This is a genomic window from Bradyrhizobium sp. I1.14.4, from assembly GCF_050435825.1.
Lineage (GTDB): Bacteria > Pseudomonadota > Alphaproteobacteria > Rhizobiales > Xanthobacteraceae > Bradyrhizobium.
The window spans coordinates 266,368-375,120 of the sequence record NZ_JBNDLA010000001.1; the positions used below are offsets into that span (position 1 = coordinate 266,368).

The 108,753-nt window shown below is 64.7% G+C and carries 120 protein-coding genes and 1 tRNA gene (1 of these 121 only partly in view); 65 read left to right on the top strand and 56 right to left on the bottom strand.

Features of this window, described 5'->3' with window-relative positions; translation table 11 throughout:
• Positions 1-740, top strand: the end of a protein-coding gene (locus ABIB78_RS01200) for a vWA domain-containing protein (RefSeq protein ID WP_429020475.1). The gene continues 952 nt to the left of window position 1, outside the view; 740 of the gene's 1,692 nt are visible here — the last part of the coding sequence; its start codon lies beyond the left edge, outside the window; the stop codon is at positions 738-740.
• A gap of 253 nt (positions 741-993) precedes the next feature.
• Positions 994-1,479, top strand: a complete 486-nt coding sequence (locus ABIB78_RS01205) for a Crp/Fnr family transcriptional regulator (RefSeq protein ID WP_429020477.1) — start codon at positions 994-996, stop codon at positions 1,477-1,479.
• Here the strand turns inward: ABIB78_RS01205 and ABIB78_RS01210 are convergent.
• Together ABIB78_RS01210 and ABIB78_RS01215 are read right to left on the bottom strand one after the other, a co-directional pair.
• On the bottom strand, positions 1,418-2,245 hold the full coding sequence (locus tag ABIB78_RS01210; RefSeq protein WP_429020479.1) for a metallophosphoesterase family protein: 828 nt from the start codon (positions 2,243-2,245) through the stop codon (positions 1,418-1,420). The genes ABIB78_RS01205 and ABIB78_RS01210 overlap by 62 nt on opposite strands.
• Positions 2,246-2,373: 128 nt before the next feature.
• Complete coding sequence (locus ABIB78_RS01215; RefSeq protein ID WP_429020481.1) at positions 2,374-6,135, bottom strand: PAS domain-containing protein; 3,762 nt, start codon at positions 6,133-6,135, stop codon at positions 2,374-2,376.
• 342 nt (positions 6,136-6,477) lie between these two features.
• Between ABIB78_RS01215 and ABIB78_RS01220 the strand changes: the two genes are divergently transcribed.
• The 6 genes from ABIB78_RS01220 (at position 6,478) to ABIB78_RS01245 (ending at position 9,974) form a co-directional block, all read left to right on the top strand.
• The gene (locus ABIB78_RS01220; RefSeq protein ID WP_207833207.1) at positions 6,478-6,876 is read left to right on the top strand and encodes a phasin family protein; all 399 of its coding nucleotides are present in this window, start codon (positions 6,478-6,480) and stop codon (positions 6,874-6,876) included.
• Positions 6,877-7,182: 306 nt separating this feature from the next.
• On the top strand, positions 7,183-7,620 hold the full coding sequence (locus ABIB78_RS01225; protein ID WP_429020483.1) for a phasin: 438 nt from the start codon (positions 7,183-7,185) through the stop codon (positions 7,618-7,620).
• Between the two features lie 189 nt (positions 7,621-7,809).
• Positions 7,810-7,886, top strand: a tRNA-His gene (locus ABIB78_RS01230).
• Positions 7,887-8,047: 161 nt separating this feature from the next.
• Positions 8,048-8,383, top strand: a complete 336-nt coding sequence (locus ABIB78_RS01235) for a hypothetical protein (protein ID WP_429020485.1) — start codon at positions 8,048-8,050, stop codon at positions 8,381-8,383.
• Positions 8,384-8,784: 401 nt separating this feature from the next.
• Entirely contained in the window at positions 8,785-9,111 is a 327-nt protein-coding gene (locus ABIB78_RS01240) for a hypothetical protein (RefSeq protein ID WP_429020487.1), read from the top strand.
• A gap of 182 nt (positions 9,112-9,293) precedes the next feature.
• Entirely contained in the window at positions 9,294-9,974 is a 681-nt protein-coding gene (locus ABIB78_RS01245; RefSeq protein ID WP_021081815.1) for a ParA family protein, read from the top strand.
• 191 nt (positions 9,975-10,165) lie between these two features.
• On the opposite strand, the gene ABIB78_RS01250 is transcribed toward ABIB78_RS01245, so the two are convergent.
• Positions 10,166-10,309: a hypothetical protein gene (locus tag ABIB78_RS01250; protein ID WP_165127734.1), complete on the bottom strand. Its 144-nt coding sequence runs from the start codon at positions 10,307-10,309 to the stop codon at positions 10,166-10,168.
• A 156-nt stretch (positions 10,310-10,465) separates the two neighbouring features.
• Positions 10,466-10,762 carry a DUF4282 domain-containing protein gene (locus ABIB78_RS01255; RefSeq protein ID WP_092126096.1) on the bottom strand — a complete coding sequence of 99 codons (297 nt, stop codon included), beginning with the start codon at positions 10,760-10,762 and terminating at the stop codon, positions 10,466-10,468.
• A gap of 314 nt (positions 10,763-11,076) precedes the next feature.
• On the opposite strand from ABIB78_RS01255, the gene ABIB78_RS01260 reads away from it, so the two are divergent.
• The 3 genes from ABIB78_RS01260 to ABIB78_RS01270 all read left to right on the top strand — a co-directional run bounded on the left by ABIB78_RS01260 (position 11,077) and on the right by ABIB78_RS01270 (position 12,335).
• On the top strand, positions 11,077-11,535 hold the full coding sequence (locus ABIB78_RS01260; protein WP_429020491.1) for a MaoC family dehydratase: 459 nt from the start codon (positions 11,077-11,079) through the stop codon (positions 11,533-11,535).
• 1 nt (position 11,536) lies between these two features.
• The gene (locus tag ABIB78_RS01265; RefSeq protein ID WP_429020493.1) at positions 11,537-12,019 is read left to right on the top strand and encodes a MaoC family dehydratase; all 483 of its coding nucleotides are present in this window, start codon (positions 11,537-11,539) and stop codon (positions 12,017-12,019) included.
• 172 nt (positions 12,020-12,191) lie between these two features.
• The gene (locus ABIB78_RS01270) at positions 12,192-12,335 is read left to right on the top strand and encodes a hypothetical protein (RefSeq protein WP_429020495.1); all 144 of its coding nucleotides are present in this window, start codon (positions 12,192-12,194) and stop codon (positions 12,333-12,335) included.
• 98 nt (positions 12,336-12,433) lie between these two features.
• Here ABIB78_RS01270 and ABIB78_RS01275 read toward each other — a convergent pair whose 3' ends face one another.
• From ABIB78_RS01275 to ABIB78_RS01300, 6 genes are all read right to left on the bottom strand, one after another.
• On the bottom strand, positions 12,434-12,571 hold the full coding sequence (locus ABIB78_RS01275; protein WP_429020497.1) for a hypothetical protein: 138 nt from the start codon (positions 12,569-12,571) through the stop codon (positions 12,434-12,436).
• Positions 12,572-12,799: 228 nt separating this feature from the next.
• Positions 12,800-13,219: a hypothetical protein gene (locus tag ABIB78_RS01280; protein WP_429020498.1), complete on the bottom strand. Its 420-nt coding sequence runs from the start codon at positions 13,217-13,219 to the stop codon at positions 12,800-12,802.
• Positions 13,220-13,373: 154 nt separating this feature from the next.
• On the bottom strand, positions 13,374-14,327 hold the full coding sequence (locus ABIB78_RS01285) for a hypothetical protein (protein ID WP_429020500.1): 954 nt from the start codon (positions 14,325-14,327) through the stop codon (positions 13,374-13,376).
• Positions 14,328-14,541: 214 nt separating this feature from the next.
• Positions 14,542-14,976 (bottom strand): nuclear transport factor 2 family protein, encoded by a 435-nt coding sequence (locus tag ABIB78_RS01290; protein ID WP_429020501.1) that lies wholly within the window; start codon positions 14,974-14,976, stop codon positions 14,542-14,544.
• Between the two features lie 287 nt (positions 14,977-15,263).
• Complete coding sequence (locus ABIB78_RS01295) at positions 15,264-15,524, bottom strand: hypothetical protein (protein WP_429020503.1); 261 nt, start codon at positions 15,522-15,524, stop codon at positions 15,264-15,266.
• Between the two features lie 131 nt (positions 15,525-15,655).
• Positions 15,656-16,099, bottom strand: a complete 444-nt coding sequence (locus ABIB78_RS01300) for a nuclear transport factor 2 family protein (protein ID WP_429020504.1) — start codon at positions 16,097-16,099, stop codon at positions 15,656-15,658.
• A 348-nt stretch (positions 16,100-16,447) separates the two neighbouring features.
• On the opposite strand from ABIB78_RS01300, the gene ABIB78_RS01305 reads away from it, so the two are divergent.
• The 6 genes from ABIB78_RS01305 to ABIB78_RS01330 all read left to right on the top strand — a co-directional run bounded on the left by ABIB78_RS01305 (position 16,448) and on the right by ABIB78_RS01330 (position 19,993).
• Complete coding sequence (locus tag ABIB78_RS01305; protein ID WP_429020506.1) at positions 16,448-16,822, top strand: DUF1236 domain-containing protein; 375 nt, start codon at positions 16,448-16,450, stop codon at positions 16,820-16,822.
• A 281-nt stretch (positions 16,823-17,103) separates the two neighbouring features.
• A complete protein-coding gene (locus ABIB78_RS01310; RefSeq protein WP_429020508.1) occupies positions 17,104-17,343 on the top strand; it encodes a hypothetical protein in 240 nt (79 codons plus the stop codon).
• Positions 17,344-17,463: 120 nt separating this feature from the next.
• Entirely contained in the window at positions 17,464-17,655 is a 192-nt protein-coding gene (locus ABIB78_RS01315; RefSeq protein WP_429020510.1) for a hypothetical protein, read from the top strand.
• 761 nt (positions 17,656-18,416) lie between these two features.
• Complete coding sequence (locus ABIB78_RS01320; protein WP_429020512.1) at positions 18,417-18,803, top strand: hypothetical protein; 387 nt, start codon at positions 18,417-18,419, stop codon at positions 18,801-18,803.
• Positions 18,804-18,850: 47 nt separating this feature from the next.
• Positions 18,851-19,351, top strand: coding sequence for a GNAT family N-acetyltransferase (locus ABIB78_RS01325; RefSeq protein ID WP_429020514.1), 501 nt, complete (start codon positions 18,851-18,853; stop codon positions 19,349-19,351).
• Positions 19,352-19,417: 66 nt separating this feature from the next.
• On the top strand, positions 19,418-19,993 hold the full coding sequence (locus tag ABIB78_RS01330; RefSeq protein ID WP_429020516.1) for a hypothetical protein: 576 nt from the start codon (positions 19,418-19,420) through the stop codon (positions 19,991-19,993).
• Here the strand turns inward: ABIB78_RS01330 and ABIB78_RS01335 are convergent.
• The 7 genes from ABIB78_RS01335 to ABIB78_RS01365 form a co-directional block, all read right to left on the bottom strand.
• Entirely contained in the window at positions 19,931-20,119 is a 189-nt protein-coding gene (locus ABIB78_RS01335) for a DpnI domain-containing protein (RefSeq protein ID WP_429021501.1), read from the bottom strand. The genes ABIB78_RS01330 and ABIB78_RS01335 overlap by 63 nt on opposite strands.
• Positions 20,120-20,190: 71 nt before the next feature.
• A complete protein-coding gene (locus ABIB78_RS01340) occupies positions 20,191-21,117 on the bottom strand; it encodes an HNH endonuclease (protein ID WP_429020518.1) in 927 nt (308 codons plus the stop codon).
• 49 nt (positions 21,118-21,166) lie between these two features.
• Complete coding sequence (gene uvrB, locus ABIB78_RS01345; protein ID WP_429020520.1) at positions 21,167-24,094, bottom strand: excinuclease ABC subunit UvrB; 2,928 nt, start codon at positions 24,092-24,094, stop codon at positions 21,167-21,169.
• Positions 24,095-24,206: 112 nt separating this feature from the next.
• Positions 24,207-24,413: a hypothetical protein gene (locus ABIB78_RS01350; RefSeq protein WP_429020522.1), complete on the bottom strand. Its 207-nt coding sequence runs from the start codon at positions 24,411-24,413 to the stop codon at positions 24,207-24,209.
• A complete protein-coding gene (locus ABIB78_RS01355) occupies positions 24,410-24,634 on the bottom strand; it encodes a hypothetical protein (RefSeq protein ID WP_429020523.1) in 225 nt (74 codons plus the stop codon). Before ABIB78_RS01355 ends, ABIB78_RS01350 begins: the two co-directional genes overlap by 4 nt.
• A 320-nt stretch (positions 24,635-24,954) precedes the next feature.
• Positions 24,955-26,175 carry an NAD(P)-binding domain-containing protein gene (locus ABIB78_RS01360; RefSeq protein ID WP_429020525.1) on the bottom strand — a complete coding sequence of 407 codons (1,221 nt, stop codon included), beginning with the start codon at positions 26,173-26,175 and terminating at the stop codon, positions 24,955-24,957.
• The gene (locus ABIB78_RS01365; protein ID WP_429020526.1) at positions 26,168-27,070 is read right to left on the bottom strand and encodes a LysR substrate-binding domain-containing protein; all 903 of its coding nucleotides are present in this window, start codon (positions 27,068-27,070) and stop codon (positions 26,168-26,170) included. Before ABIB78_RS01365 ends, ABIB78_RS01360 begins: the two co-directional genes overlap by 8 nt.
• Before the next feature lie 187 nt (positions 27,071-27,257).
• On the opposite strand from ABIB78_RS01365, the gene ABIB78_RS01370 reads away from it, so the two are divergent.
• On the top strand, positions 27,258-27,491 hold the full coding sequence (locus ABIB78_RS01370; RefSeq protein WP_429020528.1) for a hypothetical protein: 234 nt from the start codon (positions 27,258-27,260) through the stop codon (positions 27,489-27,491).
• A gap of 125 nt (positions 27,492-27,616) precedes the next feature.
• On the opposite strand, the gene ABIB78_RS01375 is transcribed toward ABIB78_RS01370, so the two are convergent.
• Entirely contained in the window at positions 27,617-28,252 is a 636-nt protein-coding gene (locus ABIB78_RS01375; protein ID WP_429020530.1) for an SCO family protein, read from the bottom strand.
• The gene (locus tag ABIB78_RS01380) at positions 28,249-29,364 is read right to left on the bottom strand and encodes an MBL fold metallo-hydrolase (protein ID WP_429020532.1); all 1,116 of its coding nucleotides are present in this window, start codon (positions 29,362-29,364) and stop codon (positions 28,249-28,251) included. Before ABIB78_RS01380 ends, ABIB78_RS01375 begins: the two co-directional genes overlap by 4 nt.
• Positions 29,365-29,584: 220 nt before the next feature.
• On the opposite strand from ABIB78_RS01380, the gene ABIB78_RS01385 reads away from it, so the two are divergent.
• On the top strand, positions 29,585-30,292 hold the full coding sequence (locus ABIB78_RS01385; protein WP_429020534.1) for a glutathione binding-like protein: 708 nt from the start codon (positions 29,585-29,587) through the stop codon (positions 30,290-30,292).
• A 113-nt stretch (positions 30,293-30,405) separates the two neighbouring features.
• Here ABIB78_RS01385 and ABIB78_RS01390 read toward each other — a convergent pair whose 3' ends face one another.
• The gene (locus ABIB78_RS01390; protein WP_429020536.1) at positions 30,406-31,197 is read right to left on the bottom strand and encodes a crotonase/enoyl-CoA hydratase family protein; all 792 of its coding nucleotides are present in this window, start codon (positions 31,195-31,197) and stop codon (positions 30,406-30,408) included.
• Positions 31,198-31,286: 89 nt separating this feature from the next.
• Here ABIB78_RS01390 and ABIB78_RS01395 point away from each other — a divergent pair, with 89 nt between their 5' ends.
• Positions 31,287-31,892, top strand: coding sequence for a TetR/AcrR family transcriptional regulator (locus ABIB78_RS01395; RefSeq protein ID WP_429020537.1), 606 nt, complete (start codon positions 31,287-31,289; stop codon positions 31,890-31,892).
• A gap of 39 nt (positions 31,893-31,931) precedes the next feature.
• Here ABIB78_RS01395 and ABIB78_RS01400 read toward each other — a convergent pair whose 3' ends face one another.
• Positions 31,932-32,606, bottom strand: a complete 675-nt coding sequence (locus tag ABIB78_RS01400) for an HAD family hydrolase (RefSeq protein ID WP_429020539.1) — start codon at positions 32,604-32,606, stop codon at positions 31,932-31,934.
• Positions 32,603-32,818 carry a cysteine-rich CWC family protein gene (locus tag ABIB78_RS01405; RefSeq protein WP_429020541.1) on the bottom strand — a complete coding sequence of 72 codons (216 nt, stop codon included), beginning with the start codon at positions 32,816-32,818 and terminating at the stop codon, positions 32,603-32,605. Before ABIB78_RS01405 ends, ABIB78_RS01400 begins: the two co-directional genes overlap by 4 nt.
• Positions 32,819-32,921: 103 nt before the next feature.
• Here ABIB78_RS01405 and ABIB78_RS01410 point away from each other — a divergent pair, with 103 nt between their 5' ends.
• Both ABIB78_RS01410 and ABIB78_RS01415 read left to right on the top strand, forming a co-directional pair.
• A complete protein-coding gene (locus ABIB78_RS01410; RefSeq protein ID WP_429020542.1) occupies positions 32,922-34,502 on the top strand; it encodes a DUF1800 domain-containing protein in 1,581 nt (526 codons plus the stop codon).
• Positions 34,499-35,728 (top strand): DUF1501 domain-containing protein, encoded by a 1,230-nt coding sequence (locus ABIB78_RS01415; RefSeq protein WP_429020544.1) that lies wholly within the window; start codon positions 34,499-34,501, stop codon positions 35,726-35,728. Before ABIB78_RS01410 ends, ABIB78_RS01415 begins: the two co-directional genes overlap by 4 nt.
• Before the next feature lie 81 nt (positions 35,729-35,809).
• Here the strand turns inward: ABIB78_RS01415 and ABIB78_RS01420 are convergent, their stop codons facing one another.
• From ABIB78_RS01420 to ABIB78_RS01430, 3 genes are all read right to left on the bottom strand, one after another.
• Complete coding sequence (locus ABIB78_RS01420; RefSeq protein WP_429020546.1) at positions 35,810-36,754, bottom strand: aldo/keto reductase; 945 nt, start codon at positions 36,752-36,754, stop codon at positions 35,810-35,812.
• Between the two features lie 273 nt (positions 36,755-37,027).
• Positions 37,028-37,489 carry an N-acetyltransferase family protein gene (locus ABIB78_RS01425; protein ID WP_429020548.1) on the bottom strand — a complete coding sequence of 154 codons (462 nt, stop codon included), beginning with the start codon at positions 37,487-37,489 and terminating at the stop codon, positions 37,028-37,030.
• Positions 37,490-37,590: 101 nt separating this feature from the next.
• Complete coding sequence (locus ABIB78_RS01430) at positions 37,591-38,406, bottom strand: PAS domain-containing protein (protein WP_429020550.1); 816 nt, start codon at positions 38,404-38,406, stop codon at positions 37,591-37,593.
• A gap of 211 nt (positions 38,407-38,617) precedes the next feature.
• Between ABIB78_RS01430 and ABIB78_RS01435 the strand changes: the two genes are divergently transcribed.
• A complete protein-coding gene (locus ABIB78_RS01435) occupies positions 38,618-38,971 on the top strand; it encodes a DMT family protein (RefSeq protein WP_429020552.1) in 354 nt (117 codons plus the stop codon).
• Positions 38,972-38,983: 12 nt separating this feature from the next.
• On the opposite strand, the gene ABIB78_RS01440 is transcribed toward ABIB78_RS01435, so the two are convergent.
• The 3 genes from ABIB78_RS01440 to ABIB78_RS01450 all read right to left on the bottom strand — a co-directional run bounded on the left by ABIB78_RS01440 (position 38,984) and on the right by ABIB78_RS01450 (position 40,210).
• Positions 38,984-39,139, bottom strand: coding sequence for a hypothetical protein (locus tag ABIB78_RS01440; protein ID WP_429020554.1), 156 nt, complete (start codon positions 39,137-39,139; stop codon positions 38,984-38,986).
• A 62-nt stretch (positions 39,140-39,201) separates the two neighbouring features.
• Positions 39,202-39,378 (bottom strand): hypothetical protein, encoded by a 177-nt coding sequence (locus tag ABIB78_RS01445; RefSeq protein WP_429020556.1) that lies wholly within the window; start codon positions 39,376-39,378, stop codon positions 39,202-39,204.
• Between the two features lie 178 nt (positions 39,379-39,556).
• Positions 39,557-40,210, bottom strand: a complete 654-nt coding sequence (locus ABIB78_RS01450; RefSeq protein ID WP_429021503.1) for a glutathione S-transferase family protein — start codon at positions 40,208-40,210, stop codon at positions 39,557-39,559.
• Positions 40,211-40,825: 615 nt separating this feature from the next.
• Here ABIB78_RS01450 and ABIB78_RS01455 point away from each other — a divergent pair.
• The 8 genes from ABIB78_RS01455 to ABIB78_RS01490 all read left to right on the top strand — a co-directional run bounded on the left by ABIB78_RS01455 (position 40,826) and on the right by ABIB78_RS01490 (position 48,911).
• On the top strand, positions 40,826-42,028 hold the full coding sequence (locus ABIB78_RS01455) for a pyridoxal phosphate-dependent aminotransferase (RefSeq protein WP_429020558.1): 1,203 nt from the start codon (positions 40,826-40,828) through the stop codon (positions 42,026-42,028).
• Between the two features lie 244 nt (positions 42,029-42,272).
• Positions 42,273-42,794 (top strand): DUF992 domain-containing protein, encoded by a 522-nt coding sequence (locus ABIB78_RS01460; RefSeq protein ID WP_429020560.1) that lies wholly within the window; start codon positions 42,273-42,275, stop codon positions 42,792-42,794.
• 253 nt (positions 42,795-43,047) lie between these two features.
• On the top strand, positions 43,048-43,533 hold the full coding sequence (locus ABIB78_RS01465) for a DUF992 domain-containing protein (RefSeq protein ID WP_429020562.1): 486 nt from the start codon (positions 43,048-43,050) through the stop codon (positions 43,531-43,533).
• Positions 43,534-43,691: 158 nt separating this feature from the next.
• Positions 43,692-45,740, top strand: coding sequence for an elongation factor G (locus tag ABIB78_RS01470; RefSeq protein WP_429020564.1), 2,049 nt, complete (start codon positions 43,692-43,694; stop codon positions 45,738-45,740).
• Between the two features lie 145 nt (positions 45,741-45,885).
• Positions 45,886-46,527 carry a YoaK family protein gene (locus tag ABIB78_RS01475; RefSeq protein WP_429020566.1) on the top strand — a complete coding sequence of 214 codons (642 nt, stop codon included), beginning with the start codon at positions 45,886-45,888 and terminating at the stop codon, positions 46,525-46,527.
• A gap of 31 nt (positions 46,528-46,558) precedes the next feature.
• Positions 46,559-47,413: a shikimate dehydrogenase gene (locus ABIB78_RS01480; RefSeq protein WP_429020567.1), complete on the top strand. Its 855-nt coding sequence runs from the start codon at positions 46,559-46,561 to the stop codon at positions 47,411-47,413.
• Positions 47,414-47,531: 118 nt separating this feature from the next.
• Positions 47,532-48,110: a hypothetical protein gene (locus ABIB78_RS01485; protein ID WP_429021505.1), complete on the top strand. Its 579-nt coding sequence runs from the start codon at positions 47,532-47,534 to the stop codon at positions 48,108-48,110.
• Positions 48,111-48,302: 192 nt separating this feature from the next.
• Entirely contained in the window at positions 48,303-48,911 is a 609-nt protein-coding gene (locus ABIB78_RS01490) for a hypothetical protein (protein ID WP_429020569.1), read from the top strand.
• A gap of 145 nt (positions 48,912-49,056) precedes the next feature.
• Here the strand turns inward: ABIB78_RS01490 and ABIB78_RS01495 are convergent, their stop codons facing one another.
• Complete coding sequence (locus ABIB78_RS01495) at positions 49,057-50,193, bottom strand: alpha-hydroxy acid oxidase (RefSeq protein WP_429020571.1); 1,137 nt, start codon at positions 50,191-50,193, stop codon at positions 49,057-49,059.
• A 237-nt stretch (positions 50,194-50,430) separates the two neighbouring features.
• Here ABIB78_RS01495 and ABIB78_RS01500 point away from each other — a divergent pair, with 237 nt between their 5' ends.
• From ABIB78_RS01500 to ABIB78_RS01550, 11 genes are all read left to right on the top strand, one after another.
• The gene (locus ABIB78_RS01500) at positions 50,431-50,604 is read left to right on the top strand and encodes a hypothetical protein (protein ID WP_429020572.1); all 174 of its coding nucleotides are present in this window, start codon (positions 50,431-50,433) and stop codon (positions 50,602-50,604) included.
• Between the two features lie 215 nt (positions 50,605-50,819).
• Positions 50,820-52,166: a phosphoglucosamine mutase gene (glmM, locus tag ABIB78_RS01505; RefSeq protein ID WP_429020574.1), complete on the top strand. Its 1,347-nt coding sequence runs from the start codon at positions 50,820-50,822 to the stop codon at positions 52,164-52,166.
• Between the two features lie 284 nt (positions 52,167-52,450).
• Complete coding sequence (locus ABIB78_RS01510; protein WP_429020576.1) at positions 52,451-53,707, top strand: MFS transporter; 1,257 nt, start codon at positions 52,451-52,453, stop codon at positions 53,705-53,707.
• A 297-nt stretch (positions 53,708-54,004) separates the two neighbouring features.
• Positions 54,005-54,856, top strand: a complete 852-nt coding sequence (locus ABIB78_RS01515; RefSeq protein WP_429020578.1) for an outer membrane protein — start codon at positions 54,005-54,007, stop codon at positions 54,854-54,856.
• Between the two features lie 180 nt (positions 54,857-55,036).
• Entirely contained in the window at positions 55,037-55,858 is an 822-nt protein-coding gene (locus ABIB78_RS01520; RefSeq protein WP_429020580.1) for an outer membrane protein, read from the top strand.
• Between the two features lie 72 nt (positions 55,859-55,930).
• Positions 55,931-56,521 (top strand): glutathione S-transferase family protein, encoded by a 591-nt coding sequence (locus tag ABIB78_RS01525; protein WP_429020582.1) that lies wholly within the window; start codon positions 55,931-55,933, stop codon positions 56,519-56,521.
• An 18-nt stretch (positions 56,522-56,539) separates the two neighbouring features.
• Positions 56,540-57,010 carry a GNAT family N-acetyltransferase gene (locus ABIB78_RS01530; protein ID WP_429020584.1) on the top strand — a complete coding sequence of 157 codons (471 nt, stop codon included), beginning with the start codon at positions 56,540-56,542 and terminating at the stop codon, positions 57,008-57,010.
• Between the two features lie 164 nt (positions 57,011-57,174).
• Positions 57,175-57,387: a hypothetical protein gene (locus ABIB78_RS01535; protein ID WP_429020586.1), complete on the top strand. Its 213-nt coding sequence runs from the start codon at positions 57,175-57,177 to the stop codon at positions 57,385-57,387.
• 78 nt (positions 57,388-57,465) lie between these two features.
• Positions 57,466-58,638, top strand: a complete 1,173-nt coding sequence (locus ABIB78_RS01540) for a phosphoserine transaminase (protein WP_429020588.1) — start codon at positions 57,466-57,468, stop codon at positions 58,636-58,638.
• Positions 58,639-58,847: 209 nt separating this feature from the next.
• A complete protein-coding gene (serA, locus tag ABIB78_RS01545; protein ID WP_429020590.1) occupies positions 58,848-60,437 on the top strand; it encodes a phosphoglycerate dehydrogenase in 1,590 nt (529 codons plus the stop codon).
• A 280-nt stretch (positions 60,438-60,717) separates the two neighbouring features.
• Positions 60,718-61,890, top strand: coding sequence for a thiolase family protein (locus ABIB78_RS01550; protein WP_429020592.1), 1,173 nt, complete (start codon positions 60,718-60,720; stop codon positions 61,888-61,890).
• Positions 61,891-61,964: 74 nt separating this feature from the next.
• Here the strand turns inward: ABIB78_RS01550 and ABIB78_RS01555 are convergent, their stop codons facing one another.
• The gene (locus ABIB78_RS01555; protein ID WP_429020594.1) at positions 61,965-62,423 is read right to left on the bottom strand and encodes a MarR family winged helix-turn-helix transcriptional regulator; all 459 of its coding nucleotides are present in this window, start codon (positions 62,421-62,423) and stop codon (positions 61,965-61,967) included.
• 85 nt (positions 62,424-62,508) lie between these two features.
• Between ABIB78_RS01555 and ABIB78_RS01560 the strand changes: the two genes are divergently transcribed.
• The 3 genes from ABIB78_RS01560 to ABIB78_RS01570 all read left to right on the top strand — a co-directional run bounded on the left by ABIB78_RS01560 (position 62,509) and on the right by ABIB78_RS01570 (position 66,506).
• Positions 62,509-63,942 (top strand): MFS transporter, encoded by a 1,434-nt coding sequence (locus ABIB78_RS01560; protein ID WP_429020596.1) that lies wholly within the window; start codon positions 62,509-62,511, stop codon positions 63,940-63,942.
• 179 nt (positions 63,943-64,121) lie between these two features.
• Positions 64,122-65,780: a mucoidy inhibitor MuiA family protein gene (locus ABIB78_RS01565; protein WP_429020598.1), complete on the top strand. Its 1,659-nt coding sequence runs from the start codon at positions 64,122-64,124 to the stop codon at positions 65,778-65,780.
• A 390-nt stretch (positions 65,781-66,170) separates the two neighbouring features.
• The gene (locus tag ABIB78_RS01570; protein ID WP_429020601.1) at positions 66,171-66,506 is read left to right on the top strand and encodes an antibiotic biosynthesis monooxygenase family protein; all 336 of its coding nucleotides are present in this window, start codon (positions 66,171-66,173) and stop codon (positions 66,504-66,506) included.
• A 27-nt stretch (positions 66,507-66,533) separates the two neighbouring features.
• Here the strand turns inward: ABIB78_RS01570 and ABIB78_RS01575 are convergent, their stop codons facing one another.
• From ABIB78_RS01575 to ABIB78_RS01590, 4 genes are all read right to left on the bottom strand, one after another.
• Positions 66,534-67,421: a carbohydrate ABC transporter permease gene (locus ABIB78_RS01575; RefSeq protein ID WP_429021507.1), complete on the bottom strand. Its 888-nt coding sequence runs from the start codon at positions 67,419-67,421 to the stop codon at positions 66,534-66,536.
• 1 nt (position 67,422) lies between these two features.
• Positions 67,423-68,379: a carbohydrate ABC transporter permease gene (locus ABIB78_RS01580; RefSeq protein WP_429020603.1), complete on the bottom strand. Its 957-nt coding sequence runs from the start codon at positions 68,377-68,379 to the stop codon at positions 67,423-67,425.
• 174 nt (positions 68,380-68,553) lie between these two features.
• Positions 68,554-69,900 carry an ABC transporter substrate-binding protein gene (locus ABIB78_RS01585; RefSeq protein ID WP_429020606.1) on the bottom strand — a complete coding sequence of 449 codons (1,347 nt, stop codon included), beginning with the start codon at positions 69,898-69,900 and terminating at the stop codon, positions 68,554-68,556.
• Between the two features lie 136 nt (positions 69,901-70,036).
• Complete coding sequence (locus tag ABIB78_RS01590) at positions 70,037-71,080, bottom strand: C-terminal binding protein (protein ID WP_429020609.1); 1,044 nt, start codon at positions 71,078-71,080, stop codon at positions 70,037-70,039.
• A 271-nt stretch (positions 71,081-71,351) separates the two neighbouring features.
• On the opposite strand from ABIB78_RS01590, the gene ABIB78_RS01595 reads away from it, so the two are divergent.
• Entirely contained in the window at positions 71,352-73,037 is a 1,686-nt protein-coding gene (locus ABIB78_RS01595) for a methyl-accepting chemotaxis protein (protein WP_429020611.1), read from the top strand.
• A 184-nt stretch (positions 73,038-73,221) separates the two neighbouring features.
• On the opposite strand, the gene ABIB78_RS01600 is transcribed toward ABIB78_RS01595, so the two are convergent.
• The gene (locus ABIB78_RS01600; RefSeq protein WP_207835205.1) at positions 73,222-73,605 is read right to left on the bottom strand and encodes a nuclear transport factor 2 family protein; all 384 of its coding nucleotides are present in this window, start codon (positions 73,603-73,605) and stop codon (positions 73,222-73,224) included.
• A gap of 134 nt (positions 73,606-73,739) precedes the next feature.
• On the opposite strand from ABIB78_RS01600, the gene ABIB78_RS01605 reads away from it, so the two are divergent.
• Positions 73,740-74,735, top strand: coding sequence for a LysR family transcriptional regulator (locus tag ABIB78_RS01605; RefSeq protein WP_429020614.1), 996 nt, complete (start codon positions 73,740-73,742; stop codon positions 74,733-74,735).
• A 97-nt stretch (positions 74,736-74,832) separates the two neighbouring features.
• Here ABIB78_RS01605 and ABIB78_RS01610 read toward each other — a convergent pair whose 3' ends face one another.
• Both ABIB78_RS01610 and ABIB78_RS01615 read right to left on the bottom strand, forming a co-directional pair.
• The gene (locus ABIB78_RS01610; RefSeq protein ID WP_429020616.1) at positions 74,833-75,786 is read right to left on the bottom strand and encodes a DMT family transporter; all 954 of its coding nucleotides are present in this window, start codon (positions 75,784-75,786) and stop codon (positions 74,833-74,835) included.
• 233 nt (positions 75,787-76,019) lie between these two features.
• Positions 76,020-76,865 carry a metal-dependent phosphohydrolase gene (locus tag ABIB78_RS01615; protein ID WP_429020618.1) on the bottom strand — a complete coding sequence of 282 codons (846 nt, stop codon included), beginning with the start codon at positions 76,863-76,865 and terminating at the stop codon, positions 76,020-76,022.
• A 117-nt stretch (positions 76,866-76,982) separates the two neighbouring features.
• On the opposite strand from ABIB78_RS01615, the gene ABIB78_RS01620 reads away from it, so the two are divergent.
• On the top strand, positions 76,983-77,393 hold the full coding sequence (locus ABIB78_RS01620) for a DUF1330 domain-containing protein (RefSeq protein WP_429020620.1): 411 nt from the start codon (positions 76,983-76,985) through the stop codon (positions 77,391-77,393).
• A gap of 141 nt (positions 77,394-77,534) precedes the next feature.
• On the opposite strand, the gene ABIB78_RS01625 is transcribed toward ABIB78_RS01620, so the two are convergent.
• Positions 77,535-78,137: a TetR/AcrR family transcriptional regulator gene (locus tag ABIB78_RS01625; RefSeq protein ID WP_429020622.1), complete on the bottom strand. Its 603-nt coding sequence runs from the start codon at positions 78,135-78,137 to the stop codon at positions 77,535-77,537.
• A gap of 75 nt (positions 78,138-78,212) precedes the next feature.
• Between ABIB78_RS01625 and ABIB78_RS01630 the strand changes: the two genes are divergently transcribed.
• Positions 78,213-78,617: a hypothetical protein gene (locus ABIB78_RS01630; RefSeq protein ID WP_429020624.1), complete on the top strand. Its 405-nt coding sequence runs from the start codon at positions 78,213-78,215 to the stop codon at positions 78,615-78,617.
• 2 nt (positions 78,618-78,619) lie between these two features.
• Here ABIB78_RS01630 and ABIB78_RS01635 read toward each other — a convergent pair whose 3' ends face one another.
• From ABIB78_RS01635 to ABIB78_RS01655, 5 genes are all read right to left on the bottom strand, one after another.
• Positions 78,620-79,774 (bottom strand): alpha-hydroxy acid oxidase, encoded by a 1,155-nt coding sequence (locus ABIB78_RS01635; RefSeq protein WP_429021509.1) that lies wholly within the window; start codon positions 79,772-79,774, stop codon positions 78,620-78,622.
• 120 nt (positions 79,775-79,894) lie between these two features.
• Entirely contained in the window at positions 79,895-80,704 is an 810-nt protein-coding gene (locus tag ABIB78_RS01640) for an MlaD family protein (protein WP_429020626.1), read from the bottom strand.
• Between the two features lie 252 nt (positions 80,705-80,956).
• A complete protein-coding gene (locus ABIB78_RS01645) occupies positions 80,957-81,886 on the bottom strand; it encodes a DMT family transporter (protein WP_429020628.1) in 930 nt (309 codons plus the stop codon).
• Positions 81,887-82,094: 208 nt separating this feature from the next.
• Positions 82,095-82,484: a hypothetical protein gene (locus tag ABIB78_RS01650; RefSeq protein WP_429020630.1), complete on the bottom strand. Its 390-nt coding sequence runs from the start codon at positions 82,482-82,484 to the stop codon at positions 82,095-82,097.
• Positions 82,485-82,683: 199 nt separating this feature from the next.
• A complete protein-coding gene (locus tag ABIB78_RS01655; protein WP_429020632.1) occupies positions 82,684-83,457 on the bottom strand; it encodes a helix-turn-helix transcriptional regulator in 774 nt (257 codons plus the stop codon).
• Positions 83,458-83,537: 80 nt separating this feature from the next.
• Between ABIB78_RS01655 and ABIB78_RS01660 the strand changes: the two genes are divergently transcribed.
• The 3 genes from ABIB78_RS01660 to ABIB78_RS01670 are packed head-to-tail and all read left to right on the top strand — an operon-like array spanning position 83,538 to position 85,775.
• The gene (locus tag ABIB78_RS01660) at positions 83,538-84,194 is read left to right on the top strand and encodes an acyl-homoserine-lactone synthase (protein ID WP_429020635.1); all 657 of its coding nucleotides are present in this window, start codon (positions 83,538-83,540) and stop codon (positions 84,192-84,194) included.
• Entirely contained in the window at positions 84,154-85,518 is a 1,365-nt protein-coding gene (locus tag ABIB78_RS01665) for a cytochrome P450 (protein ID WP_429020637.1), read from the top strand. Before ABIB78_RS01660 ends, ABIB78_RS01665 begins: the two co-directional genes overlap by 41 nt.
• 38 nt (positions 85,519-85,556) lie before the next feature.
• Entirely contained in the window at positions 85,557-85,775 is a 219-nt protein-coding gene (locus ABIB78_RS01670) for a hypothetical protein (protein WP_429020640.1), read from the top strand.
• Positions 85,776-85,879: 104 nt separating this feature from the next.
• Here the strand turns inward: ABIB78_RS01670 and ybaK are convergent, their stop codons facing one another.
• The gene (gene ybaK, locus ABIB78_RS01675) at positions 85,880-86,362 is read right to left on the bottom strand and encodes a Cys-tRNA(Pro) deacylase (protein ID WP_429020643.1); all 483 of its coding nucleotides are present in this window, start codon (positions 86,360-86,362) and stop codon (positions 85,880-85,882) included.
• Positions 86,363-86,710: 348 nt separating this feature from the next.
• On the opposite strand from ybaK, the gene ABIB78_RS01680 reads away from it, so the two are divergent.
• From ABIB78_RS01680 to ABIB78_RS01700, 5 genes are all read left to right on the top strand, one after another.
• Positions 86,711-88,003 (top strand): adenylosuccinate synthase, encoded by a 1,293-nt coding sequence (locus ABIB78_RS01680; protein ID WP_429020645.1) that lies wholly within the window; start codon positions 86,711-86,713, stop codon positions 88,001-88,003.
• Between the two features lie 35 nt (positions 88,004-88,038).
• Complete coding sequence (locus ABIB78_RS01685; RefSeq protein ID WP_429020648.1) at positions 88,039-89,601, top strand: hypothetical protein; 1,563 nt, start codon at positions 88,039-88,041, stop codon at positions 89,599-89,601.
• A gap of 198 nt (positions 89,602-89,799) precedes the next feature.
• Positions 89,800-90,234 (top strand): DUF5413 family protein, encoded by a 435-nt coding sequence (locus tag ABIB78_RS01690; protein WP_429020651.1) that lies wholly within the window; start codon positions 89,800-89,802, stop codon positions 90,232-90,234.
• 323 nt (positions 90,235-90,557) lie between these two features.
• Positions 90,558-90,926, top strand: coding sequence for a Crp/Fnr family transcriptional regulator (locus ABIB78_RS01695; protein WP_429020654.1), 369 nt, complete (start codon positions 90,558-90,560; stop codon positions 90,924-90,926).
• A gap of 201 nt (positions 90,927-91,127) precedes the next feature.
• Positions 91,128-91,667, top strand: a complete 540-nt coding sequence (locus tag ABIB78_RS01700; protein WP_429020657.1) for a DUF4112 domain-containing protein — start codon at positions 91,128-91,130, stop codon at positions 91,665-91,667.
• Between the two features lie 157 nt (positions 91,668-91,824).
• Here the strand turns inward: ABIB78_RS01700 and ABIB78_RS01705 are convergent, their stop codons facing one another.
• The 5 genes from ABIB78_RS01705 to ABIB78_RS01725 form a co-directional block, all read right to left on the bottom strand.
• Positions 91,825-92,115, bottom strand: coding sequence for a hypothetical protein (locus ABIB78_RS01705; protein WP_092117298.1), 291 nt, complete (start codon positions 92,113-92,115; stop codon positions 91,825-91,827).
• A gap of 224 nt (positions 92,116-92,339) precedes the next feature.
• Positions 92,340-92,504: a DUF3309 family protein gene (locus ABIB78_RS01710; protein ID WP_016844323.1), complete on the bottom strand. Its 165-nt coding sequence runs from the start codon at positions 92,502-92,504 to the stop codon at positions 92,340-92,342.
• A gap of 295 nt (positions 92,505-92,799) precedes the next feature.
• Positions 92,800-93,213 (bottom strand): peptide-methionine (R)-S-oxide reductase MsrB, encoded by a 414-nt coding sequence (gene msrB / locus ABIB78_RS01715; RefSeq protein ID WP_429020662.1) that lies wholly within the window; start codon positions 93,211-93,213, stop codon positions 92,800-92,802.
• Between the two features lie 175 nt (positions 93,214-93,388).
• Positions 93,389-94,105, bottom strand: coding sequence for a peptide-methionine (S)-S-oxide reductase MsrA (gene msrA / locus ABIB78_RS01720; protein WP_429020665.1), 717 nt, complete (start codon positions 94,103-94,105; stop codon positions 93,389-93,391).
• 229 nt (positions 94,106-94,334) lie between these two features.
• Entirely contained in the window at positions 94,335-95,444 is a 1,110-nt protein-coding gene (locus tag ABIB78_RS01725; protein WP_429020667.1) for an ATP-dependent DNA helicase, read from the bottom strand.
• Between the two features lie 200 nt (positions 95,445-95,644).
• On the opposite strand from ABIB78_RS01725, the gene ABIB78_RS01730 reads away from it, so the two are divergent.
• From ABIB78_RS01730 to ABIB78_RS01760, 7 genes are all read left to right on the top strand, one after another.
• Positions 95,645-96,850 (top strand): LLM class flavin-dependent oxidoreductase, encoded by a 1,206-nt coding sequence (locus ABIB78_RS01730; RefSeq protein WP_429020670.1) that lies wholly within the window; start codon positions 95,645-95,647, stop codon positions 96,848-96,850.
• A 516-nt stretch (positions 96,851-97,366) separates the two neighbouring features.
• Positions 97,367-97,738, top strand: a complete 372-nt coding sequence (locus tag ABIB78_RS01735; RefSeq protein ID WP_429020673.1) for a hypothetical protein — start codon at positions 97,367-97,369, stop codon at positions 97,736-97,738.
• Positions 97,739-97,777: 39 nt separating this feature from the next.
• Positions 97,778-98,731, top strand: coding sequence for a sulfonate ABC transporter substrate-binding protein (locus tag ABIB78_RS01740; RefSeq protein WP_429020675.1), 954 nt, complete (start codon positions 97,778-97,780; stop codon positions 98,729-98,731).
• Complete coding sequence (ssuD, locus tag ABIB78_RS01745; RefSeq protein WP_429020678.1) at positions 98,713-99,894, top strand: FMNH2-dependent alkanesulfonate monooxygenase; 1,182 nt, start codon at positions 98,713-98,715, stop codon at positions 99,892-99,894. The genes ABIB78_RS01740 and ssuD overlap by 19 nt, the downstream gene beginning before the upstream one ends.
• A complete protein-coding gene (locus tag ABIB78_RS01750; protein ID WP_429020680.1) occupies positions 99,891-100,697 on the top strand; it encodes an ABC transporter permease subunit in 807 nt (268 codons plus the stop codon). The genes ssuD and ABIB78_RS01750 overlap by 4 nt, the downstream gene beginning before the upstream one ends.
• Before the next feature lie 8 nt (positions 100,698-100,705).
• Positions 100,706-101,545, top strand: a complete 840-nt coding sequence (locus ABIB78_RS01755; RefSeq protein ID WP_429020683.1) for an ATP-binding cassette domain-containing protein — start codon at positions 100,706-100,708, stop codon at positions 101,543-101,545.
• Between the two features lie 7 nt (positions 101,546-101,552).
• Positions 101,553-102,143, top strand: coding sequence for a flavin reductase family protein (locus ABIB78_RS01760; RefSeq protein ID WP_429020686.1), 591 nt, complete (start codon positions 101,553-101,555; stop codon positions 102,141-102,143).
• A 24-nt stretch (positions 102,144-102,167) separates the two neighbouring features.
• On the opposite strand, the gene ABIB78_RS01765 is transcribed toward ABIB78_RS01760, so the two are convergent.
• Positions 102,168-102,551 (bottom strand): hypothetical protein, encoded by a 384-nt coding sequence (locus ABIB78_RS01765; RefSeq protein WP_429020688.1) that lies wholly within the window; start codon positions 102,549-102,551, stop codon positions 102,168-102,170.
• A 169-nt stretch (positions 102,552-102,720) separates the two neighbouring features.
• On the opposite strand from ABIB78_RS01765, the gene ABIB78_RS01770 reads away from it, so the two are divergent.
• Positions 102,721-102,876 carry a hypothetical protein gene (locus tag ABIB78_RS01770; RefSeq protein ID WP_429020690.1) on the top strand — a complete coding sequence of 52 codons (156 nt, stop codon included), beginning with the start codon at positions 102,721-102,723 and terminating at the stop codon, positions 102,874-102,876.
• 35 nt (positions 102,877-102,911) lie between these two features.
• On the opposite strand, the gene ABIB78_RS01775 is transcribed toward ABIB78_RS01770, so the two are convergent.
• From ABIB78_RS01775 to ABIB78_RS01800, 6 genes are all read right to left on the bottom strand, one after another.
• Complete coding sequence (locus ABIB78_RS01775) at positions 102,912-104,297, bottom strand: sigma-54 interaction domain-containing protein (RefSeq protein ID WP_429020693.1); 1,386 nt, start codon at positions 104,295-104,297, stop codon at positions 102,912-102,914.
• 55 nt (positions 104,298-104,352) lie between these two features.
• Entirely contained in the window at positions 104,353-104,703 is a 351-nt protein-coding gene (gene fliN, locus ABIB78_RS01780) for a flagellar motor switch protein FliN (protein ID WP_429020695.1), read from the bottom strand.
• 20 nt (positions 104,704-104,723) lie between these two features.
• Entirely contained in the window at positions 104,724-105,347 is a 624-nt protein-coding gene (locus tag ABIB78_RS01785; protein WP_429020698.1) for a FliH/SctL family protein, read from the bottom strand.
• Entirely contained in the window at positions 105,347-106,432 is a 1,086-nt protein-coding gene (gene fliG, locus ABIB78_RS01790) for a flagellar motor switch protein FliG (RefSeq protein ID WP_057017326.1), read from the bottom strand. Before fliG ends, ABIB78_RS01785 begins: the two co-directional genes overlap by 1 nt.
• Position 106,433: 1 nt before the next feature.
• Positions 106,434-108,056, bottom strand: coding sequence for a flagellar basal-body MS-ring/collar protein FliF (gene fliF / locus ABIB78_RS01795; protein WP_429020701.1), 1,623 nt, complete (start codon positions 108,054-108,056; stop codon positions 106,434-106,436).
• A 174-nt stretch (positions 108,057-108,230) separates the two neighbouring features.
• Positions 108,231-108,506 (bottom strand): DUF1153 domain-containing protein, encoded by a 276-nt coding sequence (locus tag ABIB78_RS01800; protein WP_002714638.1) that lies wholly within the window; start codon positions 108,504-108,506, stop codon positions 108,231-108,233.
• Positions 108,507-108,753 lie beyond the last annotated feature (247 nt).

Consider the following 108,753-nt stretch of genomic DNA (forward strand, 5'->3'; position numbering starts at 1 on the left):
TCATCCTCGATGCCGGCTACGTCACCAGCGAAGGCTCGGTGGCAGGCGGCGCCGGCAAGGTCGATGACGTGGTCTGGCAGGTCTCCGACAAGGGCGGCCAGCTGATCGCGCAGGAATACGACGCGGTGCCGCGCTTCGTGCTCGGCGCGGGCAGCTATGTGCTGACCCTGACCAAAGGACAGTCGAAGACCAGCAAGCCGTTCTCGGTCGCCGCCGGCGACTCGAGCAACGTCCAGCTCACCCTCGATGTCGGCAAGCTGATCGTGACCTCTACCTTTGCCGAGGGCGGCCCGAAGGTCGAGAAGGATATCGTGGTCGCGGTCTACCAGCCAGCGAAGGCCGACGGTGACGAGGGCGAGAAGGTCGCGCAGGAATACGACGCCGAATCGAAGTTCGATCTGCCAAGCGGCAGCTACGATGTGACGGCGACGGTCGGCGAGGCCAAGGGCACCGTGCGCGCCGAGGTGAAGTCCGGTGCGCCGACCCGCGTCAACGTCAATCTCAACGCCGGCGTGATCGGGATCAAGACCGACGGCGCCCAGGAGATCGACATCCTGGGCGCCGAGCGCGACATCAATGACGAGCGCAAGCGTGTTTCGGTGACGTATGATGCGGCCGCTAACGTCGCGCTCAGCGCCGGCGACTATGTTGCGGTCGCCATCTATGCCGACGGCCAGAAGGCTGAGAAGCCGTTCTCGATCGCCGCCGGCAAGCGCCAGACGCTGGAAATCAGGCAATAGGGCGGCGCTGCCTAGCGCCGCGTTGTGCGTGAGGTGACCACGCTTCTCTGGCTCCCTCCCCTACAAGGGGAGAGGGAGCCTGTTCGCCGGTGCGTCCTTCACACAAGTGTGCGTCAATGGAGGCTAGTGTCCGCCTCCAAGCGCCGCTCCCGCCCGCTGCGCCTGCCGACAATTTGAGCAGAACGCCCGGCTAATCCCGTTTCACCTCGACCGCGTCTCCGCCTAGTCTGACTGCAGACGGAGACGAAGCAGCATGCGAGCAATCCTTGATCACTGCACCGGCGGTAACAGGCGGAGCCTGCCGGCCGGCACGGATTTCATCGAGGAGGGCGGCAAGACAGGTCATCTGTTCGTGCTGCTCGAGGGCAAGGTCGAGGTCGTGAGGAGCGACAGTCTGGTCGCCGTGATTGACGAGCCCGGCGCGGTGTTTGGCGAGATGAGTGTCCTGCTCGACAGGCCGCACAGCGCAAAGGTGCGCACGGCGACCGATTGCGTCCTGTACGAATTCGACGATGCGGCGTCGTTCCTGCGGGAGCAGCCGGCGGTGGCGCTTTTGATCGCGCAACTGCTGGCGCAGCGGCTTCATGTTGCCACGACCTATCTGGCCGACCTGATGCACCAATATGCCGATCATGGCACGCATCTGGCGATGGTCGGCGAAGTGCTGCAGAGCATGATCAACCTGCCGCCGATGCAGGTCGCGCCAGGCTCGGATCGGCAATCCGATCCAAGGATGTGAGCCAGTCCGGCGCCTCGTGCACGGGAGCCGCCGGCCGCGACAACGGCGCCTTGAGATCGACGATCTGCGCTTCGCCGGCGGAGAGCCAGAAGGCCTTCTCCTGGGTGAGATCGAGCACGATGTAGACCGGCGGCCGGCCGGGCTGCAGGCCGGTATTGAACGCCCAGGTGGTCCCGATCCGGTCGAACCACGAGCCGTTCGGGATGAACGGCGACTGATGCACATGGCCCGAGATCACCATCGCCGGATGGTGGCGCTCGATCCATCGTAGCAGCTCTTCGTCGCCGAAGAAGCGCTTGCCGCCCCAGCTGGTCGGTGAATCCGCCGGCGGGGCGTGATGCACCCAGACCCAGCGGCCGTGCGGGATTGCGGCCGCCTCACGAAGCTGATCGTCGATCCGCGCCTTGACCATCGGGCCGTCCCACCATGGGCATACGGTAAACAGCGTGTCGCCGATGGTCAGGTTGTCGCCGTCGCAGGCAACGCCAAATTCCCTGATGCCGGCGACCCAGCGCGCTATTTTCTCGCCCTCCGCGTTGCGCTCGTCGAGGTCATGATTGCCCGAACAGAAGATCACCCGCGTGAGCTTGGCGAGCCGCGCGAGGTATTTCGTGACGACCACGGTCTGGGCACGGAAATCGACCGCCGAGCCAAGGTTGAGCGCATCGCCAGCGAAGATCACGAGGTCAAACTGCGGCGCGGCCGCCAGCAGCCAGTCGAACTGCGGCAATGAATAATGCAGGTCGGCGACGACGAGACAGCGCATTGGTGAAAATCCGATTGCCCGGAAAACGGGCGGGGCCGCGCGGCAATGAATTCAAACAAGCTGAATCGCAGCAAGATTTATGCCGCGTCGCACCGATCCGGCGCGACAGATTCCCGCACTGCGCCTGGTCACGCCCTCGCTGTGGCGTGAACAAATGTCACCTCGATCAGCGTGCCGGTGCGGCCGCCGGTCCGGATCTGGAATTTGGCGCGGTTGGCTTCGACCAGCGCCTTGGTCAGCGACAGGCTGACGCCGCCGGGGCCGGCCTGATCGGACGGCGTCGGTGCGCGGAACGGCTCGAGCGCGGCGGCGACCTCGTTGTCGTTGAGGCTCTGGCCGGTGTCGCGCACGCGCAGCATGACCTCGCCGAAATCGGACAGCGCGGTCGAGACGATCACCTGGCCGCCGGCATTGGCGAGATGGATCGAGTTGCCGATCAGGTTCAGCGTGATCTGGCGCAGCGCGCGGGCGTCGGCGACCACCGGCGGCAATGTATGCGCGAGCGAGGTGCGGATGATGATGCGCTCGCGGTTGGCCTGCGGCTGCATCACCGCGACGCAGCTCTCCACCATCTCGTTGAGATTCTGATTGGTGAAGGCGAGGTCGAGCTTGCCGGTCTCGATCCGCGACAGGTCGAGCAGGTCGTTGATAACAGCGATCACCCGCTCGCCGGAGGCGCGGATGTCCTTCATGTATTCGACATAGCGCTCATTGCCGAGCGCGCCGAAGCGTTCGCCGATCATCACCTCGGCAAAGCCGATGATGGCGTTGAGCGGCGTGCGCAGCTCGTGGCTGATCCGCGCCAGCATGTCGGATTTGGCGTTCGCCGCGCGTTCGGCGAGCCGCCGCGCCTCGCGCAATTCGCCCTCGCTCTTTTTCGTCTGCGAGAGATCGCGGAACACCGCGAAGAAGTTCGGCCCGTCGGCGCGGGTACGCCCCATCGTCACCGACAGCGGGATGATGCCGCCCTGGCGGACGCGGCCGAGCGTCTCGCGACCGTGGTCGAGCAGGCTGGCGACGCCGGCCGATTTCAGGCCGGAGAGATAGTCGAAGATACCGTGCTGGCTCTCCGGCGCGAACAGGTCGGCGAGGTTATGCGTGATGAACTCGTCGCCGTCATAGCCGAACAGCGCTTCCGCGCTTCGGTTGCAGGAATGGATGTTGCCCTCGGCATCGAACATGATGATGCCTTCGGCCGCGGTGTCGAGGATCGCGCCGAGTTCTTCGGCGTCGGCGTGGCCAGCCTGCGGCGGCGGTGGCGCAAGCACCGGCTCCGCGATTGCAGCCGCTTCGGGATCGGACAGCGCGGCGGCAACCGCGGCGTCCTCGTCCAGCGTGCGTGAGAAGATCAGCGCCAGCGCCGAATCGTCGTCCCAGCTGATGGTATGCAGCCGCGCCTCCGCCGATACCGACTGCGCGCCGTGGTCCGCGTTCTGGTTCGCGGAGATCGTCACCGGCGTGCCGGTGCCGGAGGTGCTGCTCGCCTGGGAGACGCCGGGTTCGACATAGAGCGCGTCCAGCCCGCCGGCGGCTTCCAGCGTATGCAGGCTGTCATAGCCCATGCGGGCGAGGAAGGCGTGGTTGGCATAGAGCAGGCGGTCGAGCCGATAGATCAGGATGCCGACCGGCAGCAGATCGAACAGCGCGCGGTCGCGCCGGGAATCCGCGCGCGGTGCGGGCGTCGCTTCACTTAACCAGCTAGGCTTTTGCGCGTCGGCCGGCGTCTCGTCCTGTGCCACCGTCTCTTGCAGCGGCGGCACCTCCGTCTCCTGCGGCGGTTCGCTCGGAGCGGTCTCCTCGGCGACCGGTTCCGCTGCGGCGCTCTCGTTCGCTGCCGCGGTGAGGCCGGCCTCGCTCTCGAGCCGCGCCGACAATTGGCGGGCGAGCTCGTTGAAGGCGTTGTTCTCGACCGGCGTCAGCGACGGCGGCCGCGCGTCGCCGGCGGGGCGGAACGGCACCACATTCTGCGGCGGGTCGTGACGCACCTCCGGCGCTACCTCGGGTATTTCCACAGGCGTTTCCACGGCGTGATCCGGATCGGCTTGGTGTGAAGTCTCTGTCGCTGTCGGCTCGGTCAATTGCTCGGGTGGTGCTGCGGTCGTATCGGGCGGCGGCTCCGCGTGCGGCGGAGGATTGTCACGCGGCGGCGCGGCGGGCCCGGGCGGCGCATCGGTGCGCGGGGCCGGTGCGACATCGGCCGACAGTGACTGCGGCGCGATCGAGCCGCTGAAGAGCTCATAGCGGCGCATTGCGGCGAGTCGCGCAAGCCCGTCGAGATCGCGGCACACACCAAAGCCGCGATAACCGGCGAAATTCCTGGAACGATCGAATACCGGCAGGCCGGACAATTCGACCGGCAATCGGCCGCCGCCGTCGACCGGCCAGTTCAGCGTGATGCCGCTCCAGGTGTCGTGGCTGGCGAACGCCTGCGTCACGCGGCCCTCGGGATCGAGGCCAAAGCTCTCGGCGACGTCGCTCCACAGCCGGCCGAACCCCGCCGCGGTGTGCAGGCCGATCAGGCGGGTGAATTCGTCGGAGCCGAGCGAAAAGCGGGCCTCGTGGTCCATCTGCCACATGAAGCGCAGCGGATGCCGCCGCATCGGCAATGGTTCGTCGAGCCAGGATGGCGGCGGCACCGGCGCCAGCGTCGCGGGCGCCGGCTCGGGGGCAGGCGGCGGAGGCGGCGCACCCGCGATCGCATAAGGTGAGGGGACGGGATCGGCGGGCGGCGCCGATATGTCCGGAACGGGCGTGCTCGCTATCACTTCGAGATCGGGCGCGGGCGCCGGCGCAGTCTCTTCGACCTGCGCTTCAGTAGGCACCTCGATCAGCGCTTCCGACAGTGGCTCCTCGACGGCGGGAGTTTCGTCGGGCGTGGTGTCGAATGCCGCGGTCTCGACGGGTGCTGGCTCTGCATGTGCGAGTTCTGCCGCGGCGAGAGATGGCGCAGCGTCCGCAGGTTCGGGTTCGGCCGTGCTGATGATCGGCTCGGCTACGGCTGTCTCTTCCAACCGCGGATCATCCAGCGCATCGAACAGCGTGAAGGCGGTCGGCGCTTCGGTGACCGGCGCAGGAGCTTCGTCCTGCGTGGCTGGTTGCTCGGCGGCGGATGGTGCTGGCGGCGGCTCCGCCGCCGCAGCCTCTTGCGGTGCTGCTGCCGGTGCCGGTGCTTCGGGCGCTACCGCCGCCGGCTCGACCGGCTCGGGCACGATTGGTGCCGCCGGTTTGGCGGCGAGATGCCGGGCCGGCTTGATCAATGCAATCAGCGCGCGATCGGCGCCGCCGCCGATCCGCTGCAGCACGACGCGACCGATCGCAACGCTCGCCGCCGCGCGGCCCTGCGTCAGCGCCTCGTTGCGCGCGGCAGCGAGGCCGGCTTCGGCGAGATCGTGCAGGCCGGGCAGCGAGCGTGCCGTCTCGTTGGTTGCGACCAAGAGTCCGTCGCTGGTGAAGGCTGCGGCCGGACGCTGCAGGCTCTGCACCAGCCGCAGCAAGCGCTCCGCGAGCGGCATGTTGCGGCCACCGGCATTGAGCGCCGTCATCAGGATGCCGTGGCTGCCGTCGGGCAGGTCGATCCGCCTGCAGCCGCAGGTCGCGAGCATGCCGGGCGCCGCGCCGAATCCGCGCAGCCGCTCCAGCCGGAGCGCGCGGTTGGCGCCGAGGCTGGGGCCGAGCCGTGCGACCTGGCGGCGATGCGGATCGGCCGGGCCGAAGGCGCGCTTCGCCAGATCCGTGCTATTTGCAGCACCGAATACCTGCGCGCCGACCGGATTGGCCCAGAGAATCCGTGCGCCGTCGGCCGACCACAGCCATGCCGGCAGGGGGCTCGTCGCATGGTCCCCCAGCCTGACATCGCCGAGCGCCTGGATTTGGAATTCCGCGTCACTCATCACGCAAGATTTGACCGCATAGGTTTGGCTTCTTCCTTAGCTCTGCCGACGCGCCGGCAGCCGCAGGACGACAGCCTTAACAGAAGGTTAGTATCGCAAGCGGGGGGCGGCAGGTCCATGTCCGCAGTCAGCCTGCGTCAGCCAAAGCCGGGATAACGTTAACTTGGCTGAACGATCCACAGCCGTTTGGCGTTGTGGGCCACAGAGAGGTTGCTGCGACGGGCGCGCGATGCGGAACCGGGCGGCACCGCGTCACACCTGCGATTGCAGTGCCACGATATATCCTGCCGCGAGCCTGCAAGGCCAAGCGGCGGGCCGATCACCAAGCGAGGGAGAACGACCATGAGTGACAACGGGCGTGACCATTTCGAGATCCCCAAGTTCGAGATTCCCAAGGATATGCGGTCGATGGCGGAAGCGAGCTTCGATCAGGCGCGCAAGGCTTTCGAGCAGTTTGTGACCAACGCGCGGGACACCGCCGGCAAGATCGAGGAGCGCAACGCCACGATGCGCGCCGGCGCCAAGGACCTGTCCGCCAAGGCGCTCGGCTACGCGGAAAAGAACGTGCAGTCGTCGCTGGACTACGCCCAGTCGCTGCTCAAGGCCAAGGACCTCACCGAGGTGATGCGGCTGCACAGCGAATATGTGCAGGGCCAGATGCGCTCGCTCGCCGAGCAGGCCAGCGAAATGGGCCAGGCCGTCAGCCGCGCCGCGATGGATGCGGTCAAGCCCAAGAGCTAACGGAGCGATCTGACGGAGAGCTAATGAAGAGCTGACGGCGCGAGCTGAGCTGGGCCGACTGCGGCCGGTCCAACCTTGGTCGGGCGCGGTAGCCCCATATTCCGCCACATAAAAAATGTGGCGTTGCACGTGATCTTACGTTGCGTTGCACAAAATTGACATGATATGGGTGTTTATTAGGCGCGCCCGACGAAGGGCACTCCCGTGAATCAAGGCAGCGTGATCCATTTCAACGTTCCCGGCCTGATGGGCTCAGGGACGTTCGCAATGGTCACATCTACTCACCCGTTGCGAAGGATTACACGTATGACCAACCCGTCCGATCCGTTTTCCGCCTCGATCATCCCGTTCGAGGTTCCCGAGCAGATGCGCGCGTTCGCCGAAAAGGGCGTGCTGCAGGCCCGCGACAGCTACGCCAAGTTCAAGGACGCTGCCGAGACCCACAATTCGACGGTCGAGGCCGTCTTCACCTCGATGAACAAGGGCGCCACCGCGTATTCCGCCAAGCTGATCGAGTTCTTCAAGGCCAACACGACGTCGTCGCTCGACTTCGCCCAGGAGTTGTTCAGCGTGAAGTCGCCGACCGAAGCGATCGAGCTGTGGACCTCGCACGCTCGCAAGCAGTTCGAGACCTACACCGCGCAGGCCAAGGAACTGGCCGAACTCGGCCAGAAGGTCGCCAGCGAGACCGCCGAGCCGATCAAGGCCAGCGCCTCGAAGTTCTATCAGCAGCCGGCCGCCTGATCGCGGTCTGTACGAGATGGTGATGGGGCCCGGACCGGTACGGTCCGGGCCCTTTTTGCTGGACAGGAGCCGTTAAGCGGTCCGAGATAACGGCGGAGATCCGCACGTTAAGCGCTTGCCAAAGCGCGGCGTTGCACCTAGTTTCCGCCCAAATCGCCGCCCCCTTTTTGCGGGGCCGTGCGTCAGGATGCAGTTGTAGCTCAGTTGGTTAGAGCGCCTGTCTGTGGAACAGGAGGTCGGTGGTTCGAGCCCACCCAACTGTACCAGCCGCAACATCACCCAACGCAACATCAAGCCGTCGCAAGATCGCTTGCTCTCCTTGATCGCCGCTGGCGTGTCATCGCGCCCGCTTGCACTTCTCTTTCCCATCACCCACACTCCGCGAAACGACGCCTTAACGACGCCTTAGTGATACCTTGGGGGACTCATGGGGACCGCCGGTTCAAGGAGTTTTTCGTTTGCCCTGATGCTTGCGAGTGGGCTCGCGGCGCTGCTGCTGTCGGGCCGAGGTGAGGCCTACACGCCCGACCAGCAGCAGGCCTGCACGCCGGATGCGTTCCGGCTCTGTGGCCCCGAGGTTCCCGATGTCGATCGCATCACGGCCTGCATGATCCGGAACAGGGCGCAGCTCTCGCCGGCCTGCCGCGTGTTCTTCCGCGAAGATCCTGAGCCGCGTGAGGCGAGCGAGCGCGTGGAGCGGCGGCCGGTCGCCACGAAGCGGAAGGTCTACAGGTCGCACAAGGCGAAGAAACCGGCCTACTGAACCGGTTCCCATCGCGCGCACGCCAGAGTACTGGCGCGTTGTCGTCACACGAACCGGTGTTCACTTGACCTCGCCCCGCGTGCGGGGAGAGCACGCAACGCATCCTTAGATGCGTTCCGGGTGAGGGGAATCTCCGCAAATGCAGCTATCGCCGGATGCACGGAGACAGCCCTCACCCCAACCCTCTAAGCGCAAGCTTCGCTTGTCTCGACCCCCTAAGAACGGGAAAGGGAGCGCAGCACCGTCGCAGTCAATCCAATCTCATTGCGCTTGAGGTCGCGCGGCGGCGATTTCAAGGTCGCGACGCGCGACAGACTGACGCCTTGTGACGCTGTCACGCAGCATCATCTCTGGGACTTGTGTTGTTTGCAGAATCGGTTGCCGCCTGCGGAACGGACGGAGTGGGACGCGTGAGCGAATACTACGAGCAAGAGATCGATCGGCACTTCGCCTGGTTCGAAGCCAAGCTTCCGGAAAAGCCGGCGCGCTTCGTCGCGTGGCTGCGCAAGCCGTCGTCGCGCTATGTGCGGATTCCGCTCGCGATCCTCCTGATCATCGGCGGCATCTTCAGCTTCCTGCCGGTGCTCGGACTCTGGATGCTGCCGCTCGGACTCCTTTTGTTCGCGCAGGATGTTCCGTTGCTGCAGAAACCCACCGCGCAATTGCTCGGCTGGGTCGAGCGCAAGTGGATCGCGCGCGAGCGCGCCAAAGCTGCCGAAAAGCGCTAGGCCTTGAGTCAAATCAAGCGCTTAGCGCTTCCATTTTCGGTTGTGTCATAAGTCGAGTGTGACTCAAAAAGCAGAACACACCGGTAATCTTGGCCGCTTTGCGGATTGCAAGAAGTTTTTTCTTTCGCGAATCAGCGTGCTGATTCATTTTCGCCTCCTGGGGTCAATCTGGAGGCCAAGGTATGAACGTCATTGTTTTCGCTTCGCGTAAAGGGGGCTCGGGAAAAAGTACCCTCGCTGCTCACCTCGCCGCGCAAGTGCACAAGGCAACGAAGCCGTGTCTGCTGATCGACGCCGATCCGCAGGGCTCGCTGACTCTCTGGCACAAGCTGCGCGGCACCAACGAGCCGGCGATCAAGACGGCGGTGAACTCGGTCAGCGGAATCATCGCTCAAGCCAAGCGTGACGGCATCGAATGGGTGTTCATCGACACGCCGCCGAATCTCTCGGCCGTGGTCGACGACTCCATCAAGAACGCCACGATGGTGATCATTCCCGCGCGGCCCGGCGTGTTCGACGTCAACGCGGTGCAGGAAACCATCCAGACCTGCCGCTCGATGCGCAAGCCCTATGCCGTCGTGATCAACGGTGCGCCCGCGCAGCGTGACGGCGCCGAAAGCCGCATCGTCGCAATCGCCCGCGAGGCACTGGCAAAATTCCGCGCGCCGGTGTGGAGCGGCCAGATCACCAACCGCGCCGATCTTCTGATGGCGCTCGGCCAAGGTGAAGGCGCCCGCGAATATTATGCGGAAGGCCGCGCCGCTGCCGAGATCAACCGGCTGTGGGCCGCGATCGAACGCTCGATCAAGGCGATCCGCGGCACGGCGTCGGCGTCCGGCGCAATGCACAAGCAGGCGGCGTAACAACGCCGCTCTGGTTCGAACTGAAAAGAACGCGCGATACCCGCGCGTTTTTTGTCGCCCCGTCATTGCGAGCGGAAGCGAAGCAATCCATCTCACCGCGGTTGCGGAGCGATGGATTGCTTCGTCGCTTCAGCGCAAAATTGCTTTGCAATTTTGTCGCGAGCTGCTCGCGATAACGGAGTGCGTGGCTGTCACGCCACCATCAGCAGGTAGAACACGATCACCGGCGCCAGGGTCAGGATCACCGACCAGATACCGACAGCCCACAAAATATCCTCGGTCGTAAAGCCCGGCTCGGCAGCCGGCCTCACGGCAAAACCATTCCTCGAATTCACGACGCCCCCGCGTTGGTCTTAAGCGCAATGCGGAAGGCTGATACGCGAGCGGTTTTAAGATCCCGGTCGGAATTTCGCGGGCATTTGCGCGCGGGTGCTACTTCGGATTAACCACGGCCCGGGCGGCAGGCCGCGGTCAGGCGGAGGCGATTCGCCTCAGTGCATTCCTCCGTCGCGATCGCGGATCGCGCCGAGATGCTCGTTGATCCGGAATACGATCAGGATGAACTCGGCGGCGATGCGCGACAACACGATGCCGACGAAGATGCTGGCGATCGACGCGAGCAACTGGATGAAGCCGACGAACGGGCTGATCGCCATTGCCGTGAGGCTCCACAGGATGCCTGAGATCCCGAACAGCACGATGACCGCGATCACCAGCCAGTAGAACGTCTTGATGATCGTGGGCGTGATGAAGCGGTCCCACTGAAACAGATCCTGGAAATCGAACATCATGGTTCTCCCGGCCAGCCGAAATATGATTCGCGTCTCGTTCATCCTACTGCGTCAGCCCCAGCGTGATCACTTCATCCCGGGAGCCTGCGCAGCAGGCGTCCGTCAGGGCTTTCGCCGGGCCAATGGTTCTGGACGGCGCCAAGCGCCTCCGCGACCAGAGGGATCGATACCCGAGATACCCAATCCGTCTCGCCAAAGCCGAGCCCCGGACCGGACGCCGGCAGTCCAGGGGCGAGCTATGCGAGTGGGCCGGTTGTGATTGCTGCAAATAACGGCCACAATCGGGCTTCCCTCCGGCATATCCTCACCCAATGACCACGCTGACCTTCGAAGACTTCAAGCCCGGCCGCTTCGGCACGTTCGGCCCGCGCCATGTTTCGCGCGAGGAAATCCTCGCCTTTGCCGCCGAATTCGACCCGCAGCCGATGCACCTCGACGAGGAGGCGGCGAAGAAATCCATGCTCAGGGGCCTGTCGGGCTCGGGCTGGCATCTCGGATCGCTGATGATGCGGATGCTGTTCGACGGCTTCATCGGCAGTACCGCCTCGCTTGGCTCGCCCGGGGTCAACGAGATGCGCTGGGTGGCGCCGCTGCGTCCGGGCGACGATTTGACGCTGGACGTCGACGTCGTCGAGGCGCGCGTTTCGAAGAGCCGGCCCCAGACCGGCATCGTCACCTTCAAGGGCACGATCCGCAACGCGCGCGGCGAGATGCTGTGCGAGATGGAGTCGCCGATCATCGTCAGCCGCCGGGACGGCACGGGTCACTAATATGCGTTTCTTTGAAGATATCGAGATCGGCGCGCGGCGCGAATTCGGCTCATTCACCTTCACCGCCGAGGACATCAAGCGCTTTGCCGCGCAGTTCGATCCGCAGCGCTTCCATCTCGACGAGGAGGCGGGGCGCAATTCGCTGTTCGGCGGGCTTGCCGCATCGGGCTGGCACGTCGCCAGCGTGTGCATGAAGCTGCTGGTTGCCGACGGCAAGCGGCTCGCCGCGGAAGCCGCCGCGCGCGGCGAGACGGTCGCGGTCTGGGGACCTTCGCCGGGCTTCCGCGAACTGCGCTGGATCCGCCCGGTGCTGGCCGGCGACACCATCAGCTTCGCCAACCAGGTCGAGACCAAGCGGACGTCCGAGAAGCGGCCCGAATGGGGCATTCTTCAGGCCCGCAACACCGGCGTCAATCAGCGCAATGAGGCCGTGTTCTCGTTCCTCGCGACCGCGTTCGTGCCGCGCCGCAATCCCGGTTCCTGATGTTGCCCCCGCGCCTCGGATGTTGCACGGACGCTATGGTGGCGGACTAAGTCTGCTGCCGACGTAGTTGTGCGTTGCGTGGAACCCATTTTTTGCTAACGCATTTTGAACCTTTGTCCCTGCCTTATGGTTTGAGGGCACGAACATTCGGGCAAGACCTACTGGGGATACCATGGCAGATCGCAGCGCGCTGAAACTCGTCGGCATTATCTTCGCGACGGTAACGCTGGTGGTGATGCTGGCGACCGGAATGATCGTGAAGGGCTTTGCCGACGGCAATTATTCCTTCGAAACCAGCGCGAGCATCGACCGCTGATCCAACTTTAACCGTTGGCGCTCGAGGAGCGCCCGGGACGTGCGTTTGCGTTTTTCAATGTGACCGTCGCTAGGCTGCGTCACATTTCCCAGAAGCCCTCAACGATTCCAGATCAGCACCATCACGACCGTCGCGGCTGCCAGTATGCCGATGAAGCGGATCATGATCGTGCCGATACGCTGTTGCGGCTGACGCAGCGGAATCGGATCGGCGTTGTCCGGCCGGACGCTCTGCATGAAATTCATCTCCAAATGGATGCCCCGCAAGGCGCGGTCCGGACGCGAATTTGCGGGATCGGACGCGGGCCGGCATCTAACGTTCAAATTGGCTTCGGCAAGAATTGACGCCGCGGAGTTTACACCGCGCCGAATAACGAATCGTTGTGCGTTGCATCGGGCTCGCAAACGAAGCCGCCGCCTCCTGGTCGGGAGGCGGCGGCGGTCAGTTTGGAAGACTGATCTGTATCAGCTGTTGCGCAGGCCGTCGGCGGCGCGCTTCCACTGCGAGACGTTGTCGGCGATCATCCGCGTCGACTTCATCGCGGCCTGGCTGAGCTGCGCATAGCCGGAGATCTCGCGCTGGACGCGCTGGCCCTCGGCATGCAGCAGGTCGCGCAGGCTCTCAAGCTCGCCGATCAGCTTCTCGATCTCGGCGAGCGAGGTGCCGGCGACGCGCTGGATCAGCGAGTTGACGTTGCTGACGGTGGTATCGGTGCTGGTGTCGGTCGGCGCGGTCTCGGGGCTCGCCACCGGCCGGCGCAGATAGGCGATGTCGTTGCGCACGAAGTCGCGGATGCCGGCTTCGACTTCCGAGACCGCAGCGAGGTTGGTGTCGACCTCGGGAGTCGTTTCGGCGGCTTCCTCGGTACGGTTGGTGGCGTTCATCGGCTTTCCCCTGGTTCGCAATGGCGAAGCGCGGCTTGTCCCCCGCACGACGAATTGATGAAGTTACGGACGTATCAGTGCCGCCGAATTTGACCGCATCTGGGCCAAGTTGGGGCAATGCCTGATCATTAGCGCGACAGGGCTAACAGATCGTTCACCATGAGCGCTTGTAGCCGGCGCCGATGCTCTTGTTGATGGTGCCCTGGGCGGTCTCGCCGACTGAGCCGGAGACCGTGACGCCGTCGAACAGCTTCTGCTCGGCGCCGATCCGGCGCAGCCATCTGTCGTCCGAGGTCGACAGCGTCTGGCCCGCCGTGATGCTGGTGCCGGTGTCGTTGACGGACAGCCGCGCCGACTGATCGGTATCGTAGCTTCGCGACGGGTGGCCGTCGATGCCGGGCACCGGGACCACGCCCTGCTGGATGAGGTTGTAGCCGCTCTGCAGCGTCAGCGAGTACTGCTCCGACAGCGGCACCGATTTGCTCAAGGAGGTGCCGACCTTGCTCTGTTCGGCACCCGGATCGACCCGCGCCTCTACCGAGGTCTTGTCCCAGATCGAAGCCACGCCGGGCGCCGAGATCGCGGCCCAGGCCGAGCCGCCGGATTGCGGCAGGCTGCCGCCATTGGCGAGCCGGTCCGACAATTGCTCCGACGTCGTCATCGTGCCCTGCCGGGCAACCGTCATGTCGGCGCCGATGCGGGTGTCGAGGAAGGGCGAGATCGACTGCTTGACCGATACCGCCGACGAGCCGTTGGCGTTGCGGTTGGTCGACCAGGACGGATCGTTGCCGGCGATGCTGCCGCGCTTGGCCGCGCTCTTCGGCGCCAGCGTGGGCAGGCTGGTGGAATCGGTGTCGAGCTGGCTCCAGTCGAGCTTGCTCTCGTCGATGTCCTTCAGGATGTCGGCGTCATTGGCATCGGCCGCCGGCGGCGCCGCGTCGGCCGCAGCCTCGGTGTCGTCCGCAGCGGTGTCCTTCGCGGTGTCTTGGGCGGCGGGAGCGATCTGCCATGGCGGGGATTGTGCCGCGGCCGAAAGCGCTACCGCCATGCTGAAGCCGGCCGCCAGCACCGGCAGCCTCGCCCAGCCAAATCGCAATGCGGAAGTCATTCCCAGCCCGCAAATTCCAGAGCCGCAGCATAGATTTGCCGTGGCGCAAAATTGTGGCAACGGCGCTGCGATAGCAAGTGATAGACGCGTGATCGTCATGTCCGGGGACGAACGCGACGCGCGTTCGCGCGCGCGGCCGTTCGGGGCTGGCAAAACAGGCCGCGCTGCCGGGGGACGACCCCCGACATGACGAAGGCGTGAAATCAGGAAGCCGTCAGACCGCGATGCGCGGCAGATGGATCGGGTAACCGACGGTCTGCTCGACCAGGTCGAAACTGTCGATCAGCGCGCGGAAGCTCGTGAGCTTGCCCGCCCTGAACTGCGCGAAATGCGCGATCCGGAGCGAAATCGGCTTGTTGGAGTCCAATGCCGTCAGCGAATAGCGCAGCATCGAAGCCGCGGAATCCGCGCCCAGCATGATGGACTCCCGGTCGAAGCGGTGAACCCGCAGGTTCTCACCGATCTGCCTGATCACCTCGAGCGCGGCGGCCTTGCCGCGCCGCGAGCCGAAGAAGGAAAACAGGTCGATCGGCCCGTAGATGGCCCATTCGACCTCGTCGTCGAGCATGAGCTCGACGTCTGCAAGCTGGCGTTCGTTGATCGCGCGATGCAATGCGCGCGAAAAACGCCAGAGGCTATGCTCTGTCATTTCGGTCTCGTCCTGAAACTGGATTTTCAAAGCAAACGAATGGCAGGGGTCAGCGCCGACGCCGTGCCAGGTTGCTGCACATCACTATTACCGTCTGAATAGTGCGGAACGGCAAAAACGCAAATGACTTTTTTGCAATGCACAATTGCGCGGTCTTTGCCGGAATGTGACCGCCGCCCGCAGAACCCGTTCCGATTGCATCGGAACGGGTTCGCGATCCCAGTTTTGACGCGTTTTCTTTACGCGAACGGCATCCACTTCGCTCGAAAGCGCCCGGCCACCGCAATTCAGCGGTCGCGCTGCCGCACCGGTTGTCGCTCGATCACGATCTCGGCGTCGCGGATCGCCACGACCGCGAACAGCAGTGCGCCGCCGATGCCACCGATCGCGGCGCCGAGCGGCATGAAGGTGAAGAATACCAGCGTTCCGCTGTCGATACCTGAGGTTCTGGCCATTCCGATCCAGGTGAGCCCGGCTCCGATGCCGAGGGCAGCGCCGCCAAGGGCGCCCAGTGCAAGGCCAAGCACAGCTAGCAATGCGACTTTCATGATGATTCCAGCCCCGACCGCAACAAGCCCAGTGATAGGTCAGCGCCGGGCCTTCGAGGTTCAACGCCGCCGTCGCGAATTTACGCGGGGCGCGGGGGAGCGCCCGGATGCGTTGCCCCCTTTCTCGAGGGCTACTCGGCGTTTTGCCCGGTCAGCGCCGCCGCGACGTCGCGCTCCAGGACCTGCTGGACGAGGTCGAACGTGTCGATGATCTCGCGGATCTCGGTGATCTGGCCGTCGCGCAGCGTGTAGAACACCGCGACGTCGAACTGCACCACACGGCGGTTGCCACGCTTGCGCAAGAACACGCGCAGCTGCGCCGCGACTTTGTCGCCTTGGGCCACCACGATCGGCGCCTCGTAGCGCATGTCGGAATAGCGCTCATGGATCGTGGTCCACATCTGGCGCAGCGCGGCCTTGCCGCGGTGCTGGCCCATATGCGGAAGAATGTCGATCGGGGCGTTGGCCAGAAACGCGACATCGTCGCTGCAGCGATCGAGCGCGCCCTCGATCCCGCCGGCATAATAGACGTCGAGGAAGGTCAAGACGCGCTGCCGGTTCAAATCCTCGTCCATGATCGACCCCGCCGGTTCCGTCCAACTCGCCCTTGACTTGCCTTGGCCCCACATTGTGGCCCGAAGCGTTGCACTATCAAACACATGTTTTGACGCACGAGACGCGATTAGGTTCGGCAACCGGAACGTGCATTGCGGCACAAAGTGCCCACCGCGCGCCTGACCGCCATTCCCGCGTGGCAGGAAACTGAAAGAAGAAACTGAAAGAAACTGAAACCGCTGCGCTGAACTGATCGCGTCTCGGAGACGTGAAGCGCGCGGGGCAGATGGCCGCGAATTAATGAAACCTTCCCGCGCGCGTCCCGGTTGCTCCTGCATGGGCGACGCATCCGCGATCAGGAGAACTCCATGAAAAACACCATACCGCTTGCGGTCGCCGCGCTGCTGGCCTTGTCCGGCGTGAGCGCCGCAGCCGCCAGGGAAATGTCCGGCCGCGCCGGCAACAGAATGTCCGGCGCTGGCGATACGCTACAGCTCACCGATGCGCAGCAGAAATCGATCTGGAACGATGTCAGCCGCCACGCCGCGAATCAGACCGCGCCGTCGGGCTTCGATGCGGCGGTTGGCGCCGCCGTGCCCTCAGCCGTGAGCACCTATCCGTTGCCGCGCCAGGCGCGCCGCGACGTGCCCGCGGTGCGGCCTTATCGCTATGCCATGATGCAGGACAAGCTGCTGATCGTGAATCCGTCGGATCACAAGATCGCCCAAATTGTCTCCAAATAGCCGATCACGGGCGCGCGCCGCGCGACGGTGAGCCGGCGCTGGCCGGTCGAGGCCTTGAGCTCCTCCGGGGCCGGCCGGCAAGATCGCGCCGGCTCGCTGTCGCGGCGCGCTTGACGCCAGTTGATCCGATGGCGCGGCCTCTGCATAGGGCGGCTTCTTGTTCTCGGAGCCCGGCGGCACAAATGCTTCGCCGGGCTCAGCGATCTCGTGCTGCGACGCCGGCCGGGAACCGGCGGGGTAGCCTCGCCGTTGATGCGGCTGAATTCCATTGGAGCCGCATCATGAAATCGATTGTTCTTGCGTCAGTCATTGCCGTCAGTGCACTTGCCGCCACCTCGCCCGCCGAGGCCAAGGGCTGCATCAAGGGCGCGGTCGTCGGCGGCGTCGCCGGTCATTATGCCGGCCATCACGGCGTGCTCGGCGCTGCCGCCGGATGCCTCTACGGCCGCCATCACGCCAAGGAGCAGGCACGCCAGCGCCAGCAGCAACAGGCGCAGCCGCCGCAGCAGGAGAAGCTGTAAGGCAAGATCAGTTGTCGGGTTACATCCGCGGAACGTAAGCTACGTTCCGGGAACGTGAGTCACGTTCCGGGAACGCCGCTCGCACGGGCGGCGTTGTCTCCTTGCGTAACGGAGACGATGATGACGAAACCAAAGACCAAGAACATCCAGCCCGTTCCCGACGACAACAAGAGCCATAAGGGCCCCGGCAGCGCCCCCGGCGTTCCCCTCGACACCACCAAGGGCCATCGCGACGACGAGAAGCACAACATCCGCGAGCAGGCCGCGCACGGCAACCTGACCCAGAACACCAGCAACAAGCGGTCGGGGTAGGGCGCGCGGCAGAGTCCGATTCACATGTCAAACAGCGTGTTCGGTGTCATCACCCGCGTATGCGGGTGATCCAGTATTCCAGAGACGTCCGTGCTTGAGCTGAGAGGCCGCGGCGTACTGGATCGCCCGCCGGAGCCTGTCATCGGGCGCGCATTCGCGCGACCCGGTGGCGGGCGACGACAGTGGTGACAGGGATACAGCTTCGCATTCTCGCGACATGATTTGTCCGAGTCTTGTCTTTCGTTTGCCCTCCGTCTGAGCAGAGGGCGCAGGGAAGACCGGGTGCCGATCGCACCCATGGGCCCCGTGCAAAGATAGAAAGCACGGGGGTAGGACCACAGGTGTAACCGGGAACAACCCGGCCTTCCCTGCGCGATGGCTTTACGGCTTACTTCGTGCTCTCCCCGGCGAGACTGGGCTTTTTTGTCACCGCCTCGCGAAGATGCTTCGCATCTCGCGGGAGACACCTACCACTAGGGCGTCAGGACCACACGACTTCACCGTCCGCTTCACGCGCATTCGTCGACTGCGCATTCCGCGTCCACCGCATCTCACGCCGCGTTCGTGACGATCGCGACCCGCCCCTCGTGTCGGGTGAGCCAGACGCATTGAACATCTGAGTTGGGTCCGACGTCAAGTTAAATTCTGAAAAGCCGAACGAATTACCCAGCGAATGGCGTGACCTGCATCACGCCACAGGCGAGGACGTGCGGCTAGCGTGTCGGCTCGATCACCCGATTGCCTGACAAGGGAACGCCGCCATGAACGCCATCGCTGCACCGAAATCATCCGCGCAGAACCGGCTCGAAGGCTTTGCGCTCACCGCCATCCTGCAGGGGATGCCGACCTTCGCCGCCGCCGTGCTGATGCTGAAGATGTTCGATGCCCCGGAAATCGTCGGCGAACGCTATGGCGCCGCGATCTTCGTCGTGCTCGCCTCGCTGGTCTATGCCGCGATCACACCATGGCTCGGCGCGAGATTTCCGCGGCGGTTCGCGCACGCCTACGCGCCGATGTTCTTCGACGCCAGCCTGTCGCTCTCCGAGAAGATCGCGCAATGGCGGAGCCAGCCGGGCGTCTCGCTGCAACTCGTGACCACGGTGATCATGATGTCGCTGCTGGCGGTCGCACTGGTGAGCGTGCGGTGACGCTTCCGCCCCTTGCGCCACTCCGCCGATCAGCCTTATCTGCCGGAATGCAGATCAGAGACGAACGCCCTCAGGACGCCGCTGCGATCAGCCGGATCACGACGGCCGCATTCGACAAAGCGCTGCACAGCAGCGGCACCGAAGCCCGCATCGTCGAGGCGCTGCGCCAGGCAGGCGCGCTGACGGTCTCGCTGGTGACGACATCGGATGACGGAGACATCGTCGGCCACGTCGCCTTCTCGCCGGTGCAAATCGATCGCACGCCCGGACGCTGGTACGGCCTCGGCCCGGTCTCGGTCACGCCCGACCTGCAACGCCAGGGCATCGGCGGCGCGCTGATCCGCGAGGGGCTTGCCCGCCTCGCGGCAATGAACGCCGACGGCTGCGTCCTGCTCGGCGATCCCGCCTATTACAGCCGCTTCGGCTTTGTCAGCGATCCTGCGCTGACCTATGGCGGCAAGCCGAGCCCGTATTTCCAGAGGCTCGTGTTTAAGGGTGGGTCGCAGAAGGGCGATGTTAGCTATCATAGCGCATTCGACGTCGAATGATCGATAGAGCGACGTTCGATGCGTCCGACCGAAGGCTCAGACCTCGTCAAGGGTAAGGGGACGCTAATGACCGATTTTATCGAAGCCCAGCCATCGCAAGCAGAGATGCGCCGCAATGCTGGTCATCAAGAAATACTTGGTGAAACGCTAGCGAAGTTTGAGTTTTTTATGAATGGCTGGCACCCCTACACGCGTTTCCTAGACGTCGACAAAATCGATCTAATCTTACGGCGCCGTACGAAAAGTGAGGTTCAGTACCGAGAACTGCAGGTCAAATTCGGTAAGCTCCATCCGATCACGGCCCAATGGGAGCGTCTGCTGTTTTCCGCAACGTCATGGCGCTTCTTTTCTGAGAGGGATTTAAGGAGCCTGACCGAGCGCGAAGGCTTGTACTTTTGCTATGTGCTTGCTTCGGATGACGGTTTCAAAGGCGACTTGTTTAATTTTCAGATCGATGATTTTGCAAGATTAGTGAGACAAGCACCGCGGGTTCGGAACGGAAAATATGCCGTGCGGATTTCCCGTTCTGTCGCAGACCCCTCGCGTTGGTACATGCGTCGAAAGGCCAAGTTCGATAAGTTATCCAATGACACGGTCATGGACGTGACCGGTTACTATCGGAACTTCAAATGCCTGGGTTGATGACATCCGCGCACTGCCGCAGTGCGGACAGTAGGTCCAAGCCTTGACCCAGGTCTCCGTCCAGGCGCGAGCGCTTTGCGAGCCGCTTGTGTAAGAGGCTTGCAATTCCTCGAAGCCGAGTCTCATTTGCCGTAAGCGGTGATCTGGAAGGCCGTCAACATCAAGCGGCGACGTGGCGAAAACCGGCAATGCGGCCGTTAGCCCAAATAGCGATCCTTATTATGCCAACGAAGCAAATCCACATCGGGCCAGTCTGCCTTGCTTTTGGGCGGACGGACTGAGCGACCGTGCAAGCGAAGATATTCCTCTCCGTTGTTGAAAACTTCTTTCACTTTCTTGCTTACCGAGAAGGTCAGATCGTCCTTAATTGTTACGTATCCAGCGTCGAAAACCGAATGTATATCTTTCCGCAAAAGGATGCCGTTTGATTTTGCGTGATGACCACCCTCTGAGTAAGGCTTGATGTGCGCAGCATCCAAGGCAGGGAGCACTTTGCCGCCAGTTATTGCGCATTGTCTGTCGTATGCCTCGGTCACTGCAACGCGAAAGGCGCCCTGTCCCAGACGCGGAGTAATGAGAGTTGGGGGACCAAAGCGCTCTTGTTGGTGAGACGTGAAGCCAGCAATGTTGGTCACGGAGCTTAATCTCGCCGCGTCCAAAAGACGCTCCCACAGACGCAAGCCGTCGGCGCTTTCCGCCGAATAGCGCTTTCCTCGTTGAATACTGGATGACCACGACTCTGGAAGGTCGAGCCAAAGATGTTCAGGCAGAAAGACTGGTTCGACCAGCACAGTGGAGCCAATATCCGTCGATGGAACGACGACTACATTGGTCCGCAGTCGAGCGATAGCGCTGCGTAAGCTTTCCAAGGAGGAAACGCCGTTTGCTCGGCCAAACGTCTCCCAAGCCATCTGGATCGGAAGGGAAGAGTGGTTACTGAAGACTCCGAAGCCACCAATCTTGTTGCGCGGGCTCTTCAAACGAAAAACGAGAAGCTCGCCGGGCTGTAGGGCTCTGAAACTTGTCTCTCCGGGCCACCAAAAGTTGACTTCAGCCAAGTGGCCTTCCGCCGTGAGGAAGTCGAACCAGGAATTGTCCGTATTGGCGATGAAAAGGTTGATCATGGAGGCCCCCCTGTAGACTAGCCGGAAGGGGCCGCGCTTTGCCAGAGCTCTACCGCTTCTTCCACCCGCCCCGCTTGCCCGGCGCACCACCGCTGCTCCGCGGCGCCGGGCCAAACTCCGGCCCTGACTGGCGCGAGTCGTTCGGCTGGATGATGCGGCTGGTGGTGCCGAACGGCTTTGCCGGCAGCGTGCTGCCTGCGCGGAAGGGCAGCGATTCCGGGCCGTGCATCTCGTCGAGATCGGGCTTGTGCACCCGTGAGCCGGCCTTGCCGCCGCGGCTCGCCTTGAGCGAGGTCTGCGCGGACTTGTTCTTCAGCGCGGCCACCGGCAGGTTCGCGGCGTCGCCGTATTTCCTGGTGCCGGCATAGGCGCCGGCCTGCTTCTGCACGTTGCGCTGCTTGGCGGTGGGGTCGTCGACCACGGCCATCTCGGTGGCGCGCAGCCGCTTGACCTCGTCGCGCAGCCGGGCGGCTTCCTCGAAGTTCAGATCGGCGGCGGCCTCGCGCATCCGTGTTTCGAGGTCGCCCAGCACAGCCTCGAAATTATGCCCGATCGAGATCACGTCGTCGGCCATGCCGCCGTCGCCGATCTCGACCAGTACGTGGTCGCGCTCGTAGACCGAGTTGAGGATGTCGCCGATCGACTTCTTCACGCTCTCCGGCGTGATGCCGTGGGCCTCGTTGTACTCGACCTGCTTCTCGCGGCGGCGGTTGGTCTCGGCGATGGCGCGCTCCATCGAGCCGGTCATGCTGTCGGCATAGAGGATCACCTTGCCGTCGACATTGCGCGCGGCGCGGCCGATGGTCTGGATCAGCGAGGTCTCGCTGCGCAGAAAACCTTCCTTGTCGGCGTCGAGGATCGCGACCAGCGCGCATTCGGGAATGTCGAGGCCCTCGCGCAGCAGGTTGATGCCGACCAGCGCATCGAACGCGCCGAGCCTGAGATCCCGGATGATCTCGATGCGCTCGATGGTGTCGATATCGCTGTGCATGTAGCGGACGCGGATGCCCTGCTCATGCAGATATTCGGTGAGGTCCTCCGCCATGCGTTTTGTGAGAACCGTGATCAGCGAACGATAGCCGGCCTGCGCTGTGGCGCGGACTTCGCCGACGAGGTCGTCGACCTGGGTGCGGGCCGGGCGAATGTTGACGGGAGGATCAATCAGTCCGGTCGGGCGGATCACCTGCTCGACGAACACGCCGCCGCTTTCGTTCAGCTCCCAGCCGCTCGGCGTCGCCGACACCGCCACGGTCTGCGGCCGCATCATGTCCCATTCCTCGAAGCGGAGCGGGCGGTTGTCCATGCAGGAGGGCAGGCGGAAGCCGTATTCGGCCAAGGTCGCCTTGCGGCGGAAGTCGCCGCGGAACATGCCGCCGATCTGCGGCACGGTGACGTGGCTTTCGTCGGCGAACACCAGCGCGTTGTCGGGCACGTATTCGAACAGCGTCGGTGGCGGCTCGCCGGGGCGGCGGCCGGTGAGATAGCGCGAATAGTTCTCGATGCCGGCGCAGCTTCCGGTCGCTTCCATCATCTCGAGGTCGAAGGTGGTGCGCTGCTCCAGCCGCTGCGCTTCCAGCAGGCGGCCCTGGTCGTTGAGCTGGTCGAGCCGCATCTTCAGCTCGCTCTTGATCGACTTGATCGCCTGCACCAGCGTCGGGCGCGGCGTCACATAGTGCGAGTTGGCGTAGATCTTGATGAATTCGAGCTCGTCCTGCTTGTGGCCGGTGAGCGGATCGAACTCCTCGATATTCTCCACGGTGTCGCCGAACAGGTTCACGCGCCAGGCGCGGTCCTCATAGTGCGCCGGGAAGATGTCGATGACGTCGCCGCGGACGCGGAAAGTGCCGCGGGTGAACTCGGCCTGGGTCCGCTTGTATTGCAGCGCGACGAGGTCGGCGATCAATTGCCGCTGGTCGATGCGCTCGCCCTTCTTCAGCGCGAAGGTCATCGCGGTATAGGTCTCGACCGAGCCGATACCATAGATGCAGGACACGGAAGCGACGATGATGACGTCGTCGCGCTCGAGCAGCGCGCGCGTCGCCGAGTGACGCATGCGGTCGATCTGCTCGTTGATCGAGGAGTCCTTCTCGATGTAGGTGTCGGTGCGCGGAACGTAGGCTTCCGGCTGGTAGTAGTCGTAATAGCTGACGAAGTACTCGACCGCGTTGTCGGGGAAGAAGCTCTTGAACTCGCCATAGAGCTGCGCGGCCAGCGTCTTGTTCGGCGCCAGGATCAGCGCCGGGCGCTGAGTCGCCTCGATCACCTGCGCCATGGTGTAGGTCTTGCCCGAGCCGGTGACACCGAGCAGCACCTGGGTGCGGTCGTTGCGCTGGATGCCTTCGACCAGCTCGGCAATCGCGGTCGGCTGGTCGCCCCTGGGCTCGTAGGACGACTTGAGCTCGAAGCGTACGCCGCCTTCGGATTTCTCCGGACGCGGCGGCCGGTGCGGGGTCCATACCCGTGTCGAGCCGTCATCCTTGCGGAATTCCGGGCGGCCGTCGCGGATCAGGTTTTCCAGCGCATCGGCCGTTGCCTTGACGCCGAGCGCCTCCATCTTGCTGCGCGGCGGTCGCGCCAGCGCTTCGTCGTCGTCCTCGGCGGTCGGCAGGCCGAGTTGCCGCGCCAGTTCCGGATCGAGGGTCGGAATGGTGGCCGAGGTGCCGTAATTGGCCTGCGGGGCCTCACCGAGGCCCGAGGTATCGCGCCTCGCGACATCCTCGCTGGTCTCGCGTGTCGATGCCCGCGCGCGATGCGCGGCGGCCTCGCCGCCGGCGCGGCGGTCCCAGGAATTGTCCGGCGGCGGCTGCAAGCCGGTGCCCGAACCCATGCCGGCATCGCCGCGATTGATCGCGGGATTGAGCAGCTCGGCGAGCGCCGGTCCGATCGGCTGGACCTCGGGCCGCGACGCCTTAGAACTTGCCGCTTTGGATTTGGGGGATTTGCCGGGCTTTTTCGGAGTGTTCGGTGTCTTCGCCATGCCGGGAATATGGGACGAGTCCGGCAGCGAGAAAAGGGCAATCGACGGCTGGATTGGGGCACAGGCGAGGCTGCTGACAGCAGGGTGTCAGCAGGTGGCGCCTTCGCGAGCGTCAGGCCCGCGGCAGGTCGACGATGTCGAGATGGATCCCGCCGCAGCCGTCGCAGCGCATGGTCCAGTATTCGGCGGCGCGGCCGGGAATGACGCGCAGCAGCGAGAGCTGGGCGGTGCATTCCGGGCAGCTGGTGCGGACCTCTGCCGGCCAGACCGGATCCGGCTCGCATTGCGGAACGGCGGCGATCACGACATTGCCGGTCACGCCGACGGCATTGTCATGCCATATCGTTGTGGGAGCCGGTCGATGGTTCTCTTCGCGTCGTCGATCGCCGCATCCGGATCGGACCACGCAAAGCCGATGTCGAGCATCGGAAACGGCATGCCATCGATGACGACCGGCCTTTGATCGACCCGTTGAATCCTGGCGTGCCATTGCCCCTTCCCCACTTCAAACGACTTGATCTCAAAACCGCTGTAAATCATGTGCGACCTCGGGATGCCCTTCTCGAGGGAAGCATGGGCGCGCGGCGCCCAATGTGAACCAGATCACAAGCCGCGGGGTTTATTTCCGACGGGCGAAGGAACCGGGGGGATAAGGCGACTTTGCTCCGAATCGAGCAGCGAACTCCGCTTCACCTCGCCCCGCGTGCGGGGAGAGGTCGGAACGCATCGTTAGATGCGTTCCGGGTGAGGGGGAGTCTCCGCAAATCAGCTATCGCCGAATATGCGGAGGGCGGCCCCTCACCCCAACCCTCTCCCCCGTAAGAACGGGGCGAGGGAGCGCACCGCCGATGTCATTTGCTCTAGCGGCGGGCCGCGATGTGATCGGCGAGCATGGCGGCGTCGTCGCCGACGCCTGACAGGAACGAAGATTTCATCTTCGACAGCCATTGCAGGCCGAGAAAATACAGGCCCGGGATGTCGGAGACGCCATGACGGTGTCTCGGTGCGCCATTGGCGTCCAGCACCGGTATGTCGATCCAGTCCAGATCGAGGTCATAGCCGGTGGCCCAGATCACGCTGCTGATCCGTTCGGCGCCCAGGTCGATCGTGCGCAGCGGCACAGCGAGGCAGGGCGGATCGGGCAGGCGGACGCGCGCCAAGGGATCGTCGGGATGATCGAGGCCGCGTGCCGCGACGAAATCGTCGACGATCCCGAGAAATGTCGCGTAGTAGGCGTCGCCATCGGCGATGTTGGTGGCGAGATCGGGCGCGATCTCGAGCACGCCGTCGCGCGCCGCAGTCACGCGGCCGAGCAGCGTCACGCCATCCGCGGCGAAGCGGCGAAAATCGATAGTGTGGCCGCCATGGGCGCCCGAAATCACCGGCAGCAGGCGCGACGGGCCGCGCTGCTCGACCGGCGTCCGGTCGACGCCCATCTCGGCCAGCCACCAGATCAGGTCGCGCCCGCGATAGCGGCGAGGCAGGCGGTTGTGACGCCCGACCGAAAGGAAGATGCGGCGGCCGGCGCGCACCAGCTCGTCGGTGATCTGCGCGCCCGAGGCGCCGGCGCCGATCACCAGCACCGCGCCATCGGGCAATTGCGCGGGATTTTTGTAACCGCTGGCGTGAACCTGAAACAGGCCGGGATGCTCGTGCAACAACTGCGGCCGCAGCGGCCGCTGATAGGGGCCGGTGGCGACGACGACGTTCCGGGCGCCGATGCTGCCGCCGGCAAGCTCGGCAAGGAGTCCGCCGGCGTCGCGGCGCAGTTTCGTGACCTCGACGCCGCAGCGGATCGGCGGCGCGACGAACGCGGCGTAGTCCTCGATGAAGGCGATGATGGCAGCGGTGTTCGAAAAGTCGTCGGGGTCGCTGTGCGGAAACGCAAACTCCGGCAGCCGCACCGACCAGTTCGGAAACTGGAACATCAGGCCGTCCCAGCGCTCGCTGCGCCAGCGCTCGGCGATCCGCCGCCGCTCCAGCACCAGATGGATGATGCCGCGCTGCTTCAGCCGGTGGCTCATGGTGAGTCCGGCCTGGCCGCCGCCGATCACCAGCGTGTCGATCATCTCGTCAGGCATTGCGCGTTCCCTTGCGCCGAGCGGCCGGTTCCGCCGCCGCGCGGATGATCCAGCGCCGGAACGCCGCGAAATCGCGCTGCTCGGCGTGGAAGCCGCGATAGACCAGATACCAGCGCATCCCTTTCGGCACGCTGAGTGCAAACGGCGCCACCAGCCGGCCGGCGGCAAGATCGTCATCGACATAGGGCCGGATCCCCATCGCGATCCCGAGCCCGTCGACCGCGGCCTGCAGCGCCTGGCCGTAGAACTGGAATTCCGGCCCGCGCGCGGTCAGGCGCGGCACCCCCGCGGCCTTCAGCCAGGATGGCCAGTCGTCCGGCGAATGCGCGACGCGGATCAGGCTCGGCCCCTTGAGGTCGGCGGGGCGCTTCCAGGCGTTGGCGAGCCGCGCCGTGCACACCGGCATCAGGTCGGCGGCGAACAGCGGCTCGGCGACCAGGCCCGGCCACTGGCCGTCGCCGAGCTGGATGCCGCAGCTCCAGTCGTCGGCGAACGGCACCGCCATGCCGCCGGTCGTGATCCGCACCTCGATGTCGGGCTCCGCTTTGCGGAACTCGGCGAGGTGCGGGATCATCCATTTCATCGCAAAAGTCGGGCCGACGCCGACGGTCAGCACCCGCGCGCTCGCGGAGGCCGTGACCTGCGCGGTGAGGCTTGCCAGCGCGTCGAAGATCGGGGTCAGCCCGCCTTGATAGGCGCGGCCGGCCGGTGTGGTGACGAGGCGGTTTGCCTTGCGCTCGAACAGCGCGACGCCGAGCCGCTCTTCCAGAAGATGCACCATCCGGCTGATCGCGGCGGCCGAGACGTTGAGCTCGTGGCCCGCGGCCGCGAAGCTGCCGGTCCGCGCCGCGGCCTCGAACGCCTTGATGCCGTTGAGGAAGAGCAGCCGCCGCATGAACCCTCAGGAAAACTGATGCAAGGGCAAGATAACTCGGTTTGCGGGCGCAGGCCAAGCGCGGCAGAAATATCACCATTCGTCATGGCCGGGCTTGGCCCGGCCATCCACGTCTTTCTTGATGCTGAGCCAAGACGTGGATGCCCGGGACAAGCCCGGGCATGACGATGCTCAGGGGGAATATCCGATGACTGAGACCACGGACGCCCTGGTGCTCGATCTCGTGGAATGGGTTGCGCGCGAGCCGCGGGCCTATGCCGAGGTGCTCGAGGTCTGGCGCACCTCATGCCCGCGGCTGACGATCTGGGAGGATGCCGTCGATCGCGGCTATGTCGCGCGCCGCCCCTCGGTCGAGGGCATGCGGGTGATGGTGACGGAAAGCGGCGAGACCTTTTTGCGCGCGCATGGGCGGATGCTTTGAGGTTGGTTTGCACTGGCGCCTATCCGCGAACTCGCTTCACCTCTCTCCACGATGTGACTCGTGGAGAGAGCCCCACCCCGACCCTCCCCCGCAAGCAGGAGAGGGAGGGCAGTCCCGTTGCGGCACTAGCGCGCCGGTGCGGCGAGCCTTGGCCGGATGATCTCGACCATCCGGTCGGCCGACGTGCCCGGCGGGAAGAAGCCGAGATAATTGCCGTCGCGGTCCATCAAATAGATGTAGGCGGTGTGATCGACGGTGTAGTCGCCGGCGTCCTGCAGCGGCACCCTGGCGTAATAGACCTTGTAGGCATCGGCGACCTTGCGGATCGCATCACCGCTGCCGGTGAGCCCGATCAGGCGCGGGTGGAACAGCGTCACGTATTCGGCGAGATGGCTTGTGGTGTCGCGCTCGGGATCGACCGTGATGAAGATCGGTTGCACCTGGTCGCCGTCGCGGCCGAGCTTGTCGAGCGTCTGCCCGATCGCCTGCAGATCGGTCGGGCAGACGTCGGGGCAGTAGGTGAAGCCGAAATAGACCAGCATCAGCCTGCCGCGGAACTCCTTGTCGGTGCGCTCATGGCCGGCCTGATCGGTCAGCGTGAACGGGCCGCCGACCGGCTCCCTGTTCCACATCAGGATGTCCATGATCTCGGCGGCCGAGCGCGCCGATTGCGCCGGCGCATCGCCGGCCAGCACGGGCGCCAGCGTCAGCCAGAGGCCGGCGCCGGCGCATGCGATGCCGCGGACGATCGGCGCGATCATATGCCGAAGGAGAGGCGGCTGCCGGTGGTCGTGACCAGCACCTTGTCGCCCATCTGCGCGGTCGCCTCCTGCACGAAGTTGAGCCCGGAGCAATGCATCGGGATCAGCACGTCGGGGTCGAGCTTCTTGATCTCGGCGACAACCTCGGTGAGGTAATCCTTCGGCGCCGGTCCGAGGTGGAAGCCGCCGACGATCGCGTGCACCTTCTGGATGCCCGAGACCTCCTGCGCCTGCTTCACCGAATTGACGATGCCGACATGGCCGCAGGAGGAGATCACGACCAGGCCAAAATCCTTCACGTTGAAGCAGGTCGCATGCTCGTGGATATGCTCGTCGGGCACGATCTTGCCGTCCAGCTCGGCCGGCAGATAGTGGCTGGTGTTGCAGCCGAGCCCGTCCTTGATGCCGAACTCGACCCAGGTCTGCGGCAGCACGCGCTCGATGCTGCGGCGGGTGATCTTGCCGGTCGTGAAGGCGTGGCCCGCGATTACGGTCGGCGTCTCGCAGAGCACGGTGGTGACACGCTGGGCGGCAAGCTGGCGCCGATCGAGCGTTCCGAAATCGGTGAACTGGCCCTTGGTCGGCGTCGCGTTGACGCGATGGCAGAAATTGTCCTCGCCGCCGGCATAGAGCTTGACGTCGGCCGGCAGCTTGTCGCGGAATTTGTCGAGGAAGCCGTTGAGGCCGCCGAAATGGTCGTAATGTCCGTGGCTCACGATCAGCGCGTCGAGCTTCGCCGGATCGACGCCGACCAGCTCCATGTTATTGATCAGCACCTCGGGCGTGTAGCCGTAATCCAGCATCAAGGTGCGCTGGCTGCCTGCGGCCTCCGATTCCAGCCACAGCGACAGGCCCCATTCATTGTGCAGCGATTTGCGGAAGTCAGGTCCGCGTGCGGCTGGCGCGATCGAGACGCCGTGCGCCTGCTTCGGCCGCAGGAACAGGTCGAAGCTGGAATCGACCAGGACGCGGATTGACAGCTTGTCGACGGTCGGCACCTCGATCGGCGCCGCGCTCGCGATCTCGACGCAGGAGAATACGCCCGCGGCGGCGGCGCCGGCGATCACCGCCGAACCTTTCAGGAAATCACGTCGTGCCAAATCCCGTATCATCATAATCCCCCTTGTTCTGAAAATTCTTCAATACAAACCACGCGGAGCCTAGGAGCAATCGGGGCGTGGCTCAATCGGGCGCTTGCGTCGTTTGCAGATCACATTCGCGCGCGGTGCAATGCGCGCGCCATTGACTTGGTGCGGTTATGCGCCCAAGTCAATGCATTCGCATCTTTCTTGCCGATGCATCAGCAATCCCCGGAAATGCAGGATCACGCCCATGATCGACCTCCACTACTGGTCCACGCCGAACGGTCACAAGATCACGATGTTCCTCGAAGAAACCGGATTGGAGTACACAATCTTCCCGGTGAACATAGGCAAGGGCGATCAGTTCAAGCCGGACTTCCTGCAGGTCGCACCGAATAACCGTATCCCGGCCATCGTCGATCACGCGCCAAAAGGCGGCGGCAAGCCGATCTCTCTGTTCGAATCCGGTGCGATCCTGCTCTATCTCGCCGAGAAGACCGGGAAATTCCTGCCTGAAGATCTCTACGGCCGCTATGACGCGATCCAGTGGACGTTCTGGCAGATGGGCGGGCTCGGGCCGATGGCCGGGCAGAACCATCACTTCCGCAACTACGCGGTCGAGAAGCTGCCTTATGCGATCGACCGCTATGTCAACGAGACCAACCGGCTCTACGGCGTGCTCAACAAGCGGCTCGCCGACCGCGAATTCATCGCCGGTAACTATTCGATCGCCGACATGGCGAGCTATCCCTGGGTCGTGCCGTACAAGAACCAGGGCCAGAACATCGACGACTTCCCGCATCTGAAGCGCTGGCTGGAGACGATCGGCAAGCGCCCGGCGACCGAGCGCGCCTATGCCAAGGCGAAGGAGGTCAACCCGAATTTCGGCCAGCCCGCGATCCGCACCGAGGAGGAGCGCAAGCTGCTGTTCGGGCAGACCGCGGCGGTGGTGCGCTAACGAGACCTCCCTCCGTCGTCATGGCCGGGCTTGACCCGGCCATCCACGTCTTGGGCGCAGGAGTCGTGGATGCCCGGGTCAAGCCCGGGCATGACGAGTTGATGGAGTCGGGCCTATGCCCCGACATATTTCGCCGGCCGCCGCTCCTTCCATGCCGCGAGCCCCTCGGCCAGGTCACGGCTCGGCACCAGCGCGGCGAACTGCTCGCTCTCGACCAGCAGGCCCTCGGCAATCGGCATGTTGAGCCCGCGCGTCACCGCGGTGATGACGCCGGCGACGGCATCGGGCGAATGCCTGGTGATGCGGCCGGCGAGCTCGCGCGCGGCCGTCAGCAATTGATCGTGCGGCACGATCTGGTTGATCAGCCCGATCTCGCGCGCCCGCTCGGGCGGGAACGGATCGCCTGCCAGCAGCAGCTCGAGAGCGCGCTTGCGTCCCGCCAGCCGCGGCAGCCGCTGTGTGCCGCCGAAGGTCGGGGGCATGCCGAGCTTGATCTCGGGTTTTGCAAATTGCGCACGGTCGCTGGCAACAGCGAGATGCACCGCCTCAGTGATCTCGCAGCCGCCGCCGAAGGCGAGCCCGTTGACCGCGGCGATGACAGGCTTCTTGAACGCCTCCAGCCGCGCGGTCATGGCCTGGCCGCGGCGGACGAAGTCGCGCACCGCGACCGCGGCGCCCTGCCTGACGCTCTCCGAGAACTGGTGGATGTCGGCGCCCGCCGAGAACGCGCGCTCGCCGGCGCCGGTCAGGATCACGGCGCGCACGCCAGCATCGCCCTCGATGCGGTCGAGCGCCGCCATCAACTGATCGATCAGCGTGTAGTTCAGCGCGTTGAGCTGCTCGGGGCGGTTCAGCGTGATCAGGGCGATCCCGCCTGTGATCTCGAGCAGGATAGGTTGGGGCATGATGCAGTCTCCGGCATTGGTGCGCGTCGAAGCTGAATGTAGAGGCAGCTGGAATTTGTGTATATTCACTGGTCAGTATACATACGCACATGCCCAGACCCTCCGAGCCCACCCGCGCGCGCATCGTCCAGGCGGCGAGCGCGCTGTTCTACAATGAAGGCATCCGCCGCGTCAGCGTCGACGAGGTGGCCGCCAAGGCCGGCCTCACCAAGCGCACGCTGTATTATCACTTCAAGAGCAAGGACGACCTGGTCGCCGCCTATCTCGCTGCACGCGACCAGCCCAACCTCGCGCTGTTCCGAAAGTGGTTCGCGGAGGTCGAGGGCGGGTTGCCAGTGAAGGTCGAGGCGATCTTCAAGAACCTCGCGCGCTCGGCGCGGCATCCGAAATGGAAAGGCTGCGGCTTCCTGCGTACCTCCGCCGAGCTCGCCAACATGCCCGGGCATCCCGCGATCCGGATCGGCGCAGCGCACAAGAAGAAGTTCGAGGACTGGCTGCGCGCGACCTTTGCGGAGCGGGGCATAGCCGACCCGCTGAAGCTCGCGCGGCAGATCCTGCTGCTGCTGGACGGATCATTCGCCGTGGTGCTGCTGCATCGCGACGCCAGCTACATGGAGACGGCCGGCGAGGCCGCGCGCACGCTGATCGAGACGGCGATGGCGAAGCTGGGGCGTAAACAGGTCAAAGCGGGATGAGGTGCAGCAGTCTGCGGCGAGACCTTCTCGCGATGACGGCTAAAGCGCGCCGCGCGCTTGCAACAGCGCCAGCACTGCGTTGAGGTCCGGCAGCACGGCCGCACATTTCGCGCGCGTCTCGTCGGTCGGGGGCGCCATGTCGGGCACCATCAGCGTGATGGCGCCGGCGGCATGGGCCGCGGCGACGCCGTGGTTGGAGTCTTCCACGGCGATGCAGGCCGCCGGTGCCGCGCCGAGGCGTGCGGCCGCCTTCAGGTAGAGCTCGGGGTTTGGCTTGCCGTCAGTCACGTCGTCAAGCGTCAGCAGCGTCTCGAAGCGGTCGCGGATTCCGGCGAGCGTGAGATGGCGCTCGGCCGTGCGGCGGGATGACGAGGTCACGATCGCGGTCCGGCAGTCGGCGGCGGCAAGGCCGTCGAGCAGCGCGAGCGTGCCGGGCTTGAGGGGCAGGCCGGCGTCAAACATCAGATCGCGGGTGACGATGAAGGCGCGATTGACCTCGGCGAGCGGAAACGCCGCGCCGTAATGATCGCGCAGCATCGCTTCGCAGACCGGGCCGGGAAGCCCGACCATGGAATGGCACAGCGCGACGACGTCGTCGGTGTAGCCGCATACGTTCAGCGCCGCGACCAGGCTGTCGAAGTAGACCTTCTCGGTGTCGAGCAGCGTGCCGTCCATGTCGAGCAGGACGGCGTCGACGGTCCAGCGTGCGTTCACGTTGCGCCCGCCGCTGCTTGCTGTTCCGCCAGTTTCCGCAAGCATGCCGGGCACAGGCAGTCGCCGCCATCGGTCGGCATCGACAGGCGAAAGCGCTCGTCGGAACACCAGCACGGTCCCGCGAGCGAGCATGAAAATTCGCTGCCGCACGCCGCGCAGGCAAGCCGGCGTGGCGAGACTTGTTCGGAACGATCGGTTGACGAGAGGTCCATTCTAACCGCGATTTAATGCGCGAATTAATCTCGGGTTCATCCCGGACCGCGCTATGATGCCGTGCAACTGATATAGCCGGGATAGGCGGCCAAGGGAATTGTGATGGCCCGTGATTCGCAAGCCGCGCTGATTGCTCTCAACCGGTTTGGATTTGGCGCCCGCGGCGGGGCGTCCGGCGACTTCATCAACGCGGCCTCCGATCCGCGCGGTTTCGTGCTGGCGGAACTGGCGCGTCCGAACGGCGCGCTGCTCGAAGTGCCTGGCCTGCTCTCGACGCCGGAGCTCGGCAAGCAGGTGTTCGACTATCAGTTCGAGATCCAGCAGGCGCGCAATGCCGCGAAGGCCGCGCAGCAAGGCGCGAGCGAGACGCCGCAGGGATCCGACGCGAAGCCGCAGCAGCGGCGCAATCTGTCGCTGTCCACTGCCGCCAAGGAGATCGCCGGAAAGGATTCGGCGATGCAGGCCCAGGCCGCCGACAATGCCAATGCGGCGATGACGCCGTCCGCGACGATGCAGCCTCCGGCGATGCAAACGGTGGCCGGTCCGGCCAAGCCGCCGGCGCAGCCGCTCAACATCATCCAGAAGACGTTCCGTGCCGAGGCGCTGGCGCGGCTGCAGCGCGGCGTGGTCGCCGATTGCGGTTTCGTCGAGCGGCTCGTGGTGTTCTGGTCCAACCACTTCTGCATCTCCGCCAACAAGGGCGCCCTGGCGCGGATGTGGGCCGGTTCGTTCGAACGCGAGGCGATCCGCCCGCACGTGCTCGGCCGCTTTGGCGACATGCTGAAGGCCGTCGAGCAGCATCCGGCGATGCTGTTCTTCCTCGACAACCAGCAATCGCTGGGTCCGGAGTCGCGCGCCGGCGTCAACCGCAATCGCGGCCTGAACGAGAACCTGGCCCGCGAGATCATGGAGCTGCACACGCTCGGTGTCGGCGGCGGCTATACCCAGGACGACGTGACCTCGCTGGCGCGCGTCATCACCGGCTGGACCTTTGCCGGCCGCAAAGGCCAGCTCGGCACGCCCGGCAGCTTCGTGTTCAACGCCAATGCGCACCAGCCCGGTCCGCAGCAGGTGCTGGGCAAGACCTACGCGCAGGCCGGCGTCGCGCAGGGCGAGGCGGTGCTGTCGGATATCGCGCGGCATCCCTCAACCGCGAAATTCATCGCGACCAAGTTCGCCCGCCATTTTGTCGCCGACGATCCGCCGCCGGCACTGGTGGCGAAGCTGCAGGACACCTTCACCAAAACGGACGGTGATCTCAGGGCGCTGGCCATTGCGCTCGTCGGGTCCAACGAGGCGTGGCAGGCGCCGCTGACAAAAATGCGTTCGCCTTACGAATTCCTGGCCGCCTCCGGCCGCCTGTTGGCGCGCAACCCCGAGGATCCCACCCGCTATCTCAATGGCCTCAACGTGCTCGGCCAGCCCTTGTGGTCGCCGGCCGGGCCGAACGGCTTCCCGGATATCGCTGCGGCCTGGGCCGCGCCTGAGGGCATCAAGCTCAGGCTCGACATCTCGGCGCAGCTTGCTTCCCAGCTCGCCGACCGGTTCGACCCGCGCGACCTGCTCGAGCTGGTTGCCGCGGATGCCGCTTCGGTCGAGACGCGGCGCACCATCGAGCGCGCGGAATCGCGGCAGCAGGCGCTGGCGCTGCTGTTGATGTCGCCCGAGTTCCAGAGGAGATGACGATGGATTGCTGTGAGAGCCTGGCGATGCAAGCGACATCGCGGCGCGCGCTGCTGCTCGGCGGCGCCTCCTTTGCCGCCTGGGCCTATTTGCCGAAATTCGCCCGCGCAGCCGACGGCCGCGATCCACGCTTCGTCACCATCATCCTGCGCGGTGCGCTCGATGGCCTGGCCACCGTCGCGCCGGTCGGCGACCCCGACTATGCCGGCCTGCACGGCGCGATCGCGCTGCGATCCGATGGCCCGAACGCAGCCGTGATGCTCGATCCCTTCTTCGGGCTGCATCCGGCGATGCCGGAATTCGCGCGGATGTATCGGGCCAAGCAGGCGGCGGTGGTCCATGCGGTCGCGACCTCGTATCGCGATCGCTCGCATTTCGATGGCCAGGACGTGCTGGAGAGCGGCTTCCCCGGGCCCGGCCGCGTGCAATCCGGCTGGCTCAACCGCGCGCTCGAAGCATTGCCAAAGGGCGAGCGGGTGACGAACGCGCTCGCGGTCGGCCCGACCACGCCTTTGGTGTTGCGCGGCGCTGCGCCGACCGTCGGCTGGGCGCCGACCGCGCTGCCGCAGGCCGCCGACGACACCGCGATGCGGCTGCTCGATCTCTATCAGCACCGTGATCCGACGCTGGCGAGCGCGCTGACGCAAGGCCTCCAGCTCGAGAAGCAGGCGCAGGGCAGCGAGATGAAGCCGCAGCCCGGCGCAGGCGGCGTGGCGGCGATGCGTTTGGTGGCGCGCGGCGCCGCCAAATTGATGGCGGCGGATGACGGCCCGCGGATCGGCGCGCTGGCCTTCGACGGCTGGGACACGCATGCCAATGAAGGCGGGCCGGTCGGCCGTCTCGCGCAGCTGCTCGGCGGTCTCGACGGAGCGCTGGCGGAGTTTCAGAGCGGTCTCGGCGCGCGCTGGCGCGACACCGTGATCGTGGTCGCCACCGAGTTCGGCCGCACGGCGCGCATCAACGGCACCGAGGGCACCGACCACGGCACCGGCACCATCGCGCTGCTTGCCGGCGGCGCGGTGAGCGGCGGCCGGATGATCACCGACTGGCCGGGCCTGAAGCCGGCCAATCTCTATCAGGCCCGTGATCTCGCCCCGACCACCGACCTGCGCGCCGTGATCAAGGGCGTGCTGCACGACCAGCTCGGCCTCGGCGAGCGCGTGCTGGCCGATGCCGTATTCCCGGACAGCGCGCCGGTGAAGCCGATGAAGGGACTGGTTGTGTAAGCGTCAGCCTCGACATAACCACCGTTGCGAGTTGCCGGAACGCGCTGGGGTCCAGCGCAGCATCACTCCGAACATTTGTGGTTATAGGTCCCTGCTTTCGCAGGGACGACAGCGAGTGTCCTCCGCGCTCAGCTTCCAGCTGATTGCCTTCACATTCTGCTCGATCTGCTCGGGACGCGTCGCGCCGGCGATGACGCTTGCGACTTGTGGGCGGGCGGCGAGCCAGGAGAAGGCGAGTTCGAGCATGGTGTGGCCGCGCTCTTTGGCGAAGGCCTGCAGCTTCTCGACGATGTCCTCGTTGCGCGCCGTGACGTAACGATCCTTCAGCGCCGGCGCTTTGGCGAAGCGGGTGTCGGCGGGGGCGGCGGCGCCGCGCTGGTACTTGCCGGTCAAGAGACCGCTGGCGAGCGGGAAGAACGGCAGCAGGCCGAGATTGTATTGCTGCGCCGCGGGCAGCAGGTCCTTCTCGATGCCGCGCACCACGAGGCTGTATTCGTCTTGGCAGGACACGAAGCGGTTCACGTTCATCTCGCGTGCGACGTATTCCGCCTCCGCGATCCGCCATGCCGGGAAGTTGGAGTTGCCGATGTAGCGCACCTTGCCCTGACGTACGAGATCGTCGAGTGCGCGCAGCGTCTCGTCGATCGGCGTCAGTGGATCATAATCGTGCTGCTGGTAGAGATCGATGTAGTCGGTCTTCAGGCGCGTCAGGCTCGCTTCCACCGCCGACATGATGTAGCGCCGAGAGGCGCCCTGCTTGGTGCCGTCGCTCGCCATCGGCTTGGAGAATTTAGTGGCGAGCACGATGTCCTTGCGGCGGTCGCCCAGCACCGTGCCGAGAACGGTTTCCGAGCCGCCCATGCCGGCATAGATGTCGGCGGTATCGAACAGGGTGATGCCGAGATCGATCGCCTTGTGGATCACCTTGCGCGAGGTTTCCAGATCGGTGCGCTGGCCGAAATTGTTGCAGCCGATGCCGACCGCGGACACGCGCAGGCCGGAGCCGCCGAGATTACGAATTTCCATGAGACAATCCTGTGGGATAGGCGAGGGATAGCGCGCATTGTGACAATCGCGCCGCGAGCCGGCAAGGTGCCGCCCTACCGCTGATCACGCATGGCACCCATCACGCACGGCAATGTCGAAAAAAAGCGGTCCCGGTCAGACGCGGCGACTGACGGGGACCGCTCGGGGCGAAGATCTGAGACGGGGGGCCTGATCTTACGCGAGCGCGAGCCTAGCCGGGCTTTGTTACGCGCCGGTGACATCTCTGTTCAATCCACAGCCCGCGCCACGCGCTCAGAGAACCTTGCGATAGATGACGAAGCCCGGTTTGTCCGCGACCTTGTCATAAAGCTGCATTGCGGTGTGGTTGGTCTCATGCGTCTGCCAATAGACGCGCGGCGATCCCGCAAGTTTCGCCTGCGCGTAGACGCCGTTGATCAGGGCGCGGCCGACGCCTTTGCCGCGTGCGGCTTCGCTGGTGAAGAGATCCTGCAGATAGCAGGTTGGCGCGATCGCCGTGGTCGAGCGGTGAAAAAGATAATGCGTCAGCCCGAGCAGTGTGCCGCCGGCATCGGCGACCAGCGCATGCACCGGCTCATAGGCGTCGAAGAAACGCTCCCACGTCATCGCGGTGATCTCGGGCGCGAGCGCGGTCGGTCCGGACCGCTCATAGAAGGCGTTGTAGCCGTCCCACAAAGGGAGCCACTCGGCGTAGTCGCCGCGCGTGACGAAGCGGATGGTGACGTCGTCGGACATCGATGATCCCTGCATGATCCTGCGTTGCGCGATGCGTGCGCATCGCTCGCAACGTTCTATCGTCGCCGTCATGCGGGATCAATTGCTGACGCGGTCGTGCCTCACTCCGCGGCGCGCAACAGCCGCGCCGGATGGTGTCCGCGCCCGGCGCGCTGCGCGCGATATTCGTCGGCCCTGGCGGGATCGTCGGTGTGCCGCACGAGGTCGGTCACCGGCGTGTAGCTCAGCATGCGGCCGCCGTCGGGCAGCGCCGTGCAGCTGAAGCGCAGCACCCGGCCGTCGGCGAGATTGAGGTTGATCGGCGTGGAATCGCCTGCGCGCATCATCGCGATGCGCTCGGCGATGAAGGCGCTCAGCTCGTCTTCCGGCAGTTCATAGGTGCCGGTGTCGCGGCCATGATACATCAGCGCGACGAAGGGCGGCTTGCTCTCGGCCTGCGCATCGGAGAGCGCGAAATAATCGCGGAAGGCGCGGTTGATGAATTCGGCGCGGGTGTCGGCGTCGAGCAGCACGATGCCGATGTCGACCTGGTCGAGCGCGGCGGCGAGCCGCGCCGAGGTGGCGTGATGCTGCTGGTCCGCCGCAAAGGCATCGATCCATTTCTGCCGCAGCATCCCGGTGATCAGGGCGGTGCCGGCCGTAGTGGCGGCCAGCATCAGCATCCGTGCGACGTCGGCGGCGTCATAACCGGGCAGCGCGCGATGATCGAGGAAGAACAGCGCCGAGGCGGCCACCGCGATCGTCGCGGAGATCAGTCCGGAGGTGTTGCCGCTGATGGAGCTGGCGAGCGCCACGATGCAGACGAACAGCGGCGCGGGATTGGGGACGGCCACAATGAGGCGATCGATCAGGAAGGCGGCGAGCGCCGTGATCGCCGTCAAGGCCGGACCTGTAATTGCACGCCAGTCGAACCGCATGCCCGTTCTCGCTATCTGTCGAACGAACGATAAAGCTGTAGTTTGACGACAGGGCCGCAACGGCGGCGGCATTTCCGTCCCGACCGTTAAGCGGGCGTTGCCTTTGCCGAACCAGCTTTCGCTGCTTTCAAATCAAATGATATGCAGATCGGCATGGAACCCGGTTCCGTGCCTGCGGGTTACCGCGTGCTTTGCTTGCAAGAGGACAACGATGCCCGCCATTTCGCCTTCGCTGCTGCCGATCCTGATGCTGTTTGCCTCGAACATTTTCATGACCTTCGCCTGGTACGGCCATCTCAAGTTCAAGGATCACCCGCTCCCGCTCGTTATCATGGTGAGCTGGGGCATCGCCTTCTTCGAATACTGGCTGGCGGTGCCGGCCAATCGCTGGGGCAGCGCGGTCTATTCGGCAGCGCAGCTCAAGACCATGCAGGAGGTGATCACGCTGGTCGTGTTCGCCGGCTTCTCGGTGTTGTACCTGAAGGAGCCGCTGGGCTGGAATCATGCACTCGGATTTGCCTTCATCGCCGCCGGCGCGTTCTTCATCTTCCACAAATGGAGTTAGACCCGAAACGCCTTAGTGGTGCGGGGCCTGTTTGGCGGCAGGCGTCGTCACATGCGCGGGGTGCGCGCGGTCTTCGCCCTGCGTGCCTGTCACGATCAGGAGCGATGCCGCCAGCAGGATCGCCGCCGACAGCGTCACGGTCACAAGTCCGATGGGGGTCTTCATCATGTCGCGCCGCTGTCTCTCCCGCGCCTTGCCGCGGATAAGGTGCCAAACTGGAAATCGCTGGATTACGCCGGGATCGACGTTGCCATGCTGATGCTGCTCGACAGCACGGTCATGGCGACGACCAGCCACAGCGTCAGTGCGCCAAGCGCGAGCGACGCGGCGATCGCGTTCGTCAGGCGGGATGATGCCACTGGGGCACGGCGGCCATCGAAGCCTGCCGTGCCGGACCACCGCGTCATGGTCTAAATCCCTCAGGCCGCGAGCGAATCACTCGCGACATCCGAGCAAATCTGCCCGTTGTCACCGGCAACATTGCGGCGGCGGGTCCCCTCAAAATGGCTAAAATACGGCTGGAACGTCGTTTTTGCCGTTATTTGGGCAATTTCCCAGCTATGCCCGCTGTTCAGACCCAGTTGCTCAGAGGCCTGCCACAAGGCGGGCCTGAGGCTCGGCCTCGGACCCAGGCTGCCAATCCATCGAGACAAATCCGGGGGTCTGCTCGACCCGTTTCAGCCAGGCGCGGATCGATGGGAAGGTCGTCAGATCGAAGTCGCAGCGGTCGGCGACGTGGGTGTAGCCGTAGAGCGCGATGTCGGCGACGGTGAACTGCTCGGCGGCGAAATAGGCGTGCCCCTTGAGGTGATTTTCCATCACCTGCAGCGCCGCATAACCGCGCTCCATCCAGTCTTCCAGCGCGTGCGTCTGCAGGTCGCGCCCGCCCTTGACCAGCGACAGCCAGAAATAGGCGGCGCCGATATTCGGCTCCAGCGCGTGCTGCTCGAAGAACATCCACTGCAGCGCCTCGGCGCGTTCGATCCGAGACTCCGGCGCCAGCGGCGTGCCGATCGCAACGTACCAGAGGATGGCGTTGGACTCGGCGAGATGGCGGCCGTCGGCGACTTCGAGCAATGGCACCTGGCCGCTCGGATTCTTGGCCAGGAATTCCGGAGTGCGGCTCTCGCCGCGCAGGATGTCGATCTCGATCGCCTCGTACGGCGTGTTCAGCACCGCGAGCGCCAGCCGGACCTTGTAGCTGTTGCCGGAGCGCTGCATCGAATAGAGCTTGTACATTGCGTCGGGGTTCACTCGGTGCGTCGGGGTTCACTCGGGTCAGGGAGACGGTACGCTTAAAAATTGCGCGGCCTGTCACACCGCAACGCCGTTAAACAATGATGCCGATAGGGGTGCGTCGCAAGCCCTGTAGCGTGGAAAAAGTCGAAACGTCTACCGCACTGCACGCGTGCAGAACGATTCCATCAACACGGCAGAACAACTCGGATCACGCCTGCGCGACGCTGTGCACGGTGCCGGTCGATGCCGTGATGGACGCCTTCAATTCACAAACCTTAACGCGCGCCGTGCTCGGCAGCGCCCTGCCGGATGGCCTGCCGTCGGCACCGTCAGGGGCGTGTCGCGCGGCACATTGTCCTCGGAGCAATCCACGCTGGCGCACCCAGCCGAAAGCCTTGCCGGCAAGGCTGGAGCGGCCGCCGCCGAGCTTGCCGGATATGAGTCATTTGGGGCCGGAACTTGCGGAATATTGCGCATGTTGCGAGCCATGCGCGAAAGTTTTTGCGCTTTGTCGCCAAGCTTCTTGCGATGCAGCGGCGACCGGCCTAGGGTGCCGCGATCCCATTCAAATCAAGTCGTGGCCCAACCGCTCACGACGTTTGCCAGGAGATGATAATGGCCTTCCTGTCCGCTGCGCTCGACCGTGTGAAGCCGTCCGCGACGATCGCGGTCACGGACAAAGCACGTGCGCTGAAAGCCGCGGGCCGCAACGTCATCGGCCTCGGCGCCGGCGAGCCTGATTTTGACACGCCCGCCAATATCAAGCTGGCTGCGATCCACGCGATCGAAGCCGGCAAGACCAAGTACACCGATGTCGGCGGCATTCCGGAGCTCAAGGAAGCCATCATCAACAAGTTCTCGCGCGAGAACGGCCTGACCTACAAGCCGAACCAGATCATCGTCGGCACCGGCGGCAAGCAGGTGCTCTACAACGCGCTGATGGCGACCATCAATCCGGGCGACGAGGTCATCATCCCGGCGCCGTATTGGGTCAGCTATCCCGAGATGGTCGCGCTCGCCGGCGGCGAGTCGGTGCCGGTGGTGTGCCCGGCGTCGACCGGCTTCAAGCTGCGCCCGCAGGATCTCGAGAAGGCGATCACGCCGAAGACCAAGTGGGTGATCCTGTGCTCGCCGTCGAACCCGACCGGCTCGGCCTACACCAGGAGCGAGCTCAAGGCGCTGACCGACGTACTGGTCAAGCATCCGCATGTCTGGGTGATGACGGACGACATGTACGAGCACCTCGTCTATGACGACTTCGTCTTCACCACGGCGGCGCAGGTCGAGCCGAGCCTCTACGAGCGCACGCTGACGGTGAACGGCGTGTCGAAGGCCTACTGCATGACCGGCTGGCGCATCGGCTATGCCGGCGGACCGGCGCAGCTGATCAAGGCGATGGCGACGATCCAGTCGCAGTCGACCTCGAACCCGTCGTCGATCGCGCAATGGGCATCGGTCGAGGCGCTCAACGGACCGCAGGACTTCATCGCCGCGAACAACAAGGTGTTCAAGGAGCGCCGCGACCTCGTGGTGTCGATGCTCAACCAGGCGAGCGGCATCGAGTGCCCGCGGCCGGAAGGCGCGTTCTACGTCTACCCGTCCTGCGCCGGCACGATCGGCAAGAAGGCGCCCTCGGGCAAGGTGATCGACAACGACGAGGCGTTCGTCACCGAACTGCTCGAGAGCGAAGGCGTCGCTGTTGTGCAGGGGTCGGCGTTCGGCCTCGGACCCGCGTTCCGCATCTCCTACGCCACCAAGACCTCGGACCTCGAGGATGCCTGCAAGCGCATCCAGCGCTTCTGCGGTAATCTGCGATAATTCGTTCCGAACCAAGAAACGCTCCCACGCCAAGTGTGGGAGCGTTTCTGTTTGCACACTCAGGATCGGTGCCGGTAAAATCGCAGAGTCAAATCACAACCCGCGCACCTCACGCGCGTGTGTGCGAACATCGATGCCACACGCGGGAAGTTTTTACGGCCTCTTTGCGAGCTGCCTTGTTTTGGACACGACCCTTCCCTTCTGTCCGCCGCACAAATTCAGTTCACCTTGCGGAGACAGACCAATGCGACTTTCGACTCTCACCCTTGCAGCGTTCGCGTTGCTGGCGCCGTTCGCCACCGCCAACGCGGCGCCCCAGCAGGTTCAAGCCGGGGTCCTGCAATGCCAGGGCGGCGAGAATGTCGGCTTCGTCGTCGGCTCCGTCGCTCGCCTCGAATGCGTGTTCCAGAGCGGCGGCCATCGGCCGGAGCCATATGTTGCGACCGTGAAGCGGATCGGCGTCGACCTCGGCGTCACCGCGACCACTCAGCTCGCCTGGGCCGTGAGCGCGCCGACCACGCAGCTTCCGCGCGGTGCGCTCGCCGGCAGCTACGGCGGCGTCGGCCTCAACGCATCGGTCGGCCTTGGCGCCGGCGGTAACTTCCTGTTCGGCGGTCCCAACAACGCCTACGCGCTGCAGCCGATCAGCGTGCAGGGCCAGACCGGCCTCAACGTTGCGGCCGGCATCGCCGGGATCGATCTCGAGCCGGTTCGCACCGCGGGTCCGCGCCGGCATCATCATCGCCGTCATCACCACCACCACTGAGCAGGTCGGTGTTCGATCAAAGGGGCCCGCGAAAGCGGGCCTCTTTTTTGCTGCTTGTTGTCTGTTGCGTGACAGGTTCTGCGTGGTCGCGGAGGCATAGCAACAGCGCCACATCCCGCAACAATCGGTGGCCGAGCACCGCAAATTCTGGCGGTACATTCGATGTTATGGCATAGGATACGAACGGCGCCGCAGACACGGCGCCGTTCTGTTCTCTGCTCGCGTCATGCCTCTCAGCCGGAGCCTCCCCAACATGCGTCGCTTCATTCTCCTCGCCGGTGCCGCCATCGCCACGCTGACCGCCGTAATCGCTGGTGCCAACGCCCAGCAGCCGGTTCAGCGCGTACAGGTCGGCGTCCTGGAATGCCGCGGCGGCGCGAGCGTCGGCTTCATCGTCGGCTCCGTGACAAATCTCGGTTGCGTGCTGCGCGTCGATGGCATGCCTGAAGACCGCTACATCGCGACCATCCACAAGGTCGGCATCGATCTCGGCATCACCCAGGAATCGGCGCTGGCCTGGGGCGTCTACGCGCCGGTGGCGCGGCTCGGGCCGGGTGCGCTCTCCGGCAACTATGCGGGTGCGCAGGGCAGTGCGACGCTCGGTGTCGGCGTCGGCGGCAATGTGCTGGTCGGTGGTTCCGACAACACGATCGCCCTGCAGCCGCTCAGCGTGCAGGGCCAGACCGGCGTCAACATCGCCGCCGGCCTCGAGAGCCTCGAGCTGCGTCCGGGGCGCTAAGGACGGTAGCGGGTTTAAGCGATCTACGCGCGGCTGAACGCCGCGCGCATGCTGCCGCATCGCAGCGACTTTTCCTGCTTGCCAAAATCCTGGGACGGGCGGACCATCAACGGTCGCCGACCCAATCATGGGCCGAGCTCCAACACGAGGAGGCGGCAATGGGACAAGACGTCAGAAGTCCCCGAGGTCCACGGTGCATCGCACTGGTGGGCCCTTTTCAAAGCGGTAAAACCACACTTCTGGAAGCCATCCTGGCGCGCACAGGCGCCATCAAGTCCGCCGGCAGTGTCGATGCCGGAACTTCCGTCGGCGATGCCAGCCCCGAGGCGCGCCAACACAAGATGGGCGTAGTTCTGACCGCCGCCACCACCACCTTTATGGGGGACAGCTACACCTTTATCGATTGCCCCGGCTCGGTCGAATTCGCGCACGACATGCGTGCCGCGTTGCCGGCGGTCGATGCCGCGGTCGTGGTCTGCGAAGCTGACGAGAAGAAGCTGCCGCAGCTGCAGATCATCCTGCGCGAGCTCGAGGAGCTCGGGATTCCCCGGTTTCTGTTCCTGAACAAGATCGACCGCGCCAACAAGCGCGTCCGCGAGACCCTTGCGACGCTGCAGCCGGCCTCGCGCGTGCCGCTGGTGCTGCGCCAGATTCCGATCTGGAACGGCGATCTGATCGAAGGTTTTGTCGATCTCGCGCTGGAGCGCGCGTTCGTCTATCGCGAGCACAAGCCGTCGGAGGTGATGGCGCTCGAGGGCGGCAACCTCGATCGCGAGAAGGAAGCGCGGTTCTCGATGCTGGAGAAGCTCGCCGATCACGACGACGCGCTGATGGAGCAATTGCTGGAGGATATCCAACCGCCGCGCGATGCCGTGTTCGACGACCTTGCCCGCGAACTGCGCGAAGGGCTGATCTGTCCGGTGCTGCTCGGTGCTGCGAGCCGCGAGAACGGCGTGCTCCGCCTGATGAAGGCGCTGCGACATGAGGCACCCGGCGTCGCCGACACCGCCAAGCGGCTCGGCATCAAGGATCAGAAGGATGCGCTGGCCTATGTGTTCAAGACCGTGCATTTGCAGCACGGCGGCAAGCTGTCGCTGGCGCGCGTGCTCGCGGGCCGGCTCGACGACGGCGCGACTCTGCAGTCCTCGTCCGGTGACAGCGGGCGCGTCTCCGGCATCCTTGCGGTCGCGGGCGGGCATGACAGCAAGCGGCCGTCGGCGGAGGCCGGCGACGCCGTCGCACTCGGCAAGCTCGATGCGATCAAGACCAGCGATACGGTTTGCAGTGGCAAGACTGCTCCGGCCTCGCTGGTCAAGGTCGAGCCCGCGGCGGCGGTGCTGTCGATCTCGATCGCAGCGACCGATCGCAAGGACGACGTCAAGCTCGGCCAGGCACTGTTGCGGCTGAACGAGGAAGATCCCTCGCTGACGATGATCCAGAACCCGCGCACCCACGACACCGTGCTGTGGGGACAGGGCGAGATGCATCTGCGCGTCGCACAGGAGCGGCTGAAGGACCGCTACGGCGTCAATGTCAAATCGCATCCGCCGGCGATCGGCTACCAGGAAACCATCCGTAAGGCCGTCACCCAGCGCGGCCGGCACAAGAAGCAGTCCGGCGGCCACGGCCAGTTCGGGGACGTCGTGCTCGACATCAAGCCGAAGCCGCGCGGGAGCGGCTTCGAATTCCACGAGAAGGTGGTCGGCGGCGCGGTGCCGCGCAACTATATCGGCGCAGTGGAGGAGGGTGTCGTCGACGCCCTGACGCGCGGGCCGCTCGGCTTCCCCGTGATTGATGTCGACGTCACGCTCACCGACGGCTCCTATCACAGCGTCGACTCCTCCGATCTGGCGTTCCGCACTGCGGCGCGGGTCGGCGTCAGCGAGGCGCTGCCGCTGTGCCAGCCGGTGCTGCTGGAGCCGATCCATATGGTCGAGATCGCCTGCCCGACCGAGGCGACCGCCAAGGTCAACGCGATCCTGTCGGCGCGCCGCGGCCAGATCCTCGGCTTCGACACCCGCGAGGGCTGGAGCGGCTGGGATTGTGTTCGTGCCACGATGCCGGAATCCGAGATCGGCGACCTCATCGTCGAGCTGCGCTCCGCCACCGCCGGCGCCGGCACCTTCACCCGCCAGTTCGACCGCATGGCCGAAGTGACGGGCCGTGCCGCCGACCAGATCATCGCCGCCCATCGCGACGCGGCGTGATCTTTTCGTCATTCCGGAGCGCTCGCGCCAGCGAGCGAATCCGGAGTCTCGAGATTCCCCGGTGCGCAATTGGGCACCTGAGGTATGGTCCTGCGGACCGTCCCGGAATGACCGATGAGATTTTCTCCCAGCAGTTTCCAACGAGATGCTCGAATCCCGCCGTAACCTGGCGCTGGCCTGCGCGCTCAGCGCGTTGGCCGGCTATGTCGACGGCATCGGCTATCTGCATCTCGGCGGACTGTTCGTCTCCTTCATGAGCGGCAACTCGACGCGGCTTGGCGTGACGCTGGCCGAGGGCCATTGGCAGCATGCCCTGGAAGCGCTGGAGCTGATCGTGCTGTTCGTCGCCGGCGCGGCGGCCGGCAGCCTGGTCGTGCTCAGCCGCTTAGCGTATCGCCAGCCGCTGATCCTGCTCGCCGAGGCGCTGCTGTTGACGGCTGCAGCCGTGGCCTACGCCTATGGCCTGCCGAACACCGCGGTTGCGGCCATCGTGCTGGCGATGGGGCTCGAGAACGCCGTGTTCCAGCTTGAGGGCGGGGCCGGGCTTGGCCTCACCTATGTCACCGGGGCGCTGGTAAAGGCCGGCCAGCTGATCGCCGCCGCGCTGACCGGCGGTGCAGGCTGGGCCTGGCTGCCCAATTTGTTGCTATGGGCGGCGATGGTCGGGGGCGCGCTTGCCGGTGCGCTTGCCTATCGCTGGATCAATCTCGCCGCGATCTGGTTTGGCGCGGCCACCGCCTTCGGGCTCAGCGCGCTGGTTGCCGCAACCGCGAAGCGGACGGATTGACAGCGCGCCTGCCTTGGCCGATGTCACCGCCATGACATCCCAAGGCAACACTCAAGGCAAAACCCGCGCCGCGTGCCTGATCGGCTGGCCGGCGGCGCATTCCCGCTCGCCGCTGATCCATCATTACTGGCTGCGTACGCTCGGCATCGAGGGGGGCTATGTGATCGAGGCGGTGCCGCCGGAGGACTTCAAGGATTTCCTGTTCCGCCTGTCGCTGCGCGGCTTCGTCGGTGCCAACGTGACCATTCCGCACAAGGAGCGCGCGCTGGCGCTGTCGGCGCCCGATGAGCGCGCCCGCGCGGTCGGCGCCGCCAACACGCTGTGGTTCGCCGATGGCGAGTTGCGCTCGACCAATACCGATGTCGAAGGCTTCATCAACAATCTCGATGCCTGTGCGCCCGGCTGGGACAAGACAGAGGACGCGCTGGTGCTCGGCGCCGGCGGCGCGGCGCGCGCGGTGGTGTTCGGCCTGATCGAGCGCGGCATCGCGCGCGTGCATCTGGTCAACCGCACCATCGACCGCGCCCGCGCGCTCGCCAAACAGTTCGGCGCGCGTGTTCATCCCGCGACATGGGACACAGTCGGCGATCTGCTGCCGCGTGCAGGCCTGCTCGTGAACACGACCTCGCTGGGCATGCACGGCCAGCCCGCGCTCGAGATCGACGTCGGCCTGTTGCCGCAAGGCGCGGTTGTTTCCGATCTTGTCTATGTGCCGCTGGTGACGCCGTTACTTGCAGCGGCAGAGGCGCGCGGGCTGAAGACCGCCGATGGGCTCGGTATGCTGCTGCACCAGGCGGTGCGCGGTTTTGAACTGTGGTTCGGGCGGCGCCCGCAGGTCACGCCGGAATTGCGCGCGCTTGTCGAGGCCGATCTCACAAAGACTTGAGGTCCGGAATAGCGTCTCCGGAATGGGGTCTACGTGGTAGTCCCCCCGCGTTCCCTCCCGGAGATCAACAATGCCTGCCAGCCGTTCCCATCTCGTTCGTCCGTTCATCGCGCTCGCGATGGTGACGGCGTCTACGCTTTATGCGCTTGCACAGCAGCCGCCGACGCCGACGCGGGTGCGTGGAACCGTCGAAAGCGTCGACGGTTCCACGCTCGCGGTGAAGTCGCGCAGCGGCGAGGACGTCAAGCTGCATATGGCTGATAACATGGTGGTGCTCGGCCTCACCAAGATTGCGCTGTCCGACATCAAGGTCGGTTCCTTCATCGGCACGACCACAGTGCCCGGCCCCGACGGCACGCCGAAGGCGGTCGAGGTGCATGTCTTTCCCGAGAACATGCGCGGCACCGGCGAAGGCTCGCGGCCGTACGATCTGAAGCCGAACAGCAGCATGACCAACGCCACGGTCGAGCAGTCCGTCGTCGGCAATGACGGCCATACATTGCTGGTCAAGTACAAGGACGGTGAGAAGAAGGTGCAGGTCACCCCTGATACGCCGGTCGTAACCTACGTTCCCGGCGACAAGGCGGACCTGAAGGCCGGCGCCAAGGTCATCGCCTTCATGAAGAAACTGCCGGACGGCTCGCTCGAAACCGACCGCGTCAGCGTCGGCCGCGACGGCCTGACCCCGCCGATGTGACGCGGTTTCATCCTCTCGACTTCGTGAAGAGGCTGGTTTCGCTGAACCGTTCGTTGCGCAGTAACGGAACCCTCATCCGGCTCGTAGTTGTCGATCGAGCCACCTCTCCTGCGAAGCGGGAGGTGGCGCGCACGGAATACCTCCAATTCCTCGGTGTTCCTGACTCCGCCAGCCAAACCCATGAGGGACACCATGCCGAAATCGCAGTTATTTGCCGCATTGCTTTTCGTTGCCTTCGCCTCGGCCGCATCGGCGCAGCAGCTCCCGACGGTGCGGATCCGCGGCACCATCGAGGCCGTCGACGGCGCATTGCTGTCGGTCAAGTCGCGCGACGGCGCCGACATGAAGGTGCGAACGACTGATGACGTCGCGGTGTTCGGCGTCGCCAAGACCGATTTGTCGGAGATCAAACCCGGTTCCTATATCGGCGTCACCGCGATGCCCGAGCCTGACGGAACGCAAAAGGCCATCGCGGTTCACATCTTCCCGGAAAACCAGCGCGGCGCCGCCGAAGGTTTCCGTCCCTGGGACCTGCGCGCCAACTCGACCATGACCAACGCCACCGTCGCCGAGACGGTGGAGGGCACCGACGGCCAGAACATCACGGTGAAATACAAGGACGGCGAGAAGAAAGTCGTTGTGCCGCCAGGCACCCCGGTCGTCACCTTCGTCTCCGGCGACAAGTCGGAGCTGAAGCCGGGAGCCAAGATCATCATCTTCGGCGCGGTGAAGAAGGATGACGGCACACTGGAAGCCAACCGCGTCAACGTCGGCCGCGACGGCATCGCCCCGCCGATGTGACGCGGCAGCTTCTCAATACGTCGTCCCGGCGATCATTGTTGTTGCGTAGGCTGTAGCCACAGCCGTGCCAAATCTCGCACGGCTGTGGTTGGGTCCCGGGTCGCGCTTCGCTTGCCCGGGACGACGAGGAGCGTGTAGCTGCGCGCTAAACCGCCAGCACCTTGTCGTCGATTTCGGCGATGGTGTTGACGCCGCACAGCCCCATCGTAGTGATGAGCTCCTTGCCCAGGATATCGAGCGCCTTGGCGACGCCGGCCTGGCCGCCGGCGCCGAGGCCGTAGGCATAGGCGCGGCCGATCATGCAGGACTTCGCGCCGAGCGCGAGCGCGCGCATCACGTCCATCCCGGTTCGGATGCCGCCGTCGAACATGATCTCGAGCTTCGAGCCGACCTCGTCGACGATCTCCGGCAGCACCTCGATCGAGGACGGTGCGCCGTCGAGCTGGCGGCCGCCGTGGTTGGAGACCACGATCGCCTGCGCGCCGGTCTTGGCGGCGAGCTCGGCGTCCTCGACGTCGAGGATGCCCTTGAGGATCAGCTTGCCGGGCCAGATGCTGCGGATCCAGTCGATGTCCTTCCAGCTCAGCGAGGTGTCGAACTGCGACGCCGTCCATTCCGACAACTTGGTGAGATCCTCGGTGCCTTTGACGTGACCGGCGATGTTGCCGAAGGTGCGGCGCTTGCCTTGCAGCACGCCCGACACCCAGGCGGGCTTGGTCGCGAAATCGATCAGCTTCGACAGCGACCATTCCGGCGGCACCGTCATGCCGTTCTTGATGTCCTGATGGCGCTGGCCGATCACCTGCAGGTCGACGGTCAACACCAGCGCCGAGCATTTCGCCGCGATCGCGCGCTCGATCAGCGACTTGATGAAGCCGCGGTCCTTCATGACGTAGAGCTGGAACCAGAACGGCTTGTCGACAGCGGCCGCGATGTCCTCGATCGAGCAGATCGACATCGTGCTCTGGGTGAAGGGGATGCCGGCGGCCTGGGCTGCGCGGCAGGCGTAGATCTCGCCATCGCCATGCTGCATGCCGAGCAGGCCGACCGGTGCCAGGATCAGCGGCATCGCGGCCGGCTCGCCGAGGATCGTGGTCGCCAGGCTGCGTTTGGACACGTCGACCAGGATGCGCTGGCGGAACTTGATCTGCTGCAGGTCCTCGGAGTTGGCGCGCAGCGTGTCCTCGGTGTAGGAGCCGCGATCCGCATAATCGAAAAACGCCTTCGGCACCCGGCGCTTGTGCAGCTGGCGCAGATCTTCGATGCAGGTAATGTGCTTCATGGACGTTCCCGGCCCTTCTTCTATGTCGCAAGTTCTGGCTGGCAAGCCTTGCTGGGAAGTCTTGCAGCTGTTCGGTCTTGCCGCGATCCACAGCGTGATGGGATCGGGTTGAATCGCCATCGCGCTCTAGCTCGTTGCCAAAGCATGATCTTCTCGGAAAACCGCTTCGCACTTTTCCGGATCATGCTCTAGCATGGTTGGATGGCTTGCCAAATCGAAGACGGATGGGAGAGCACGATGACGCAATCAGGCTCCAAGCCGAAGGCAGACGACAACGCTGAAAAGCGCCGGCTCGACGAGGCCCTGGAAGAGGGCCTGGAGGAGACGTTTCCCGGTTCCGACCCCGTCAATGTCACCCAGCCGGCCCCCAGCAAGGGCGACCAGCACGTCAAGCGCAGCGGCAAGGGATAGGGGACGGCGTTCGTTCCCAGGTTGGCGAAGAGACAATAATGTTATATCCTTCAGCGCTTTAAGGTCGAAGCGCAGGATTTGGCCGCGGTAATGATTCATCATATTTTTTGAAGTCATTTTAGCGCCTGGCAGTCTATAAGGCCGATGCACGCTACACTGGTAGGCGTTCAGGACTCTCTCGCCGGGTGGTTCGAGAGGTCCATGTTGGGGGTTACATGAGCCGCAAATATTTCGGGACCGATGGAATTCGGGGCCGCGCCAATGGGCTGATCACGCCGGAGCTCGCGCTCAAGGTGGGGCAGGCCGCAGGACTGGTGTTTCAGCGTGGCGATCATCGCCATCGCGTCGTGATCGGCAAGGACACGCGGCTGTCCGGCTACATGATCGAATACGCCATGGTCGCGGGCTTCACCTCGGTCGGCATGGACGTGCTGCTGGTCGGCCCGATGCCGACGCCGGCGATCGCGATGCTCACCAAGTCGATGCGCGCCGATCTCGGCGTCATGATCTCGGCGTCGCATAATCTTTTTGAAGACAACGGCATCAAGCTGTTCGGCCCCCAGGGCTTCAAGCTCTCCGACGATGTCGAGAAGCAGATCGAGCAGCTGCTCGACGAATCGCTCGACCGCCGTCTGGCGCAGAGCGCGAGCCTCGGGCGCGCCCGCCGCATCGACGGCGTCCATGACCGTTACATCGAATTCGCCAAGCGCACCTTGCCGCGCGACCTCTCGCTCGACGGCCTGCGCGTCGTGGTCGATTGCGCCAACGGCGCCGCCTACAAGGTGGTGCCGGAAGCGCTGTGGGAGCTCGGCGCCGACGTGGTGCCGATCGGTGTCGAACCCGACGGCTTCAACATCAACAAGGAATGCGGCTCCACCTCGCCGGAAGCGCTGTCGAGGAAGGTGCGCGAGATGCGCGCCGACATCGGCATCGCGCTCGATGGTGATGCCGATCGCGTCATCCTGGTCGACGAGCGCGGCCACATCGTCGACGGCGACCAGCTGCTCGCGGTGATCGCGCAGAGCTGGAAGGAAGAGGGGCGCCTCGCCAAGCCCGGCATCGTTACCACCGTTATGTCCAATCTCGGGCTGGAGCGCTTCCTGCAGGGCCACGGGATTCAGATGGTCCGCACGCCGGTCGGCGACCGCTATGTGCTCGGGCAGATGCTGAGCGGCGGCTACAATCTCGGCGGCGAGCCGTCGGGTCATATCATCATGTCGGACTATTCGACGACCGGCGACGGTTTCGTCGCGGCGCTGCAGGTGCTGGCCGTGGTGCAGAAGCAGCGCCGCCCGGTGTCGGAGATCTGCCGGCGTTTTGATCCATTGCCGCAGATTCTGAAGAACGTGCGCTATCGCAGCGGCAAGCCGCTCGACGATGCCGAGGTCAAGTCCGCCATCATCGACGGCGAGAATCGCCTCAACGGACATGGCCGTCTGCTGATCCGTCCCTCCGGCACCGAGCCGGTGATCCGTGTCATGGGCGAGGGCGACGACCGCATCCTGGTGGAAGAGGTCGTCGACAACATCGTCAGCGCACTCGGCCACGCCGCGGCGGCTTAATTCAAACGATCAGCGCGCTCCGCTCCAGCCTCGCCCCGCGTGCGGGGAGAGGCTGGAATTCAAGCTCTGCTTGAATTCCGGGTGAGGGGGCGCTCCGCGAATTCAACTCTCACCACCTATCCTGAAACTGCCCCGCACCCCAACCCTCCCCGCAAAGAGCGGGGAGAGAGAGCAGCCTTCCGTCGCGGTTCACACAGCGCATCGCTGCCATCGGCCAATACAACTGGTCCGCGTTACCTCCGCGTCGTACCACACGGCGGGAAAATCCGTCCGGGAATGCTGCATTGAACAAGCCCGTCGTGAGCGAAGAGGCACTGGGCGAACCAGTGCTGGAGCCGGAACTGACGGCTGCGCAGGTGGCGAGAGCGGCCGTCGCGGGACCGGCCTATGTCGTCCTCGCGGGCATCAGCTTCTCGCACTTCCTCAACGACACGATGCAGTCGCTGATCGCCTCGGTCTATCCGATCCTGAAGGACAATTACGCGCTCGACTTCGCGCAGATCGGCATGATCACGCTGGCGTTCCAGTTCACGGCGTCGCTGCTGCAGCCGCTGGTCGGGCATTTCACCGACAAGAAGGCGCAGCCGTTCTCGCTGGCGATCGGCATGGGCTTCACCTTCTTCGGCCTGTTGCTGCTCAGCGTCGCCCACACCTACGGGATCATTCTGGTCGCCGCTTCGGTGGTCGGCCTTGGCTCCGCGGTGTTCCACCCGGAATCGTCGCGCATCGCGCGGCTGGCTTCAGGCGGACGTTACGGTTTCGCGCAATCGGTGTTCCAGCTCGGCGGCAGTTTCGGCACCTCGATGGGACCGGTGCTCGCCGCGTTGATCGTGGTGCCGTTCGGCCAGCCCTCGATCGCCTGGTTCTCCTCGATTGCGTTCCTCGCCATCGTGATCCTCTGGCGCATCGGTGCCTGGTACAAGCCGCAGATCGCAGGCAAGAAGGCGGTCGCCATCGAGCGGCATCCCGACCATCCGGATCAGAGGCGCGTGATGATTGCGCTCGTCGTGCTGGTCGCGCTGCTGTTCTCCAAGCAACTCTATGTATCGAGCCTGTCGAGCTATTACATCTTCTATCTGATCGACCGGTTCGGCGTCTCGACGCAGGCGGCGCAGCTCTATCTCTTCGTCTTCCTTGCGGCGAATGCCGCGGGCGCGTTCATCGGCGGGCCGCTCGGCGACCGCTTCGGCCGCAAATACGTGATCTGGTTCTCGATCCTCGGTGCGCTGCCGTTTACCCTGACGCTGCCCTATGCCGGCCTGTTCGCGAGCGCCGTGCTGACGGTCGTGATCGGCGTCATCATCTCGTCCGCGACGTCGGCGATCATCGTCTTCGCGCAGGAATTGATGCCGCATCGCTTCGGCATGATCTCCGGCGTGTTCTTCGGCGTCGCCTTCGGCATCGGCGGTCTTGGCGCTGCCGTGCTTGGCAAGCTGGCCGACCACACCTCGATCGCTTTCGTCTACCAGCTGTGCGCATTCCTGCCGGCGATCGGCCTGCTTGCGGTGTTCCTGCCGAGAATGCCGAAGGCTGTTCGCTGAGCAGTCGCCGCGAGGGCGTCCGTATTAAGCATTCGCTAACACACGCCGCTCGCGCGCGCCGCAAACAGCGCGCATTCGTCAACGCTTCATTAGCACCTGTGGCGCAGCTGCCATTTTTCGCTGCCGCGCGCGCCTATTTATGGACCCATAAGCGCAAGCCGCAGAAAAAGGTCAGAGAAAATCAACCTTAAAAATTAGGGTTAAGTGCCGCTTAAACATTTGCTGGCATCGTCCGGAGCGTGAGTTTCAGACGTGGGGCTTTCGTGTCGCCTCACTTGGCCCAAAAGGACGAAGCCAATGCGTAGCGTAAACACCCTGATTGCCGCAGGCGCGGCATCCCTGCTGTCTTCGGTGGCGTTCGCTGCCGACATGCCCATCATGCCGCCGCCCCCGATGGCGTACGCTCCCCCGCCGGTCCAGGATTTCGGCGGCTGGTATCTGCGCGGCGACATCGGCATGACCAACACCCGGGCCAAGTTGCACGTCAACGCGTACGACACGCTGCCGGCCGGCACCGCCTTCAACCAGTACGGCCACGGTTTCGACGGCGGCATGCTCTACGGCATCGGCGTCGGCTATCAGTTCAACAGCTGGTTCCGCGCCGACATCACCGGGGAGTATCGCTCGAAGGTCAGCTTCAACGGCACCGACTTCTTCACATTCCCGGGGCCCAGCTCGCTGGGCGACACCTATCATGGCGGCATCCAGAGCTGGGTCGGTCTCGTGAACGTCTACGCCGATCTCGGCACCTGGGGCTGCCTGACCCCGTTCATCGGCGCCGGTGTCGGTGCCGCGACGATCAAGACCTCGGCCTTCTCCGACGTCGCGACGTTCCCGAGCGGGTCCGGTCTGACCAGCTCGTTTATCGCCGACGGCGCGACCAAGACCAACTTCGCCTGGGCGGTGCATGCCGGTGTCGCCTACAAGGTCACCAACAACTTCACTGTTGAACTGGCCTATCGCTACCTCGACATGGGCACCGCCGGTCAGGGCCAGGGTCATTTCTTCGACGGCACGCCGGCCGGTCCCTCGAGCTTCCAGTTCCGCGACATCACCTCGCAGGACGTCAAGCTCGGCGTGCGTTTCAACTTGCCCTGCTGCGATGTGCTGCCCCCGCCGCCGCCGCCCCCGCTGATCCGCAAGGGTTAATTTCGCCTCTTCACAGTTAACGAACGAAACGGCGCGGGATCATCCCGCGCCGCTTTTTCTTTGGCTCCTCATGTCGCGAACTTCTGCAACTTGCGTGCTCGAAAGCGACCGGCGACAACGATTGGTTAAGGTTAACAGGCGATGATCAACGCGCATTCGGTGGTGGATGGAGCGTTGCAAATGCGTAGGTTCGTGCTGGCGGCGATGATGTTCGGGGCGGTGACGGTTGCCCACGCGGCCGATCTGCCGGACTTCCCGGCTCTGCGCGGCGGCTTCAGCGACGCACCCAGCGCACCCGTCAACTGGCGCGGCTTCTATGTCGGCGGCCAGGCGGGTTACGGATCGTCCGACGAGAGTTTCAGCGGCAGCAACGCCAACATGCTTGCGGCCCTGCTTGATCACAACGTCATCCAGCAGATGGGCGTATCGAGCTGGAATCTTGGTCTCGGCAAGCAGTCTCAGCGCTCGTCGGCCTATGGTGCGTTCGCCGGCTACAACTGGCAATGGGACGACGTCGTCGTCGGCATCGATGCGAGCTACATGCACGGAAAGTTTGGCGGCGCGTCCACCGCGAGCAAGGAATTGGTCAGCGGCACCGCGTTGACCGACAGTTTGTTCCACGACGTGCGCGTCGACTCGTCCGCGGCTATCGCGATCTCCGACATGGCGACGATCCGCGGCCGCGCCGGCTACGCCTGGGGTTGCTTCCTGCCGTATATCTTCGGCGGCGTCGCGTTCGGCAATGCAGACATCTCGCGCTCAGTCACGGTTCATGACGCGGTCAGCACGACCATATCGGGCCCGTTCACGCCGCTTGCGACATTGAACGCGAACGACGTTCAGCATAATCATCTGGTGTACGGGTACACCGCCGGTCTCGGTTTCGACGTCAATATCACGGGCGGGCTGTTCATGCGCGCGGAGTGGGAGTACATCCGCTTCACGTCTACCGTCGATACCAGCATCAATACGGTGCGCGCCGGTCTCGGTTACAAGTTCTGAGGTCAAGCCGCGCGGCTTGACAGCGCATGGTGTGACTGGTCGGATATCGCTTCGCAAGCGGAGCGAGCTCACATGAAAATCCACGGCGACGCCAATTCAGGCAATTGCCTGAAGGTGAAATGGGTGTGCGACAGGCTGGCGCTGCCGTACACATGGGTCGAGATCGACACCATGAAGGGCGGCAGCCGGACCGCGGAATTCCTCAAGCTGAATGGCTGGGGCCAGGTGCCCACGGTGGAGCTGGATGACGGCCGTACGCTCGCGCAATCCAACGCCATCATCCGCTACCTCGCGCGCGGCAGCGATCTCATCCCCGGCGATCCCTATCGCGCAGCGCAGATGGATGCCTGGATGTTCTGGGAGCAGAACAGCCACGAGCCTTGTGTCGCCGTCTGTCGCTTTCAGGCCGTGTATCTCGGCAAGGCGATTTCGGAGATCGATCCGAACCTCCTGAAGCGCGGGTATGTGGCGCTCGATCACTTGGAGCGGCATCTTGCGGGCGCGCAATTCCTGGTCGGCGATGCGTTCTCGCTCGCCGACGTCTCGCTGCTCGCCTATACGCGTGTCGCGGAGGATGGCGGCCTCGCGCTGGAGCACTATCCCATGATCCGCCGCTGGATCGCGGATGCCGAGCATTTGCTCGCTCTGCCGCCGGTCCGCTGACCTCAGGTGAATGCCGTCATGCGTGAAGCTTCATCCATCACGATCCGCCGCGCTCGCCGCGAGGATGTTGCCGCCATCGTCGGCATGCTGGCGGACGATCCGCTCGGCAATGCGCGCGAGCGGATCGAGGATCCGTTGCCGCAAAGCTATTACGAGGCCTTCGCGCGGGTCGAGCGTGATTCCAATCTGCAGCTCGTCGTCGCGACCGACGGGGAGGGCACCGTGGTCGGCTGCCTGCAACTTGCGGTTCTGCCCGGCCTCAGCTCGCAGGGCGGTTCGCGCGGCTTGCTCGAGGATGTCCGCGTTGCAAAACACTGCCGCAGCCGCGGCATCGGCGAGAAGCTGGTGCAGTGGGCGGTCGTGGAGGCGCGTGCGAAAGGCTGCATGCTCGTCGAGCTGTTGACGCATCACACGCGCGTCGATGCGCAGCGCTTCTATGAACGGCTTGGATTCGCACGCAGCCACGTCGGCATGACGCTCCGCTTCTGACCTGTGCGAGTTGTGCTGCACACAAGGCAATGCCTGCCGTAGCCGCTGCTCCGCGATCCGGTTAAGAACCAATAAACTACGCCTGTCTCCGTGATTTTACGGATCGGAACGCGTTCGGTATGTCGAGCGTCTCCCACAGGGCGCTGGGCAACTGGGGATTTCCGATGCCAGACTATTCGATCGTCCGGGTCGGCAACGAGTATATCGTGCTGGCCGGCGATGAGAGCATCTTGAAAGTATCGAGCCGGCGCAGGGCAGTTAAGATCATGACTCTCGCGGCAGATTTGCTCGGTCGGGAGACGACGCAGCAGGTCGAGGACGCCCCGTCAATCAGCCGTGACGGCCTGATTGTTCCGGAAAAGTCCGAACTTCCTTGACGTTTTGGTGCCCTTCCACTATCTCCGACCGCGGGAAACCTCTCCCCACCGAGAGGCAGCTATCTGGAAGGGTAGATTATGACTGCAGCGAAGCCCGCTTCGCGGCCCAATGTGCCGCATTTCTCCTCCGGCCCCTGTGCCAAGCGCCCCGGCTGGAACCCCAACAATCTCAAGGACGCCGCGCTCGGCCGCTCGCATCGTGCGAAGGTCGGCAAGGCCAAACTCAAGCTCGCGATCGAACTGACGCGCGAAGTGCTTGAAGTGCCTGCCGATTACAAGATCGGCATCGTGCCGGCGTCGGACACCGGCGCGGTCGAGATGGCGCTGTGGTCGCTGCTCGGTGCGCGGCCCGTCACCACGCTCGCCTGGGAATCCTTCGGCGAGGGCTGGGTCAGCGACATCGTCAAGGAATTGAAGCTGAAGGACGTCACCAAGCTCAACGCGGCTTATGGTGAAATCCCCGATCTCTCCAAGGTGGACCCTGCGTCGGACGTCGTCTTCACCTGGAACGGTACCACGTCAGGTGTGCGCGTGCCGAACGCTGACTGGATCAGTGCAACCCGCGAAGGCCTCACGATTTGCGACGCGACCTCGGCCGCCTTCGCGCAGCCGCTCGATTTCGCCAAGCTCGACGTCGTCACCTTCTCCTGGCAGAAGGCGCTCGGCGGTGAAGCGGCGCACGGCATGCTGATCCTGTCGCCGCGTGCGGTGGAACGGCTCGAGACCTACAAGCCGGCCTGGCCGCTGCCGAAGATCTTCCGCCTCACCAAGGGCGGCAAGCTCAACCAGGGCATCTTCGAAGGCGAGACCATCAACACGCCGTCGATGCTCTGCGTCGAGGACTATCTCGACGCGCTGAACTGGGCGAAGTCGATCGGCGGCTTGAAGGCGTTGATCGCGCGCGCCGACGCCAACACCAAGGCGCTCGCCGACTGGAAGGCGAAGACGCCGTGGATCGACTTCCTGGCGATGGACCCCGCGATCCGCTCCAACACCTCGGTGTGTCTGAAGTTCACCGACCCCGCGATCACGTCGCTCCCCGCTGATGCACAGGCCGACTTCTGCAAGAAGCTGGTGGCGCTGGTGGAGAAGGAGAACGCCGGCTTCGACTTCGCGTACTACCGCGATGCGCCGGCTGGCCTGCGGATCTGGTGCGGCGCCACCGTCGAGGCAAAGGACGTCGAGCTGCTGACGCAGTGGATCGACTGGGCCTTCGCCGAAACCAAGGCCGCGCTGCCCAAGGCGGCATAAGCTTTCTTTTGTCACCTCTCCCCGTTCTTACGGGGAGAGGTCGGATTGCGCAGCAATTCGGGTGAGGGGCCTTTTCGGCTTGTTCCTCGCCTGTGGCTGCCCTTCACCCCAACCCTCTCCCCGTAAGAACGGGGAGAGGGAGACGTGATCAGAGACTTCACCGCATTGGTCCAAGAGATCAGCCCGCCGCAGGGCAAAGGACAATCGAAATGACAAAACCCAAAGTTCTGATTTCCGACGCGCTGTCTCCCGCCGCCGTGCAGATCTTCAAGGATCGCGGCGTCGAGGTCGACTTCCAGCCCAACCTCGGCAAGGACAAGGAAAAGCTCGCCGAGATCATCGGCAATTATGATGGTCTGGCGATCCGCTCGGCCACCAAGGCGACCGCCAAGATCCTCGAGAAGGCGACCAAGCTCAAGGTGATCGGCCGCGCCGGCATCGGCGTCGACAATGTCGAGATTCCGGCCGCGACCGCCAAGGGCATCATCGTGATGAACACGCCGTTCGGCAATTCGATCACGACCGCCGAGCACGCCATCACGCTGATGTTGGCGCTGGCGCGCGAGATCCCGCAGGCCGATGCCTCGACCCAGGCAGGCAAGTGGGAGAAGAACCGCTTCATGGGCGTCGAGATCACCGCCAAGACGCTCGGCGTGATCGGCTGCGGCAATATCGGCTCGATCGTCGCCGACCGCGCGCTCGGCCTGCGCATGAAGGTGATCGCGTTCGACCCGTTCCTGTCGCCGGAGCGCGCCAAGGACATCGGTGTCGAGAAGGTCGAGCTCGATGACCTGCTCAAGCGCGCCGATTTCATCACGCTGCACACGCCGCTGACCGAGAAGACCCGCAACGTCATCGATGCGGCCGCGATCGCCAAGATGAAGAAGGGCGTGCGGATCATCAACTGCGCCCGCGGCGGCCTGGTCGACGAGCAGGCGCTGGTCGACGCGCTGAATTCCAAGCATGTCGCGGGCGCCGCCCTCGACGTGTTCGTCGAGGAGCCGGCGACGTCGAACGTGCTGTTCGGCCATCCGAACGTGATCTGCACCCCGCATCTCGGCGCCTCCACGACCGAAGCGCAGGAGAACGTCGCGCTGCAGGTCGCCGAGCAGATGTCGGACTACCTTTTGTCGGGCGCGATCTCGAACGCGGTCAACTTCCCCTCGATCACCGCGGAAGAGGCGCCGAAGTTGAAGCCGTTCATCGCGCTCGCCGAGAAGCTCGGCTCGTTCGCCGGCCAGCTCACCGAGAGCGGTATCCTCAAGACCCAGATCACCTATGAAGGCCACGTCGCTGAGATGAAGATCAAGGCGATCACCTCGGCGGTGCTGTCCGGCCTGCTGCGGCCGATGCTGGGTGAGGTCAACGTGGTCTCGGCGCCTGTTGTCGCCAAGGAGCGCGGCATGGTGGTCGATGAGGTGGTCCGCGCCGCACAGAGCGACTATGAAAGCCTGATCACCGTCACCGTCACGACCGAGCGCCAGGAGCGTTCGGTGTCCGGCACCGTGTACGCCGACGGCAAGCCGCGCCTCGTCGACATCAAGGGTATCCGGGTCGACGCCGAGTTCGGCAAGTCGATGATCTACGTGACCAACGAGGACAAGCCGGGCTTCATCGGCGCGTTCGCGAGCCTGCTCGGTGATGCCAAGATCAACATCGCGACCTTCCATCTCGGCCGCGTCAAGCAGGGCGGCGACGCCATTGCGCTGGTCGAGGTCGACGGCGCGGTGCCGGCGGAGCTGCTCGGCAAGGTGCAGGCGCTGCCGCAGGTGAAGCAGGCCAAGGCGCTGACGTTTTAATTGCTCTCTCCATTGTCATGGCCGGGCTTGACCCGGCCATCCACCTCTTGTTTCCGCGCGGCGCCAAGACGTGGATGCCCGGGACAAGCCCGGGCATGACGAACAGAAATAGCGCTCAAGCACAGCGATATTCCGATCTGCGGAACATAGCGCCGTCTCCGGTCCCGGAGGCGGCGTTTGCCGTTTCGGGGCGTCTGGTATTGCTGTTGCGGCCGCCGAAAAATGTGTACGAACGGGTCACGACGCGCCACAATGACTGATATCTCAGAGGGAGAAAACAATGCGTGAAGCCGTAATCGTTTCCTACGCGCGCACCGGCCTGGCAAAGTCCGGCCGTGGCGGATTCAACATCACCGCGCCGATGTCGCTGGCCGGGCACGCCATCAAGCATGCGGTCGAGCGCGCCGGGGTCGACAAGGACTATGTCGAGGATTGCTATCTCGGCAATTGCGCGCATGGCGCGCCGAACATCGGTCGCCAGGCGGCGCTGCTCGCCGGCCTGCCGAAGTCGACCGCGGGTGTCTCGGTGAACCGCTTCTGCTCGTCGGGCCTGCAGACCATCGCGATGGCTGCCAACTCGATCCGCTCCGACGGCTCCGACTGCATCGTCGCCGGCGGCGTCGAGAGCATCTCGATTCCCGGCGGCGGCTCGCCGAAGGAATCGATCGATCCGGACCTGCTCAAGACCGCACCCGCCATCTTCATGGCGATGATCGATACCGCCGACATCGTCGCCGAGCGCTACAAGCTCAGCCGCGAATACCAGGACGAGTATTCGCTGGAGTCGCAGCGCCGCATGGCGGCCGCGCAGCAGGCCAACAAGTTCAAGGACGAAATCGTCCCGATGAAGACCAGGATGAAGGTGGTCGACAAGGCGACCAAGGCCGAGTCGATCGTCGACTACGTCGTCGATCGCGACGAGTGCAACCGCCCCGAGACCACGCTGGAAGGCCTGGCAAAACTCGAGCCGGTCAAGGGTCCGGGCAAGTTCGTCACGGCCGGTAACGCCAGCCAGCTGTCTGACGGCGCCGCGGCTGTGGTGCTGATGGAAGCCAAGGACGCCGAGAAGCGCGGCCTCAACCCGCTGGGCCGCTTCGTGGCCTGGGCCTCGGCCGGCTGCGAGCCCGACGAGATGGGTATCGGCCCGATCTACGCCGTGCCGAAGCTGCTCAAGCGTCACGGCCTGAAGGTCGAGGACATCGATCTCTGGGAGCTCAACGAGGCGTTCGCCAGCCAGTGCCTCTATTCGCGCGACCAGCTCGGCATCGATCCCGAGAAGTACAACGTCAATGGCGGCTCGATCGCGATCGGCCATCCCTTCGGCATGACCGGCGCCCGGCTCACCGGCCACCTCCTGCAGGAAGGCCGTCGCCGCAAGGCCAAGTGGGGCGTCGTGACCATGTGCATCGGCGGTGGTCAGGGCGGCGCGGGCCTGTTCGAGATCTATAGCTGAGCGCGATTCAATTTTTGATCGTGTGAGAACGAGCGGCCCGGCGCCAACGCCGGGCCGCTTTCATTTGCAGCCTGTCATGACGCCTTCAAATCGGCCGCGCGCTCGCCGAAGTCGAACGCGGCGATCAGTTCGAGCGTTCGCCGCAAGTCGGCGGCCTGCTGTGCGCCAAAGGCGGTCTCGAAACGCTCCTGGGCCTTGAGCCATGCTGCCTGCGACTCCTCAAGCCTGGCTTCGCCGCGTTTGGTCAGCCGCACCAGGCGGCTGCGGCGGTCGTTCTTGTCGACGGTGATGGTCAGAAGGCCGTCGCGCTCGAGCGGCTTGAGGTTGTGGTTGAGCGCCGTGCGGTCGAGCACCAGTGCGGCGGCAAGCTCACCCATCGTCGGTGCGCCCGACCGTCTGACATAGACCAGAATGGCCCGTTGCGTGCCGCGCAGCCCTGACGTCGCGAGGATCGAATCGTAGAGCTGCGACACCCGGCGCGTCGCCTTGCGCAACGCCGTGAGATTGCACCGGCTGGGTTCTGTTTTCGCCATCGCTGCCTCCAATGGTCTTGACATATATACGTGCATATGCACCTAATAGCAATAGATGCATATGCACATATCAGGAGCGTGAGCGATGTCTAAGGTGGAGGCGGAGGCCATCGAGCTGGCCGTGGGGACTGACGCGCGGCGACGGTCCCGCCGAGTCGCGGCAACCCCACACCAGGTGCTTGCGATCGTGTCGGTCGGAATCTGTCTCGCTAATCTCGACCTGTTCATCGTTAATGTCGGGCTGCCGAACATCGCGCAGGAATTTCGCGGCGCCTCGCTCGAGGATCTGTCCTGGATCCTCAACGCCTACGCGATTGCCTATGCGGCGTTGCTGGTGTTCTTCGGCCGCCTGGCGGAGCGTCATAGCCGCAATCTGAGCTTCCTGCTCGGCGTGGCGCTCTTCACTGTGGCGTCGGCCGCGTGCGCGCTTGCGTCCAGTGTCGAACTCCTGGTCGTCTCCCGCGTGGCGCAGGCCGCCGGTGCGGCATTGATGACCCCGACCTCGATCGGCCTGCTGCTGGCATCGTTCCCGCCCGAACTGCGCGCCAGTGCGGTGCGCACCTGGACGGCGGTCGGCGGCCTTGCCGCCGCGCTGGGGCCGCTGGCGGGAGGCGTGCTTGTCACCTTCGACTGGCGCTGGATATTCATCGTCAATGTCCCGATCGGCGTGGTTGCGCTCGTCATCGGTTGGCTGATATTGCCCGAAGTGCCCGGCCACGATGTGCCGCGTCCGAGTTCATGGGCGGCGCTGCTGGTGACCTGCGGCATCGGTGCGCTGACATTCGCGATCGTGAAGGCGAACGATTGGGGATGGAGTTCGCGCGGCGTCATCCTTGGCTTTGCCATCGCAGCCGCCTCGCTCGCCGGCTTCGCGTGGCACTGTCTCAAATCGAACAACCCCTTCGTCGATCCTGCGCTGTTTGCGGTCAAGCCGTTCACGGGGGCTTCCCTGGTGATGGCGCCTTACTCGGCGGCTTTCGGCGCCATGCTGTTTTCCTGCGCCTTGTGGGAGCAGACGATTTGGGGCTGGTCGGCGTTGAAGACCGGACTTGCGATCGCGCCCGGTCCGCTGATGGTGCCGCTCACCTCGCTCTTGTTTGCCGGTCGGCTGATCGCGCGATTTGGCGCTGCGGCTGTCGTGTCGGCCGGAATCCTGCTGTTCGCGGCCGGCCTCGCGATCTGGGCGATGCTGCTGGGGCCCGATGCCAACGCGCCCGCCATCGTCGCGGGCGTGATGCTGATCGGTATCGGCGTCGGGCTGACCTTTCCGACCCTGATGGGTGTCGGCGCCGGCTCGCTGCCGCCATCGTCGTTTGCCACCGGCTCCGGCGTCATCAACATGATCCGGCAGGCGGCGCTTGCGATCGGCGTCGCGATCTTTGTGGCGATCCTTGCAACGCCGGTCTCGATGGCCGACCGGATCGCGGCGTTTCAGCGCGGCTGGTGGATCATGATCGCGATCACGCTAGCCGGTTTCGTGCCGAACTACCTGTTCATCCGGCGCAGGGCGGATCGCTAACGGCCGAAAGCCGCGGCCGCGCCATCCGGCAGCCGTGGCGCCGCCATTGTCGTGCCGCAGGGAAACCTCAATCGAACCGGTCCCTTCCCCGCTGCGTCTCACCACGAGAAACGGTGCGCCTTTGAAGTCGGCGCGCCGTTCGTCTCGCGCGCGATGCGGCGTTTTTCCGGAGGGATGTCATGCGAAAGATTGCGAATTGTCTTGTGACCACCAGCCTGGTGCTGGTGGGTGCGCTGGTTGCCAGGCCGCTCCACGCGGCCAATCTCGATGCGGCGTCGCAGGTCGATGCCGTGACCGTCTATCCCGATGGCGCGAGCGTTACCCGCGTCATCACGCTGGACCTGCCCGCCGGCGACAACACGCTCATCGCGAAGGATTTCCCGACGGGGCTCGATCCGTCCTCGCTGCGGGTCGAGGGCGAGGCGGGCGGCAGGCTGACGATCGGGGCTATCGACGCGCGGCCGCCGCACCCGGTGCCGCCGGCGAACCTGCCTGACATCGACAAGCGGATCGAGGCGCTGAGGGATCAGCGCGAGGATCTGCAGGGGATCATCACCTCGGCCGAGGCGCGGCGCAAATTCGCCGAGCGTTTTGCCGAGGCGTCGCCGGTGGGGATCGGCGAGAAAGGCGAGGCGCGTCCGGTCAGTGAGTGGCGCGCCGCGTTCTCGGCGGTGGGCGACGAAGTCGCAACCGCCGACAACGCGATCCGCGACGCCGCGCGCAAGCAGCGCGACATCGATCGCGAGATCGCGCGGCTTGAAGCCGATCGCGCCGCCAAGCCGCCGAGCAAGCTCGAGGTGCGGATCGAGCTGGCCTCCGCCGCCGCCTCCCGCGCGACCCTGCGGGTGACCTATGCCGTCCGTAACGCGCGCTGGATGCCGCTCTACGACGCCCGTCTCGATACCGGCGCCAAGGACCGCAAGCCGGCGATCGAGCTGGTGCGCCGCGCCGAGATCACCCAATCGACCGGCGAGGACTGGTCGAACGTGGCGCTCATCGTCTCCACGGTGCGCGTCGCGCGTGGCGGCAATGCGCCCGACCTCAATTCGCTGATCGTGCAGTATCCGCGACCGCTGGCGGCCGGCAAAATGTCCGACAGCGTGCAACAGCGTGCGGCGGCGCCTCTGCCCGCGCCGGCATCGCCACCGATGGAGCATCTTTACAAGCAGGCGGAGGAGCGGGAAGCCACCGCCGAGGTCGGCGCTTTCCAGGCCACCTTCAAGATTCCGGGCCGCGTCAGCGTCGCCGCCAATGAGGGCGCCAAGAGCCTGCGCATCTCGACGGCGACGATCACCCCCGATCTTGCGGTCCGCGCCGTTCCTGTCATCGATCCGACCGCGTTCCTGGAGGCGAGCTTCGTGCAGGCCGATGAGGCGCCGCTGTTGCCGGGGCAGGTCTCGATCTATCGCGACGGTATCTTTGTCGGCCGCAGCCGGATGGCCACCGCTGCCAAGGACGAGACCGTGCGGCTCGGCTTCGGCGCCGACGACAAGGTCAAGATCGAGCGCACGGTGGTGAAGCGCAACGAAGGCTCCGCCGGCCTGATCGTGACGACGTCGAAGACCGACGAGCGCGCGTTCAAGACCACGGTGCGCAACGGCCACGACTTCCCGATCAAGGTCGCGATCCAGGATCAGCTCCCGGTCAGCGAGAACGATGACATCGCGGTCGAAATGCTGCCGTCGTCGACGCCTGCGACTACCACCAACCTGCGCGACAGACGCGGCGTGCTGGAATGGGCGTTCGAGGCCAAGGCCGGCGAAGTCCGCGACATCAATTTCGCCTGGCGGATGCGCTGGCCCAAGGACAAGGGCGTCGTGATGGTGCCGGCGGGTTGACGTAACGGCGTAATCCCGTCATAGCGAGCTAACGCGCCACCCGATGACAGGTCCGCGAAGCAATCTGTTGTGCCGCATACGCAGAAGCACGGATCGCTTCGCCGCTTTAGCGCAAATTTGCTTCGCAATTTTTCTCGCGAGCTGCTCGCAATGAAGAGCTACAGAGATTCGCAGACTATCAGGATGACGGACCTGGCTTTCGCAAGTCCGCTGTCCCGGCCTTGAACGGTGCATCCGGTTTGCCGCGATTTATCCGTTGAACGCGCATGTCTCGGGAAAACCGGGTTGCCCTGTCTAGCCGGGCGACGACACTGTCGTGTTCATGATATCAACGAGATCAACCCGCAAGATCGCCAGCGGGTATCCGCCGCTGGATAGGAGAAGGCTTTCATGTTCATCGCAATGAACCGATTTCAGGTGATCAAGGGCAAGGAGCAGGCGTTCGAGACGGTCTGGAAGTCGCGCGAATCTTATCTCGGCGACGTTCCAGGCTTCATCGAGTTTCATCTGGTGAAGGGCCCCGAGGCCGAGGATCACACGCTCTATGCGACCCACACGGTGTGGGCCAGCAGGACGGCGTTCGAGGACTGGACCAGGTCGGATGCATTCCGCCGCGCGCATTCGCGCGCTGGCAACGAGACCAGCGGCAGCCTCTATCTTGGCCACCCCAAGTTCGAGGGTTTTGAGGTGCTGATCACCGAGCGGACGAAAAGCGCCGCGGTGTGACGTACGCAGCTATCGCCGGACGTCCAGCTACTCCTTCACCGCTCCCGTCAGCGACGACACGTAATAGTCGACGAACAGCGAGTAGAACAGCGCGACCGGCAGCGAGCCGAGCAGCGAGCCCGCCATCAGTGCGCCCCACTGGTAGACGTCGCCGGTGATGAGTTCGGTCAGGATCGCCACCGGCACCGTCTTGTTGGCGCCGCTCTGGATGAAGGCGAGCGCGTAGATGAACTCGTTCCAGGACAGCGTGAAGGAGAAGATGCCGGCGGAGATCAGGCCGGGCACCGCGAGCGGCAGCGTGATCCGCCACAGGATCTGCAGCCGTGTCGCGCCGTCGACCAGTGCGCATTCCTCGAGCTCATAGGGGATCGACTTGAAATAGCCGATCAGCAGCCAGGTGCAGAACGGCACCAGGAAGGTCGGATAGACCAGGACCAGCGCCAGCGGCGAGTCGAACAGGCCGAACTGCACGATCACGGTGGCCAGCGGAATGAACAGGATCGACGGCGGTACCAGATAGGCGAGATAGATGCCGAGGCCGACATAGGGGCTGCCGCGGAAGCGCAACCGCTCGATCGCGTAGGCGGCGAGCGTCGAGGCGAACAGCGACAGGAAGGTCGAGCCGATTGCGACCATCATCGTCGTCTTCAGCCAGCGCGGATACGACGTGTCGAACAAGAGATGCTTGATATGCGCGAGCGTCGGCGAGGTGATCCAGAACGGATTGTGCTCCTTGTAGTTCAGCAGCTCCGCGTTCGGTTTGAACGAGGTGATCGCCATCCAGTAGAACGGGAACAGCAGGATCAGGATGAAGCACGCGAGCGGCAGATAGATCATCACCACGCGCCGGGCGCGGGAGTCCCACGCCATCGTGTCGGGCGTGGCGCTGGCGGCGTTGGAGTGCTGGGCTGCCATGTCAGTCATTGGCCTCTCCCTGCTGCCATTTGCGGCGCGCGAGGCCGAAGTAGCTGAACAACGTTGCGAACACCAGGAACGGGATCATCGAGACTGCGATCGCCGCGCCTTCGCCGAGCTCGCCGCCGGCGATGCCGCGCTGGAACGCCAGCGTCGCAAGCAGGTGGGTCGAGTTGACCGGGCCGCCGCGGGTGATGGCGTAGACGAGCTGGAAATCGGTGAAGGTGAAGATGATCGAGAACGTCATCACGATCGCCAGGATCGGCATCATCATCGGGAAGGTGATGTAGCGGAAGCGCTGCCACGATGTGGCACCATCGAGCATCGCCGCCTCATAGAGCGAGGGCGAGATGGTCTGCAGTCCGGCCAGCAGCGAGATCGCGACGAACGGGATGCCGCGCCAGATATTGGCCGCGATCAGCGAGAACCGCGCCGGCCAGGGCGAGCCGAGGAAGTCGATATTGCTGTCGCGCAGACGCAGCACGTCGACCAAGAGATAGGAGATGATCGAGAACTGCGGATCGTAGATCCACCAGAACGCCAGCGCCGACAGCACTGTCGGTACGATCCAAGGCAGCAGCACGATGGCCCGGATCAGGCTCTTGAGCGGGAAATGGTTGTTGAGCAGCAGTGCCAGCCAGAAGCCGAGCGCGAACTTTCCGAAGGTTGCGATCGCGGTATAGAAGATCGAGTAGAACACCGCGTTCCACCACAACGGATCCTTGAGCAGGTACTGGAAGTTCTCAAGCCCGATATAGATGCCGCGCTGGCCGATGGTGGTGTCGGTGAAGGCGAGCCAGATGCCTAAGCCCAGCGGATAGGTGAGGAACACCAGCAGCAGGCCGATCGCGGGCGCAAGGCACATCACGATCAGGAACGGCTTGTAGTCGAACACGCGCGCGAGCCAGCCCGGCTGGTGCAGCGCTGCGCCGCGTGAAGAGAGGGTAGTGACAGACATCAGATCCTTATCCCGGTCCGACTTCCAAGGTTATTCCGGGGCGATGCGTAGCATCGAACCCGGAATCTCGAGATTCGCCGATGCGCTCTTGCGCATCTGTGGTCTGGTGCTGGCGCACCATCCCGGAATGACGCCGTCAATCGCTCCTCGCAATGACGGCAGCTCTGTTCGGCTTTACCGGCCTTGCCGCCGGAAGTACCGCTTGGCGCGCTGCTCGGCTTCCGCGGCGGCTGCCTCGGGCGTTGCCGCGTCGGTCGCGACGGAGGCGCACATCTGCACCAGCACATAGTCGGCGTTGACGGCACCGGTCGCGGTCGAGATCGGCCCCTTGTAGCCATTGTAATAGGGGCTCTTCATCGTCTCCTTGAAGATCGCGACCTTGGGATCGCCCGACCACACCGCCGCATCGGCGTAGGCCGCGAGCGGCTGCGACCAGTAGCCGGAGTTGGCATTGAGCCAGGGCTCGTACTGCTCCTTTTCCAGCATGAACTGCAGGAACGCCTTTGCTGCGTTCGGATACTGGCTGTGCTTGAACACCATCGCGTTCAGGGTCAAGCCCGACATTGGTGAGGTCGGGGCCAGCCCTTTGATCAGGAACTGATGCGCGGTGTCGTCGGCGATCGCCTTGGTCGCGGGATCGTTCTTCAGCGAGAAATACAGCGAGACGCCATTGGCGGTCAGGCCGATCTCCTGCGATGAGTAGGCGCGGTTGTTGGAAACGTCGTTCCATGACGGCGTGCCTGCAATGAAGGTCGGATAGAGCTCCTTCAGGTATTTCAGCGCCGCGATCGTCTCCTTGCTGTTGATGATGATATTGCCTTCCTCATCCAGCAGCGCGGCGTTGTGCGACCACAACAGCCAGTTGGCGAAGCCGTTGCCGTCGCCGACCGCGTTGCCGAGCGCGAAGCCCGCCGGCTTGCCGGCCGCCTTCAGCTTCTTGCAGAGTTCGAGGAAACCGGCATGGTCTTCGGGCACCTTGTCGAAGCCGGCGGCGTTGACCAGCGACTTGCGGTAGACCAGCGGGCCGCCCGAGGCGCCGAACGGCAGGCCGACCCAACTCTTCGACTTCGCGCGCATGCCGTATCGGCGCGCCAGCGTGAGCCATCCGCCATAGCGCTTGTCGAGATAGTCGGCGACATCGGTCAGCTCGACCAGCTTGTCGATATAGATGTGCGGCGCGTCGCCGAAGCCGATGATGATGTCGGGGCCGGCGCCGGAATTCGAGGTCACCGCGGTCTGTTGGTTGATGTCCTCCCAGCCGACGAAGTCGACCTTGATCTCGACACCGGTCTTGTCGGTGAACTTCTTGGCATTGGCGCGGAACACGTCTTCGTCGGCCTGGACGAAGCGCACCGGCCGCAGCATGCGCAAGGTCGCGCCCTTTTCGATCGGCAGCGACGGCGCCGCCACGTCGGCAGCCTTGACCTTCGACGCTTCCTGTGCCGAAGCCCCGGTGACTGCCAGTGCCGCAGCCGACGCCCCCAGCGCCAGCGCGTTGCGACGCGTGATCTCGTACTTCATGTCGTTCGCACTCCCTGTTCTTATTGTTCTTCCCGGCGTTTGGCCGGTGAAGGGTCTTGTGGTCTCGGCGCGTCCGCCGCGCGAAGGGCCCGTATCGTCAGCGAGACGGGCCCTTGCGCGAAGAACGTCGTTCCGCCTAGCTGTTCGGACCGCGATCCATGCTGACGGGCTGCCAGCGGCGCAGCGCGGTGTTTTGCAGCACCGACGGGTTGACGCAGCTTACCGGCCACATGCCTTGGAGCACTAGTGACAATTCGTAGCCCACCCGGCGCTTGCGCGCCTCGTCAAAACGTGCCGACGCCGAAGCGACATGGGCGGTCAAGGTAACATTGTCCATCCCGAGCATCGGATTGTTATGCGACGGCGGCTCTTTTTCCAGCACATCGAGCGCGGCGTGGGCGATCCAGCCCTCCTGCAGCGCCTTGATCAGCGAATCCTCGTCGACGGTGGCGCCGCGGCCGGTGTTGATGAAGATGGCCGATTTTTTCATCTGGCGAAAATGCTTCTCGGTCAGCATGTGGTGCACTTCGGGGCGAGCCGGGGCGTGCATCGAGACGAAATCCGATTGCGACAGCACCTCCGACAGCGTCGAGGGGATCACGCCGTGATCGTACATCAGCGTTTCCTGGATGAACGGATCGTACGCCACCATCCTGAGGCCGAACGGCGCGGCGCGTTTTGCGACCGCGCGGGCGACCCGGCCGAACGAAATGAAGCCGAGCGTCTGGCCCATCAGCCGCGGAATCTTCAGCAGCGCCGGGCGGCCCTCGGCCCAGCGGCCGGTGCGCACCATCTTGTCCTGCTCGATCAGGCGGCGGAAGCCGGCGAGCAACAGCATCATGGCGTGGTCGGCAACTTCCTCGATGAAGGTGTCGGGGATGTTGGTGACGGGGATGCCGCGGGCGGTCGCGGCCTTGACGTCGACCGAGTCGACGCCGACGCTCCCGAGCGTGATCACCTTGCAGTTCTCGAGTGCGTCGATGACCGCCTTGGTGATCGGCATGCCCTTGGCGTAGATCGCGTCCGCGGTGCGGGCCACGGCGATGAATTCGGCTTCGTTGGCCGGCGCCTCGACGATCTCGGCGCCGATCGGATCGAGCGCCTCCCGCTCATAATCGTAGCCGCCGCCGGCGACCGTGAAGCTCGCGCCCTTCGGCGTGACCACCCTGAATTTCGACATTGTCTGCTCCCGATGTGAGGTCGTCTGTTCTTGGTTCTTGCTGGTTTGCTTCTTGGTCTTCTTGCTTCTTGGAGCGCGGCTTGTATCACCGCCGTCCCAAACTTGTACGCGAGCTGTGCTGTTCGCTCCACAATTGCCGGTTGGTCCGCGGGCTGATTCTCCGGGCTTCTACGGGGAACTTCCGTAACCATCAGGTAAAGGGTCTCACACTACGGTGAGCCGAATCAATCCGCCAATCGCGTCGCGTTCCCCGCCTCTTCTGGAGATCTCCGTGAAGCTGTCAAATTTGAAGATCACCCCCAAGCTCGGCATTCTGGTGGGGGTGACCCTCCTTGGTCTGTGCGCGGCCGGCATCCTCGCCGGTCACTTGATGCAGCGTGAGATGACAAATGCTCGCATCGACCAGGCCAAGGCCATCGTCGAGATGGCGAAGAACATGGCGGCGGGCCTGAAGAAGGATGTCGACGCCGGCAAGCTGACCAAGGAGGCGGCGCTGGCCGAGTTCGGCAAGCGCGCCAATGCCATGACCTATGACAACGGCGCCGGCTATCTGTTCGGCACCGACTACAACGGCATCACGGTGCTGGCGCCCGATCCGAAGCAGGTCGGAACCAACCGCATGGACGTCGTGACCAATGGCCGCAAGCTGTCGCAGGAACTGATGGACGGCGTGAAGGCCAAGGGCGAGATCCTGCTGTTCTATGATTATGTGAAGCCCGGCCAGGACACGCCGATCCACAAGCTCGGCTACGCGGTCGCGGTCCCCGGTTTCGACATGTATCTCGGCACCGGTGCCTATCTCGAGGACATCGACGCCAAGATGCGGCCGATCGCCTGGCTGCTCGGTCTTGCGATCCTTGGCATCGGCATCATCTCCGGGTCGGTCGCCTGGCTGATCGGCCGCAGCATCTCCCGCCCGCTCAACCTACTTGGCGCCCGCATGCGCGACATCGCCGACGGCAAGCTCGACGGCGATATCCCGGGTGTCGGCCGTGGCGACGAGGTCGGCGGGATGGCGGCGACCGTGCAGATCTTCAAGGACAATGCGATCCGTATTCGCGGCCTCGAGCAGGCCGAGGCCGAGACCGAGGCGCGCGCCGTGGCCGAACGCCGCAGCGCGATGCAGGACATTGCGAGCGATTTCGAGCGCAGCGTGAACGGCATCGTCCGTACGGTGGCCTCCGCCGCCGCCGGCATGCAGACCACGGCACAGTCGATGACCGCAACCGCCAGCGACGCCAGCGCGCGAGCCGCGACCGTGGGGGCCGCGTCCGACAGCGCCTCCAACAATGTCGGCACCGTCGCCGCGGCGGCCGAGGAGCTCTCCAGCTCGGTTGCGGAGATCTCCCGCCAGGTGGCGCGCTCCAGCGAGGTCGCATGCCAGGCGGTGGCCGATGCCGAGCGCACCAACGCGACCGTGCAGGCGCTCTCCACCGGTGCCGAGAAGATCGGCGAGGTGGTCAAGCTGATCCACTCGATCGCCGCCCAGACCAACCTGCTTGCGCTCAACGCAACCATCGAGGCGGCGCGCGCCGGCGAATCCGGCCGCGGTTTCGCGGTGGTCGCTTCCGAGGTGAAGGCGCTGGCGAACCAGACCGCGAAGGCGACGGAGGAGATCTCGGCGCAGGTCGCTGCGATGCAGGCCTCCACCGGCGAGGCGGTGACCTCGATCGGCGGCATCACCGCGACCATCGCGCAGATGAGCGAGATCACCGCCTCGATCTCGACCGCGATCGACCAGCAGGGCGATGCGACGCGCGAAATCGCGCGCAACATCCAGCAGGTCGCGGCCGGCTCGAGCGAGATCTCCGCCCATATCGGCGGCGTCACCACCGCGGCCACCGCCACCGGCACCGCGGCGGGCGACGTGCTGTCGAATGCCCGCGAGCTCGACACCCAGTCCGGCATGCTGCGCAACGCGGTCGACGAGTTCCTGCAGAAGGTGCGCGCGGCGTAAGGCCGGGGAGCAGCCTTTCGCCGCATGGCCACTCCCGGGCCGTCGCAGGGGCGCGCTGCCGAAAATATCGAAAACAACCCCATGCAAAGTAGCCGGTGGCGGCCGGCGCTGGACCTGGCGATTTGACACGTCGGGCAAATCAGCGTCATTCTTCCAATATTCAGAAAAATCGGTCGTGGGGGCGCTACGATCCCGCCGGGAAGACCTGCGCGACGTGAAACGCCTTGGTGGTGATGAGCCACCGGCCGTCAATCCGATGAAACACGAGATGGTCGATGAAGCCGGTCTGGCCGGCTCTGACGCGCACCTTGGCGATGGCGAGATCGGATGCGGTCTGGTCGATGCTGATGATGGCCTCCTCGCGCGGCGATTTCATCGACGCCGGTGAGGGACGGCTGCGGATGAAGTCGCGGAATTCCGCGGCCGACCGCACCGTGTGTTTGCCGTCCCGGATGCCGTGCACGATGCAGGCATCGGAGAAGACGTCGCGGAACCGGCTATCGTCGACGTCATACATCAGGTTGAAATATCCATCGATCGCGGATGCGATGGCCTGGATGTCGCTCATTGCAAATCTCCGTAGCAGATGATGTGGCGGTGGCCTCACCGGATCGAACCGGTGATCTGCGCCGACAGTGGCCGATATGATCGCGGAGTGCTACGACTGGGCTGTCATCTCATGGATGACTGAGAGGCATCGACATGGACGAAGTTGACGGTCGGCTCGTCGGCGGGCTGGTGGTTCTTGCGGCCGTTGCGGACGTGCGCAGCTTCGGCAAGGCCGCCGAACGGCTCGGCATGACGCAGTCCGGCGTCAGCAAGGCGATCGCCAAGCTCGAGCTACGCCTCGATGCCAGGCTGATCCACCGCACCAGCCGCGCTGTCAAGCTCACCGAGGAAGGGCGCGCGCTCTGCGAACGGGTCGCGCAGCATCTGGCCGGCATCGGCGAAGCCGCAGCGGAGACCTCGAAATCACGCAGCGCCATTCGCGGCCGGCTCCGGGTCAATGTCGACCCGTTGTTCTCCCGCATGGTCCTGTCGCCGAAGCTGAGTGCGTTCCTGCTGCAGAACCCCGAGATGGAATTGCGCATCGAGACCCGCGACCGGATCGCGGACCTCGTCAGCGACGGCTTCGATCTCGCAGTGCGCTTCGGCGAGCCGATGCCGTCGGCGCTGATTGCCCGCCGGATTCTCGACGCGCGGGTCCTGACCGTCGCCTCGCCAGCTTACATCAAGCGCCACGGACGGCCGGCTCATCCGCGCGATCTGGCGGGCGGCGCCCACCAGTGCATCCTCGCGATCGACCCGGCAACCGGGCGGCCCTTCGATTGGGAGTTCTGGCGTGGCAGCGAGGTGTTGCCCGTGGCGGTCACCGGACGGCTCACGGTCACCGATTCCGGAACGAAGCTGGGCGCCTGCCTGGCCGGTTTCGGGATTGCACAGGTCATCGATCTCGGGCTCGACGATCACCTGAAGAGTGGGGCGCTCGTCGAGCTGTTTCCGGAGTGGTCCGACGAGCGTTTCCCGCTCTACGTCTTCTATCCCTCGCGCAACCACGTGCCGGCGAAGGTGAGGAGCTTTATCAATTTCGTCACAGACAGCCTGAGCAGGAAGCCGAGTGCAGCGTTGCCGGGTGGCGCTCCTGCCAGGAAGCTGAAGGGGTATCCGGCAATCGCAGCGACAGCCGGGCGTCGCTAGAGCGCGATGAGATTAGGTTGAATCGTCATCACGCTCTAGCTTGTTGTCAAAGCATGATCTTTTCGGAAAACCGCTTCGCACTTTTCCGGATCATGCTCTAGCCCTTCGCCGGTCCTTTGGCCGATCCTTGCCGTGAGGCGATCACGACGCCGGCGAGCACCAGCGCGTAGCCGATCAGATGGAACGGCGCGAGCGTCTCGCCGAGCAGCAGGATCGCCATCGCCGAGCCGAACACCGGCACCAGATGGAAGAACGGCGCGGCACGGTTCGGCCCGATCAGCGCAACGCCGCGGTTGAAGAACGGATAGGCGAGCGTGGACGGAAAGATCAGCGTGTAGCCCAGCGTGGCAAAAGTCAGGACGTCGAGCTTGAGCGTCACGCCGTTGGCGAATTCCCAGGCAGCCACCGGCAGCAGCATCATCGCACCACAGCAGGTGGTGAACGAGATCAGCGAGAGCTGATGGATTTTCGGCCGGCGCGGGATCAGCGCCGAATAGAGCCCGAACGACACCAGCGAGGCGCCGAACATGATGTCACCCCGGTTGAAGCGGATGCTGGCGAGCGCCGAGAGGTCGCCGCGCAGGATGATGGTCAGCACGCCGGCCAGCGAGATCGCGATGCCGGCAAGCTGCGCCGGCGTCAGCCGGACGCCGAACAGGATCAGCGACCACAGCGCCACGAACAGCGGGCCCGCGGACTGGATCAGCAGCGCGTTCAGCGCTTCGGTATATTGCATGGCCCAGTAGGAGATCGCGTTGTTGAAGGCGAAGCCGACCGCGGACAACAGCAGCATCAGCGGCAGTGCCCCGCGCAGCTTCGGCCAGTCCTCCTTCAAATGCGGCCAGGCGAACGGCAACAGGATCAGAAACACACCGAACCAGCGGATCGTGGTCAGTGTGACCGGCGGCACATGGCTGCCGACATGGCGCGCCAGCACGATGTTGGCGGCCCAGAACAGCGACGTCAGGCTGAGCAGCAGATAAGGCTGGTTGTTGAGCCAGTGCAGCGGCGAGCGGCGGGAGGTTGTGGCAGGTGCGGGCAAGGCGGTCATTGTCTGGCGGACGTTGTGCCCGAATCCGCCGCCGCGACAAGACGAAAGAGCGGATTGGAGCCATGCGCACCGTGTCATCACCCGCCACCGGGTCGCGCGAACGCGCGCCCGATGACAGGCTCCGACGGGTGATCCAGTATTCCAGAGGCGTTAGCGATCGATTGATAGGCCGCGGCGTACTGGATACCCCGCTTTCGCGGGGTATGACGACCTGGTGCCGCGCGGCGTTCAGCCTATTTCTGCGGCCCCGACAGCGAGATGTCGCGCTCGGCGCGAAACACGTTGCTGTAGAGATTGGCGATCCATTGCCGTCCGCTGGAGGTGATGTTGAGGTGGCGGATCGCCTTCTGCACGTGCGGCGCGACGCTGTCCCAGTAGAAGCGCGGATAGCGGTCGACGAGATCGGCCGGCGAATCGTAGCCGAGCTGGCGGTTCAGCCCGGCTTCCTCGAATTCGATGTACAGTGCGTTGGCCTTGCGGATGTAATGGGGATCGCCGAGCTGGCCGATCAGGTCGGCGGCGCGCAGCAGGGTCGCTTCTTCACCGAAGTCCTCATCATCGTCCGGGTCGCTCAGCGGAAACCGCGTGCCCTCGATGGCGCGCGCAATGCGCTCCTTGTCGAGGAGGGCAACGCCCTTGAGCCGCTCCATCACGAATATCTTGGAGCGGTCGACGTGGTACGACATCAGCGCCGCGTCCGACGACCCGCGTGGCAGGATCACCTTGCGGCCGTCGGCATCCACCAGATAGCCGTTCTGGTCGTCGGCCTCGAACAGCCCGCGCACATAGCCGATGTCATGGGTGAGGCAGGCGACGATGACATGCGCATAATCCTCGGCGCTCATGTGCGAATGCAGCGCGCGGCCGCGCAGGATGTCGTGGCCGGCCAAGGTCACCAGCATGGTGTGCTCGGCATTGTGATAGAGCGCGTCGCTGTTGCCGATGCATTCGAGCGCGATCCGCGCGATCGAGGGCACCATCTCCACCAGCTGGGTCTGCGAGCTGCCGAACCGGCGCTGCATGTACTCGCCGAGGAATTTGCCGAGCGCGTCGGCCGCTAGTTCGGGAAGGGTCATCACGGCATTGACCTCCGAGATCGGGTGGTGAGCTTACGGCGTGCCGGCATTTCAGGGTAGTCCCGCGATGTGACATAATCGTTGCGGCCGGATCGATCTGGCCCTGGGCAGGAGCTGGTGATGGGTGTCGATCTCTTGAACGTCAAAGGCCTGAGCGAGCTGGATCGCCAGGCTCCGGTCGTGATGGTCAATCTGATGCGGTTTCGCGCGCGCTCGCTCGACGGCGACGGCTCGGGCTGGGATGCCTATCTGCGTTACAGCGCGCTCACCTTCCCGATGATCAAGGCGCGCGGCGGCACGTTGCTCTGGACCGGCAAAGCCGAGACGGTTGCGCTGGGCGAGCCGGCCGGTCAGCGCTGGGATTACCTCGCGCTGGTCTACTACCCGAGCGTCGCGGCCTTCATCGACATGATGACCTCGGCCGATTACGAAACCCGCTGCGACCCGCACCGCCGCAACGGCTGCGAGGAGCACGTCATCATCGCGACGCGCGAGGCCTACAGCAAGTTCAAGGTTGGTGAGGCGGTTTAGAGCGCGCCCTTCGTGGCCGCATATTCATATCAATCACCGTCACCCTGCCGCCTCTTCAGCGGCCCTCGAAGGGTTGACAGCCCAACTGTGGCCGATTCATCCTTTGAGGCTCGCTTCGCGAGCGCCTCAGGATGACGGGCCTCACAGGTTAGCGATGACCGCGTGGCAGGCCGTCTGCACCACACGGCAAACCTCTTCCCTTGACCGCCCGGCGCTCAGCGACGCGAAGGTCGGATAGCTCGTCAGCGCGAAGATCAGGTCGACGGCATCCTTGCGGGCCTGCTGTGACGCGCTCTTGCCCGCGATGCGGTCGACCAATCCGGTGAGGCCGCGGCGGCGGCGCTCGTTGCGTTCGTGCACGGCTTCGGCGAATTCGGGATCGGTCGCCATCGCGTCGTGCAGGCGTCCAACAGCGGAATCGCGGCTCCAGAATCCGCAGAAGATCTCGATCATGCGGTCGAGCGCGGCGCGCGGATCGGCCATCGTCATGGCGTCGGCAAGCTGATGCAGGCCGCCGTGGCGCGCGATCTCGTCGAACACGGCCTCGAGCAACCCGCGCCGCGAGCCGAACTGGTTGTAGACGGTCAGCCGCGTCACGCCGGCCGCCTTTGCCACCGTATCCAGCGAGAAGTGCGCAATGCTCTCGCCTTCGCGCAGCGTGCGCGAGGCGGCCTCGATCACGCGCTCGCGGGTCTCGGCGGCAGCGGCGCTGCGGGCCGGGCTCACGTAGCTGCGCGGCGGCATCGGATTGCCTTGCTTTCGTCAGATTGACTATACATAATGTATATCTAATTTCCAATGCCCATTTGGAGCGACATCATGCAAACAGCCCTCATCATAGCCCTGTCCCTCCACGTCTTGTCATCGGTGTTTTGGGCCGGCTCGAGCTTCACTTTGGCGCGCACCGGCGGTCTCGGTGGCGAAAAGCTGCTGTTTCCGCAAATCGGCGCCGCAACTGTTGCGATCGTGACCGGCGCCACGCTGTGGCGCCTGGTCCATGAAGGCTCGTTCGCGTTGTCGGAGCAGATTCTGGCCGGCGGCGCGATTGCCGCGCTGGCGGCGATCGCCGTCCAGATCATCGTCGGCGGCGGTGCGGTCCGGCAGCTGCGCAGCAGCGCGGGTGATACGTCAGCGGCGCGTTCCCGGTTGGCGGTGGCGCAGCGCATCGCGGCCGGGCTGCTCGCGATCACAGCGCTCTGCATGGGCGCCGCGCGCTATGCGTGAGCTCAGAATTTCCGCACCAGGTCCGGGGTGATCTCCTTCAGGCTGCGGATGCCGAGCAGCGCGAGATCGCGGTCGATCTCGGCATGCAAGAGCGAGATCGCGCGCGACACGCCGGCCTCGCCGGCGACCACGGCTGCATAGAGGAACGGGCGTCCAACCCAGACGAAGTCCGCGCCGAGCGCGAGCGCCTTGATCACGTCGGTGCCGCGGCGGATGCCGCCGTCGACCATCACCGTCATGTCGCCCTTCTGTGCCGCGATCTCCGGCAGCGTGCGCAAGCCGGAGACGGTGTAGTCCAGCTGGCGCCCGCCATGGTTGGAAACCATCACGCCGTCGCAGCCGTGCTCGCGCGCCAGCCGCGCGTCTTCCGGCGAGATCAGTCCCTTGACCACGAGCTTGCCGCGCCAGCGCTTGCGGATCAGCTCGACATGCCTCCAGGCGAGCTGGTCGCGGCTGCCGATGTTGCGCATCAGGTTCTTGGACAGCACCGGCGGGCCCTGCTTGGCGTCCATGTTCTCGAAATGCGGCATGCCGTGATTGAACACGGTGCGCGCCCAGGTGTTCAGCAGCCAGTCGGGATGGGTGACGGTGTCCCAGAAGACCCGAGGCGTAATCTCAAGCGGCACCTGAAAGCCGTTGCGGATGTTGTTTTCGCGGTTGGGCGGCACCGGCACGTCGGCGGTGACGACGAAGGTGTCGTAGCCGGCTGCCGCGACGCGATCGACCAGCGGCTCGATCCGCTCGGGCAGGCCGGCAAGGTAGGCCTGGTACCAGGCCTGCGGGTTGGCGGCGCGGACATCCTCCAGCGTGATCAGCGAGGAGGCCGAGAGGATCATCGGGATGTTGGCTGCGGCCGCGGCGCGCGCCAGCACGATATCGCCGCGATAGGCGCACAGCGCCGACGAGCCCATCGGCGGAATCCCGAACGGCGAGGCGCAGGTCTTGCCGAACAGCGTCGTGGTCTGGTCGCGGCCGGAGACGTCCTTCAGCACGCGCGGCACGAAGCCATACTCGTCGAACGCCCTGCGATTGTCGGTGCGCGCTGCGTCGGTCTCGGCGCCGCCGCAGATGTAGCCGTAGAGGAATTTGGGGAGCCGCCGCCGCGCCTGCGGTTCGAAATCGTCGAGCGTGAGATAGCGCCGCAAATGCCGGGGCACGGCGGGCGCGGCGCGGTTGACGGTTGCGGGAGGCGGGGAAGGGGCTGCGGTCCGGTCGTGCACGTTGAGCGTTTCCGTTGTTCTTGGTTCTTGGTTGGAGTTCTTGGTTGGAGCTAGAGGTTAGCGGCTGCCGCGAGGCCCGACAAATTTCTCGTTGAACTTGTTGACGGACTGGCTGACGTCGCTGAGCGTCCTGCGGGTCTCGGCGAGCATGGCGCCGGATTTCTTGTCGAAGCTCTGGATCAGCTCGCGCAGCGAGATCACGGTCGGCAGCAGCTCGCCGCCATATTTGTCGCTGCCGAAGCTTTTCAGGAACTTGTCGGCCGAGGTCATCTTGTCGTCGACCGCGCTGACGCCGGCGTCGGCGGCGTCGATGAAGCCGGCGATCAGCTCGCCATTGCCCGACAGCGAGTTGGTGAAGTTCTCGAGCCCAAGCAGCGAATCCTTGATGTCGACCTCGTTCTCGGTGATGACGCGGTCGACATTGCGCAGCGCGACGCGCAGCTTCTCCTGGATCCCCATCGTGCCTTCGGCGTCGGCGGTCAGTTCGGGAATGCCGTCGGCTCCGACCGCAGGCGGCGGAGCAACGTCGGTACCGCCGGTGAAGGAGATCGAGGCGATCCCGGTCAGGCCCTGGAATTCGAGACCGGCCTGGGTGTCCTTCTTGATCGGGGCATTGCCCTCGATCCGCGTCATCGCCACCACGCGGTGACGGTCGAGCCTGATCGAGACCACCTCGCCGATCCGCACGCCGGCGAAGTTGACGCTGGCGCCGCGGCGCAGGCCGGAGGCGGAACCCTCGAACACGACGCGGAACGGCACCATCCGCTTGATGCCGGCATAGCGCTGATAGCCCAGCCAGCCGCCGAGCGAGCCGGCGATCAGGGCCAGCGTCAGGGTACCGATCAAGAGATTGCTGGCGCGCGCCATGCGTTTGGGACCTGTTCGCGAAGCAGACCCTAGGAGATAGCGGATTTGCCGGCGATAGTCACCGCGCCTGCCCCCTTACCTCGCCTCGTTTGCGGGGAGAGGTCGGATCGCATGCAGCGCAGCGGAATGCGTTCCGGGTGAGGGGGAGCTTCCGCACATTCATGTTTCACCGTTGGTGTGGAACGAGCCCCTCACCCTACCCCTCTCCCCGTAAGAACGGGGAGCGGGAACGATAGAGCTCCTCACCGACGCTCACGCCGCCGATCGCTTCCGCGACGCCGCGAAGACGCCGGCCAGCACCAGCGCGAAGCCGATGAAATGGAAGGCCTGCGGATGCTCGCCGATGAACATGATCGACATGATCGTGCCGAACACCGGAACCATGTGGAAGAACGGCGCGGCGCGGTTGGCGCCGATCAGCTGTACACCGCGGTTGAAGCACAGATAGGCCAATGTCGAGGGGAACACCGCGACATAGAACAGCGACAGCAGATTGTTGGTGGTGAGCTGCATCACCGGCCGGGCGCCGAGTTCCCAGACGAAGAACGGGATCAGGAACAGCGCACCGCAGCCGAATGTGAAGGCCGCGACCGACAGGCCGTGGATGTTGGGCCGCTTCAAGGTCAGCACCGAATACAGCGCGAAGATCACCAGCGCGACGGTGAAGATCAGATCACCCTTGTTGAAGTCGATCTTCGACAGCGTCGTGAGGTCACCATGCAACAGAATCACAAGCACCCCGCACAGCGACAGCAACACGCCGCAGAACTGCGCCAGCGTCAGCCGCGTGCCGAGCAGGATCAGCGACCACGGCGCGACCAGCAGCGGCACCGCCGATTGCAGCAGCAGCGTGTTGAGCGCCTGGGTGTGCTCGAGCGCCCAGTATTGCAGCGTGTTGAAGGCGCTGATGCCGGTGACCGACAGCAGCATCATGATGCCGAGATTCTTGCGGATCGCGGGCCAGTCGCGGACGAGGTGTCTCCAGGCAAACGGCAGGATGATCAGGAAGGCGGCCGACCAGCGCAGGAACGACAGCGTCACCGGCGGAATGTGGCCGGCGGCGAGCCGGCCGACGATCGCATTGCCGGCCCAGCACATCGCGGTGATGCAGAGCAGCAGATACGGCTGGTTGGCGATCCAGGAGCCGGACGCAGACGTTGTGGCGGAATCGGAGGCAGACATTCGAAAGGCCCGGGTTCACGACGCCGCGGCCCCGCCCGGCTGGCGTCGCCGGGCCGGAATGGATCTCCCCGGCCCCCGTCACAGACACGGATTCCGCCATTCCATCAATGGGGATAGACGCATCGCGACCATGCGCGAAGTGCCATTACGGCGAAGTGTGGTGGGGTTTTGCCAGGCCGCTCGGGCAACACAAGCCGATCGGGGGGGCCTAGCCGGTCTCCGGCGGCGTGGTCTGGCGCTTCACGATCTGCTCGGCGAGCTCGATCAGGATCCGTTTGGTGTCGGGATCCTGCACGTCGCGGAACACCCGCAACATGCGCAGTTCGAGCAGGGACTGCAGCGATTCCGCCCCCTGGCTCCCACTGCCTGCCCGCGCGTTCGCCGTGGTCCGCCGATTGAGGATGTCCGCGGCGATCCCGAGCATCTCGGCGACGGTCGCCAGACGGCCGGTATCGACTTCCATCGTGCCGTTCACGCCGCTCTTTTGCAGGGAGGCTCCCGCGCACAATATCTCGGCCAGATCGGTCTGCGACAGACCGATCGCGCGCCAGCGCGCCTGCACCAGTTGATCGACCCGGTCGTCCTGCGATGTGCTCATGGTGCGTTCAGACGAGCTCCGTCCGCCTCATCAGCCTTATTATCAAGACCGTGCGCGAATGCAATCAGGGGGCGACCGGTGGGATCAACCCAACCCCGATGTGTGACCTCGCCACATATCCCCGCGTTTCCCGGGCGCGAGGCGACGTCGTGGGCGCGGAGGCGGCTGCGGGAGTGCAACGATGGCTGCGCGGGACCGCTCACAAGTCGATGATCCCGAGCGCGATGCTCTTCGCCACCCCGTGGGTCTTGTTGGAGGCCTCGAGCTTGCGCAGCGCCTGCTTGATGAAGCCTTCCACCGTCTCCGGCGAAATGCCGAGGATCTGCGCGGTGTCGGCCACGGTCTTGCCGCGCGCCGCCCAGGCCATCACTTCCTTTTCCCGCCCCGTGAGCTTGATGGTTTCGGCGGCGTCCGCGGGCTTCAGGATGGTCGGCGCGTTGCGCTGGTCGCGGTTGACGATGTCCATCGCCCGCTGCACCCAATAGATCATCAGCAGATGCAGCTCATGCCGGTGGCAGACGAACAGCTTGTCGAAGTCGCGCGTTTCGTCTTCCCAGAAGAACACCGTCGAGCTCGAATGCACGGCGCCGAGCCGGTCGCGATAGTGAAAGGGCACCACGAATCCGTCCTTGAATCCGAACTCCCGGGCGGCATCCATCGTCTTGGCCTCGGGCGCCCGCTTGTGTCCGCTTCGCTCCGGCAGCTTCAGGCTGCTCCAGCTGAATGGCGTGTTGGTGCGTCGCGACCGCGTCAGCGCCGGATCGGCATGGACGAACTCGTTCTGCACATACGCCCGCTTCCAGGCGTCGGGAAAGGTGCCGACATGGTAGGGCAGATCAAGGTCGGGCCGGCCGGCATCGACAAAGGCGAAGCCCGAGAAGCCGTAGTTCTGGACGATACGGTGCAATGACGAGCTGAGCTCGTCGATCGTATCCGAAACCTCGATGGTGGAAATCGCGTCTACCAGGCCCATTGACTAAAACCCCCGGTTTCCGGGGGTACCACAGTTAACCCCTTTCGTTCCAGATGTTCCGCATTTGGAGGGAAGGGATAATGCCGCATCCATTGGACGGCTATCATGCACTCATTACCAGGGAAGAGCTTGATCCGGCGCATGTCGGGGCGATGTTGCGGTTGCGCAAGCGCCTGTTCGTCGACCAATGCGGCTGGCTTCTGAGCACGATCGGTGACGTCGAACGTGATCAGTTCGACTGCTGGTATACCGAGCACTGCCTGTTGTTCTCAGGCGTCGAGCTGGTCGGCGGCTTCCGGGCGATCCGCACCGATTATCCATATCTTACCAAGTCGGTCTTCCCGCAGCTTGCGGTGCGCCGCTTTCCGAGCAGCCGCGACGCTTGGGAGATCAGCCGTTTCGGCGTGCTGCCGAGCGGCGCGAGGTCGCAGACTGCTCGCGTGAACTACGCGCTGATGTTCCGCTTCGCCGAGCTGCGCGGGGCGGCGGCGCTCGTGGCGCTCGCCGATCTTTCATACGAACGTTTTCTCACCCGCATGGACATCCGCACCCGCCGCTACGGCCCGCCGCAGGTGATCGGCAATGATCACATGGGCCGCCCGCTGACGGCGCTCGCCGGAGAAATCCCGCTTGGTCTCGCCGACAATCCCGGCCTGACCAAATTCCTCGACCTTGGACGGCAATTGGAGATCCACGATGCCTCACATGTTCTCGGACGTTCGAGCATTCCAGCGTGACCCGCTGCGTCTGTTGCTGACGCGCGGGAACGAGGCCGAGCTGGGGCTCGTGCCCCTGCGGCTCGGTCCCGCGCCCGTCTTTCTGGTGAACGATCCCGATCTGCTGCGCCCGATCCTCAAGGCGCCGGAGACTGACATCGGAAAGGGCAAGCTGATCAAGAAGCTGACGCCCGTGCTTGGCCGTAGCTCGCTGATGCTGAGCGGCGAGGAGCACAAGCGGCGGCGGACCGTGCTGCAGAAGCACATGGCCAAGGGCAGCGTCGAGAAGTTCCTGCCGCATATGTGCGCCGAGATTCGCGCGGTCGGCGCCAGCCTGGCGCGGCTCGGATCGTTCGATCCGCACCATGTCACGGCGATGCTGGCGTTGCGCACCATCTGTGTCGCGATCTTCGGCTCCCAGGTGATGTCGTCTGGCGACGAGGAAGCGCTGGTTCAGGCCGTCGGCGTGATCGAAGACGATCTTGCCGAGGAGATGTTCCGCGCGTTGCCGTTCGGTCCGATGGCTTGGTACCGGCGCCGGCAGAACCGGGTCTGCGCCAAGCTTGCCATGTCGACGGTGGTGCAACGCCTGCGCCGCAAGGCGGGCTCAAGCAGCGCGCTGCGGGATCTCGAGGCGCTCGCCCTGAGCGATCGCGATCTCGAGGACGAGATCCTGACGCTGCTGCTGGCCGGCCATCACACCACGGGTTCGACTGCGGCGTGGATGTTCTACCAGATGGCCGCCGATCCCTCCCTGATGGATGACATTGCCGACGAGGCGGCGGAGTGCCTTGGCGACGACGGCGAGCTGCGACTTGACGCGGTGAAGCGCGCCAATCTGAGCGCGACGCTGGTCAAGGAGGTCTGCCGGCTCTATCCCAGCGCCTGGTGGTTCTCGCGCGAGGTGATGCAGCCGGTGACGATCGGCGGACGCGACCTCAAGGTCGGCACCTCGCTGTTGATCTGCCCCTGGCAGTTGCAGCGCGATGGCAGGCATTTCGAGGATCCGGACCGCTTCCTGATGACGCGGCGCTACAACACCGACGCCTACATCCCGTTCGGCGCCGGTCCGCGCGCCTGCGCCGGGATGGGCGTTGCAATGCTCGAGCTGCAATTGCTCGCGCTCGAGATCGCCGCGGCCTATCGCTTTACTGGCGTCAGCCCGAATCCGGCGCCGTGGCCGAAAGCCTCGGTGACGCTCGTGCCGCCTCCCATGACGATCGACATCGAAGTCCGCGAAATGCGCTCGCGCATCCTGCTCCTTGGCGAGGAAGCCGAGCGGCTGCCGTACATTCCACCCGTCGGCGCGGCGTCCATCAGCACCTTACAATCGGTATCCCAATGACAACTCAGATAACGACGGCCAATATCGGGCAAAGGGCCATGGATCAAGTGCAAGCGCGCAGTTTGCGCGACGTCATCGCGGTGCTGATCGAGCAGCGCAGCATCGTGACGGCGGCCGGCGCGAGCTTTGCCGCACATCTGCTCGACCTCGCGATCATGCAGCTCCGGCTCAACGTCAACGATATTTCGGCAGAGGAATTGACCGGCCTGTCCGACTTCGTTGGCGCGGAGTTTGCGCGGAACAAGTCCTCGCATTGATCGCACAGAGCGTTTTCGAGCGAAGTGGGCACCGGTTCGCGTGAAGAAAACGCGTCAAAACAAGGAGCCGGAGCTTCGGTTTTGATTCAATCGGAACCGAAGCTCTAGTCTTGCGTCGCCACCAGCGCCTTCATCGAGGCGCCGGCGGCAAGCGCGGCGTCGTTCGGATCGATCTCGATCTGCAGGCCGCGCTGGCCGCCATTGACGAAGACGGTGACATGGGTGAGCGCGGTCTCGTCGATCGCGGTCGGCACTTTCTTCTTCTGGCCGAACGGGCTGATGCCGCCGACATGGTAGCCGGTCAGCCGCTCGGCATCGGCCGGGCGCATCATCCTGGCCGACTTGCCGCCGAGCGCGGCGGCAAGCTTCTTCATGCTGACCTCGCGGTCGGACGGCACCACGGCGCAGACCGGCTTGCCGTCGACCTCTGCCATCAGCGTTTTGAGCATGCGGTTCGGGTCGACGCCGAGTGCCTCCGCAGCCTGCAGCCCGATGCTCTCGGCGCTGGAATCGTAGACATAGGTGTGGAGCCTGAAGGCAATGCCTAGCTTCCGCAGCGCCATCGTCGCTTGTGTCGAATTGGGCATGGACCCTGCCGGTTGATACGGCTGAATGATCGCTGCAATGGGCCCGGCGATCAATCGGCCGAACGGCCGGCCTCGGGCCACGCCAACATTAAATTCCCGCCAGCCCGGCGCAGCCGGGCGCGGCATGGAATTTTCAGGGGATATCAAAGGGTTGTAGCTCGTCTAAAAGGCGAAAACGCGCCCCTTCTTGCTTGCGCAGCCGACCCGCTTCCTTTATCCGGTAGGCGCCTCGCGTGCGCGCGGCCGGGCGCCGCGATTTGGGCTGGGCATATCAATGCATGATCGCTGTGGGCGGACGCGTTTTCGCCGCGATCATGGTCTGAAACACCTGAAGGGAACATCTTCGCAATGGCCAATGTTGTCGTCGTCGGCGCCCAGTGGGGTGACGAGGGGAAGGGCAAGATCGTCGACTGGCTGTCGGAACAGGCCGACATCGTCGTGCGCTTCCAAGGCGGCCACAATGCCGGCCATACGCTCGTGATCAATGGCGAGACCTACAAGCTGGCGCTGCTGCCCTCCGGCGTGCTGCGCCCGAACAAGCTCGCCGTGATCGGCAATGGCGTGGTGTTCGACCCGCAGGCCTTCCTCGACGAGGTCGCCAAGCTGAAGGGGCAGGGCGTTGCCGTCGGACCGGACAATTTGCGGATCGCCGAGAACGTCACGCTGATCCTGCCGCTGCATCGCGAACTCGACGCCTTGCGCGAATCCTCCAACGCCATCACCTCGATCGGCACCACCCGCCGCGGCATCGGCCCGGCCTATGAGGACAAGGTCGGCCGTCGTGCCATCCGCCTGATGGATCTCGCCGACCTCGACACCCTGCCGCACAAGATCGAACGCCTGCTGGCGCATCACAATGCGCTGCGCCGCGGCCTCAATCTGCAGGAGATCGACGGCAACGGCATCCTGACCGAGCTGACGGCGCTGGCGCCGAAGCTGCTGCCCTATGCCGAGACGGTGTGGCGGCTGCTGGACCTCAAGCGCCGCGAGGGCAAGCGCATCCTGTTCGAGGGCGCGCAGGGCGCGTTGCTCGACGTCGACCACGGCACCTATCCCTATGTGACGTCCTCCAACACGGTGGCGGCGCAGGCCGCGACCGGCACCGGCATGGGTCCGGGCGCGGTCGGCTATGTCTTGGGCATTTGCAAGGCCTACACTACCCGCGTCGGCCAGGGTCCGTTCCCGACCGAGCTGAACGACGAGATCGGCGAGGAAATCGGCCGTCGCGGCAAGGAATTCGGCGTCAACACCGGGCGCAAGCGCCGGGTCGGCTGGTTCGACGCGATGCTGGTGCGACAGACTGTCCGCACCTGCGGAATTGCCGGGCTGGCGCTGACCAAGCTCGATATTCTCGACGGGTTCGACAGCATCAAGGTCTGCATCGGCTACAGGCTCGACGGCAAGGAAATCGACCATCTGCCGGCGGGCGAGGGCGCGCAGGCCCGCGTCGAGCCGATCTATGAGATCATCGAGGGCTGGAAGCAGCCGACGGCCAATGCGCGGTCCTGGGCGGATCTGCCGGCCCAGGCCATCAAGTATGTTCGCCGGGTCGAGGAGCTGGTGGGGTGTCCGATCGCCCTGCTATCCACCAGTCCGGAACGTGAAGATACTATTCTGGTACAGAATCCGTTCGAGGCTTAACGGGATATTACCTATATCCCACCAATTGTGTGGAAATGGCTGACTACTACCCGCTGATCGCCCGTGCCATTGCCGGATTGGACCCCAACGCCCCCGGCGAAGCTCGCCGTGCGCTGTATGCGCGGGCGCGGACGGCGTTGATCCAGCAGCTCCGCGGCGTGCAGCCGCCGCTCTCCGAATCCGAGATCACCCGCGAACGGCTGTCGCTGGAAGAGGCGGTTCGCAAGGTCGAGTCCGAGGCCGCGCAGCGTGCCCGGGAGGCCTCGCGCCCCGGCGGCGCTGCCCGCAGCAACGATCCGCTTCGCCGCGCCAATCCGCGGCCGCCCGAGGCCAATCCCGCCGACAGTGCCGCCCGCCCGCGCCCTCCGGCCGAACCCCGCCCGCCGCGCAATCTGCGTCCCGATGCGCCGCCGCCGGCTCCGCCGCGGCCGCAGAGCCCGCAGGTCCCACCGGGTCTCGATACCCAGGCGCCGCCGGCCCGGCCGGGTCCGCCGCGCCGCGGTCCGGAAGGCGCGCCGCCGCCGGTGCCGCCGGCTTCCCCGGGCGTGCGCGGCTTCCGCGACATCACCGCCGACGCTGACGATCTCGGGCGTGCCGCGGCGCAAGCCAGCCGCAACGCGCGCAAGACTTACGCCAACGTGCCGTCGCCCTCGCCGGAATTCGACCGGCTCGAGCCGAGCCTGGAAAATCGCGGCGGCGATCCCGAGGCGCCCTATTCCTACGACGAGTCGATCGAGGAGGCCGAGCGCTACACCCCGCAGCCGCCGCAGGGGCCGCCGCCGCAACGCTCGCGGGTCGGCGGTGCCGATCGCGAGCCGAGGAAGCCGCCGCGCGTCGGCTCGATGTTCCCGTTCAAGACCGCGATCGTGATCGGCATCCTGCTGATCCTGGTCGGCACCGGCATCCTGTTCCGGCAGCAGGCCGCCACCCTTGTCAGCAGCCTGTTCAAATCCTCCGCCCCCGTCGAAGCGCCGAAGGATGCCTCGTCGACGCCTGCGAGCAAGAAGATCACCGACCGCGTCGGCCAGCCCTCGTCGTCGGGTGAGCCGGTCGCCCCGGTGGCGCAGCGCGTGGTGCTGTATGACGAGGACCCGTCGGATCCGAAGGGCAAGCAATATGTCGGATCGGTGGTCTGGCGCACCGAGCAGGTCAAGGGATCGGGCAACCAGAAGCCCGACATTGCGGTGCGCGCCGATATCGACATCCCCGATCGCAAGTTCAAGATGACGATGTCGTTCCGCCGCAACACCGATTCATCGCTGCCGGCGAGCCATACCGCGGAGTTGACCTTCATCCTGCCGCAGGACTTCGCCAATGGCGGCGTCGGCAACGTGCCGGGCATCCTGATGAAGTCCAACGAGCAGGCACGCGGCACGCCGCTCGCCGGGCTCGCGGTCAAGGTCACCGACGGCTTCTTCCTGGTCGGCCTCTCCAACGTCGACGCCGACCGCTCGCGCAATTTGCAGCTCCTGAAGGAGCGCTCCTGGTTCGACGTGCCGCTGGTCTACACCAACCAGCGCCGCGCCATCATCGCGATCGAAAAGGGCGCCCCCGGCGAGCGCGCCTTCAACGAGGCGTTTGCGGCGTGGGGTGAGTAGAGACCTCGCTATCACCTTGGTGCACGACGTCATCGCCCGGCTTTGTCCGGGCGATTTCGTATCGCAGCAATATCAGCGGCGCCTTGTTGCAGCGCATCGGCGCTGCCGAGCTCCCGAAACATTGCCGGGCGCTTTCGATTTTCCTAGAACCATCGTGCGACTGCGTTACACTTGGCTGACGTCGGGCAAGGGCACGCCATGAAACGTTATCTGATCTTCGCAGCCATCGGGCCGTTCATCGGCGGCTTCCTGTTGCTGCTCATGACCACCTATCAATCCGGCTACTGGACCGAGACCAATGGCGGCGAGGTGACGAAGCTGCTCGTCGTGTTCGTGAAGTCGCTGCAATACAATTATCTGTTCGGCATCGTGCCGTCGCTGATGTTCGGTGCGGTCGACGACATCCTGATGCATATGCGGCGGATCGCGCCGCTGGCGCGGATGCTGATCGTCGGCGCGGTCGCGTTCGTCGGCGCGGCGCTGACCTACGCCTCGCACGGCTCCGAAAGCGGCGCGGTGCAGTTCATCCTGTACGGGCTGGTCGGCTTCATCCCGGGCGTGATCACGTCCTGGCTGGCGCACAAATATGCCGAAGAGCTGTACGCGCCGGCGCAGCCGGCTTCGCAGCACTAAAGCGCGATGAGATTGGGTTGAACCGCCATCGCGCTTTAGCTCATTGTTTGAGCATGATCTTTTCGGAAAACCGCTTCACACTTTTCCGGATCATGCTCTAGACGCCAGTCGCAAGTGGGGGCGGGTCCCCCTTTCATGCAACTGTCATACGTGCGTCATGCAAATGTAGTCCCAATGTCATGTGCGCAGCAGGACCTTGCGACCTGCGCTGCGATCATGCGCAGTGGCAATGCCGATCTCGCGCCTGCCACTTAATTTGGAGCATTCGTTTTAGCCAGAGCCGCAGACAATCGGACGTCTGGGTTCTGGGAAAGGGGTTCTTTGTGGCAGATGCAAGCTTTAGCCTTCTGACGGGCAACAGTATCGAAACGCGCCTGGTCCGAGCGGGTGGCGTCATTTTTCGCGAGGGCGAACAAGCCAACGAGCTCTTCGTGATCAAGAGCGGCTACGTGCGCATCCAGGTCGGCAACAAGACCATGGCGGACCTGGCGCCTGACACGATCTTTGGCGAGATGGCATTGATCGACAACGAGCCAAGAAGTGCGACCGCCACGGCTCTCACGGATGTCGAACTCGTCCCGGTCTCGGAAAAGCAGTTTCTCTTCCTCGTGAGCCAGACGCCGCATTTTGCCCTGAAGGTCATGAGAACGCTGGCCCAGCGGCTCAGAACCATGAACAAGGGCGATTATTAAACGAGGCGAACAGAGCATCTCGCCAATTCACGCTTCGCGCGAATACCCTCTCGCTGATCGTTGCAAGCAAAACGGCGGACGTCTCCGTCCGCCGTCGCTTCGGCTTGACGCCGTCGGCGGCGCGCGGCGTGTGATGCGGCCTTGAAGGTGACACAGCGGTAATGTGAGGCAACTTGAACCGCCTGCCTGCGTTACCATCTGATGGCCATGCCCGAGGACGACATCTTCACGACCAGCGCCACGCGATCGCGGCCGCCCTTCGGCGGCGCGCAGGCGCGCGGCAAGGTCATCGATCAGGATGGGCGCGAACTCTCTGATAGCCCGCTGCATCCGCAGTTCGAAGGCTTCCAGTTCGACTTCCGCAACTCCGGCGCCAATCCGTTCGGCAATCTGACGCGCGAGGAGCGACTGGCGCGGCTGGAGATGATCGCAAAGCTGCTCGACGTCGCCTTCGTCGTGCCGGGCACCAATGTGCGCTACGGTATCGACGGGCTGATCGGCCTGATCCCCGTGGTCGGCGATATCATCACCACCGCGATCTCACTGTGGCTGGTGCGCGAGGCGCGGTTGCTGGGCGCACCCTGGCACATCACCGCGCGGATGCTTGCCAACGTCGCGGTCGACGGCGTGGTCGGCATGGTGCCGGTGGCGGGCGATGCCTTCGACGTCATGTTCCGCGCCAATATCCGCAATGTGCGGATGCTGCGGCGCTGGCTCGACAAGCAGCCGCGGCGCGCATAATCCGGACCCGAAGGGTCGCGTTAGCGCAAAGTGTGCAGCGGTTTTCCCTCGCGCCAAACGCAAGGCGTTTGCGCGGAGATTATGCGCAAACAAATCCCCCAAAACAAAAGCCCCCGGATCGGTCCGAGGGCTTTTCGTTAGGGTAGGAGCAGAAAGCTTATGCGGCGTCGGCGTCGGTCTGGGCCGGCTCGGGGCGCGGACGGCGCGGCAGCGGGAAGCCTTCGCTCTCATACAACGAACGGATGCCGTTCTGGTCGAAACGGGCTTCCTCGACCTGGAGATAGGCGCCGTTCAGCGAATCCGCCGGCAGCTCTTCCATCGCAAAGCGCACGGCTTCGGCGGCAGTGCCGAAACGGCGATAGGCGAAGCCGGCCCGCTTCTTCTTGCGGATCGCGGCAGGGAACAGTTCGGCGGACGTGTTATAGTTGAACGGACGCAGGGGACGCATGGTCGACGACCTCTTGTGTTCTTGGCATAGAGCGCGGCGAAAGGGATTTGGGGGGACGGCGACCTATAATCGGCGGCGCGCCGTACATGTCATTTCGATCCCTAATATAGGCCTCTTTGACAAAAATGCGACCCCAGAAGCGGCCCCGGCAAGGCACATGCTGAATCCGCGCATAGCACGCGATCGAGCAAAATAAGCCTATTCATTTCAATGGCTTGTGGCTCTCAAATCTTGTCGAGCCAGGCCAGGATCGCGACCACGATCAAAATCACCCCGAAAAGGCCCATTCCGGAGTGGCCGAGGCCATAGCCATAGCCGCGGATCCGGCCGCTATAGCCGCCCAGCAGGATAATCAGCAGGAGAATGATGAGGATCAGTCCAAGCGACATGGCGCCCTCCTCAGAACAGGCGGCAGCTGCACGGCGAGACGCCTACGGCCCCGCGATTTCAGAGCAAAGCACATTCCGGCCTGCGAGTCGTTAAGGCCACCTGCCGATCACGAGGATGTTGTTGGGCGCCGCGTCGGCTATTTCCTGTCTTCGTCGATCGGAAGCAGCTTCGTTTGCGCGCGCGGAAGGACGGCCGGGCCAAGCAAAACCCCGCGCGACCGGTTCTTGGTCGCGCGGGGCGGAAAATATGTTTGACAGGTCGGCGGATTATTCGGGCGCTTGGGCCCGCTGGCCGTTACTTCTTCTCGTTCAGCTTTAGCGCCGCCGAGTTGATGCAGTAGCGCAGGCCGGTCGGGCCGGGGCCGTCGTTGAAGACATGGCCGAGATGGCCGTCGCATTTCGAGCACAGCACCTCGGTGCGGATCATGCCGTGGCTGACATCGTGCTCCTCGTCGACATGGCTCTCGACCGCCGGCTTGGAGAAGCTCGGCCAGCCGCAGCCGGAGTCGAACTTCTGGTCGGACTCGAACAGGGTCTGCCCGCAGCCGGCGCAGACATAGATGCCCTTGCGCGGGTCATGCTCATATTCGCCGGTGAACGGGCGCTCGGTCGCCTTCTCCCGCAGCACGGCGTGCTGCATCGGCGTCAATTCCTTGCGCCACTCGGCCTCGCTCTTGCGGACCTTGCCGTCGGTTTTGGTATCGGACATGGAAACTCCCTTGTTGGTCGTCATTGCGAGGAGCCCGCGACAAATTTGCAATGCAATTTTGCGCCGAAGCGACGAAGCAATCCAGCGCTGCCGCAGGTTGGATTGCTTCGCGGAGCCTGTCATCCGACGGCGCTTCGCGCCGACCGGGTGGCCCGCAATGACGGAGACTATTCCCTCAGTTGGTGACCTTGGTGCTGCTCACCAGCGTCGGCTTCTCGATGTAGCTCTCCGCGAAGATCTTCTTCAGGTTCTCGACCTTCGGGATGTCGTTATAGGCAATATAGGGTTGGTTCGGGTGCAGCGTCAGATAGTCCTGATGGTAGCCCTCCGCCGGATAAAACGCCTCCAGCGCGCCGACCTTGGTGACGATCGGCTTCCGGTAGACCTTGGCCGCGTTGAGCTGGGCGATATAGGCGTCCGCGACCTTTTTCTGCTCGTCGCTGGTCGTGAAGATCGCCGAGCGATATTGCGTGCCGGAGTCGGGGCCCTGGCGATTCAGCTGGGTCGGGTCATGCACGACGGAGAAGAAGATCTGCAGGATCTTGCCGTAGGAGATCTTCTGCGGGTCGTACTTGATCTCGACCGATTCCGCGTGGCCGGTCGTGCCGGTCGACACCATGGAGTAGTCGGCATTCGCCTTGCTGCCGCCGGAGTAGCCGGACACCGCGCTGACGATGCCAGAAGTGTGCTGGAACACGCCCTGCACACCCCAGAAGCAGCCGCCGGCGAGCACCGCGGTCTTGATGCCGGTTTCCGGCGCGCTCGCGGCCGGCGGCGGGATGACCACGGCGTCCTCGGCGGCAAGTGCGGGCGCGACGGCAAAAGCGGCGACGGCCAGCGCGCCGATCGCGGCGGCGCAAAGCGAAAGGCGGCTGAGGGAGCTCTTGGGCATGGGTTCCTCGTGGGATCGCAATTGGGGGCCAGTCTAGAGCGGGAGCCGGCATTGGCAAACCAGGCCGGGCTGCTCCGACGCTTCAAAATACGGGCGACGGAGCGTTTTGTTACGGCGCCGGCCACACGGTTTCGTGAATAAATCGCGGTCGTCCAAGGCCTTACGCGGCTCTCATCAGGCGCGCGTCGTGTGACCCGTTGGCGCGCAATCACCGAAGGTGCGGTGAGAGCTACACCACGATGCTGAGCCGTTTTGCGGCGCGCGTGATCCCGGTGTACAGCCAGCGTGCGCGCGAGTCCTGGAACGCAAAGCTCTCGTCGAACAGCACGACGTCGTCCCATTGCGAGCCCTGCGACTTGTGCACGGTCAGCACATAGCCGTAGTCGAATTCGTCATAGGGCTTGCGCTGCTCCCACGGAACGCCCTCGACGCCGCCGTCAAAGCACTCGCCGCGCACCGAGACCTTGGTGACCTTGTAGCCGAAATCCTCATCCGGCATCACGCGCATGGTGATGATCCTGGATTTCGATTGCGCGCGCGCCTTGACCCGCCAAAGCCCGCCGTTGAACAGGCCCTTCTTGCGGTTGTTGCGCAGGCAGACCAGCTTGTCGCCGGCAACCGGCAAGGGATCCTCGATGTTCTGCCGCTGCCGCACCCGCATGTTGTAGGCGCGGCGGGTGTTGTTGCGGCCGACCAGCACCTGGTCGGCGCTCATCACGCGGTCCGGATCCAGCTCCTTGCGCGACACCACCTCGCTCTCGCCATGGCGGCCGATCTCGAGCTCGCGGCCCTCGCGGATGTCCATCGACATCCGCACGATCGGATCGTCCTGCGCCTGGCGGTGCACCTCGGTCAGCATCGCGTCGGGCTCGGCATCGGTGAAGAAGCCGCCGCCCTGGATCGGCGGCAATTGCGCGGGGTCGCCGAGCACCAGCAGCGGGCAGTCGAACGACATCAAATCGCGACCGAGCTCGGCATCGACCATCGAGCATTCGTCGATCACGATCAGCTTCGCCTTCGAGGCCGGCGCGTCGTCCCACAATTCGAAGCTCGGCTGCTCGACGCCGGACTCGCGGGCGCGATAGATCAGCGAATGGATGGTGGAGGCGCTATCGCAACCCTTGTTGCGCATGACGAGCGCCGCCTTGCCGGTGAAGGCCGCGAATTTGACCTCGCCGTCGACGCCTTCGGCGATGTGGCGGGCGAGCGTGGTCTTGCCGGTTCCGGCATAGCCGAACAGGCGGAACACCGGCGGCGTCGCGCCCTTGCCCGGCTTGGCCTTCAGCCAGTCGGCAACGGCTTTCAGCGCGGAGTCCTGATGCGGCGTGAACGTTGTCATGGGGCTTTCGGAGCGGTGAACGCGCGACCGATAACGCCGCGACTCACGCCAGCACAAGCTAAACATTCATGCGTTCCGATCAAGCGGCTTCCGCTGCACGGAATTGGAGTTTCGCCCCCGAGGCTGGACTCGGTTTGCGCCGGCACTAGACTGACCGAAAAAGAACAAACGGTCGGGGACGCGACCTTGGGAGTGACTCCATGAAATTCGGCATTTTTTACGAGCTGCAACTGCCGCGCCCCTGGAACGATGGCGACGAGCTCAGGCTCTACCAGAACGCGCTGGCACAATTGGAAACCGCCGACCGGCTCGCTTACGACTACGCCTGGGTCGTCGAGCACCACTTCCTCGAAGAGTATTCGCACTCGCCGGCGCCGGAATCCTTCCTCGCCGCCGCGAGCCAGCGCACCAAGAACATCCGGCTCGGCCACGGCATCTTCCAGCTCACCACCAATCATCCCGCGCGCGTCGCCGAGCGGGTCGCGGTGCTCGATCTGCTCTCTAACGGCCGCTGCGAGTTCGGCATGGGCGAGAGCGCCTCGATCACCGAGCTGACGCCGTTCGGCCGCGACATGGAAACCAAGCGCGAGGTGTTCGAGGAGGCTGTCGAAGCGATCTTCCCGATGTTCACCAAGGTCGGCACCGAGCATCGCGGCAAGTACTTCGACATCCCCTTGCGCAATGTCGTGCCGAAACCGGTGCAGAAGCCGCATCCGCCGCTCTGGATGGCGTGCTCGCAGTTGCCGACGATCGAGCGCGCCGGGCAGAACGGATTTGGCGCGCTCGGCTTCCAGTTCGTCAGCGCCGAGGCGGCGCACGCCTGGGTGCACGCGTATTACAACGCGATCACCAAGCGGCTGAAGAAGCTTGCCGACTACGAGATCAATCCCAACATGGCGCTGGTCTCGTTCTTCATGTGCGCGAAGACCGATGAGGAAGCGCGCAAGCGCGCCGACGGCGCGACCTTCTTCCAGTTCGCGCTGCGCTATTACGGTCAGGCGCAGAACCGGCAGCGCCCGGCGCCCGGCACCGTCAACATGTGGGACGAGTACAACAGGTGGAAGCGCGAGAATCCGGACGCGCAGGAGGCTGCGCTGCGCGGCGGCCTGATCGGCTCGCCGGAGACGCTGCGCAAAAAGCTGCGGCGCTTCCGCGCGTCGCATATCGATCAGGTGATCCTGCTCAACCAGGCCGGCAAGAACACCCATGAGCATATCTGCGAGTCGCTCGAATTGTTCGGGAAGGAAGTGATGCCGGAGTTCCAGCACGATCCCGAGCACGATGCGTGGAAGAAGGGTGTGCTTGATGGCTCGATCCAGCTCGAGGAGATCGATACCCAGGCATTCTCGGACCGCTATGGTAAACTCGCGGTCAATGTCGGCCCGAAGACCGCAGCCGCGGGCTGATCGATTCCTGAAGCTTGGGCTCTGATTGAATCAGAGCCCAAGCTCCAAAATTCTTGTTTATTCTTGTTTGACGCGTTTTCGTCACGCGAACCGGCATCCACTTCGCTCGAAAACGCTCCAGTGCAGCGACCTCGCGTTTCCGTGAGGAAAATAATTCGCTACGCGCGATCCACGCTTTAAAAGAAACGACCCGCGCGATGCCCGCACCGAAGTGTAGGCATCGCTATTTTTGTGCGGCGCTCGACAGCTTCATTCGCGCGCCCCATCATCCTGACATCGCATGATCGTGCAGCGCGATAGCGCGCTTGGTCGTCAGGAGATTCTTGGAATGAAGCGTCGTGAGTTCCTCCAACTGTCGCTCGTCACAGCCGCCTCCGTTGCGCTGTCACGGCGCGCGCAGGCCCAGACGGACGCGAAGGAAATTCGTATCGGCTACCAGAAGAACGGCGTGCTCGTTATCACGCGCCAGCGCGAGGCCTTGGAAAATCATTTCAAGCCGCAGGGCATCAGCGTGAAATGGGTCGAATTCTCCTCGGGCCCGCCGTCAAGACCCGCGACATCACCAAGACCAACTCGTTCTACATCGCCAACCGCGACTTCGCCCGGAATCGCGGCGCGATCCTGCAGCAGATCGTCGATGTCACGACATCGACCGCCGCATGGGCGCAGGCGCATCCGGATGAGGTCGCGAAATCGCTGGCTGCCGTCACTGGTGTGCCGCTCGATATCCAGACCATCGCGGCGCGGCGGGCGGGCTTCTCGGTCGGACCCGTGACCGACGACATCATTGCGACCCAGCAGGGCGTCGCCGACCGCTTCTTCAAGCTGGGCCTGATTCCAAAGCAGATCGTGATCCGCGACATCGTCTGGCGCAATCCCCAGACCTGATCGGCGCGCCTTGGTCAGTTCAATACAGAGGACATTGCCATGACGCGTTTATTTCGACGCTGGATTGCCCGCGCGGTGCTGTCGGCCAGCATCGTGGCCGCCACCGTGGGCGCCTCCTATAGCCAGGAGAAGGTCGTCCGCATCGGCTATCAGAAGTACGGCAAGCTGGTGCTGCTGAAGAGCAAGGGCTCGCTGGAGGAAAAGCTGAAGGCGGTCGGCTACAAGGCGGTGTGGACCGAGTTTCCGTCCGGCCCGCCGCTGCTCGAAGCGCTCAATGTCGGCGCGATCGATTTCGGCAACACCGGCGAAGCGCCGCCGATTTTCGCGCAGGCCGCCGGTGCGCCGATACAGTACGTCGCCTATGAGCCGCCGGCGCCGAAAGGCGAGGCGATCCTGGTGCCGAAGGACAGCCCGATCAAGTCGGTGGCTGAGCTGAAGGGCAAGAAGGTCGCGCTGAACAAGGGCTCCAACGTCCACTATCTCCTGGTGAAGGCGCTGGAGAAAGCCGGCGTCAAATATTCCGAGATCGAGCCGGTGTTCCTGGCGCCCGCTGACGCGCGCGCGGCGTTCGAGCGCGGCGCGGTCGATGCATGGGTGATCTGGGATCCGTTCCAGGCAGCGGCAGAGGCTGCGACCGGCGCGCGCACCATCGCCGATGGGGCCGGCATCGTCGCCAACTATCAGTTCTACTTCGCCTCGAAGAAGTTTTTGCAGACCGACCCGAAGATCGTCGAGCTCGTGCTGGCGCAGCTGAGCGAGGTCGATGACTGGGCCAAGGGCGATATTCACGCCGTTGCCGAACAACTGGCGCCGAGCATCGGCCTGTCGGTGCCGGTGGTGGAGGTTGCGTTGAAGCGGCAGGCCTACGGCATCAAGCCGGTCACCGACACCGTGATCGCGGATCAGCAACAGGTCGCCGACACGTTCTTCGCGCTCGGCCTGATCCCCAAACAAATCAAGATTTCCGACGTCGCATGGAGGCCGGGCACGTGAGCACCCCAAATAACGCCAACATCCTCTGGTTCCTGCCGACCCACGGCGACTGCTGCTATCTCGGCACGTCGATCGGCGGCCGCGAGGTGAACTTCAATTATCTGCGCCAGATTGCGCAGGCCGCGGACCAGCTCGGCTATTACGGCGTGCTGCTGCCGACGGGGCGGAGCTGCGAGGACTCGTGGGTGGTGGCGTCAGCCGTCGCACCCTGGACCGAGCGCCTGCGCTATCTCGTGGCGGTCAGGCCCGGCTTGCAGTCGCCGAGTGTCGCCGCACGCATGACCGCGACGCTGGACCGGCTGTCGAACGGCCGTCTCCTGATCAACGTCGTCACCGGCGGCGATCCGATCGAGAACAAGGGCGACGGTATTTTCCTCGACCACGACGAACGCTACGCGGTGACACGCGAGTTCCTGAATGTCTACAGCGATCTGTTGGCGGGCAAGACGGTCAATGTTGAAGGCAAGCACATCCGGATCGAGGACGGCCGCCTGCTGTTCAATCCGGTGCAATCGCCGCGGCCGCCGCTGTATTTCGGCGGCTCCTCGGACGCCGGCATCGACGTCGCGGTCGACGCCGTCGACAAATACCTGACCTGGGGCGAGCCGCCGGCGCAGGTCGCCGAGAAGATCGCCAAGGTCAAGGCCGTGGCGGCGCAGCGCGGCCGCAAGCTGTCGTTCGGCATCCGCCTGCACGTGATCGTACGCGAGACCAATGCCGAAGCGTGGCGCGCCGCTGACGAACTGATCCAGTACGTCACCGACGACACCATCGTTGCCGCGCAAAAGATCTTTTCGCGGATGGACTCCGTCGGCCAGCAGCGGATGGCGCAACTGCACGGCGGCCGCCGCGACCAGCTCGAGATCAGCCCGAACCTGTGGGCCGGCGTCGGGCTGGTGCGCGGCGGGGCCGGTACCGCGCTGGTCGGCGATCCGCAGACAGTCGCCGCGCGGATCAAGGAGTATCAGGACATCGGCGTCGATACCTTCATCATGTCCGGTTACCCGCATCTCGAGGAAGCCTATCGCTTCGCCGAGCTGGTGTTCCCGCTGCTGTCGCTGGCGCAACCCGGCAATGTGACGCCGATCCGCGTCAACACCGGGCCGTTCGGTGAGACCATCGGCAACGACTACCGTCCGCAGAAGCAGGCATCGCAATCATGAGCTTGATCGATTCACTACCACGCGTCGGCGCACCAAAACTCCCGAGGGTCGACGGCCTGATCCCCTGGATCGTGCCGCTGGCGATCGTCCTGGTCTGGCAGCTTGCCTGCGTCACCGGTTTTGTTCCCTCGCGCGTGCTGCCGGCGCCGAGCGATGTCGCGCTGGCCGGATGGAAGCTGCTGCTGTCAGGTGAGCTGATCCGCAATATCTGGGTCAGCTTCTGGCGCGCCTCGATCGGCTTTTTGATCGGCGGCGGCATCGGCTTCGCGTTTGGCCTTGCCAACGGTCTGTCGCAACTGTCGGCAAAACTCACCGACACCACGCTGCAGATGGTGCGCAACATTCCGCATCTGGCGCTGATCCCGCTCGTCATCCTGTGGTTCGGCATCGACGAGTCGGCAAAACTGTTCCTGGTCGCGCTCGGCGTGTTCTTCCCGATCTATCTCAACACGCTGCACGGCATCCGCACCGTCGATCCGCAGCTGATCGAGATGGGCCGCATCTACGGCATGACCGACGGCGAGCTGTTCCGCCGGGTGATTTTCCCGGGCGCGCTGCCCTCGATCTTCGTCGGTCTGCGCTTTGCGCTCGGCATCATGTGGCTCACTTTGATTGTCGCCGAGACCATCGCGGCCTCGTCGGGCCTCGGCTACATGGCGATGCAGGCGCGTGAATTCATGTTGATCGACGTCGTCGTGCTATCGATCCTGATCTACGCCTTGCTCGGCAAGCTCGCCGACAGCGCCTCGCGGGCTCTGGAGCGGCTGACCCTGTCGTGGCATCCCGCTTTCCAGAACAAGTGAGAATGAGAATGCAAGAAGCGTTTCGTTTTCAGTCCGTTGACGCTGAGCCGGTTGACCGCGCCGACATCGGCGTGCAGGCGCGGCAGTTGCGGCGAGGATCGGAAGGCGCGACCCGCGGCCTGTCGCTGACCATCCGCAGCCTGCGCAAGGCGTTCGGCGACAATGAGGTGCTGCGCGGCATCGATCTGCACATCCCGGCCGGCCAGTTCGTCGCGATCGTCGGCCGCAGCGGCTGCGGCAAGAGCACGCTGCTGCGCCTGATCGCCGGCCTCGACGCGCCGACGGCGGGAAGCATCGCCTTCGGCGAACAGCCGCGGGCGCAGGACGTCCGCGTCATGTTCCAGGAGCCGCGCCTGCTGCCCTGGGCGCGGGTGCTGTCCAATGTCGAGGTGGGTCTGGGGCGCGAGCGCTCGTCGGCCGACGCGCAGGCGCGCGCCGAGCGCGCGCTGGTCGAGGTGGGCCTCGCCGAGAAGCGCGGGCAGTGGCCGTCGGTGCTCTCGGGCGGCCAGAAGCAGCGTGTCGCGCTGGCGCGGGCGCTGGTCAGCCAGCCCCGTGCGCTGGCATTCGACGAACCGCTCGGTGCGCTCGACGCGCTGACGCGCATTTCGATGCAGCAATTGCTGGAGCGGGTCTGGCGCGACCAGGGCTTTACCGCGATCCTGGTGACGCATGACGTCGCCGAGGCGGTCGCGCTCGCCGACCGCGTGCTTGTCATCGAGGACGGCCGCATCGCGCAGGATGTCACGATCGATCTGCCGCGGCCGCGCCGGCGCGGTTCGGCCGAGCTCGCCGCGCTGGAAGGCGAGATCCTGAAGCATCTGCTCGAAGGCAGCGAAGATACTCTGTGAGGTCGCCATGAATTCCGCCGTCCGCAATGTTTCGATCGAGCCCGCGGTTGAGGCCGCTGAATTCCGCGGCGCGATGCGTCATCTCACGGGCGGCGTCAGCGTCATCACGGCCGGCCGGGGCAAGGAAATTTCGGGCATGACGGTGACCTCGGTGTCGTCGCTCTCGGTCGAGCCGCCGTCGCTGATCGTCAGCATCAACCGCGCCGCCTCGTCATGGCCGCTGATCGCGCGCCATCGCGTATTCGGTATCAACATCCTGACCGCAGATCAGCTCGACCTTGCCGAGCGCTTTACCGGCAAGGGCGGCCTGAAGGGCGCGGACCGGTTCGCCGGGGTCGAATGGACCACGCGCGCCTCGGGCGTCCCGCTGCTGGTCGGGGCGTTGGCCGCGATCGACTGTGAGGTCGAGGAGGTCATCGAACGGCATTCGCACGCGATCGTCATCGGCCGCGTGCTCGATGTGATCGCATCGGAGCGCACCGCCGCGCTGGCGTATTGGCACGGCGAATATGTCGCGATCGACCGCGACGAAGACGCCGCCAGACTGGCTGAGGTCAGCCTGCCGTCGCGTCACGTTCACGCCCGGGGCGCGCGCTAGCGCTGTGTTTGTTCGGATCCGGTCCTAATCCATGATCGCGGTGAGCGTCGCCGGGCTGTCGATGACCACGGTGCTGCCGCGGACGCCGTACCAGACCGCCTGGACGGTCTGAGGCGCGTTGCCCAGCGGAATGCCGACCACGAGCGTTGTCGGGATGCGGCCCGTGCTCGACGGGGCCGCTTCATTGTAGGTAAAGCTCGCCGTGACCGTCGAGACTGCGCCATTGAGGGTGATGCCGAACGTGCCGCCCGGAATATCGGTGCCCGTGGCGTAGGGCATTGGAACGTTGAGGATGATGATCGCGGTGGTGCCGACGCCCTCGGGGATCGTCAGGGTGAGGCCTTGCATCGGTGTGAAAGTCGAGGAGCTGGTGGACAGGGTGCCGGCGGTCTGCGCGTAAAGGGCCATTTCTCTCTCCAGTTGTTAAAGAACGTGAAAACAATAGGAGATTGAGTAAGGCAATTGGCCGCAAGATTCAAGGGATGACCGGCGGCGGGGCCTGCGCGGCATGTTGGCCGTGGCGCTTTCCCGGCAAGCGCACTAAAAGCCCGGGATGTTTCGGAGACGTGACGGTTCGATGAAGCGCCTGGGAACCTGGCTGTTCTACCTCGTCGGCGCGATCGCCGTCGCTTATCTTGCGCTCTATGCGTATGCGACGTTCAGCGGACGCGACATCACGCCGGGCGATCCGATCCGGATCTTCCGCAAGCCCGACGCGCCCAGCTATTCGTGAGGCGAGGCGATTGCGGCGGCGCCGCTTTCCCTTTCTCAGCCGGCGCTGGCCATGCGCTGATAGTCGGGCGGGCCATTGCCGGCCGGGGTGATGGGGATGCCGCCGTCGGCATATTCGTTCAGCTTGTTGCGCAGCGTACGGATCGAGATGCCGAGGATGTTGGCGGCATGGGTGCGGTTGCCGAGGCAGTGCTTCAGCGTTTCCAGGATCAGGTCGCGTTCGACGTCGGCGACGGTGCGGCCGACCAGCGCGCGGGTGACCTGCTCGGCGGCAAGGGTGGCGTGCGCCACCGCAGGCGCGGTCTTGGCGAGGTCGAGGCGGTCGCCGTCGGGGGTGAGGATCGCGTCCGCACCGATCTCGTCGCCCTGCGCCATCAGGACCGAGCGATGGATGGTGTTCTCGAGCTCGCGGACGTTGCCCTGCCAGCGGTTCGCGGTCAGGACGCGGCGGGCGTCGGCCGAAACCGGCCGGACCGCCACGCCGTTGGCCTCGGCATATTTCTTGGCGAAATGCTGAGCCAGCTCGAGGATGTCGGCCGGGCGGTCGCGCAGCGGCGGAATCTTCAGGTTGACGACGTTGAGGCGGAACAGCAGGTCCTCGCGGAAAGAGCCCTCGCGCACGGCCTCCGATAGATTGCGGTTCGAGGTCGCGATGATGCGGATGTCGACCGGAACGGGCTTGGTGCCGCCGACGCGGTCGATCACGCGCTCCTGGATCGCGCGCAATAGTTTTGATTGAAGGCGGACGTCCATCTCGGAGATTTCGTCGAGCAATAGCGTGCCGCCGGTCGCTTCCTCGAACTTGCCGATGCGGCGCGCCACCGCGCCGGTGAAGGCACCCTTCTCATGCCCGAACAGCTCGGATTCCAGCAGATGCTCCGGGATCGCTGCGCAGTTGATCGAGATGAACGGCCGCTTGGCGCGGGCCGAGCGGGAGTGGACATAGCGCGCCAGCACCTCCTTGCCGGTGCCGGACTCGCCGGTGATCATGACGGAGGCGTCGGAGCCGGCGATCTGCTGCGCCAGCTTGATCACCCGGCCCATCGCCTCGTCGCGATAGATCAGGTCGCGGGCGTCGTTGGCGACCGCGGCCAGGACAGCTGCGATCAGCTCGGGGTCGGGCGGCAGCGGGATGTATTCCTTGGCGCCGGCATGGATCGCGGCGACTGCGGCGCGGGCGTCGTTGGAGATACCGCAGGCGACGATCGGGACGTGGATGTGTTCGGCCTCGAGCCGCATCACGAGGTCGCGGATGTCGAGGCCGACATCGACCAGCAGGAGGTCGGCGCCCTTGCCGCCGCGCAGCACGTTCATCGCCTGCTCGATGGTTTCGGCGTGGGTCACCGAGGCGCCGTTGTCCATCGCGATCTTGGTCGCGGTCGTGAGCTGGCCCTTCAGGGTGCCAACGATGAGAAGCCGCATGATGATCTCCTGTTGGTCTGGTCGCGCAGGTTCCGCGCGCTACTGTTGAGTTCGTTTAAGAGCGTTCTGCCTTGATGATTTCGGTCATGGTCACGCCGAGCTTGTCTTCCACCAGCACCACTTCGCCACGCGCCACCAGGCGGTTGTTGACGTAGATGTCAATCGCCTCGCCGACGCGGCGGTCGAGTTCGAGCACGGTGCCCGGTCCGAGCTTCAGCAGATCGCCGACGTCCATCTTGGAGCGGCCGAGCACCGCCGAGACCTGCACCGGCACGTCGAACACGGCCTCGAGATCGGCCGCAATGCGCGCGGCATGTTCGTCTTCATTGTAGCCGATGTCGTCGATCGCGGGCGCGTCGGCGGCGTTGAGATCGGGAAGCGGGACGTGGGTGTCGGTGTCGCTCATGGTTCAGTCCTCAATCGCCTTCAGCCGGTCTGGCCGCGGGACGCCAAATAGCGCCCGACGAGTTCGTTGATCTTGCCTTCGATCGCGGCGCGCTCCAGCACCACGCCGCCGTCGGCCCATTCGATCCGGCAGTCGCCGGTCGCAATCGTGGGCTCGGCCAGGATTACCAGCCGGCCCTGGAAGCCGCTCTGCGCCGCCATCCGCTCGATATTGTCGTGCGCCGCCTCGTAGAGCGCGTCACTGATGCGGACCACGAGATGCGGCGTCGCCACCAGATGCGAGAAGCAGTCGGAGACCAGTGCGGTGATCTCGCCGAGCGGCTCGCGCGCAACCAGTTCGGAGCAGAGCTTGCGGGCGACCGCGACCGCGACGTCGACCGCCTCGGTCTCCATCCGCGTCTCGATGCCGGCAAAGCGCGCGGCGATGCCCTTGATCGCGGTGCCGATCTCTTCCAGCGCTAGCGCCGCGCGGCGGTCGCTCTCGACCTTGGCCTCGCGCAGCGCGGCCTCATAGCCGGCGCGATAGGCCCGCGCCTCGGCGTCGGCGACCTTCTGCGCGACCTCGGCCGGGGTCGGCGCACGCTCGCGCGAGCGGTCCGGCGCCGAGAAGTCGGTGTCGAACAGGAATTTTGCGGGCGCGGCCATCAATACACCAGCTCGTCGTCGGCGCGGTTCTTGGTCAGCGTGATCTCGCCGCGGGCGGCGAGGTCCTTGGCGAGGTTGACCAGCAGCGCCTGTGCCTCGTCGACGTCGCGCAGCCGCACCGGGCCCATCGCGGCCATGTCGTCCATCAGCATCTTGCCGGCGCGGGACGACATGTTGCCGAGGAAGAAGCTGCGCACCTCCTCATTGGCGCTCTTCAGCGCGACGCCGAGCTTGTCCTTGTCGATGTTGCGCATCAGCGTCTGGGCCGAGGCGGCATCGAGCTTGATCAAATCGTCGAAGGTGAACATCAGCGCCTTGATGCGCTCGGCGGATTCGCGGTTTTCCTCTTCCAGCGAGGTGATGAAGCGGGTCTCGGTCTGGCGGTCGAAATTGTTGAAGATCTCGGCCATCACCTCGTGGGCGTCGCGGCGGCGGGTCTGCGACAGGTTCGACATGAACTCGGTGCGCAGCGTCTGCTCGACGCGCTCGATGACTTCCTTCTGCACCGCTTCCATCCGCAGCATGCGGCCGACCACGTCGAGCGCGATGTCCTCGGGCAGGATCGCGAGCACGCGCGCGGCGTGCTCCGGCTTCAGCTTCGACAGCACCACGGCGATGGTCTGCGGGTACTCGTTCTTCAGGTAGTTGGCGAGCACCTCTTCCTGCACGTTGGAGAGCTTCTCCCACATGTTGCGGCCGGCGGGCCCGCGGATCTCGTCCATGATGCCGGAGACGCGTTCGGCCGGCAGGTATTGCTGCAGCAGCCGTTCGGTGGCGTCGAAATTGCCCATCAGCGCGCCGGAGGCCGACATCCGCGACACGAATTCCAGCATCAGGTCCTCGACCACGTCGGCCTCGACGGTGCCGAGCGTCGACATATGGACCGACAGCTCGCGGACCTCCTCGTCGTCGAGCATCGACCAGATCTTGCCGCCATACTGCTCGCCGAGCGCGAGCATCAGGATCGCCGCGCGTTTCGGGCCGGGCAACGGCTTGCCCTTGGGCCGGGCGCTTTGCCGGTTCGCCAGCGTCGAGAGGACGGTGGCGATGTCGTTGGCGTTGGTGGTCTGCGGTACGGCGGCCATGTCAGTTCTCTACCGGCTCGCTCAGCCATTGACGGACGATGGAGACGGTTTCGTTCGGATTGCGTTCGGCAAGCTCGCCGACCCGGTGCACGGCCTGGGCGTGGACCTGGCCCTGGATCTGGGCGACGTCGATCAGTTGCGCCGCGCCGCTGCCGCTCGGGATCAGCGCCTGGCTAGGCGTGCTCTCGGCATGGGCTTCGGCGAGCACCGGCACGCCGACGCCGACCAGCGCCGGAATGACGTCGGCCGCCACAATGCGCTTGACCAGCGGGCGGACCACCATGAACAGTACGACCAGGCCGAGCATCATCATGACGCCGAGCTCGATGACGTACATCACGTCATCCTTGGTGAATTGCAGCATGCCGAGCAGGCCGGTCGGCTCGGCGATCGGCTGCGCGGCGGGCGGCTCGGCGAAGCGGAGGTTGACCACCTCGACCTGGTCGCCGCGCTTCTGGTCGAAGCCGATCGCGGGACGAACCAGGGCGGCGATGCGGTCGAGCTGCTCCTTGGTGCGGTCCTGGTAGACCATCTCGCCTTTTTCGTTCTTGGAATAGCTGCCGTCGACCAGCACCGCGACCGAGATGCGGTTGACGCGGCCGGCCTCGGTCACCTCGGTCTTGGTGGTGCGGGAAATCTCGTAATTGTTGGTCTCTTCGCTCTTCTTGCTCTGGTCGCGGGCGCGGGCGGCGTTGTCCTGGTTCTGGTTGCCCGGCAGCTCGTTGGCGACCGTGACCTGGCCGGAATTGTCGGCGGTGAGGCTACTTTCCTCGCGGGTCTGGGTCGAGCGCAGCACCCTTCCTTCGGGGTCGAACTTGTCCGAGGTCTGGGTGATCTTGTTGTAGTCGAAGTCGGCGGAGAGCTGGACGCGGGCGCGCCCGGCGCCGACCACCGAGGAGACGATGTCCTCGACCTGCTTGCGCATCCGCTTCTCGAACGCGGTGCGGCGCTCGTCACCGACCGCCGCGTCGGCGTCGGACGCGGCGCCATCGGCCAAGAGCTGCCCGGCCTCGTCGACGATCGAGACCCGTTGCGGCTTCAATCCGTTGACCGCGGAGGCGACGACGTGACGGATTGCCCGGACCTGCTGCGGTTCCAGCGCGCCGCGCACCCGCAGCACGATCGAGGCCGAGGGCTCCGGCGTCTCGCGCGAGAATAGCGGCTTTTCCGGCAGCACGAGGTGGACGCGCGCGGCCTGGACGCGGTCGATGGCGCGGATGGTGCGGGCGAGCTCGCCCTCCAGCGCCCGCAAATGATTGATGTTCTGGACGAAGCTCGTGGTGCCGAGCGCGTCGGACTTGTCGAAGATCTCGTAGCCGACGCCGCCGCCCTTGGGCATGCCGCCCTCGGCGAGCTTCATTCGCAGCCGCGTCACCTTGTCCTTCGGCACCATGATCGCAGCGCCGTCACTGCGCAGCTCGAACGGGATCGCCTGGCGCTCCAACTCCTTGACAATGGCCGAGGAATCTTCGGTCGACAGATCGGTGAAGAGGGTGGTCATCTGCGGCGTGGTGACGCGCATGATGACGAAGGCGAAGAAGCCGATCAGGGCTGCGGTGACCGCAATCATGGCCGCGAGACGGGCCGCACCAAGACCTCTCAGGAAAGCAACCAGACTTTGCACCAACGGCCCCCAGGGATTCGGCCCACGCGGGTCCGACTGGGCAAATATTGCCTAGGGTATGGTTTCCATCTGGTTAACGAAGGTTAAGGACCGAGGCAAAATCGCGGACATGAAAAAAACCGGCTTCGCAAAGCGAGACCGGTTTTCGTCAAATACCACGGGTATTGGCAGGATTTACTGCCGGTACTGCTGGATACGCGTGGTGCGCAGTCCGGCCAGACCATGCTGATCGATCGAGAACTGCCAGGAAAGGAATTCATCGACGGTCAATGTGTAGCGGCTGCAGGCTTCCTCAAGGGAAAGCAGGCCGCCGCGGACCGCAGCGACAACTTCGGCCTTGCGGCGGATGACCCACCGCTTGGTACCGGGGGCCGGCAAATCCGCAATCGTTAACGGGCTGCCGTCAGGCCCGATGACGTATTTCACCCTCGGGCGATGGGGTTCTGTCATGGCGTACTCACAAACTCTCAACCACTGAACTCGCAAGAGGTAACCTACGCCCACCGGTTTAAAATTTGCCTAAGCCCAAGCGTCCAATACGAATCTCGTTGGAACGGCCGGGAACAGGGGGCTGATTGGCGGGTCGAGGGGTCGGTACGATGCAGTTTTCTTCAGACTGCCGAGCAAGCGCCACCCCTTCCCTAACCCTCCCCACAAGGAGGAGGGAACCCATCCGCCGGTGCGTCCCTAATGGGTG

Bases quoted from the DNA above. Each gene is read 5' to 3' on its own strand.
- ABIB78_RS01205 (WP_429020477.1), top strand. From the start codon at position 994: ATGCGAGCAATCCTTGATCACTGCACCGGCGGTAACAGGCGGAGCCTG.
- ABIB78_RS01210 (WP_429020479.1), bottom strand. From the start codon at position 2,245: ATGCGCTGTCTCGTCGTCGCCGACCTGCATTATTCATTGCCGCAGTTC.
- ABIB78_RS01215 (WP_429020481.1), bottom strand. From the start codon at position 6,135: ATGAGTGACGCGGAATTCCAAATCCAGGCGCTCGGCGATGTCAGGCTG.
- ABIB78_RS01220 (WP_207833207.1), top strand. From the start codon at position 6,478: ATGAGTGACAACGGGCGTGACCATTTCGAGATCCCCAAGTTCGAGATT.
- ABIB78_RS01225 (WP_429020483.1), top strand. From the start codon at position 7,183: ATGACCAACCCGTCCGATCCGTTTTCCGCCTCGATCATCCCGTTCGAG.
- ABIB78_RS01235 (WP_429020485.1), top strand. From the start codon at position 8,048: ATGGGGACCGCCGGTTCAAGGAGTTTTTCGTTTGCCCTGATGCTTGCG.
- ABIB78_RS01245 (WP_021081815.1), top strand. From the start codon at position 9,294: ATGAACGTCATTGTTTTCGCTTCGCGTAAAGGGGGCTCGGGAAAAAGT.
- ABIB78_RS01255 (WP_092126096.1), bottom strand. From the start codon at position 10,762: ATGTTCGATTTCCAGGATCTGTTTCAGTGGGACCGCTTCATCACGCCC.
- ABIB78_RS01260 (WP_429020491.1), top strand. From the start codon at position 11,077: ATGACCACGCTGACCTTCGAAGACTTCAAGCCCGGCCGCTTCGGCACG.
- ABIB78_RS01265 (WP_429020493.1), top strand. From the start codon at position 11,537: ATGCGTTTCTTTGAAGATATCGAGATCGGCGCGCGGCGCGAATTCGGC.
- ABIB78_RS01270 (WP_429020495.1), top strand. From the start codon at position 12,192: ATGGCAGATCGCAGCGCGCTGAAACTCGTCGGCATTATCTTCGCGACG.
- ABIB78_RS01275 (WP_429020497.1), bottom strand. From the start codon at position 12,571: ATGCAGAGCGTCCGGCCGGACAACGCCGATCCGATTCCGCTGCGTCAG.
- ABIB78_RS01280 (WP_429020498.1), bottom strand. From the start codon at position 13,219: ATGAACGCCACCAACCGTACCGAGGAAGCCGCCGAAACGACTCCCGAG.
- ABIB78_RS01285 (WP_429020500.1), bottom strand. From the start codon at position 14,327: ATGACTTCCGCATTGCGATTTGGCTGGGCGAGGCTGCCGGTGCTGGCG.
- ABIB78_RS01290 (WP_429020501.1), bottom strand. From the start codon at position 14,976: ATGACAGAGCATAGCCTCTGGCGTTTTTCGCGCGCATTGCATCGCGCG.
- ABIB78_RS01295 (WP_429020503.1), bottom strand. From the start codon at position 15,524: ATGAAAGTCGCATTGCTAGCTGTGCTTGGCCTTGCACTGGGCGCCCTT.
- ABIB78_RS01300 (WP_429020504.1), bottom strand. From the start codon at position 16,099: ATGGACGAGGATTTGAACCGGCAGCGCGTCTTGACCTTCCTCGACGTC.
- ABIB78_RS01305 (WP_429020506.1), top strand. From the start codon at position 16,448: ATGAAAAACACCATACCGCTTGCGGTCGCCGCGCTGCTGGCCTTGTCC.
- ABIB78_RS01310 (WP_429020508.1), top strand. From the start codon at position 17,104: ATGAAATCGATTGTTCTTGCGTCAGTCATTGCCGTCAGTGCACTTGCC.
- ABIB78_RS01315 (WP_429020510.1), top strand. From the start codon at position 17,464: ATGACGAAACCAAAGACCAAGAACATCCAGCCCGTTCCCGACGACAAC.
- ABIB78_RS01320 (WP_429020512.1), top strand. From the start codon at position 18,417: ATGAACGCCATCGCTGCACCGAAATCATCCGCGCAGAACCGGCTCGAA.
- ABIB78_RS01325 (WP_429020514.1), top strand. From the start codon at position 18,851: ATGCAGATCAGAGACGAACGCCCTCAGGACGCCGCTGCGATCAGCCGG.
- ABIB78_RS01330 (WP_429020516.1), top strand. From the start codon at position 19,418: ATGACCGATTTTATCGAAGCCCAGCCATCGCAAGCAGAGATGCGCCGC.
- ABIB78_RS01335 (WP_429021501.1), bottom strand. From the start codon at position 20,119: ATGAGACTCGGCTTCGAGGAATTGCAAGCCTCTTACACAAGCGGCTCG.
- ABIB78_RS01340 (WP_429020518.1), bottom strand. From the start codon at position 21,117: ATGATCAACCTTTTCATCGCCAATACGGACAATTCCTGGTTCGACTTC.
- uvrB (WP_429020520.1), bottom strand. From the start codon at position 24,094: ATGGCGAAGACACCGAACACTCCGAAAAAGCCCGGCAAATCCCCCAAA.
- ABIB78_RS01355 (WP_429020523.1), bottom strand. From the start codon at position 24,634: ATGATTTACAGCGGTTTTGAGATCAAGTCGTTTGAAGTGGGGAAGGGG.
- ABIB78_RS01360 (WP_429020525.1), bottom strand. From the start codon at position 26,175: ATGCCTGACGAGATGATCGACACGCTGGTGATCGGCGGCGGCCAGGCC.
- ABIB78_RS01365 (WP_429020526.1), bottom strand. From the start codon at position 27,070: ATGCGGCGGCTGCTCTTCCTCAACGGCATCAAGGCGTTCGAGGCCGCG.
- ABIB78_RS01370 (WP_429020528.1), top strand. From the start codon at position 27,258: ATGACTGAGACCACGGACGCCCTGGTGCTCGATCTCGTGGAATGGGTT.
- ABIB78_RS01375 (WP_429020530.1), bottom strand. From the start codon at position 28,252: ATGATCGCGCCGATCGTCCGCGGCATCGCATGCGCCGGCGCCGGCCTC.
- ABIB78_RS01380 (WP_429020532.1), bottom strand. From the start codon at position 29,364: ATGATACGGGATTTGGCACGACGTGATTTCCTGAAAGGTTCGGCGGTG.
- ABIB78_RS01385 (WP_429020534.1), top strand. From the start codon at position 29,585: ATGATCGACCTCCACTACTGGTCCACGCCGAACGGTCACAAGATCACG.
- ABIB78_RS01390 (WP_429020536.1), bottom strand. From the start codon at position 31,197: ATGCCCCAACCTATCCTGCTCGAGATCACAGGCGGGATCGCCCTGATC.
- ABIB78_RS01395 (WP_429020537.1), top strand. From the start codon at position 31,287: ATGCCCAGACCCTCCGAGCCCACCCGCGCGCGCATCGTCCAGGCGGCG.
- ABIB78_RS01405 (WP_429020541.1), bottom strand. From the start codon at position 32,818: ATGGACCTCTCGTCAACCGATCGTTCCGAACAAGTCTCGCCACGCCGG.
- ABIB78_RS01410 (WP_429020542.1), top strand. From the start codon at position 32,922: ATGGCCCGTGATTCGCAAGCCGCGCTGATTGCTCTCAACCGGTTTGGA.
- ABIB78_RS01415 (WP_429020544.1), top strand. From the start codon at position 34,499: ATGACGATGGATTGCTGTGAGAGCCTGGCGATGCAAGCGACATCGCGG.
- ABIB78_RS01420 (WP_429020546.1), bottom strand. From the start codon at position 36,754: ATGGAAATTCGTAATCTCGGCGGCTCCGGCCTGCGCGTGTCCGCGGTC.
- ABIB78_RS01425 (WP_429020548.1), bottom strand. From the start codon at position 37,489: ATGTCCGACGACGTCACCATCCGCTTCGTCACGCGCGGCGACTACGCC.
- ABIB78_RS01430 (WP_429020550.1), bottom strand. From the start codon at position 38,406: ATGCGGTTCGACTGGCGTGCAATTACAGGTCCGGCCTTGACGGCGATC.
- ABIB78_RS01435 (WP_429020552.1), top strand. From the start codon at position 38,618: ATGCCCGCCATTTCGCCTTCGCTGCTGCCGATCCTGATGCTGTTTGCC.
- ABIB78_RS01440 (WP_429020554.1), bottom strand. From the start codon at position 39,139: ATGATGAAGACCCCCATCGGACTTGTGACCGTGACGCTGTCGGCGGCG.
- ABIB78_RS01445 (WP_429020556.1), bottom strand. From the start codon at position 39,378: ATGACGCGGTGGTCCGGCACGGCAGGCTTCGATGGCCGCCGTGCCCCA.
- ABIB78_RS01450 (WP_429021503.1), bottom strand. From the start codon at position 40,210: ATGTACAAGCTCTATTCGATGCAGCGCTCCGGCAACAGCTACAAGGTC.
- ABIB78_RS01455 (WP_429020558.1), top strand. From the start codon at position 40,826: ATGGCCTTCCTGTCCGCTGCGCTCGACCGTGTGAAGCCGTCCGCGACG.
- ABIB78_RS01460 (WP_429020560.1), top strand. From the start codon at position 42,273: ATGCGACTTTCGACTCTCACCCTTGCAGCGTTCGCGTTGCTGGCGCCG.
- ABIB78_RS01465 (WP_429020562.1), top strand. From the start codon at position 43,048: ATGCGTCGCTTCATTCTCCTCGCCGGTGCCGCCATCGCCACGCTGACC.
- ABIB78_RS01470 (WP_429020564.1), top strand. From the start codon at position 43,692: ATGGGACAAGACGTCAGAAGTCCCCGAGGTCCACGGTGCATCGCACTG.
- ABIB78_RS01475 (WP_429020566.1), top strand. From the start codon at position 45,886: ATGCTCGAATCCCGCCGTAACCTGGCGCTGGCCTGCGCGCTCAGCGCG.
- ABIB78_RS01480 (WP_429020567.1), top strand. From the start codon at position 46,559: ATGACATCCCAAGGCAACACTCAAGGCAAAACCCGCGCCGCGTGCCTG.
- ABIB78_RS01485 (WP_429021505.1), top strand. From the start codon at position 47,532: ATGGTGACGGCGTCTACGCTTTATGCGCTTGCACAGCAGCCGCCGACG.
- ABIB78_RS01490 (WP_429020569.1), top strand. From the start codon at position 48,303: ATGCCGAAATCGCAGTTATTTGCCGCATTGCTTTTCGTTGCCTTCGCC.
- ABIB78_RS01495 (WP_429020571.1), bottom strand. From the start codon at position 50,193: ATGAAGCACATTACCTGCATCGAAGATCTGCGCCAGCTGCACAAGCGC.
- ABIB78_RS01500 (WP_429020572.1), top strand. From the start codon at position 50,431: ATGACGCAATCAGGCTCCAAGCCGAAGGCAGACGACAACGCTGAAAAG.
- glmM (WP_429020574.1), top strand. From the start codon at position 50,820: ATGAGCCGCAAATATTTCGGGACCGATGGAATTCGGGGCCGCGCCAAT.
- ABIB78_RS01515 (WP_429020578.1), top strand. From the start codon at position 54,005: ATGCGTAGCGTAAACACCCTGATTGCCGCAGGCGCGGCATCCCTGCTG.
- ABIB78_RS01520 (WP_429020580.1), top strand. From the start codon at position 55,037: ATGCGTAGGTTCGTGCTGGCGGCGATGATGTTCGGGGCGGTGACGGTT.
- ABIB78_RS01525 (WP_429020582.1), top strand. From the start codon at position 55,931: ATGAAAATCCACGGCGACGCCAATTCAGGCAATTGCCTGAAGGTGAAA.
- ABIB78_RS01530 (WP_429020584.1), top strand. From the start codon at position 56,540: ATGCGTGAAGCTTCATCCATCACGATCCGCCGCGCTCGCCGCGAGGAT.
- ABIB78_RS01535 (WP_429020586.1), top strand. From the start codon at position 57,175: ATGCCAGACTATTCGATCGTCCGGGTCGGCAACGAGTATATCGTGCTG.
- ABIB78_RS01540 (WP_429020588.1), top strand. From the start codon at position 57,466: ATGACTGCAGCGAAGCCCGCTTCGCGGCCCAATGTGCCGCATTTCTCC.
- serA (WP_429020590.1), top strand. From the start codon at position 58,848: ATGACAAAACCCAAAGTTCTGATTTCCGACGCGCTGTCTCCCGCCGCC.
- ABIB78_RS01550 (WP_429020592.1), top strand. From the start codon at position 60,718: ATGCGTGAAGCCGTAATCGTTTCCTACGCGCGCACCGGCCTGGCAAAG.
- ABIB78_RS01555 (WP_429020594.1), bottom strand. From the start codon at position 62,423: ATGGCGAAAACAGAACCCAGCCGGTGCAATCTCACGGCGTTGCGCAAG.
- ABIB78_RS01560 (WP_429020596.1), top strand. From the start codon at position 62,509: ATGTCTAAGGTGGAGGCGGAGGCCATCGAGCTGGCCGTGGGGACTGAC.
- ABIB78_RS01565 (WP_429020598.1), top strand. From the start codon at position 64,122: ATGCGAAAGATTGCGAATTGTCTTGTGACCACCAGCCTGGTGCTGGTG.
- ABIB78_RS01570 (WP_429020601.1), top strand. From the start codon at position 66,171: ATGTTCATCGCAATGAACCGATTTCAGGTGATCAAGGGCAAGGAGCAG.
- ABIB78_RS01575 (WP_429021507.1), bottom strand. From the start codon at position 67,421: ATGGCAGCCCAGCACTCCAACGCCGCCAGCGCCACGCCCGACACGATG.
- ABIB78_RS01580 (WP_429020603.1), bottom strand. From the start codon at position 68,379: ATGTCTGTCACTACCCTCTCTTCACGCGGCGCAGCGCTGCACCAGCCG.
- ABIB78_RS01585 (WP_429020606.1), bottom strand. From the start codon at position 69,900: ATGAAGTACGAGATCACGCGTCGCAACGCGCTGGCGCTGGGGGCGTCG.
- ABIB78_RS01590 (WP_429020609.1), bottom strand. From the start codon at position 71,080: ATGTCGAAATTCAGGGTGGTCACGCCGAAGGGCGCGAGCTTCACGGTC.
- ABIB78_RS01600 (WP_207835205.1), bottom strand. From the start codon at position 73,605: ATGAGCGACATCCAGGCCATCGCATCCGCGATCGATGGATATTTCAAC.
- ABIB78_RS01605 (WP_429020614.1), top strand. From the start codon at position 73,740: ATGGACGAAGTTGACGGTCGGCTCGTCGGCGGGCTGGTGGTTCTTGCG.
- ABIB78_RS01610 (WP_429020616.1), bottom strand. From the start codon at position 75,786: ATGACCGCCTTGCCCGCACCTGCCACAACCTCCCGCCGCTCGCCGCTG.
- ABIB78_RS01620 (WP_429020620.1), top strand. From the start codon at position 76,983: ATGGGTGTCGATCTCTTGAACGTCAAAGGCCTGAGCGAGCTGGATCGC.
- ABIB78_RS01625 (WP_429020622.1), bottom strand. From the start codon at position 78,137: ATGCCGCCGCGCAGCTACGTGAGCCCGGCCCGCAGCGCCGCTGCCGCC.
- ABIB78_RS01630 (WP_429020624.1), top strand. From the start codon at position 78,213: ATGCAAACAGCCCTCATCATAGCCCTGTCCCTCCACGTCTTGTCATCG.
- ABIB78_RS01640 (WP_429020626.1), bottom strand. From the start codon at position 80,704: ATGGCGCGCGCCAGCAATCTCTTGATCGGTACCCTGACGCTGGCCCTG.
- ABIB78_RS01645 (WP_429020628.1), bottom strand. From the start codon at position 81,886: ATGTCTGCCTCCGATTCCGCCACAACGTCTGCGTCCGGCTCCTGGATC.
- ABIB78_RS01650 (WP_429020630.1), bottom strand. From the start codon at position 82,484: ATGAGCACATCGCAGGACGACCGGGTCGATCAACTGGTGCAGGCGCGC.
- ABIB78_RS01655 (WP_429020632.1), bottom strand. From the start codon at position 83,457: ATGGGCCTGGTAGACGCGATTTCCACCATCGAGGTTTCGGATACGATC.
- ABIB78_RS01660 (WP_429020635.1), top strand. From the start codon at position 83,538: ATGCCGCATCCATTGGACGGCTATCATGCACTCATTACCAGGGAAGAG.
- ABIB78_RS01665 (WP_429020637.1), top strand. From the start codon at position 84,154: ATGCCTCACATGTTCTCGGACGTTCGAGCATTCCAGCGTGACCCGCTG.
- ABIB78_RS01670 (WP_429020640.1), top strand. From the start codon at position 85,557: ATGGATCAAGTGCAAGCGCGCAGTTTGCGCGACGTCATCGCGGTGCTG.
- ybaK (WP_429020643.1), bottom strand. From the start codon at position 86,362: ATGCCCAATTCGACACAAGCGACGATGGCGCTGCGGAAGCTAGGCATT.
- ABIB78_RS01680 (WP_429020645.1), top strand. From the start codon at position 86,711: ATGGCCAATGTTGTCGTCGTCGGCGCCCAGTGGGGTGACGAGGGGAAG.
- ABIB78_RS01685 (WP_429020648.1), top strand. From the start codon at position 88,039: ATGGCTGACTACTACCCGCTGATCGCCCGTGCCATTGCCGGATTGGAC.
- ABIB78_RS01690 (WP_429020651.1), top strand. From the start codon at position 89,800: ATGAAACGTTATCTGATCTTCGCAGCCATCGGGCCGTTCATCGGCGGC.
- ABIB78_RS01700 (WP_429020657.1), top strand. From the start codon at position 91,128: ATGGCCATGCCCGAGGACGACATCTTCACGACCAGCGCCACGCGATCG.
- ABIB78_RS01705 (WP_092117298.1), bottom strand. From the start codon at position 92,115: ATGCGTCCCCTGCGTCCGTTCAACTATAACACGTCCGCCGAACTGTTC.
- ABIB78_RS01710 (WP_016844323.1), bottom strand. From the start codon at position 92,504: ATGTCGCTTGGACTGATCCTCATCATTCTCCTGCTGATTATCCTGCTG.
- msrB (WP_429020662.1), bottom strand. From the start codon at position 93,213: ATGTCCGATACCAAAACCGACGGCAAGGTCCGCAAGAGCGAGGCCGAG.
- msrA (WP_429020665.1), bottom strand. From the start codon at position 94,105: ATGCCCAAGAGCTCCCTCAGCCGCCTTTCGCTTTGCGCCGCCGCGATC.
- ABIB78_RS01725 (WP_429020667.1), bottom strand. From the start codon at position 95,444: ATGACAACGTTCACGCCGCATCAGGACTCCGCGCTGAAAGCCGTTGCC.
- ABIB78_RS01730 (WP_429020670.1), top strand. From the start codon at position 95,645: ATGAAATTCGGCATTTTTTACGAGCTGCAACTGCCGCGCCCCTGGAAC.
- ABIB78_RS01735 (WP_429020673.1), top strand. From the start codon at position 97,367: ATGGGTCGAATTCTCCTCGGGCCCGCCGTCAAGACCCGCGACATCACC.
- ABIB78_RS01740 (WP_429020675.1), top strand. From the start codon at position 97,778: ATGACGCGTTTATTTCGACGCTGGATTGCCCGCGCGGTGCTGTCGGCC.
- ssuD (WP_429020678.1), top strand. From the start codon at position 98,713: ATGGAGGCCGGGCACGTGAGCACCCCAAATAACGCCAACATCCTCTGG.
- ABIB78_RS01750 (WP_429020680.1), top strand. From the start codon at position 99,891: ATGAGCTTGATCGATTCACTACCACGCGTCGGCGCACCAAAACTCCCG.
- ABIB78_RS01755 (WP_429020683.1), top strand. From the start codon at position 100,706: ATGCAAGAAGCGTTTCGTTTTCAGTCCGTTGACGCTGAGCCGGTTGAC.
- ABIB78_RS01760 (WP_429020686.1), top strand. From the start codon at position 101,553: ATGAATTCCGCCGTCCGCAATGTTTCGATCGAGCCCGCGGTTGAGGCC.
- ABIB78_RS01765 (WP_429020688.1), bottom strand. From the start codon at position 102,551: ATGGCCCTTTACGCGCAGACCGCCGGCACCCTGTCCACCAGCTCCTCG.
- ABIB78_RS01770 (WP_429020690.1), top strand. From the start codon at position 102,721: ATGAAGCGCCTGGGAACCTGGCTGTTCTACCTCGTCGGCGCGATCGCC.
- ABIB78_RS01775 (WP_429020693.1), bottom strand. From the start codon at position 104,297: ATGCGGCTTCTCATCGTTGGCACCCTGAAGGGCCAGCTCACGACCGCG.
- fliN (WP_429020695.1), bottom strand. From the start codon at position 104,703: ATGAGCGACACCGACACCCACGTCCCGCTTCCCGATCTCAACGCCGCC.
- ABIB78_RS01785 (WP_429020698.1), bottom strand. From the start codon at position 105,347: ATGGCCGCGCCCGCAAAATTCCTGTTCGACACCGACTTCTCGGCGCCG.
- fliG (WP_057017326.1), bottom strand. From the start codon at position 106,432: ATGGCCGCCGTACCGCAGACCACCAACGCCAACGACATCGCCACCGTC.
- ABIB78_RS01800 (WP_002714638.1), bottom strand. From the start codon at position 108,506: ATGACAGAACCCCATCGCCCGAGGGTGAAATACGTCATCGGGCCTGAC.